The organism is Sphingopyxis sp. OAS728, assembly GCF_014873485.1.
In the GTDB taxonomy this organism is placed as follows: Bacteria; Pseudomonadota; Alphaproteobacteria; order Sphingomonadales; family Sphingomonadaceae; genus Sphingopyxis.
Map to the genome: position 1 here is coordinate 4,583,532 of NZ_JADBDT010000001.1, position 115,343 is coordinate 4,698,874.

Here is a 115,343-nt window from a genome sequence, read left to right on the forward strand (position 1 = left end):
TCGCCTGTGAACCCCGGCATCACAGCTGGTTCGATCCGCCGGCGGACGATTTGCTGGCTCGCCACGAGGTCGCGCGGGTCGCTGCCGACCCCGCGCGCGTACCGGCAGCGGCGGACCCAGGAGGGTGGCGGGGCCTGTCCTATTGGCGCCTGCACGGTTCGCCGCACATCTATCGCTCGCGTTATTCCGCGCGCGATCTCGACCTTTACGCGTCACGGATCGTGGCGGCAGACGCGGGGGCGGAGCGGGCATGGTGCATCTTCGACAACACGGCGTCGTCGGCCGCTATCGGTAACGCGCTTGTCCTGCATGAGCGCTTCGCGCGACGGTGAGCCGGAACTTCTTCCGGCGGGCGGCGCTCATCAAAGATGCAGGTTTGCCGCTTCGACAATTCATCGATCATCGACCGTGCAGCTTTCGACGAGGAGGCAGAGCTCCTGTGTGTGCGATTCCTCGACACCGGCTGTTATTTCTATTTCGGCGTTCCTCGCAACTTGTTCGAACGCCTATGTTCGGCGCCGTCGGCCGGGCAGTTTTTCAACGAACATATCAAGGGCCGATTCCAATTCGAACGAGATCCGGACCAGCGCCGCTTCGGGCCGATCGCGGACTGACGGCTGCTGCGATGGCGGAGGCCTCAGACGGCCCGCTTTGGGAGGAGGTTAGAGGCCGCTTCCGCCATTCGGCCCCCGCCGTGATCCGCTAACCGGCCTCGAGCCGAATGCCCTATTTTTGGCTGGCAACCGGTCCAACAGGCGAGCCCATCGCGACGGCGCTCGGACCACTAACGCGCCAGACGGTGTTCGACAGGTCGTCGGCGATCCAGAGCGAATTTCGGGCGGAATCCCAAGCGACCCCGACGGGACGGCCGCGCGCCTTCCCGTTTTTGATGAACCCGGTGACAAAATCCCTTGGCTTGCCTGCAGGTCTGCCGTTGGCGAACGGCACGAAGCTCACCTTGTAGCCGGCGAGGCTCTGGCGGTTCCAGCTGCCATGTTCGCCAACGAACGCGCCTTGCGCGAAGCCCGGAAAACCGGCTCCGGCCGCGAAGCTGAGGCCGAGCGGTGCGACGTGCGAGCCGAGCGCATAGTCGGGCGCGATCGCCGTCTTCACCAATTCGGGCTTCTGCGGATGAACGCGCGGGTCGATATGCTTGCCCCAATAGCTGTAGGGCCAGCCATAGAAGGATCCTTCGCGCACCGAGGTCAGATAGTCGGGCACCAGTTCCGCCCCCAGTTCGTCGCGTTCGTTGACTACCGCCCATAGCTGGTTCGAGGTCGGCTCGAAGGCGAGTGCGGTCGGGTTGCGAATGCCCGAGACGAAGACGCGGTTGGCGCCAGTCGCGGCATCTATCTCCCAGATTACCGCGCGGTCTTCCTCGACGCTCATCCCGCGCTCGCCGACATTGCTGTTCGATCCGATACCGACGTAAAGCTTGCTGCCGTCGGGACTGGCGGCGAGCGATTTGGTCCAGTGATGGTTGACGACGGCGGGCAATTTGGTGACTTCTTCACCCGGCGTGCCGATGCTCGTCTGCCCGTCGCTATAGGGGAAGCGGAGCAGTGCCCCCTGATTTGCGACGTAGAGACTGCCGTTTACAAGAGCGAGCCCGTAAGGCGCGTCGAGATCCTTGATGAAGGTCGTGCGCAGTTCGGGCCGCCCGTCGCCATTGGTGTCGCGCAGCAGCGTGATGCGGTCGCCGCCCTTGACGCTGCTTTTGCCGAGGCTCTTGATGTAGCCCGCGATGACGTCCTTGGGCCGGAGCTTTGGCGCATGGCCGCCCGAATCTTCGGCGACGAGGATATCGCCGTTGGGCAAGACGAGGATCTGACGTGGGATCTTGAGACCGGTCGCGACCGGCGTGATCGTGAACCCCTTCGGCACGGTCGGCAGCTCGCCGTTCCAGCCGGCTGGCTTGGCGATCTTCATCGGCGGCAGGAGCGTTTCGTCGAGCGCCGGCAGCTTCGGATCCGCGCCCGTCTGATCGAGGCTCTCGTCGCCGCTACTGCATGCCGAAAGCGAGGTTGCAGCAAGGGCCGCTGCGAGGAAAAAGATACGGGTCATGCTGCGTTCCTCCCGCCGTAGGCGATCCACCCCGCTATCAGCGCGGCGACGCTGGAGACGATCGAGAGCGCGACGCCGGTGGTGCCCACCGAACTCCACGCGTCCTGGCTATGCTTGAAGGCGTTGATCAGCCCAGCGATCCACATGACGAGGATGAGCAGGAAATAGACGAGAGCAGACGTTCGCAAGGTGTCGCGGCGATGCCGGAACAGGCTGAGCGCAGCCCATAGGAGCACCGGCGCGCCGACGACCAGCGCGCCTGTGATCGCCCACGCGGCGAAATTGCTCCACTGGATCTCGGCGCTTTTGAGATAGGTGATGTCGGAGAGGAGCGCGGTCGTGAACAGCGCGACGGGAAAGGCGAGGAGCAGCCCGTGGAGGGGATGCACGGATCGACTGTTCGTGGAAGGATGGGACGTCAAGCCTGTTCTCCGCCTGTTGCTGCCCCCGTCTCAGTAATGCGCCGCTTTGCAATTGGTTTCGTCCGGAGAAGCGGAACCCCGCCGTGCTCGCAACGTTCGTTTGCATGAGAAAGGGCTTTATGGATCAGAGCTGGATTCCCTATTGCGGCGCGGCGCCACTGCCCGGCGACTGGTTAGGGCGCTGGAATGGCGATCCGTTGCTGCTGCTCGCCGTCGCGGTCACAGCGGGCGCCGCCTATAGACGGGCGGGCGTTGCGGTGCCATTTTGGGCAGGGTTCGTGGTGCTTTTTCTCTTGTTCGTGTCGCCGCTCTGCGCGCTTTCGTCGGCGCTGTTTTCTGTCCGGGTGGCGCATCATGTGATGCTCACCGCGGTTGTGGCTCCGCTGCTCGTCTGGGGTTTACCGAAGTTGCAGGTGAAAGGCAGCGCGGCGCTGTGGGCGGCGCTTCATGTCCTGCTCTTCTGGTTCTGGCACGCGCCCTTGCCTTACGCGCTTGCGTTGTCGAGCGAACGCATCTTTTGGGCGATGCAGCTGAGCCTGCTCGCGAGCGCGGTCGCCGTCTGGGCAGCGTTGCGCGAAGCGTCGCCACCGACCGCCATCGCGCTGCTACTGGCAATGATGGTGCAGATGGGGCTGCTCGGCGCACTCATCACCTTTGCCGGCTCTCCGCTTTACACGCCGCACTATGTCTCGACGCAGCCGTGGGGACTGTCGCCTGTCGAGGACCAGCAACTCGCCGGGCTCATCATGTGGGCGCCCGCGGCGGGCTTCTATCTGGCGGCCGCCTTGTGGCGGGGGTGGGCGATGCTCGCGCCGCCCGCCGCGCCTGCGCGATGATCGAGGCGCTGCAGGCGTGGGCGGCGCGCTACGCCGCGGATCGCCGCTATTCACCGGTCGGGCAGATTTTCCATTGGGTGATGGCGGCGCTCGTGATTTTCCAGCTTGGTTGGGGCTGGCATATGAGCCGCATTCCGGCGGGGGGCGACAAGCTCGAAGCCTTCCGCATCCATGCCGAACTCGGCCTGCTCATGTTCGTGCTCGCGATCCTGCGCGGTATCTGGCGGCTCGTCATCCCTGGCCCCGTCAACGATGCCGACCGCCTGGGCTGGCAGACCGTCGCCGCCTATGTGACCCACATCCTCTTCTATCTCTGCTTCTTCGGGCTGCCCTTGAGCGGCTGGGCGATGTGGTCGACGGTGAAGGGGGAAGAGCTCAAAATCGCGGGCGTCATTCCATGGCCCTATATGCCGTTCGATACGCTCGCGCCGCAAATCCAGTGGTGGATCCTTGACTGGGCAGAGGGCATCCACCTGCTGCTGATTATCCTCCTGGTCGTGATGATCCCGATGCATGTCGGGGCGGCGCTAAAGCATCATTTTTGGGATCGTCACGACGTGCTGCGGGGGATGCTTCCCGATCTGGAGGGCGGCCCGCCCGAAGCCCCGAAGCGTACGCCGAAACCGCGCGCGCCTCGGCGGCCGAAAGCCTCCGGCTGATTTCGCGCATCTCGCCTAGTGGATCATTGTTGCGCTTCGCGGTCCGCCATGCGGTGAGCTGCTTTTCGAGATAGGCCGCAGGCTGCCCCGCGAGCGGCGGGTTGGCAGCGTCGCCCGCGCCGCCTGCGCCATGACAGGTTGCGCAAGGCGCGAGGCCGCGGACCGGGTCGCCTTGCCGATAGAGCCCTTCGCCTTCGGCATTGCCGGCTGTAGCCAAAACGTCGGGCACCGATAGCGCGGCATAATAGGCCGCCACCTTCGAGCGATCCTCGTCCGGTAGCCGCAGTGCGACCGTGCGCATCGCGGGGTGCTCACGCCGGCCGTTCGCATAATCGTCGAGCTGGCGGTGGAGATAGCCGGCGTCCAGCCCCGCGAGGCGCGGGGTTTCCTTGCCGTCGCCTTCGCCCTTCAAGCCGTGGCAGGTGAAGCAGGCGGCCGCGGCGCCGGCGTCGCCGCCGCTCATGGCAATTGTCTCGCCTGTCGCGCGAAACGGATCACGATACGGCGGCGCGCCGCATCCCATGAGGAAAAGCAGAAGCAGAAGAGAGGCGGCGCGCACGACAGGGGAACCATTTTCGCCGCGGGGTGGTTCCCGACATGTGCCTTGCGCGAAAATCAACCGGATCTGGAAAGGGGGCGTGGCGGGATCGATGCTGATGGTAGTATCCGCCTGTGCCCCCACTGCCATCGAACCACCCGTCGCCGACGTGCGCGCAGTCGCGCGCGGGAAAGCAGCGGCGGTCCGACTGGGCTGCGGCGCGTGCCACGACATGCCCGGCGTCGGCTGGCCCAAGGGCACGATCGGACCTTCGCTGGCGGGCATCGGTGATCGCGCGCTGATCGCTGGAAAAGTCCCGAATGGTGAGCCGCAGCTCGCCGCCTTTGTCCGCGATGCGCCTTCGCAGGTGCCGGAAAGCGGAATGCCCGCCGTCCCGATGACATCCAGCGAAGCGCGCGATATCGCGGCCTGGCTCCGGAGCTTGCGTGACTAGGGCCGCGCCTGCTTCCGGCAGCGGCGACGGCTGGCCGCCAGCGGTCTTCGATCCGGCCGGGCCTTATTCGGAGCCGGTGACGATACTGGCCTGGGCGCTGGTCGCTGGCGGGGCGGTGATCTTCGCCATCGTGCTCGCGGCGCTCTGGATCGCCCTCTACGGACCGGCAAAGTTGAAAACGCGGCTCGGCGGCGAGAAGGCGATCTGGATATTGGGTTTCGCCTTTCCCGCCGTGGTGCTCACCGGCCTTCTCATCTGGGGCCTGATGCTCACGTCGTCGCTATCGGCAACGCGCGTCACAGGCACCGAGATGCGCGTGAAGATCATCGGCGAGATGTGGTGGTGGCGCGTGCATTATCAGGATGCCAAGGGCCGCGAGACGCTGCGCGACGCGAACGAACTGCATATCCCCGTCGGCACGCCGGTGCTGCTCGAGCTCGAAGCCGCCGACGTCATTCACAGCTTCTGGGTGCCACGGCTCGGCGGCAAGATGGACATGATTCCGGGGCGCACCAACCGGCTGTTGATCCAGGCCGATGCGCCCGGCGTCTACAAGGGCCAGTGCGCCGAATATTGCGGCGGACCGCACGCGCTGATGGGCTTTGTCGTGGTGGCGCATGAGCCCGAGGAGTTCGCGCGCTGGCGCGCATCGCGGCGGCCGGCGCCAGCATCGGGCGGTGAGGGGCTGTCGCTGTTCCTGTCGAGCGGCTGCGCGGCATGCCATACGATCCGCGGAACGCCGGCAAACGGGCTCGCCGGGCCCGATCTCACCCATGTTGGGTCGCGCCGCACGCTCGGCGCAGGCATTTTGCCGAACAATCCCGGAACGATGGCGGGGTGGATCGCGGATAGCCAAGGCATAAAACCCGCAAACCGCATGCCCGCCTATCATCAATTCAGCGGCGAGCAACTGCTGGCGCTGACCGATTATATGGTCAGCCTCAAATGACGTCGGAGACGGGCTTCGATCCCGCGCTCTACGATCGATTTCCGACGAAAGGGCCCCGACCGAAGGGGGAGGAAGAAGAACTTCGCCGCATCTGGTGCAAGCCCAAAGGCTGGGAATATCTGACAGTCGTCAACAATAATTATGTTGGCATCTACTATCTCGGCACCGCCTTTCTCTTCTTCCTGATGGCAGGGGTGCTCGCGCTGCTGATGCGCGCGCAGCTTGCGGCGCCGATGCTCGAGATATTGCCGCCGGGCACCTATAATCAGGTCTTCACCATGCATGGCACGGTGATGATGTTCCTGTTCGCGGTGCCCGCGGTCGAGGCGGCCGGGGTGCTGCTCCTGCCGCAGATGCTTGCAGCGCGTGACCTGCCGTTTCCGCGTCTGTCGGCCTATGCCTTTTGGGCCTATGCGGTGGGCGGGCTCTGCTTCTTCGCCTCGATCTTCGTCGGCCTCGCGCCCGATGGCGGCTGGTTCATGTATCCGCCGCTGACCTCGAAGGCTTTTTCGCCAGGGATCAACACCGACTTCTGGCTGCTCGGCATTGGCTTTATCGAGATCAGCGCGATCGCCGGTGCGATCGAGATCATCGTCGGCGTGCTGCGCACCCGCGCGCCCGGCATGACGCTCGACAAGATGCCGATCTTCGCCTGGTCGATGCTCGTCTTCGCGGTGATGATCGTTATCGCTTTCCCGAGCATCATTCTCGGCACGCTGCTGCTCGAGATCGAGCGCGCATTCAACTGGCCTTTTTTCGACGCGACGCGCGGCGGCGATCCGCTGCTCTGGCAGCATCTCTTCTGGTTCTTCGGGCATCCCGAGGTCTACATCATTTTCCTCCCGGCGGCGGGCATGATGAGCATGATCGTCGCGACCGTCGCGGGCGAGCGGCTCGTCGGATATCGGTTGATCGTGCTTGCGATGCTCGCAACGGGCTTCATCAGCTTCGGCGTCTGGGCACATCATATGTTCACCACCGGCATGCCGCCGATGACGACCGGCTTTTTCTCGGCCGCCTCGATGGCGGTGAGCGTGCCTGCGGGCATCCAGGTCTTCTCGTGGATCGCGACGCTCGCGATCGGCAAGCGCAGCTTCAACGCGCCCGGGCTGTTCGTGCTGGGCAGCATCGTCGTCTTCGTCACCGGCGGGCTGACAGGGGTGATGGTCGCGATGGTGCCGTTCGACTGGCAGGCGCACGACAGCTATTTCATCGTCGCGCATCTCCATTATGTGCTGATCGGCGGCATGGTCTTCCCGCTCTTCGCCGCCTTCTATTACTGGATTCCGATGGTCAGCCGCCGCGCGCTGTCGGAGCGGCTCGCCAAATGGGTGTTCGGCCTGATGTTCGCAGGCATGAATATCGCCTTCCTGCCGATGCATCTCGCGGGGCTCCAAGGCATGCCGCGGCGCGTCTATACCTATCTGCCGGGGCAGGGGCTGGAACTGCCGAACCTCGTTTCGACAATCGGCGCCTTCATGCTGGGGACGGGTATCTTCCTTTTTTTGATCGACCTCGCGCGCAACTTCCGGCTGGCGCCGGGCGAGGGCAATGCCGGTAACGTCTATGGCGGCGGGACGCTCGAATGGCTGCCGAGCGAACTCTACTCGACGCGCTCGATTCCAGTCGTCACCAGCCGCGAGCCGCTATGGGACGATCCTAACCTCGCGGAAAATGTCGAGACGGGACGCTACTTCCTACCCAATTCTGCGACCGGACTTCGCGAGACGATCGTCACCAGCCCGCTCCGCGCCGAACCACAGTATTTGCAGATCATGCCGGGTCCCTCCGCATGGCCCTTCGCTGCCGCAATCTTCACCGCCGGCTTCTTCCTCGCGCTCACGGTGCAGGCCTACGGATTTGCATGGGTGAGCGGCGTGCTCGCGGTGGCCGCGACGATCCGCTGGCTCTGGGAAACCGACCGGCCGGTGGCCGAGACGGAGGTGGATATCGGTGCGGGCATAACGGTCCCGACCTATGTCACCGGTCCTTCGAGCCACGGCTGGTGGGCGATGATCATCCTGCTGGTCGTCCTAGCAATGATCTTCATCATGGCACTGTTCAGCCTCGCGTTCCTCTGGTCGAGCCAGCAAGTCTTCTGGGGTTCTCCTCCGCCGTTCGTCGAAGCGCTTCCGATCATGGCGTTGTACGCAGCGACCCTGATGTGCGTGCTCGGCGCGAGGTGGTTGCTGCGGCGCAAGGTTGCCGTGACGGCCACTCTGCTCGTCGTTGCCGCGGCGGCGGCTGGTGCGGCAGTCTGGCTCGATTACATCGCTTGGCGCCATGCGGGATTGGTGCCGCAGGCCAGCGGGCAGGGCGCGGTGATCTACGCTCTCCACGCGCTCCAGGCTTGCGCCGTCGGGATCGGCGCGATGATGGCCCTCTATTGCTGCGCGCGGGCGGCACGCGGGCTCGTTACGCAGCCAGCGAACAATAGTGTCGACCTTGCGATCCTGTTTATTGGATATACCGCACTTCAGGGCGGGGTCGGCGCGCTCTTCGGCCGCGCCATAGGGGCGGGCTGATGCGCACATGGTGGACGATGCTCGGCGGCCTCGTCATTTGGGCGGCACATTTCTTCGCGCTTTACGTGATCGGCGAATTTGTCGGCACAGGCGGCGGGGCGCGAGCTGCCGTCGTGCTTTTTACGCTCGCGGCCTTGGCAGGACTTTGCCTCCTGGTCTGGTTGGGACGGAGGACCGGGGCAGACAAGCTTCGAGGCTGGGGTCGGTCTCTCGGCGCCTCCGCCATAACACTCACGGCTCTCGCGGTTGTCTGGCAAGCCTTGCCGGCGTTTTTGAGCCAGTAGAGACAATAGGAAGGGTGTTCGTGTCGCAGCTTGAGGACCATGACAGGTTGACGCGGGTCCTGTCGGGGTCGGCACGAGTGGGTCGCGTTGGCATGCCGGAGGTCGTTATCGTCCATCGACGGTTGAGGCCGAATCCGGTGCCGAAAACGACCGGAAATTGACGCTCGATTTCGACCGCGATTTCGCCGATAGAACAGTGAATTCGAACTTTGGTTTATCGGCACTTTTAGAATATGTGGGAGGATATGTGGGAGGGTGGCAGAAAAAACCCGAAAATAATCAACAATTTCATATGTTAGAGAGCCGGTTCGACACAAGCCCTGGAAGACCGTCTATGGGAAATCCCCGCCGATCACATGAAGCGAGGCAAGGCCCACATGGTACCACTGTCTGATGCGGCTCTGGCGGTGCTGGCAAAGGCGAACACTTTCCGCCTGCCGGACACGGGCGTCGTCTTTCCCGGTTCGGCTGGCAAACCGCTGTCTGACATGACCCTGCTTAAAGTGCTGCGCGATATGGCCGAGCCGTTTCACGTTCATGGTTTTCGCTCCACCTTCACCGATTGGGCAGCCAACGAAGACTTCGCTGATGCCGTGGTGGAGGCAGCCTTGGCGCACAAGACGCCCGATGCCGTTCAGGCCGCCTATCGCCGCACAACTTATCTCGGCACCGCGGATCAGCCGGGCGCTCGCGTCAAACTTATGGATGCATGGGGCAGCTTTTGCATCGGCGGCGCTGTTGCCTAAGACAAGGTTGCGCCAATGCCTGACGAAAAAGCAGACTAGCGGCGTTCACCCTCATCGATGCGAACGAGAAAATCGCGGATAAGCGTCACGACTTCATCGAGGTTGGTTTCGAGCAGCCAATGCCCGCCGTCGAGAAGATGAAGCTCCGCTTCGGGAAGGTCCCGCAAATAAGCGCGCGCAGATGTCTCGGGCATGTAGAAGTCTTGCGGACCCCATATGATAAGCGTCCGAGGCTTGTGGGTGCCGAGATAGCGGCGGTGCTCTGGAAACCAGTCACGGTTGGTCTTGAGGCCTGCAATAAGGTCGACGACTATTTCGCGCCGATCGGGTGTCATCAGCGACCAATGCAATTTCCAGAGGTCGGGTGGGATGCGGTCTCTAAGTTCAGGCCCCAAATCGTTGAGAAACTCCTCGCGGAACGTCGCCTCGTTGATGGACTTTTCAATTTCGGCGCGCATCTCGGCATCGGGCAGCGCCCAGCTCTTCTCTATACCGGCATATTTGGGACCAAGCGCATCCGCATAGGGGATGTCGCCATTCTGGATGATCTGCGCAGCGACGCGACCCGGATTCATGATCGCCAGCCGGGCACCGATCGGCGAGCCGAAGTCATGCAGATAGAGAGTGAAGCGTTCGACGCCCATGGCCCGCACAAAGCCATCGAGAAAGGCGGCATATCCGTCGAAGCTATAGTCGAAATCCTCCGGCGTCGCGCTGTAGCCCATGCCGGGATAATCGGGCGCCAGCGTCCGCCAGCGATCGGCAAGGCGGGGCATCAGGTTTCGAAACTCGAAGGATGAACAGGGATAGCCGTGCGGTAGCAGGAGCACAGGAGCATCTGGAGCGCCTGCCTCACGGTAGAAGATATCTACGCCGTCGACATCGATGTGGCGGTGATGGACGGCAGTCATAAGAACACCTTTCAGCTGTCCCCGCCTGTCTGGAGAATGCCGTGGCAGCACGTTCCGATCCTTGGCCGGGCGGGTGGATCCGGCGAGCCGGTGTGCTTCCGCGACGATGTCGTATCGCAGTCAGCTAAACGAGGTCACCCGCCGCAACGACCGGGATCGGTGGGCGTTGACGGCTTGTAGGGGATAATGGAGCCCGCATGTCCAAGCTCAACCGGAAATGGATCGTCCAGCCGCACGGCGACCTCGTCGAGGTCGATACCGGGATCCTGACCGTGGAGGGGACTATCGTGATGCCGCTCGGCGGCGCATGACGATCGTTGCCCTCGCCGGCGACGGAACCCTTGTTTGGAGCCCGATTCCGCTGCGCGAATCTGAAATGGCGAAAGTCGAGGCGCTTGGGCCCCCGCGGTTCTTGATCGTCCCCAATGCCGGACATCGTCTCGATCTGTCAGCCTGGAAGACGCGCTATCCGAACGCCAGAGTGATCGCGCCGCCGAGCGCGCGGGAGGCGGTCAAAGAAGCCGCGCCGGTCGAGGCATCCGGCGATATCATGGACGATCCGGCGCTGCGCCTCGGGCTGGTCGCGGGAACGAAGGAAGATGAGTTTGCACTAACGGTCGAGCGCAACGGGGACGTGACGCTCCTGCTCAACGATATTCTCTCGAACGTCCGTCACCCTGAGGGACTGGGGGCCAATATCATGGCGCGATTGTTCGCTTTCGGCGTGAAGCGCCCGCGGACCTCGCGAACCGTCCGCCACATCTTTGTCGATGAACCCGCGGTTGTTGCTGCACAGTTCAGGCAATGGGCCGGCATCCGCGGGCTGAAGCGCATCATCGTCTCGCACGGCGACGTCATTGAGACCTCTCCCGAGGCCGCGCTGCTGCGCGCAGCCGAAGATTTCGGCTGAACCAGCCGGGGCTTATTTATCGCGCGGCTCCTTGAGCTGAATTCCCGCGATCACCTGCTTGCCGGCGCGCTTGGCGCGGACGGCTTCGAGCAGAGTGCGCGCGGCGTTGCGCACTTCCTCCTGGACGGCCTCATCCTTGTCGAGCGCTTCATGGCTCGTCGCATAGGGTTCGAAATAGCCGATATAGCGATCGAGTTCGGCGCGTGGTCCTGCCGGCGCGAGCGATAGCGTCGCCATCCAGTCGGCGAGGCTGCGCCGGACATTTTTCGCCCCCTCGGTATCACCATGGACGACGATGGCGAACTGGCGGCCTTCGAGCGGCCGCGGATAATCCCAGCCCTCAAGTTCGATCGCTTTTGCGAGTTTCGCATCCTTCCCCTGCGTTCGGGTCGGATCGGGATTGCCGCCGTCCATGCAGACCATGCGGTCCATCATGAGCTTGAGGGGCGATGTCGCCATATACCAATTGACCGGCGTGATCAGAAAGATGCCGTGGGCGCGGATCCACATCGGGTAGATGTCGTTCATCCAGTCCTGCGTCTGACCGAGCGAATGATTGGGATAGCAACTGCAAGGGAAGTGGCAGAGCGGCGCGGCTGTCGAAAAACAGGCTTTGCAGGGGTGTATGTTCCGGCCATATTCCGACGCCAACCGGCTGAGATCGAGCGTTTCGACCCGTGTGTCGGGCTGTCCGAGCACCTCGCCTGCGATTTCGGCAAGACGCCAGCTTTTCGACATTTCGCCGGGACATGTATGCTCCGATCGCGACGAGCCATTGATGACAAGGACGCGGCAGATGCCGTCGGCACGCTCATATTCGCTGCGCGCAGCCGCGATCGCATCATATGCCGCGAGCCAGTCGACTGACAGGTCGTAATCGGCGTCGGCGAAGCTTGGCCCCGCTTTGACGGTCTGCGGGCTCTTACGCTTCTCGCGATAGGCATCCCAGGCAACTGCGGCGATCTCGCCGATTTGGGTACGTAAGCTGTCATATCCAGGGTCGCGGAATTGTTCGATATAGCGCCGCTTGAACTCTTCTTCGCCGAGCTTTGGGCTGGGCATGCCCTTGCGAGGAGATGGCGGCGTCTTTTCCATGAAGACCAAACGGTCGGGAGCGAAGCGGGTTGCCTCCGCTGGACCGCTCGCGGGAGAGGCACTTTACTCGCCAAAGGTGACACGGCCTTCGCTATCGATCGACCACGCCGGATTCCACGCGATTTCCCATGCATGCCCGTCGGGGTCGGCGCCATAACCGCGATAGCCGCCATGTTCGGGAGCATCGGCCTCGCGCAGGACGCGCCCGCCGTTCGCGACTAGCTGCGCCATCGCAGCTCTTACTTCGTCCGGCGAAGCTACGTTGTGGGCGAGCGCGAATGCTGCGCCGCCCTCGGCCGCAGTAAGGCGCATATCGTCCTCAAGCGATCTTTTGAGCCACGTCCCGAGCATCAGTCCGTTCATCTGATAGAAGATGATCTCGTCATTCTCGAATACCGGTGACCAGCCGAAGCCCTCGGCGTAGAAGCGGCGGGATTTTGCGATATTCGCTATACCGAGCGTGACGACCGAGATTTGCTGTTGCATGGGACGCCTTCAAATTCTCAAGCACGATGGGCCTGGCTCGACCGACGGCGCAGAGGAAGTTGCGCCTGGCCATCGGCCGAGTCTTTTGAATGTCGGTCAGCGGCGGACTCGTGCCCGTGTTTCGAGATCGACGATCCGGCGTTCGAGATAGCTACGGTCGTCGCTAGAAGGCGACGTTCGGCCGTATGCCGCCTCGAGCCGCGTAATGTCGCCAAGCTCGACGCGAAGCTGCACCTGCGCGCTGGAGCTCAGTCCGCTCGATCCCAAGGCACGTTCGATATTCGCAAGCCGGGTGCGATTGTCGAGGACCGGAGCGCTGCCGCCATAGCCGGTATCGCCGACACGCGCATCGAGGGCATCGAGACGGCTGTCAAGATCGTCCTGTTCGCGCTCGCTGATCCCGTCTCGGGCATAGGTGACTTCGGTCTGGATCAGGCTTGCGTAATCGCGCTTCAGGCGCGACGCCTCGGTCCGGCTGATCTTGCGCGAGGCAGCTGCCGCGTCGACACGGCGCTCGAACTCCGCGCGGCCCTCTGCGACAGACAGGCGGTTCGAGCTTCCCTCGTCGGCGTAGCCGCCCTCGCTGAGGGCCTGGGTGAGCGCGCCATAGCGATCGCCAAGCTCGGTTCGCTCCTGTGTCGTAAAGCGATTATCCGACCCGTATCGAGCCTCAAGATCGACGAGTTTGTCATATTCCGCCTTGAGGCGCACGCCATTCGCATTGGTAAGCGCTCCTGATCGTACGTCGGTATCGATCCGGCTGTGAAACTGGGTGCGCTGCGTTGCGAGCGGCTTGCGGCCGCGCGCCCATTGTCCTTCGATCGAAGCGGATGCGCCTAGCCGGTCACCGAACAGCGCCCCGATGATGTCCCCCAGTCGATTTTCCTGCGCATCCTTGCTGGGCTCGGACGTTGTGCTTTGGGCTAGCAGTGGCGTGGCCGTTAGGAGGAGTGCGCTGGCGCTCACTGCGCCCAGGCTCTTGATCGCGAACATCGGGAATTCCTTTCTGAGGTTGAACGAATGCGCGGAAGCTTCGTGAGTGAATCACTCAGGAATTTGAGGCGAGGACCGGCTCGAGTGAGGTCCCGCGTTTGGCGACCAGTTCGACGTCGGCCGGATCGGATTCAGCGGCCATCTCGCGTGACGACAGTTCGACGCGATCCGAGGCTATGCCGCGATCCTTGAGAAAAGCGGCAAGTGTCTCGCGCCGCCGCTGCGCAAGAGCAAAGTTTGGCGCGGCGTCTCTTTTGACTTCAGCGCCCCCGAGAAGTGCCACGCGCGCGTCGGGTGTTGCGCGCAAGAGGGTTGCGAGCTTGGCGGCATCGCCCAGACCCTGACGGCTTAGTTCAGCCGAACCGGCCTTGAACATGTCGGAGCCGAGCGAGAACCTCGCCGGCGCCGCCTCTGCCGCCTTCAGCCAGTCGGTCATCGCCCGATCTCGGCTGCCTTCAGGCGCCACGATCGTGGCGCCATCGGCGAGTACCACGATATCCTTGCTGCTGCCGGCGGGGACCGCGACGGCTTGGGGCTGACTCTTGCACGATTGAAGCGCGAAGGCGGCAAGAGCGATCGTGAAAGCGGAGATAGGAAAAAGAGATAAGCGCGGCATCGAGACGTCCTGCCTTAAGCCCCCTTCACCGCACAACGCGCCACCGGCAGTCGGCGTTGCGTCTATCCATTTATTATGGTGGCTGAAATAGAAGGCGCAGGCCGCTGGAGGGCCAAGTGCCGAGAATAGCCGAGTGCCGTGCGGCTGGCAGTCAAATGGGGCGTGGGCTGGATCGACTTCGTTCCTGCCAAGGTTTCGGAGCCGAGGCGGCGCTGTCAGCCCGTCTAATCGTCCCTTTGCGCACCGACTTTCTCAGGGCGGCGTGAGCTTCACCTCGGGCAGCGCGTCCAGCCGGGCTTTGGTCAACGTCGTTTGCAAATTCGTGTCGTCGCCATCGACGACAGGTTTAAGGCCGAGGATCGGAACATTGACATAGTGTTCACCGGGCCCGTCGAGTTCGACCAGCAGCCGGTCGACCTTGTCCTCGCGGTCGCGCAGAACCTGTGTGACATCGCCGAGCTCCTTACCGTCCGTTCCCACCAGGTCTGCGTCGATCAGTTGCGCTTCGCTAAGCCCGAGCGCGGCGGGAATCGGACCTGCGACCGTCGCACTGGTCTCGGCTGCTTTCTCGATCTTCTGTTCCGCCGCGTCATTGCTGTCGGAGCAGCCGGCGAGCAGCAAGAGGGAGGCGGAGGCCAGGAGGAAATAGCGCATCGAGGTTCCTTTCGGTGATGCTCGGAAACGCCCTCCCGCCAAAACGGTTGCGAAACTGCGGCGCCGGGCAGCGAGTTTGCGCCCGAGGGCACCGGCCGCCAAGTGGAATAGTGCGCGCGCCGCGGCCGCTCTTTCACCCGGGGGTTGGGCGTGATCCTGCCACCTTAGGCGGATGCCTCTCGCCTTAGTGGGCTGGTTGAGGAGGCGGCGCTGGAGGCAGAGTCACGCCTTTCATCACCAGGCTGGTAGCTCCCAGAATAAGCGCGTCTTCGACCACGCCCGTGGGTTTTTGTCCATAGCGAGCGATGGCCTTCACCCTGAGGTGAAAGGTCACATAAGCTGCGCCGACCGCGCCTGCGACGCCAAGCAATGCGGCAAGTGCGCGTTGCTCGCGCGGTGCAATCGACATGCCGGCAATTGCACCGGTTACGATGCGAGCTGCCATTCCGGCGGCAACCGTCCGGTCGGGCGCCGATTCCATCTTGTCTCCCGCGAGTTCGCCGGCGGCGAGCGCTTTCGTGCCTGCGGCCACGAGCGGGTTGGCAATAATCGCTGGGGCAGCGCTAGCTGCGGGCAGAGTGCCCTTGTGTGCGGCATCGCTCACCGCAGCGAGCGGCGTCATCGATCGCGAGCCTGCGATTGCGCCGAGAAGAAGCGAGCGGAACAAAGTCAATCTCCGTCAATTTGGATTGGCGATTACCGCCGCTGAAGCGCGCCCGCTTTATGACCGGCACGCTTTCCCGCTCCAGTTGCAACAAGATATTCGGGATTTTCGGCGGATGCTGCGACGTGGTGGCCCTTGATCTCGAGCGGCGCGGTGACTTTCTTCACGACCTTGCCTTGCGCCGTGCCGCCATGGCTTTTCCATATGACCTCGTCACCGGCTTTGAACTTGTCTGGCATCTTCAACTCCTGTGGAGAAAGAGCCCATGAGCGCAGTGAAAGTTCCGCGGGATTGTGAACGCTGTCTGCGCATGCGTTGGTCTCGCATGGGTCCGCTCGACAAATTTCATCGCGACGCAGAAACCGAACTTGCCTTTCTTCGCACGCGCGCCGCCGACACTCACGCGGGAAACGTCGTCGTTCCGGCAGACATGGATCGTGAGTAAGCGGTCCGGTTGTTGGAGGGCCTTGCAGCCCGTTTTGCGGCTGAGATGGAGCGAGTGCGGACGGCGATATCCACGCGTCGCACAAACGGGATGCAGCGCCTACAGCGTGATTGAGCCGATACCGTCTTGCAGCGCGGAGGTTGTGACTTGGTCAGCTCAGTTCTGAAAACCGATTTCTTGCAAGTAACGTTTCGACCTACCGGGATTTTTGCACGTCTGGTCACTCGCGGGGTCTTCTAAGGGCCTCTAGCGCGGAAAAAAAAGAAAAAAATATTTAATTTCAACTGTTTGTATGCAGAGTTTGAATCCCTCCTCCGCTACCAACTTGCCAAGTCATTGAAGTCCTGAGCGTGGTTACCGCCATTTGCTTGTGAATCGCGGTTCAATCATCGGCGTTTGGGGTGTCATTGACCGCATCGCGCCTGATGTCGGACATTTAACAAGTGCCAGAATGGCCGAAAGTGGCCGCGTCGTTCGTTATCGAGGTGTCTGCAATCGGCCAAGAGTTGAAAAGACCCCGGGCCTTTAGTCCCGGCAAGCGTCGCTGAGCTAATATTGTTTACCCCCAGCAACCGCGGCGAGCTTACCTCCGCTCGCGTTACTCAAAGTCATCGCAATGCCGAGTTCGCGCCCCCGCGGCCCGAATACCGCGCCCGAAAATGTGCCCGAATAGGGACCGGTGATGTTGCCCGTCACTCTGCTGGATCCCATGTTCACTGTGCCGCTGAACGTCATCACGAGAGGCTGTGCCCCTGCCGGTGCGTTTGGAGCGGGTTGAAACGTCCAGGTGCCGCTGATTGCACCGGTCACCCAATCTACCGTGAGAAGGATGCCCTCCGCTCCCCCGAAAATATATCCCGTGAGGTCGGTCGGCAGCGACCCGCTTGGCAAATTGAACCGGTAAGTTCCAGTCGTTGGCAGATCTGAGGGTACAGTCGTTGTGCCGAAAATCGACGCGTAGTTCCGGGTGACCGAGTTGAGCGCACTATTACCATTGCCCTCGTATGAAGACCAGCTCACAGCCCCCAGATAGCGTGTGTAATCCGCGGTCGCCGGGTTTACGCGGAAGTGGCTTCGGACGAATTCAAAATCTGCGGTCCTATCGGTGGGTATCAGATCCTGAAACAAAGACGAAGTGACGGGCCCATAGCTTCGCTCGTCTGAAAACCACCTCACAATGTAGGTCTTTGTGGAAGCAGTGTAGATAAAGCCAGCGGCGCGGGTCTCTGGCGCGAGGTCCGCCGTATAGACCGACGTCCCTATCGTACCCGCCGGCGCCCCTAAAGGAGGCGCCGTATAGGTGTTGACAACCCGCACTCCCCAGCCGGGATAATCGCGATTTGCCGTAAAATCTGTCGCTTCCAAATAAGTTGGCGACGGTGTCGGGGTTGGAGTGGGGGTGGGCGTGGGAGTCGGAGTGGGCGCCACAACCACGGGCGGAGCGGTCGACCCCGAATTCCCGCTGCCCCCGCAACCACTAAGGCTCAGCACCGCAACAGCAGCAGCGGTTGGTCGCCAGATGCGCATTGTGTCTCTCCCCCTGACACGCCCAACTCATCGGTTATTTTTCAATGATTAAGCGATGGGCCGCAATAGGCAAATATTTTCCTCACCATGGTGTGCGTGGATGTCGCGGTTCGAAAATCCTGTCGACTGTGATGGGCGCCGAGTGGTGCGCGACAACCCGCGGGCTAATGCTCTAACCGCAGGGCGACGAAGTGGAGCTGTAGCCCGCGCGCCCCTCCGCGCGGGATTCTGACGAATGGCAGCTATCTTGGACTGGCGCCCGGAACCTGCCATTCCGCAACCGGCCAGTGACCGCTATCCAAGAGCATCTCGTTTACACCGAGAGGGTCGACTATCGGCTAGGAACCGAAGCACAGATTTCCTTGAGATGCGGAGCTATTCACGTCGGTCACCCAATATTACTTGTTCGATACCGGCCAGCACCACTGCCAGCCCGTCGTCGAACAATTCCTGCTCGCTGCCAACAGTCTGCGACACCATGTTCATTTCGTCCGCCACATCGGCGCTGAAATAGTCCGCCAGCATATCGCGCGCCTGCTCGGTGGAATATTTGCCCGCCGGATTGGCGTTGGCGGACTCTCCCCGGCAGACGGCCCAGTTGCTGACCACGAGATTGGCACGCATGGCGTCGGATTTCTGCCAGCCCAGTTCTTCGAGCCGGGTGAAGGTCAGCCGTAGCAATTGCAGGCCGACACGCCGGACGACGATGTTCGATTCGATGAACCAGCCCGGGTGCGAATACCCTAACTGGTAAAACCAGATGGCCACGTCGGTCAGCACGTCGCGCCAAGTCGCGGCCGCCATGATATCCGGCAGTCCCATCTCGGCAACCGCGCGCTCGGTCAGTGCGTCGAGCAGCACCTGCCGGGCCGGGAAATAATAATAGATGGTCTTCACCGAGATGCCGAGCGCATCGGCGAGCGAAGTGAGCTGTAACTCGGCGGGCTCCCACCGTTCGGCCGCGTCGAGGATCTCGTCGCGCGTCACCTTCGGCGGGCGGCCCATGCGTTTGATGATGGTCTCGGTCATATAGCCCTCTTGACACTTTTTAGAAGTCGGGAAAATAGTATTTTCAGCAGTCGAGAGAAAAGTCGAATTCGGTGCCTCATATCACAGCGGATTCGGCAAGCAGAGGAAAGATCTATGACCGAGACGATGGATGCCGCCGTGCCGGACGATTATCGCTGGCTGGAGGAGGATGCGGACGCTGCGGTGATTGCATGGCAGACGAAAGCGAACGACACGACGGTGGCCGAACTCGCCGCGTCCCCCAACGCCGCGCGCGTTGCCGCCGCGGTGAATGCGACGTTCGAGGACCTCTTCGCCGCGACCGCGCCCGAACGTTTCGGCGATAGCTGGTTCCGCAAGGTCCAGGTCGAAGGCCGCCCCAATCTGGTGCTGACGGTTTCGCCCAGCCCGACCGAAGCGGGCCGCGTGCTTGTCGACCCGAGCGATCATGGCCCGGCCGCGACGATCACCATCTGCCATCCCTCGCCGGACGGGACGCTGCTGTTCGTCGGCATCAGCGTCGATCAGGCGGTCGCCTATCGCGTCCTGAGCGTCGCGGACGGCAACGTCGTGCGCGAATTTCCGTCGATCGCCGGTTATGCGCTGGGCGCGTGGGCGCACGACAACAGCGGCTTCTTTTATTCGGTCCTCGGCATGAAGACGCTCGCCGACGGTCAGGTCGCGCCGCAATATGACGTCTGGTGGCAGCCGCTGTCGGGCGAGGCCGAATTGCAGCCTACCGAGCTCGACTTTCCCTTCGGCTGGCCGGTGATGTCGGCCGATGGCCGCTGGGTGTCGGTGCTGGCCAACCAGACCGCGCCGCGCCCGCGCTGGATCAAACGTACGGACGGCGGCAACTGGATCCGCGTGCTGGCGGAGGACGGCGGCCCGGCCGGTTCGATGTACAAGGGGCGGTTTGTTGGCGACGAATATTGGGCGATCACCGATGATGTTTCAGGCTGGTGCCGGCTGGTCGCGATCCCCGCCGACAGCTTCGACGATCGCGCCAAATGGCGCGAATTGATCGCAGCCCGCGAGGAGCTCAAGCTGGTCTCGATCACCCTGTGCGGCAAATATGTCGCGCTCACCACCATCGAGGGCGGTGTGATGCGGCTCAAGTCGCTCGACCTGCAGGGCCGCGACCTCGGCTATCTGCCGCTTCCCGATGACGGTGCCTTCGGGCTGATGGGGTTTGGCTTTATCGCCGCGATCATGTCCGATGTCGTCGGTCCCGACGGCGATTCCTGTGTGTTCCTTCACAGCAGCCTGACCTCCGGCTGCGGCGTTTACCGTGCTGACCTTCGCGAGTTGACGGTCGAAGAGTTGGAGGCGTCAGCGCATCCGCTGAGCGATCGTGAACTGGAGCGCCTGAGCGCGACCGGCCCGAACGGCCCTGTCACCTATTGGGTGCTGCGCAAGCGGTCGACCCCGCTCGACGGCAGCGCGCCGACGATCGTCACCGGCTATGGCGGCTTTAACGCGCCCTGGATCCCCAGCTATTCGGCGATGGGCGCGGCGTGGACCGAGCTGGGCGGCCTGTGGGTCCATACCCAGCTACGCGGCGGCGGCGAGCGTGACACCGAATTCTGGAATCAGGGCCGGATGCACCGCAAGCAGGGCACGTTCGACGATATGTTCGCGGTGATCGAGGATCTCCATGCGCGCGGTTTCGCGACGCCCGAACGCACCGGCGTGATCGGTTCGTCCAACGGCGGCCTGTTGACCTGCGCGGTGTTCACCCAGCGTCCCGACCTGATCGGCGCCGCGGTGGCGCAGGTGCCGGTGTGCGATCTGGTCAACCTTGCCCGCGATCCGGTGCCGCTGAATATCGTGAAGGCCGATTATGGCGACCCGGCGATTGCCGAGGATGCGGCGGCGATGCGCGCCTATTCGCCCGTCCACCGGGTCCGTACCGGGACGCATTATCCGGCCCTGCTGTGCGATGCGGGGGCCGCCGACACGACCTGCCCGCCGTGGCATGCGCGTAAGATGATCGCGGCGGCGGAAGCCGCGAACAGCTCCGATCGCCGTATCCGCCTGCGCGTGCGCGAAGGCGCTGGACACAATACGATGACACGCGAACTGTTCATCGAGCGAGATGTGGAGGAGCTCACCTTCTTTTACGATGAACTGAGCTGAGGTTCGGAAAGCAGCGGGAAGCGGGCGCCACCCGGCGCCGATGTCAGAGAAGCGGGAGTGAAATATTGAATGCAGCACCATCGGCATAGGATTCATCCAGAGCGATTGTTCCGCCGTGCGCGTCGATGATGGCCTTACTGATCGCGAGTCCAAGTCCGGTGCCGACATGGCCTGCCTGGTGAACGCCTTCCTCCTGTGCGAAGCGCGTGAACATGCGTTGACGGAATTCCGGCCCGATTCCCGGTCCTTCGTCTACGACGCGAACCACGGCGAAATCATCTCGTCGCTCAAGACGGATCCGAACGGTAGAGCCGGACGGAGAGAATTTGCAGGCGTTCGAGATCAAATTGGAAATGACCTGATTAAACCGCGCATAATCAATCGATGCCATGAGCGCTCTGGGCGGCGCGTTCAATTCAGCGCAACGCCATGGCGCTGCGCAAACGGTTCATTCTGCTCGACCGCCTCGGCCAGCAGCTGGGCAATGTCTTCGACCGCAAAGGTGAAATTCATGCGGCCCGAATGCAATTTGTCCATGTCGAGCAGATCGTTCACGAGACCGGTCAGGCGCTCGGCATTCCGTAAGGCGATGGTGGCAAGCCGTGCGGCTTTGGGAGCGACTTCGCCCGCTGCACCGGCCGTGATCAGGCCCAGTGAACCCGCGATCGCGGTGAGCGGTGTCCGCAGCTCGTGGCTCACCGTCGAAACCAGTTCGTCCTTGAGGCGGGCAATTTGCCGTTCGGTCGTGACGTCGCGAACGGTTGCGATAAATCGTCCGTCGACGAGCGTCCTGCGCCGGAATTCGATCGTCGTTCCATCGGCGCGTACGATGTCGAGGTGGCGGCTTTCCGAGCTTTGGATCGAGGCCATCATCGCGGCAACGATGTCTGAAGGGTCGCCCGGGCCAAGGTCTCCTCTTGCGGCCACGGGATATACGAGCTCTGCGGCTGTGGCCCTTTCGCGTACCGCCCCTGCGGGGTAGCCCAGCAACCTGGTGAAATCCTCGTTCCAGAGCATCAGCCTGAGATCGGCGTCGAACAGGCCGACCCCCTCGCTGACATTTTCGACGGTCAGCTTCAATAGCTCGCGCTCATTGTCGAGTTGGTGTCGATGATCCTTAGACGCAAACCGCTCGACGCGCAGCTCGACAAGATCGACGACCGTACACGCGAGATCGGCGAGCCGTTTGCGGTCCTCCAGGCTGAACTGCCGCGGCTTCGTGTCGCCGATGCACAGTGTTCCAACCGCACGGTTGTCGACCCGCAGCGGTGCGCCCGCGTAGAAACGAAGATAGGGTGGCCCTGTCACAAGCGGATTATGCGCGAACCGGGGATCTTCCATCGCGTCCGGTACGACCGTCACGTCGCTGTCGAGGATGGCAAAGGCGCAGAAGGCGATGTCGCGCGGTGTGCCCGACACATCGAGCCCGCATGCGCCGCGAAAACACTGCATTTCGGAACCGACGATCGACACGAGGGAAACCGGCACCTCGAACAGGCTTGCGGTCAGCCGGGCTATGCGGTCGAAGGCGGCCTCGCGCCCGATCCCCGATAATTTATAGCGCTCGATTGCCGCCAGCCGCAGCGCCTCGTCGCCGGGTATTTTCGCGATGATGTCGTATCGGGACATCGACCTTCTCGTCCGTGAACAATATCTTATGCTCGAAACAACAAGGCAACACGGGGCGCGGTTCCACAAAACCATGATTGACCCAAACATGTCCCGCACCGGCACTGAAATCGACGAAATTTGCCGCACGCGGACTCATTGCATTGTTCTGATCGCATCCCGCGGTTGCGGATGTTTTTTGAAGAGCGGCTTCATCTAGTCATTTCTCTTCGCGCACGATCACGGTCAATTACGAACGTCCGCATGTCTGGGTTTGCCGCTTAGGAACTGCCCGTCCACCGTCGGCCATCAGCGTTCATTTGCCCATGTCTTGTTCGAGAATGGCTGATGCGCTGACGAGACCCGATGCGGCGGGCTTAAACTGAATTCTGCGTTGGCGAAGCGAGTTGGCCTGAGACTTAGTGGCAAAATGCTGATGGGCCCAGCGCCATTGCCGGAGGTAGCGCGATGATTTTCGGTTCATTTTCCTAAAGATCTGGATATTCGTCCCGTTACCTGATCGAGCAAGAAACGGGGGGCGATGTGCGAAACGCAAGTTTATCGGGATTTGTAACCGCCAGCTGCGTGGCCTTGTTGGTTGCACAGGCATCCGTCGCGGGTCCGCCTCGGGCCAGCTTGGCGATCGGTGCGACGGTGGTGTCGCCATGTTCTGTCAATTCGACCGGGAACGCTTCGGCGAAAGGCGATCAACCTGTCTCCATAGCCTGCGCCAATTCCCGCAGGGCAGAAGTTCGGACGCCGATCCCGGGGAAAACCAGCGATCCGACGCCTGACTCGCCGGATCCGGCCGCTGTCGACAAGATGAGCGATCTGCGTGTCGTCGAGGTGTTTTTCTGAATCCAGACGCAGTCGATCTTTCGAATAGGGTTAACAGAAGCTGATTGATGTGAGGCCGACTGTGCATCGTACAGGTCGGAAAAAAAACGACATATTTGCTTTATCTAATGCTTCGTGCCAGTTTGGATCTGAGGGTAACCGGGGTGAGGGACAACCGTAAAGGAGGTCCCGATGTCGTGCCGCAACCATATTCCCATATTCGCCCTTGTTTGCGGTGGAATGCTGGCGACCCAGCCGGCAATGGCCCAGACTGCCACGACCACCTTTCCCGTTACGGCGACCGTGCTGACATCCTGTTCCGTGTCGGCCAACCCGCTTGCTTTCGGCACATATAACCCGACGTCGGCGACACCACTCGACGCGACCACGACATTATCGGTGCTCTGCACAGTGGGAACATCCTTCACTGTCGGGTTGAGCGCAGGCACCGCGGCGGGGGCGACGGTCACAACCCGGCAAATGAGCAACGCGGCCAACAGGCTGAACTATGGGCTGTTCCAGCAAGCCGGACGGACGACGGTATGGGGCAACACGCCCGGCACGAACACACCGCCGGCGACAACTGCTCCGGTCACCCCGACGACCCTGACAGTTTATGGACGCGTGCCGGCCAGCCAGAATGTGCCTGCGGGTGACTATACGGATACGATCACCGTTACCGTAAACTATTAGGCCGCTTCGGTGGCCATGCCTTTCCGTCTCGCGGCGACGATGCTTGCTGCGTTGCTGGCTCCGGGCCTGCTCGGCGCTGCGGTGTTCAAGCTCTTTCCGGTCCGCATCGAACTCACGTCCGAACAGCCGGTACAGACGATGACGATCGAAAACGACAGCGACGAGGCGTCGCGGGTCCAATTGCGTCTCTATGCCTGGCGGCAGGAGGGCGAGCGCGACATCTATGAGGAGACGCGCGAGGTTCTGGCCAACCCGGGGCTGTTCGAAATTGCGCCGAGGCGCTCGCAGATCGCGCGGTTCGGTCTGCGCACCAGCCCGGGCGCGACGGAGAAAGCGTACCGCGTATTCCTCGAAGAGGTTCCCACCGATCGGCCAAGCGTCCCGGGGGAGGTGCGCACCTTGCTGCGGATCAGTGTCCCGATCTTCGTGCCGCCCGCACAGCCGGCCGCGCGCCTGTCATGGCGCGTCGTTTCCGAAGGGGGCGCCAAGGTCGCGTTCCTCGTGCAGAATGAAGGGAATGTCCATGTCCAGCTCAACCGCCTGACCCTCAAGCGGGCGGGCGACGCGGTGCTCGGTAGCGAAGACATGTCGGTTTATCTTTTGCCGGGAACGTCGAGAAGGGTGACGCTTGAGGTCAGCAGCCAGCCGCGCGCGGGTGAAAGGCTCAAGCTGGAGGCGATGACCGATCAGGCCGATCTGTCGGTCGACCTCGTCTTGGAGGCGGCGGCGCGTGAAGCCGGGCGGCCTTAGTGCAGCGGTGGGTGTCCTGAGCATCCTTGCTGCCTGCCCGGTTCGAGCGCAACCCGTTGAGCCGCCGGCCGACGCCCATGCCGGGCTGATGTACGTTGAAATCTCGATCAACGGGTCGGTGCGCGAAGGCCAGCATATTGTTGCACGGCGAGGCGAAGATTTTTGGGTCCGGGCGGCCGATCTCGACGCCTGGCGGATCGATCACGCCGGCGTTGCGCCGCAGATGATCGAGGGAGATGCGATGGTGGCGCTGTCGGCAATTCCCGGGGTGGTCGCGGTGTTCGATACGGCGCTTCAACGCCTTGACCTGAACGTCCCGTCCGACCGTTTCATGGCGCAACGCCTTTCCTCGGCGCCGGCGCGCGTCCAGCCGACGCCGGGCGCGTTTTCGGCGTTCCTCAACTATGATTTGTCGCTGGAGGTGGACGACCGCGTGACCGGCGGGGCGTTCGTCGAAGCCGGCGTGTCGGACGATTGGGGTCTGTTCGCGAGCACGATGACCGTGGGACGAACCGGGGGAACCGGAAAGTTCACGCGCCTCGACAGCTATTACCTCCGCGATTTTCCCGAAAGCCTTACCCGCCTCGTCATTGGCGACACGGTCACCGAGGCGCGCGACTGGTCGCGGCAGGTCCGCTTCGGCGGCGTGCGGTTCGGAACCGAATTCGGATTGCAGCCCGATCTTGTAACCTTTCCGGTGCCCGAGTTCGCCGATCGGGCGGCGGTGCCGTCGCATGTCGAGCTGCTGGTCAACGATGCCCTGCGCTATCAGGGGCAGGTCGATCAGGGCCCGTTTTCGATCAACCAGATTCCGGTCGTGACCGGCGCCGGCGAGGTGACGCTGGTGGTCCGCGATGCGCTCGGCGTCGAGCGGCGCGTTCGCACGCCTTATTATGTCAGTTCGCGCCTGCTCAGCCGCGGTTTGTCGGCCTGGTCGCTCGAGGCCGGAGCCGAGCGGCGCGACTATGGCTTTCGCAGTTTTCACTATGGCAATCCTTTCGCAGCGGGAAGCTACCGCCGCGGCCTGACCGATTGGCTGACGGTCGAAAGCCGCGCCGAGGTCAGCGGGAATGTCCAGATGGCCGGTGCGGGCATCAATCTCGTCTGGCCCTCCGTCGGTGAATTCGGCGCCGCAGGCGCGTTGTCGCGCGGCGAGGACGGACAGGGAAGCCTCTACCGCATCTTCTTCAGCCGCATAACTCCAAGCTGGAATATGGCGGTCAGTTACCAGCATGCGTCGCGCGAGTTCGATCAGCTCGGAATCGATTCCGACCGCGACCGCATTACCGACCAGTTTCAGGCTACTGCCGGGGCATCGCTCGGCCGGTGGGGCAATGCGTCGATTTCGTGGACCGACCTCAAATATGCCGACGGCAACCGTACGCGGCTTGTATCGGGGAATTACAGCGCGGCGCTGGGCAGCAGCGCCTATGTGAATCTGTTCGCAATCCGGAGCCGCGCACGCGACGCCGGATGGGAGACAACGGCGGGGATCGGGCTCACCATCGCCTTCGGCCCGCGGCGCAGCGCCTATCTGCAGGCCGACAGCCGAAATATCTATGCCGAGATCCGCGAAACTGCACCCACCGAAGGCGGATGGGGCTACCGGCTCGCTGCGAGCGAAGGCGACACCGATCGACAGCAGGCTGAGCTAAACTGGCGCGGCGACGTCGGCGAAGCGCGCGTCGAGGTTGCGCGTTTCGGCGCCAAGGCCGGCTTGCGTGCATTGGCAAGCGGCGGGCTGCTCATTGCGGGAGAGCGGGCCTATGCGACGCGTCGGATCGAAGACGGATTGGGTGTCATCGAGGTTCCGGGGCAGGCGAACGTCCGCATCTATCAGGAGAACCGTCTTGTCACCCGGACCGACGCAAAGGGCAGGGCGATCATTCCGGATCTCAGAGCCTATGAGGAAAACCGAATAGCGCTATCTCCATCCGACCTCCCGCTCGATGCCCGCATGCCCAGCGATACGTTGATCGTCGTGCCGCGCTTTCGCGGCGCCGCGGCCGCCCGTTTCGACGTCGAACGCGACCGGCCGGCTACGATTCTCGTGACCGATTCCGGCGGAGCGCCGGTCGAGGCCGGCGCGAGCGCAAGGGCAAGTACGGGCGAGACCGCATTTGTCGGATATGGCGGCGAGATATTCGTTCGCGAGATACGCCCGGGGATGACGCTGGACATCGATCTCGGCAGCGCGAGTTGCCGGGTAGCACTGCCCAAAGACTTGCCCGCGGAGGCGCTGCCCAGGATCGGGCCGCTGCGCTGTACGATCCGCGAGATGCGACCATGACCGACAAACGCCTTCGCCTTGTGTTCGCTGGGGTGCTGCCCCTTGGGCTCCTCGCCCCCGTGCCGGCGCAGGCCGCCTGCAGTCCGCTGTCGCTCTGTAGCTGTACGGTCAGCGCGACGGGCGTCGCTTTCGGCTCATACAACACGCTCGCGGCATCGCCCAACGATGCGGCTGGTTCCGTGCGCGTCGTCTGCACGCTGCTGCTGGATCTGGCCGGATCTTTTACGGTCGATCTCAGCCCGGGTGCGTCGAACAACTACGCGGGCCGCACGTTGCGGAATGGCACCAACAGTCTTGTGTATAATCTCTACACCAACGCCGCGCGGACGCAGATTTGGGGAAACGGCACGGGCAGCTCGCTCCGTGTAACCCAGAGCTTCGCCGGTCTCTTGCTGGTCGACCGAACCATCCCGGTTTATGGCCGGATTCCTGCGCGGCAGAACGCTCGGGCCGGCGCGTACAGCGATACGATCATCGTGACCGTAACCTACTGAGATGTTGTCTGGACTCTAGTTACCAGCCCTTCGATACGAGCGACGATGCTGACGGGTCCATAAGTCGCGCAGGGAGCTTCGCGGTTGCTCGTTGTGCGGCTTTTCTCCGGTAACCATATGGCAAGGCAGAGCCGCCTTCGGAAGGGGCCGCTTATTCAAATTCGTACGGGAAAGCTGCCGGTACGAAATCGTCCAGCAGCGATTGGAAGCTGCTCCTTCCATCGAGATTTCGGCGGTAATGTTGAAGGCTGCGAACATCTATCCCGCCGAGGTGGAGAGCGCGCTGATGCAGCATCCCGCCGCGGAATGTGCCGTCGTCATCGGTCTGCCCGACGACGATCTGGGCGCACGGGTTCACGCGATCGTCCAGCGCGATCGCACGTTGGCTGGCAAGCTTTCAGCAGATGATTTGGCCGCGTTCGCCGCGCAGCTGGTCGTGCGCTACAAGGTGCCCCGGAGCTTCGAAATCACCGACGAGCCGCTCCGCGACGAAGCGGGCAAGGTCCGTCGCAGCGCACTGCGCGAGGCGCGGGTCGCGGCGAATGTCCCGGCCTGAGGGGCGGGCCTCAAGCCCGCCGTTCGGCGCCCGCGCGAAAATAGGCGGCAAGCTCCGCGGCGTCGCGCTCATTGTCCCAGTCGAGGTCGGGCGCGATGTTGATGCGGGTGACCAGATAGCCGAGGTGAAGGCTGAGGAACGAGCGCCCCAGAAAACGCGTGTCGGCGCCCTCGGCAATCAGCCCCCTTGCTTTCAGCCCGTCCAGGCATTCGACGAGCGGGCGCCACAGCCGATCGATCCAGACTGCACTATAGCGTGCCTTGAACACAGGATTTTGAAGTATCTCGACGAGGAACATGCGCCCCGCCTCGGAGCGCGTCCCTTGTGCAGCCACACGCTCGGTCATCATCGCGCGGTCCCACGCCTCGAACGCGTCCCAGTCCCGCGGCGGATCGGATGACAGCCGGGTGAAGAGCGACTGCTCCATCTGCGCGTTCGCTATACGATCGAGCACTTCGACGATCAGGCCGTCCTTGTTCCCGAACTGCTTGAACAGCGTTCGCTCGGTGCTGCCGGCGCGTTCCGCAATCTCGCGCGTCGTCAGCCCAGCGAGGCCTTTTTCCATGAGGATGGCCGCTGCCGCTTCGATCAATGCGGCGCGTTTCGCATCCCCTCGTTTCATCGTTTCAGCCAACCGATCCTCCAAATGTATAGTCCTTGCTTTACATTTAGCGCGAATCAATGTATAGCGTCTACTATACATTGTGAAGTCAGGAGAATTTTTGATGTCCGCCGTTGCCGAGTTGAGATCGAAGCCAGCAGACCCGATGATCGAGGCCGTCGACGCCACGATCGTCGCGCGCCACGCCGTTCGTCGGTTCCGCTCCGAGCCCGTTCCGGTCGCCATGGTGCGCGATATTCTGGATGTCGCGCGCTACGCCCCGAGCGGGACGAACATCCAGCCCTGGCGCGCTTGGGTCGTGACCGGTGAAGCGCGCGACAGGCTGTGCGCCGCGTCGGTCGCAGCCTTGCTCGCGACGGGGCCGCGGCCGCAGGACGACGAGTATAAATATTATCCCGATGAGTTTCCCGAAGCCAATCTTGCGCGCCGCATGGCATTCGGGGCGGCGTTCGGAGCCGCGCTAGGCGTTGCTCATGACGACATGAAGGGCCGTATGCAGGCGATGGCGCGGCAGTTCCAGTTCTTCGGCGCACCGGTCGGAATCATCTTCACGATGGACCGCGCGCTCGAGCATGGCAGCCTTCTCGATTATGGCTGTTTTTTGCAGAACATCATGATCGCCGCCAAGGCACGGGGGCTCGACACATGCGCGCAGCAGAGCTGGTGCCAGTTCCATTCCGTGATCCGGGCCGAACTCGGCATCCCCGAAAGCGAAATGCTGGTGTGCGGCATGTCCTTGGGATGGGCCGATGAGGCCGCGCCGGAAAACAGTCTCAATCTCGGTCGTGCCCCGATCGAGGATTTCGCGACCTTTTGCGAATAAGGGAAAGGGAATGACCGCCGAGGCACCGGAATTGCTCACCTATCGCGGCGTCGTCTATCCGTGGCACTGCGACCAGATGGGCCACATGAACGTCATGTGGTACACGGGCAAATTCGACGAAGCGACGTGGACTCTCTTCGCCGAACTGGGGCTGACGCGGTCTTACCTCGTCCAAAACGGTCGCGGGATGGCAGCGGTCGAACAGACGACGCGCTATCTGCGCGAGCTTGTCGCGGGCGACACCGTTAGCATCACAACGCGCCTCGTCGAGGTGCGCGAGAAGGTCTTGCGCTTCGAGCATGCGATGGTGCGTACGAGCGACGGCCTGATCGCTGCCACCTCGGCGATCACCGGGGTGCATCTCGACACCGCGCTGCGCAAGGCTTGCGCCTTTCCCGACGAGGTTCGCCGACGGGCCGAGGCGATGCTCGGTTCGACAGGCGAGACCGACAACAGATGTTGAAGCGCAATCTCGACTTTCTCAGGGACAATGGCCGCTGGCTGTCGTTCGGGTTCCTGCTCACCTTGTTGTCGTCCTTCGGCCAGACCTTCTTCATCGGCCTTTCGGGAAACGACATCCGCGCGACGCATGGCTTGTCGGGCGGGGAGTTCGGAAGCCTGTATATGATCGCGACGCTCGGCGCCGCGCTGACCTTGCCCTGGCTCGGCCGGACGCTCGATCTGATGCCCGGCTGGCAGGTCGTCCGGTTTACGGTGCCAGCGCTCGCCCTTGCGTGCATCATGCTCGCTCTTGCACCCAATATCGCCGTTCTGGTTGGTGCCCTCTATCTCCTCCGACTGTTCGGTCCGGGCATGATGATCGAAACCGCTTACACCGAAGTCGGGCGCTGGTTCGTCGCGACCCGCGGGAAATCGATGGCGATCGCGGGGCAGGGGCTTCAACTGGGTTCCGCTCTCTTACCGGCGGCGATCGTTCTTGTTCACGAAGCCAGTGGAAGCTGGCGGCTCGTCTGGCTGTTGTCGGCTGCTGCGCTTGTCGCCTCGTTGCCCATGTTGATCACGCTGGGCCGTATGCCCAGAATGCCGCATGCGGTTGAACCCGACGCCGTCGCGAGCCGGACGGCGCGCGATTGGACCCGGGCCGAAGTTCTGCGCGATCCCGTTTTCTATATGCTCCTTACGGGGACGCTCGCATCGCCCTTCATCGGCACGGTGATATTCTTTCACCAAGGCTATCTCGTCGACCTGCGGGGGTATGATCCGCTTGCCTTCGCGGCTGCCTATCCACTCATGGCTCTCTCGACCGTCGTGTTCGGCCTGCTCAGCGGGCATTGGATCGACCGCCACGACGCGTTGAAGCTGCTTCCCTACTCGCTGCTGCCGCTTGGTGCCGCTGCGCTCGGCGTTGCGCTTGTTACCCCGATATGGGGAATATACGTCTTCATGGTTTTGTTGGGCATCAGCTACGGGGTCGTCGGCACGGTGTTCGCCTCCCTTTGGCCAGAGGTGTACGGCAACGCGCATATCGGGAGCATCAGGGCCCTGACCGTGTCTGCGATGGTGCTTGCGACCGCAGTCGGACCGGGGCTCACCGGGTGGTTGATCGACCTTGGCGTCTCGCTCCCCCGGCAAATGCTGTGGATGGCGTTCTGGTGCCTCGCCGCATCTCTCGCGCTGACGTTCGCGTCCAGAAACGCCAGGCGGCGTGCTTCCGATTGAAGTGATCCGCAGATGTCCCTTGGCCCAACCTCGGCGTCCGCTAGTGCAATTTTCTGCTTAAAACCTGCCGGACCGCTACCGGCCATGAGAGGCATCTAACGATAGTTGATTATTGGCATTGATCAGCCGTTGGCAATCATCGAATCAGCGACTTTGGCCGAGCCGAACACCGACGCAATCGCCTTCCAAGACGGGGTAGAGTGGCTAGAATGGTTGTCTGCAGAACATGATCGACCATCTCTATACCTGCGCGGGTTTCTTCATTGGAGGCGATCGGTTGCACCATAACTCCCCTATTCCGAAGTCAGTCGGCGGTGAAGGTGATCTTCAGGGCCAAGGCCCCGCGCGCATCAGGGAGCAGAAGTTCCGGCGATGGAAATGCGGATCCTTATCGGCAACGACGTCGGCCAGCCCGGTGGCCTGGGTCGTGTCGGGCCGATGCGCCAGGCCGCAGTAGAGCGTGTCGAGGAAATTCTCGGCGAATTGCGGAGGATGAGGATAGACGGCCTCGACCGCGTTCCGCTCGTCGTTGCTGAAACTGTCGAACCCGAGTCCGACGATGTCCATCATCACCCCGTCGGCGGTCAATGCGGCGATGGGACTCAGGTGGCCCGGTATGCCCGGCGTGGTGTGGAGCGCGATCGCCAGCCACACCTTTTCGATATCGTCTTCCGGAAGGCCGTGGCTCCAGAGGAAATCGCGGGCCGCATTGGCGCCGTCCACTTCGAAGCGAAGGGTGCTTTCCCGATGCTCCTGCGTCAGCCCGAGATCGTGGAACAGCGCGGCCACATACAGAAGCTCGGCGTCGAACGTCAGGTCCCGGCGCTTGCCGGTGAGTGCACCCCAAAAATAGACGCGCAGCGAGTGGTGGAAGAGAAATTCGGTTTCGCGGTCCCGAACGAATTCGGTCGCTGTGCGCGCCAATTGGCTGTCGGGAACCGTAATCCCGGCGATCGTGTGACCGAACATCATTTGGCGGTTTCCTTTCCTTTGAAGTGCCCCGGAAGCTGCAAAAATCATGTAATACGTGGCTATCGACCCGTGGTCAGATCGCCATTCTTCCCGTCGATCCCCCGCCATCGACGAACAGCGTCTGCCCAGTGATGTAGCCAGCCTCTTCCGAGAGCAGGAAGGCGATGGCGGTCGCGATTTCTTCCGGTTTGGCGAGGCGCCGCATGGGGATCTGCGAGAGGAAGCGGCGCTCCGCCTCGCTGCCCGCGGGGGTATTCTGGCGGAACATCTCGGTTTCCACCGGGCCGGGCGCCACCGAATTGACGGTGATGCCGGACTCCGCCAGTTCGAGCGCCCAGGTGCGCGTGAAACTGTTTATCGCGGCCTTGGCGGCGGCATAGGCGGTGCGCTGCGCGATCCCGATCACGACAATGCTGGACAGGTTAACGATGCGCCCCCACCGCTTCTCGCGAAGGGTGGGCAGGACGGCTTGGACCGTCTGGATCGTCGGGTGGAGATTGCCGCGCAATATGTCGTCGAGCTCGTCGAGAGCTATGTCGCCGAGCGGCTGCATCCGAACCAGCCCCAGATTGTTCACCACGCCATCGAAGCTGTGCTGCCGTGCGAGGTCGGAAAATGCTTCCGCTGCGGCCTTGCTGTTACCGAGATCGACCGACACGAGCGTACCCGGAAAAGTGGGGTCCTTGCCGCGAGCGACGCCGACGACATGATGCCCGGCAGCGGCAAGTTGCACCGAGAGCGCGCGGCCGATGCCCTTGCTCGCGCCGGTGACGAGAAAAGTCCGTTTTGTCATGATGTTTGCCAATTCAATCAGAAGTGGAAGCGAGCGGGCAGGGCGAGGGCCGCTCCGGGTCACGCCCTGCTCGACCCGTCGATGGTCAGGCGGCGCTGCTGTTGGCCATATCGTTCGAGTGGGCCGGAAAGTCCGTGTAGCCGGCCTCGCCGTCGCGCGTGTAATAGGTCGAGCGGTCCGCCACGGCCAAAGGCCAGCCATTCTCGAGGCGCTGGGCGAGGTCCGGATTAGCGATATAGGGCCTGCCGAAGGCGATCAGGTCCACCAGCCCGGTGTCGAGCGAGGCCTGAGCCTGTTCGCGATCGGTGAAACCGCCGCACCAGATGAAGGCCCCGGGGAATGCGGCGCGGGCCTTGGCGAGCAAGGCGTGGTCGAGATGACGCGGCTTGAACTCCGCCGACTCCATGTTCCCATCGGGCAGCAGCTCGTAGAGCAGATGGACATAGGCCACGCCGCGTTGCCCCAATTGCTGGACAACGTAGAGGAACGTTTCCTCGGTGAGCGGATCGGACGGCATCGATCCATATTTGCCGAACGGAGACAGGCGAACACCGATCCGTCCCGGACCGAATTCGGCCACGACTGCATCGACGACTTCCATCAGGAAGCGCGTGCGATCCTCCATATCGCCGCCGCCGTAGCGGTCGGTGCGCGTGTTAAGGACCGAGTTCATGAACTGCTCGATCAGATAGCCGTTGGCGGCATGGATTTCGACGCCGTCGAACCCAGCCTCCCGCGCATTTGCGGCGGCCTTGGCGAAGGTCTCCACCATGGCTGCGACCTCGTCCGTTGCGAGCGCGCGTGGCGCCTCGACCGGCATGAAGCGCAGCCGGCCGTCGGCGCCGTGCGCGAACACTTCCGAACCCTCGGCGCGTTCGCCGGTCACGCCCACCGGCGTCTGTCCATTCGGCAGGATCGACGAATGGGCAAGCCGGCCGACGTGCCACAATTGCATGAAGATAGTGCCGCCCTGGCGGTGGACCTCGTCGGTGACCACGCGCCAGCCTTGTTTCTGGGTTTCGGAATGGATTCCCGGGATGCGGGCATAGCCGTGGCTGGATTGATCGACATCGTTGACTTCGGAAATGATCAGCCCGGCGCCGGCCCTCTGGCCGTAATATTTGGCCATCAGCGCATTGGGGACATCGCCATCGGTGGGAAGGGCGCCTTCGGACGTCCGCGTCCGCGTCATCGGCGGCATGACGATGCGGCTTTTGAGATGGACAGGGCCCAGATCATAAGGATCGAAAAGGGAATTCATGAGACGCTCCGTTGGCCAATTGATAGTCCGGCGGATATAATTCCGCTCCGAACTGCTATTAGATGGTTCGAAATCGACTCACTGTTGCGCATGGAGCTACAAATATATGGATGCGCGGTTCGACGGTATCTCGGAGTTTGTCGCTGTGGCGCGCCTCGGAAGTTTCACGGCAGTGGCCGCGGAGCGGGGCGCGACGAAATCGGCAATCGGAAGGGCGGTGTCGCGGCTCGAAGCGCGGCTCGGGATGAAACTGCTTCACCGGACAACGCGCCGCCTGACCTTGACGCCGGCCGGAGAAGCGTGGCTCGAGCATTGCGTTGCGGCACTCGACGAGCTCGGTCGCGGGGAAAATGCTCTCATGCTGGCGCGAGACACGCCCGCGGGCGAGGTACGGATCGATCTGCCCACGGCGTTCGGCCGCCGCCACATCATGCCCGTGTTAATCGAACTGGCGGAACGCTACCCGGGGCTGAATCTCAACGTCAGCTTCACCGATCGGCGCGTTGACCTCGTCAGCGAAAACATCGACCTGGCCGTGCGTATCGGTCATCTCGACGATGCAAGCGATCTCCTCGCACGCCGGATCGGTGTCCAGCATATGGTGATCGTCGGCGCCCCCGCATATCTCGCTAGGCGGGGCGTTCCCCGATCGTCTGCCGATCTCGCGGACCATGACTGCATCGCGGGTCGACGGCGGGGCAATCGTATCGCCTGGCTGGTGAAACAGCCCGACGGCTCGACGGCACGGCAGGTTCTTCGCGTCAAGCATGAACTTCAGGATTTCGAGGCGGTGCTTATGGCCGCGAAGGCCGGGTGCGGGCTCACCCAGCTTCCAACATGGCTGGTACAGGAGGAGCTTCGGAGCGGGGCTTTGGAGATGGTCCTAGACGGGCTTTCCGGCGGGGAACTTCCGATCAATCTCCTTTGGCCGGGCACAAGGACACTGCCGGCCAAGATGCGTGTCATTATAGACGGTGTGTCCCGGTGGGCGGGCGAGGCATCGGGCGCGATCACATAGGTGAACTTGTTCCGCTGCGAGATGCTAGGTGGCTCGCGTGCTGCAAAACTGTGTTACTTTCCACCGCGCATATTGGGCGCGGCCAGGAAGCTTGTGCGATATTGATGAGGGGTCAGGCCGAGCCGCCGGGTGAAAATCGTTCGCATGCGGTCGGCGGTGCCGAATCCGCAATCGAACGCAACGGCCTTTAATGCGCGCTCGCTCCCCTCGAGCATGGCGCGCGCGGCATCGATGCGTGCGCGTTCGACAAATTCATGCGGCGTAATCCCTGTCTCCTGCACGAAATGGCGGGACAGGCCTCGCGCGCTCATGCCGACCTCCCTTGCAAGGCTCTCCAGCGTATGCCGCGCGACGAGGTTGCGGGTCACGTGATGCTGAACACGCGCGACCGGAGATTCAGGATCCGCCGGCGCGCTGAGATAGGGGCTGAACTGCGATTGCCCGCCTTGCCGCTGCGCCACGACGACGAGCCGCTTGGCGACCGCAACCGCGACCGCCTGCCCATGGCGCTCGCCGACCAGCGCGAGCGCGAGGTCGATCCCTGCGGTAACCCCCGCAGAGGTGACGAGGCGGCCGTCGCGCAAGTGGATGCGGTCATGCTCGACCGTTGCGGCCGGGAAACGGTCGGCGAGTTTTTGCGCGATTTGCCAGTGTGTGGTCACGCGCTTGCCATCGAGCAGCCCGGCTTCGCCGAGCGCGAAAGCGCCGGTGCAGATCGATCCGTAGATGCCGGCACGCGAAGGCGCGCGTTCGAGCCAGGCGCGCATCGCGGGATCGGGGTCGGCATCGGGCAATGCCGGACCGCCAGCGACGAGCAGGATGTCGAAGCCACCGGTCGCCTCCGCAAAAGTCAGGTCGGCGACGATTTGCGTCCGGTTCGACGTACGAACGGGATCGCGCGTCGCCCCGACCAACATGGTTTCATAGCCTGTATCGTCGGGTACGAACATATTGGCTTCGGCGAATACATCGAGCGGCCCCGCGACATCGAGCGCCTGCACGCCATCATGGATTGCGATTGCGACTTTCTGCATCACCCTGATCGTCTTCTTCGTTCAATTGGCCCGATCCGGCGGCTGCTTGTCCCGATTCGGCGCCGCGCGCGCGTTGCGACCATGGGGCTTTGCGCCCAAAAACGCAGCAGGGATTGCGTCGGCGTATCCCCATCCTCCACGCCGCCGACGCGGTCCTCTCGAATCCGCGCATTCGGTCCCGCAAAAGGCGGTTCCCGTCATGGCGGAGCCCTGCCCTGAAGAAAGGAGCTATCATGACCGACGCCATCGCCGGAATCCGCGTTCCCGACAGCGCGATCGCGCGCGCCGCGACCCAACTCGTCCGCGACACCGAGGACGATTTGCTCTTCAATCACAGCCGCCGCGTCTTCTTCTGGGGGGCGCTCACCGGCGACCGCCGCGGCCTGAAATATGATGCCGAACTCCTCTATCTCGCCGCCATGTTTCACGACATGGGACTGACCCCTGCGTACTCGAGTGCCGACCTGCGTTTCGAGGTCGACGGCGCCAATGCCGCACGCGCTTTCATGGAGGGCCATGGCATTTCCGGGCGCGAGGTCGAGGATGTCTGGACAGCGATCGCACTCCACACGACCCCGGGCGTCCCCGAACATATGCGTCCGACGATTGCGCTGACGACCGCAGGAGTCGAGATGGACGTGCTCGGCATCGCGTACCATGATTTCACGCACGAGCAGCGCGACCATGTCTGCGCGCACCATCCGCGCGAAGCCAACTTCAAGGAAGGCATTATCGAGCATTTCGCGCAAGGGATCATCAAAAAGCCCGAGACGACCTTCGGCAACGTCAAGGCGGACGTGCTTGCGCTGAAGGATCCCGAACATTTCGTGCGCGGCAATTTCTGCTCGATCATCCTCGGATCGGCGTGGCCGATCTAAATCCGGGGGCAATTCTTCCAACTCGCCGGGAACGCGGCGTGTGCCGGGTTCGGCATTTCCGTTCGGAAGCACCGGCAGGCGGCCGTCGGATACTGAAGGAACAGCAATGAACAGCTCTCAAGAGATCGGCGGGGTCAGCATCCCCGACAGCAAACTCGCACGCGAGGTAACCGAGTTTATTCGGGACATCGAGACGGACCTGCTCTTCCATCATTCGGTACGCGTGTATTTCTGGGGTGCCTTTACGGGCAATCGCCACGCGCTCCGCTTTGATCCCGAGCTTTTCTATACGGCTGCGATGTTCCACGATATCGGTCTGACCGAACGGTACGGGCACAGCCATTTGCGTTTCGAGGTCGATGGCGCCAATGCGGCGCGTGATTTTCTGCGGCAACGCGGGATTCCGGAACGGGATATCGAGATCGTATGGAATGCGGTCGCCCTCCATACGACTCCCGGTATTCCGGAATTCATGCGCCCCGAGATTACGCTTGTGCAGGCGGGGGCGGGGATGGATGTGGCCGGCCGCGGCTACGATGCGTTCCCCGAAGCGCAACGCGCCGCCGTCGTTGCCGCCTGGCCGCGCGAAGCCGATTTTGAGCACGAAATCATCGACGCCTTCTATCAGGGGATGAAACACCGTCCCGATAGTACGTTTGGAACGTTCAACGATGATATTCTGGCGTTCAGGGATCCGCAGTTCAGGCGGATCGACCTGTGCAGTGCGATCCTGGGTTCTCGCTGGCGGGGCTGACATCCGTAGCCGCCGACATTAATTTGCCCGGCAATTCCTGTCAGAGGCGAAAATCCGAGACTCTCGTGGCGGTCGCTCGATCTGACCGGGTGTCGTGTCACGCGGCGGACCGGGAGTTCCGCCGCGTGACACTTCCGGGCTCTACTTGCCGCTGGCAAGTGCCTTGGAATCCTTCGCCTCGGGCGAGGGAACGACCGAGATGCGGATTGCCTTGTCGACCGAGAGATATCGACGGGCGAGCTGCTGGATCAGCTCGGGCGTCACCGCCTCATAGACTTCGATATCCTTGAGCGCGTCGTCGACCGAGCCTGGTTCGTACGCTGCGCCGAGCATCAGCCGGAACCATCCATAGTTGGTCTTCAGGCTTTGGCGACTATGTTCGATCATCGGTTCGCGCGCGCGCTTGAGCTCGTCGATACCGATCGGGTTGGTCTGCAGATCGGTGACGATCGCATCGATCGCGGCATAAAAGGCCGGCAGTTTGTCGGGCGAGGTCGCGGCGGTCGACTGCAGCGTGCCGAAGCCCGCATAGTCGGGAGAATAATATTCGCCGACGCGCGGCGAATAGGCGAGCGCTTCCTTTTCGCGGATGACGTCGTTGGCGCGCAGCTGCATGACCGATTTCAGCACGGAAAGCTGTCGCGAGAGCTTCCCATTCTTGCCGATGACGTCGCTGGTCTGCCAGGTCACGCTGCCGAGCGACTGGTCCTTGAGGCCGTTGTGCGTGAACAGCACCGGCTCCTTGTTCGGTGTGCCGAAGGAGCGGCGGTCCGAACCCGGCGCGGGTGCATTGTAGTCGGGCCGCGGCGGTAGTGCGCCAAAGGTCGACGCTACTGCCTTCACCGCATCGTCGGGGTTCATGTCGCCCGCGACGACGATATGGATGGGACCGCTGGCGATCATTCGGCGGACATCGTCGCGCAGCGGCTCGAGCTTCCAGCTGTTCGTGACTTCGGGCGGAGCGAAGGCGACGCGCTGGTCGCCGCCCGAGATCAGCGGATTGCCCTCGACCCCGAAAACGCCGTCGGGCGACGAATGGGCGAGCGTCCAGCCGATCGGTGCCGACGCGATCGCCTTGTCGAACTCGTTCGACCGGAGCGCCGGGTCGGTCATGATTGCGGCCATATATTGCATCTGCAGTTGCAGATCCTCGGGCCGCGTCCCGCCCGACAGGAGGAAACGCTGGCCAAGCGTCGACAGGCCGGCACCGACCCGCTTGCCGTTGAAGGCGCGCGTCACATCGTCGACGGTCATCCGGCCGAGGCCTCCCGAGGTGACCGCGCCGAGCGCGACGGCGCGCGGATCGATCTTGTCGGGCGAAAAATTGCGCTCGCCGATCCCGGTCAACAGGCCCACCGAAATCTGGTTCTTGTCGAAATCGACATGCTTGACGCTCAGCTTCACGCCGTTGGCGAAGGTATAGGTCGTCGCGCCGAGCACGTCGGGCCGGCTGGTGCTCACGACCTTTCCGGGCGTGCCGAAGTCGGTGTAGGCCCAGCTCTTTGGCGCCACTGTCGGTTGCGGCGCGACCGCAAGCTTGACCGATGCATCATAAGCTTCGCGGAGCGCGAGGTCGCCGCCCGCAACCGGGTCGGGCGACATCAGCGACACGATCGGCCCCTCGCCGGCGAAGATGGTCTTGGCGACCACGCTCGCCTTTTCGGCGGTGAGGCCCTTTACCGCACTCTCGAAAATTTCGAGGTCCGTCGCGGGTGAGGTCGACACCGTGCGATTGTTCACGGCAAAAACCATCTGCCCCGCCAGGTTGACCGTATTGCGTGTAGACGCCGCTTTCGCCGCTTCCTGATAGCTCGTCCGGCGCGAATTGATTTCGCGGTTAAGTTCGGCCTCCGACACGCCATATTGGGTCAGCTGGCGCGCCGCCCGGTCGATGCCCGACAGGGCCTCGCTCCACTTGCCCTTGACGAAAGTGCCCGAAATCGACGCCATGCGCATGGTCCGATAGGCCTCCTGACCGCTACCTTGCGCCGAGAGGAAGGGCGGGTTGTCGGTGCGGCTGGTTTCGCCGAGGCGCCGGTTGAGCACCGCGATGACGAGATCGCTCACGACATCGTCGCGCCGGTTGGCGAGCGTGTCGGGTTTGTTTTCGGGCGCGCGGATCCAGTTGATCGATACCGACGGGCTCAATGTCGGCTCGACGAAGGCATGCGTTTCGAGGCTGTGCGGGACGATCTGGCCCAGTTCGGGTTCGGCGCCGTCGGCGGCGCGCGGTTTCCAGTCGGCGAACTGCGCCTTGATCTTCGCTTCCATCGCGTCGACGTCAAAATCGCCGACAGCGACGACCGTTGCGCGCGAAGGGCGGTAATATTGCTGGTAATATTCGACGAAACGTTCGCGCGGCGCGGTGCGGATGACCTCCATGTCGCCGATCGGCATGCGCTTGGGGAGCAGCGTGCCGGCGCCCATCGCGTCGAACAGCTTCAGCCCGATGATGTTCGCCGGCGAATTGCGCAGCCGGTCCTCGCCCTGGACGACGCCGCGTTCCTCGTCGATCGCCTTGGGATCCATCAGCGCAGCCGACACCTGCTCGCGCAGCACGTGGAGCCCGGTATCGATCGATTCCTCGTCATTCTTCGGCATGTCGAGGCGATAGAAGGTCTGGTCGAAGGTCGTCCCGGCATTGAGGTCGGCGCCGAATTGCAGCCCCAGCCGCTGCAATTTGTGGATCAGCTCATTCTCCGGAATATTCTCGGTCCCGTTGAATGCCATATGTTCCATGAAGTGGGCGAGGCCGCGCTGATTCTCCTTCTCCATCAGCGATCCCGCGTCGATACGCAGCCACAGAGAGCTTTTCCCTTTGGGCGTCGCATTGTGCATGATCGCGTAGCGTAGCCCGTTCGGCAGCAGGCCGAAGCGGATGTCGCGGTCGACGGGTATGTCGCTCGCTTCATGTGCCCAAGGCTGCGACGGCGCCGTTGCCCCGGCGAGTTGCTGTGCCGTGACCGGAGATACCAGCGGCGCTGCCAGCGCGAGACCGGCAAGCGACACGCCGATGGACAACCGCGACTGCAATGAAAGCTTCATTCCCTACTCCCTCATGATCCGGACGATGCGTCCCGCGCCCGGCTTTGCGGGGCTGCGAAACGTTTCCGGACCAGAAGACGCAGCGTGCGTGAAAAACCCCATCCCGATCCGGAATTTAGATCGGTGGGCCGACGTCCCGGCAGGTGCGTATGAAATGACGTTACTGCAAGGCGGCTTGACGCGACCCCGATTTGCGACATCATTATGACGATCGTCGGCAATAGGGTGGGAAGCGGATCGGACCAGGTGACGCATACGCGCGAAAATACGGCTATAGACAGCCTGCACCGCGCCTATCGCGGCCCGCTGCTGCGTTTCTTTTCCAGCCGTATTTCCGACGGCGCGGTTGCCGAGGATATGGTCCAGCAAGTGTTCGAGCGACTGATCCAGCGCGGCGAACTCGACTCGATCGAAAATGCGAAGGGTTATATTTTCCGGGTCGCGCAAAGCGTCGTAACCGACCATCTCCGCAAGAGCGGAAGCCGGCAGAGCCATGCTCATGAAGAATTTGACGAATCCGTCCACGGAGGTGTGGATTTTTCGCCCGAGCACGTCTTGGCAAAAAGGGAGCGCCTTGCGCGCGCCATGCAAATCCTTCAGGCCTTGCCTGAACGTACCAGGGTCATATTCGTGCTGAGACGTCTCGAGGGAGTGAAATATCAGGAAATTGCGACGCGGTTGGGGATTTCGGTAAGCGCGGTCGAGAAGCATATGGAGCGCGCCGTGGCCCAGCTCGCGAAGGGCATGGACGACAGGATATGAAGTTGAAGCTGGTTCCGGGAGGCGCCGCGACGCCGGAGGATCGGGCCGCCGAGTGGGCGGTGCGCATGGACAGCCGCGACCTGGACGAGGCCGAGCTGGCCGAATTCGACGAATGGCTGGCCGAGGCGCCGAACGAGGCCGCCTTCGGGCGGGCGAACGACGCGATGGGGGTGTTCGATGGCCTCGATGCCGATCTGCCCGAGCTTGCGGCGCTGCGCGAGGAAGCGCAGGGGCATGCCGCCGCAGCAGGCCGGCGCTGGATGCCGTGGGCGGGTGGCGCGCTCGCTGCGTCGATCGTGGCGGCGCTCATCGTCTTTCAGGCGGGAGAGGTGGGCCAGCGCTTGCCCGGCACGCCGCCGCAGGTCGCCGACGCGGGGACAGGCGCTGCCGCGGGGCGGGCCGTTTACAAAACCGCGGTCGGCGAACAGCGGACCGTCACGCTGGCCGACGGCTCGAAGGTGACGCTCAATACCGGCACCGAGATAGCGGTCGATTATGGTGCGCGCGAACGGCTCGTGCGGCTTGTGCGCGGGCAGGCGCTGTTCGACGTCGCGCATGCCGCCGATCGTCCTTTCTCGGTGGTTGTCGCGGGGCGCAAGGTCACCGCACTCGGCACGCTGTTCGAGGTGCGGCTCGACAAGGACCGGTTACGGGTGACCTTGCTGCGCGGGCGCGTCCGTGTCGACGAGCAGACTGCTGCTGATGCGGTGGTCACGAAAATTCCCGCGCCGACTTTTCTTGCGCCGGGCGAGCAATTCTCCTCGGCCACCGGGCTCGCGCCCGTGGTGCAGAGCGTCGATGTCGAGCAGCAGCTCCTCTGGCGACAGTCGCTCGTCGAATTCGACGATGCGCCGATCGGCGATGCGATCGCCGAGCTCAACCGTTATTCGGCTAGTCCGATTGTAGTACGCGACCCGCGCGTCGCCGACATGCGGATCAGCGGCATCGTCAAAACCGGGGATGCCGATGCATTCACGGCGCTCGTCGGTGCGATGCTGCCCGTTGCGGCGCGGAAGAATGAACGCGGCGAAGTGGAATTGTATCACACGCCCTGAACTTGTGTTTCGCCCATGTTGCAATTTTTTTGCACACTGGATGGGGTTTTTCGTCGGCACTGCGTCTGGGGGTTCGAGGCGAGAAAACGCGCCTCGCAATCTTCAGGAGAGGGGATCTGTCGATGACTGGGGTGCGGACAAGAGTTCAGATTTTGCGGTGCGTTCTTGCGGCTGGCGCGGCGGCGCTTGTCGTGATGCCGGGCGGCATCGTCGCGGCGGCGGCGCAGGAAGCGGCGCCCGGCGGACAGGTGAATATCAACCTCCCGGCGGGCAAGCTTTCCAACGCGCTCATCGCCCTCGGCCGCACGGCAAATGTGCAAGTCGTCTTCCCGCCAGCAAGCGTGTCGGGCCGGAAAAACAAGGCGCTCCGCGGCCGGATGACGGTCGAGGAAGCACTGACCCGGCTGCTGAAGGACAGCGGGCTCACCTTCAAGCGCGTGAGCGCCGGCTCCTATGTCGTCTCGGGCACCAGCAAGGCGAATCTCGATAAGGCGAAGCGGATCATTTCCGACATGAGTGCCGATCAGGGCTATGTGAACGGGCAGGCGAACATCCCGGAAATCCTGGTTGTCGGCCAGCGGAGCTGGTCGCTGAACACCGACATCCCGCGCGGCAAGGATGAGGCACAGCCCTATACGGTCTTTTCGCGCGAAGACATCAAGCGGTCCGGAGCGACCGACCTCGACAGCTTTTTCCGCGACTTTCTGGGCGCGAACACCAGCATTACGACGGCCAGTCAGCGCAGCGCGCGCGATTCACGGATCGACCTGCGCGGTCTCGGCCTCGACAGCACGCTGATCCTCGTCGACGGGCGCCGTATCGCCGACCCCAACAACGGGGACGGCAGCTTCGTTCAATCCTCGATCATGGGCATCCCGATCGAACAGATCGAGCGCGTCGAGGTCCTCGCCTCGTCGGCCGCCGGCCAATATGGCAGCAATGCCGTTGGCGGCGTCATCAACGTCATTCTGCGCCGCGACTTCAAGGGTTTCGAGGTTACCGGATATGTCGGGGGCACCACCGACGGGCACGCCATCGAGCGCCGCGTCAGCGCCAACTATACTCGGCCGATCCTCCGCAATAAATTCTCGGTGACGCTCAGCGCAAACTGGCAGAAGACCGATCCGCTATTTGCTGGCGACCGTCCGTTCGTGCAGGAGGGCGTCAGATATATTCTCGACAACAATCCCGCCTATTTCGATTCGACGAATCCGAACAGCGGCCTCCTCTTTTCAAGCCTGCCCAATATCCTGAGCGACACCAATTTGACGCTCAAGCCGCAATATGCCGTGAACGGCGTCACGGCGCTCAACTCGCGGGTGAGCTTCATTCCCGCCGGCTTCCAGGGGCGTGCCATCGAGGGCAATGCGGCGCTTGGCGCGGCGCTTCTCGCCAATGCCGGGAAGGTCAGCATCGATCCGGCGCCCGGGACCTCGGGTGGGTTGATTCCGGGCGACCGGTCGCCGCTCATGGGGGGCAGCGAGGGCGTCAACGTCTCGCTTTCGACGCGCGGAGAAATTACCGATTGGCTCTCCATCTACGGGTCAGGGTCTTATCAGCGCTATACGTCGCAGGGGCTGACCGGGATTTTGCCCGACAATTTCCAGCTGAATCCGAGCTCCCCGCTCAATCCGTTCAATCAGGTTATCACCATCACTTTTCCATCCGAAGGCTATGACACCTTCAAATCGGTGATGGAAAACAAACAGGCTATCGGCGGGCTGATCGTGAAACTGCCTTACAAATGGCAGGCGAATTTCGATTTCAGCAAGAGCTGGGCAACAACGACGACGCATAGCGGAACCAAACAGATTTCGCGCCCTTTCCGGCAGCTCTTCGAAACCGGGCAGCTCGACATGTTCCGCGATACGCTGGCCTATCCGATCGAGCCCGAACTCGATCCCGAAGGCCGGTTTGCAGAGCAGGCGCCGTCAAAATCGACCGCCACCACCTATACGTTCAAGCTGGCCGGCCCGATCGGCTTTGCGCGCCTTCCGGGCGGCAAGCCGGTCGTCACGCTCGTCGCCGAAACGCGGAAACAATGGTTCGGCGACAATGTGTTTTTCAACGACGGGCCGGGCAGCCCGCCCTTCGGATCGGGCATCAGCTATTCGCCGGGGCGCAGCATTTCTACCAACAGCGCCTTCGGGGAACTGGTCCTGCCCGTCGTCGGCGCCGACAACAAGGTGCCACTGGTGCATGAATTCGAACTGCGTCTGTCCGGTCGATATGATCGCTACACCGGCGTCGGCACCAACACGACCTTCACCTGTCTTGCCAATGTCGTGGGTTATCTGACGCCCGAGCAGCGTGCCAGCGCATGCCCGCCGGCGGGGGTTACGATCCCGTACATTACGACCAAGAACCATTCCACCAATCCCGTGATCGCGGCGAAATGGTCGGTCACGCCCGACATCGCCTTTCGCGGGAGCTATTCGACCGGATATAAGCCCCCGTACCTCTCGGCGCTGGTCGCGGACCCGCCGCCGCCGTTCACCATTTCGCCCGATGTCCCGAATTTCATCTCGACGAGCGTGAGAGATCCGGAGCGGGGGGGCGAACTGATCGGCGAGACCTATTTCTTCGGGCTTTTTCGCGGTCTCAACGGCGTCACGGGCGGCAATCCCGACGTCGACCCGGAGCGATCGAAAAGCTGGTCCTTCGGCACGATCCTGACGCCGCGGTTCGTGCCCGGCCTGACGTTGCGGGCCGACTGGAGCCGGATCACGATCCGGAATGCCTATTATGATCCGCGCAGGTTGCTGTTCGCCAACACGCCCGAGGAACAGGAGGCGTTCGAATCCTTTTATGCGGCGCACCCCGAACGCTTTACCCGCGCGGCGCCCGCACCGGGCGATCCCTTCGGCGTCGGCAAGATCGTTTACATCGATGCGCGGTATACGAACCTCTCGCTCAGCCAGAGTGAATCGGTCGATTTCTCGGCCGATTACCAGACGCAAATCGGCGATGGCACGTTCAGTGTCACGGGAAGCGGAACGCTGCTTCTCGACCTGAAAAGCCAGGTCACGCCGGCCTCCGCCGTTTTCGAAGAGGACGGCATCGTCACCACCCAGAATATTACAGGCATCGGCAACAGCCTGCGGTTCCGCGGGACGCTGACCGCCAATTATTCGACGAAGCGGTGGAGCATCGGGGCGCGCGCGCGGCACACGAGCGGCTATTATCTGCGCTACAAGGATGACGCGACAGGCGAATATCCGATCGTGCTGAACCAGGGTGCGAACCGCGTGTCGGGCTCGACTTTCTTCGACCTGTTCGGCAGCATTTCTCTCCCGACCGGAACCGAATTGCGCGCCGGGATCAACAATATCTTCAATAAACGGCCGCCGATCGACGTGACCCGTACGTCAGGTTACGCGCCCTACGGCGATCCGCGGCTACGCAGTTTCTTCCTCAGCCTGACGCAGCGGATGTGATCCGGGCAGTGCCCGGCGGGCCTCCCGCCGGGTACTCGCTACTTGTTTCAACATTTTTTCGGTCAAACATGCGGACAGCGGCCGACCGGTATTTGAAAGCAGACGACTGTCCCTCGCCCTTCTCCAAATTGTTAGCATTTCCGGCCAGGTATCTGTGGTGGGTCGATTGCGGCGGGTCGATGCTCAAATGTGGGAGCGAGTCCCCGACGGCGGAGCTCGCTGGCGGTTGTGCCGAAGCGCCGCTGGACGGCAACCGAGAAGCTGGATGGGTGGCCATATCCCACGGCATAGGCGACTTCGGCGATCGTCGCGTCCTGCCGGTTCAGCATTGCCAGTGCCTGCTGCATCCGAAGGTCTCCGATATAGTCGAAGACCGATCGCCCCACGATCTGGCGGAACGCGGCGCACAGGCTGCTGCGGCTCATCCCGACCTTGTGCGCGAGGTCGTCGAGCGATGGCGGGGTCACGAAATTCTCCGCCAGCAGCCGCTGCGCCTTCAATACGCCATTTGCGGCAATCTTCGAGGCTTCGGGCGCGCCCCTGCCTTCTTCATCCTGCGCCAGCGCTTCGATGGCGTAACACAATATCTCGATAGCCTTCGCGCGGATGACGAGGCGCCGGCTCCGCCCCTCGAGCGTGCATCCTCGCAGATCCTCCAGCGCGCGCAGGATCTGCGGGCTCAGCGCCAGGCGGCGCGCGACCGTATGCCGCAGATTGCCTCCGACGAAAGCTTGCAGGACGGCAGGCAGTTCATGATCGTCGCGGGCATAGAGGCGTGCGAGCATGTCGCGGTGGACATAGACTTCGGCGGACAGGTTATGCCCAGCCGACACCGCCACCGCCGGTTGCTGCCCCGGCGGCTCGATGACGATCGACGCGCTCGGCCCCTTGAGGTCGAGCAGTTCGCCATCGGCGGTCGCATATTCGCCGTCACCGTCGCTGGCGACGCGGACGCGGATCATATTTTCTGCGACGATCGATATCGGAAGCGGCACCAGATAGGTGGCGTCGCAGATATAGGCGAAAAAGCCCTCTTCCAGTCGGCAATATTCATAATAGCCATAGGCATCGCCAGTCGAACCCTGAACGCGAAAATGGCGCGGGTCGCCGAGCGAGGTGCACATCTCGATATCGAGATCGCGACCGTCCGCCTCGACCGAATAATCGTCCATCTGATGGTCGAGTATGACCGGCTGCAGCGCCTCCGTTGCGACCGGGAAGCGGCGCGGGCGGCGGCGGCTGGCGACCGTACGGGGCTTGGCGTGGACCCGGGCGCCGGGTGCTGGGGCCAGCTTGGAGGTTCCGCAATTGTCGCGATCCATCATCTGCTCCGTCGACATTTGGCCGATCACCATACACTATTGTACGTTATCAAATGGAGCTCGTCCAGCCATCGCCTTAGATGGCTCTCTGCCCTGACGAACGGGGCCCATCGGGACGACCCGGCGACCGCTACCGGCACGTCCCCAAAGAGAGAGGTGGAACGCATGTCCGGGACGATATCCGCGACGATGGTCAATCATGTCGCCATGGATATGGCGGCGCCGGCCGACGCCGTATGGCAGGCCATCCTCGACGACTATGTCGAGGCGAAGAAATTCCTTGAACATGGCACGGTCGCGTCGCTCGACGATCCGGCGGCGGTGTTAGGCGGCTATCGCATGCGTTTCGAGCAGAATGGCGTGGTCGACGAGCGGGTTGTCCATATTACCGAGCGCGACGAGGCGGCACGGCGGTTGAGCGCCATGGCCGACTATCTGTCGGTTCCCGGCGGCATGCGAGTTTATGCGACCTATCATGCGCAAGAGATCGACGGCGGCACGCGCTATGCGATCGATTGCCACTCGCAGCTTTCGGTCGATATGCCTGCCGGCGATGCACGGGCCGGCATGGCGGCAACGCTCGCCGAGATGACGGCGGGCGCGGACACGCATCTTCTTGCCTATCTGACCGCCATCAAGGCGCGGGTCGAGGCGGACGCCTGATCCGCGCGCATCGATTCCAGCAGATCGCCGAAGCAATTTGTCCGCTCGCGAATGGCATCGCCGCGGGCGGCAACTAGAGTTTTTCGAGATTCCGGAGATACCCAGATATGCAAGCCAAACCCGTCCAGAAAACGATTGGTGGCGTTACCTTCGAAGATCGTTTCGCGCATCTGCAGGACGATACGCCCGAGGGCCTCGAGTGGCAGTGGGAGCGCGACCGGATCGCGCGCGAGGCCGCCGAGGCGTCGCCGAACTATGGCCCGGTGCGCGATCGGTTGCTGCAACTCGCTGACGCAGGCGGCTATTTCGTGCCGCGCAAGCGGGGGCCTTATTGGTTCGGTTATGCCGAGGAGGACGGCGACCAGCTCTTGCGCGCGAGCGACGAGCCCGACGGTCCGGGGCGAACGGTGCTGTCGAGGAACGCCATTTCGCAGGCGAACGGCGGCGGCAATGTGATGCTCGCCTTCATGGAGCCGTCGCCGCGCGGGCGTTTTGTTGCAGTGGCGTGGGGCGCGGACGGCGACATGATGGGCCGATGGTCGGTCTACGAAACCGAAACGGGGCGGCATATGCTCGACACCGCCGCGATCCTCTATTCGGGCGCGCGGCCCGGCTGGCTGCCCGACGAAAGCGGTTTCTGGATCGACGGCCGCACGACGGAAGGCGTGCATGAGCTTCGTTTCGTGCCCGTTGCCGAGGGCGCGACCGAGCGGTCGGCAGTGACGCTGCCCGAGCATCTCGTCGCGGCGAAGCATTCGGGGCTGACGCTGCAGGTCTCGCCCGACGGCCGCCGCGGCGTTGTGGTGACCGAGCCGCACGAGCATGTCGCGCTGGTCCATCTCGATCTCGAAACGCTCGAGGCGACGCCCTTCCTGCCCGATGGATTCGAAGGTGAATGCGACGGCGGCTGGATCGACGGCGAAACCTATGTCGCGCGCGTCAACAACGGCGTGCCGCGTGGGCGCGTGGTCGCGATCCCAGCAGCGACGTCACGCGATATGGGCAGTTGGCGGGAGCTGGTGCCGGAGGGCGAGGGCTTCATCGGCTGGGCCGGACTGGTCGGCGGGCGGCTCTATGTCGGCGACCTTGTCGATGTGTCGCTTCGGGTGCGGGTATTCGATCTCGACGGCCGGCTCGTCGAGACGCTATCGCTCGAAAACCCCGGGTCGTCGCAGTCGATGCTCACCGAACGGGCGGTGCGCCCCACCGATGTCTTCGCACTGACGCATACGACCTTCACCCGATCCTCCGCCCTGTTCATCCATGATCCCGAAACCGGCGACCTGCGCCAGATCGGTGAGGCGAAGCACCGGATGGCCGATACGATTGCGGAACAGCGTTTCGCGACCAGCCGCGACGGCACGCGCATTCCCTATTTCATCGTGCGCCGCAGCGATGTCGATCTGGCGCGTCCGCAACCGACGCTCGTCTACGCCTACGGCGGCTTCAACCTGTCGCAGCTGCCATCCTTCCCCGCGACGCACGTTCCCTTCATCGAGGCGGGCGGCGTCTTCGTGCAGGCGTCGCTGCGCGGCGGCGGCGAATATGGCAAGGCGTGGCACGATGGCGGGCGGCTGCTCGCCAAGCAGAACACGTTCGACGATCTGGAGGCGGTGGCCGAGGCGTTGATCGCCGATGGCGTTTCGGTTCCCGACAAGATGGTCTTCATGGGGGGCAGTAACGGCGGCCTCCTCGCCGGCGTGGCGATCGTGCAGCAACCGCATCTGTGGCGCGCCGTCGTGCCGACGGTTCCGATCTACGACATGATGGAACCGCTGCCCGACACGCCAACAGTCGCGGGTGTGCGCGCGATCTTTTTCGAGGATTATGGCGATCCGAACGAGCCCGAGCACGCTGCCAGCATCCGGCGCTGGTCGCCCTATCACAATGTCCGCGACGGCGTGGACTATCCTGCTGTCTATCAGATATTCGGCGAAAAGGATCTGGGCTGCATGCCCTTCCATGGCCGCAAATTCACCGCGCGGCTCGACGAGGCCAACACCGGAGATCGGCCGATCCACCTCCGCGTCTGGCGCGATACCGGTCATGGCACGATCGACCCTGCCAGCAGCGCGCGCTGGAACGGCGAATGGCTCGCCTTCGCCATGGACCAGCTTGGCGTGAAAGCCGCGGGACCGCGTGCATGACCGATGTGGCGACCCGCGCGGACCTCCGCAACGATCCGCTGTTCAAGCAGGCGGAAACGCTGACCGCGGCCTGGTTACGCCCGGGGACGGGCGAGGCGGCGCTGCTCGGCCAGCTGATGGCGAGCCGCGACGGGCGGCACGCCGTCGCCGCGGCCTCGATCTGCGACGCGCTCGAAGGATTGTCGTCGCGCGACGGCGGATCGACGACACGGCTTGTGCTGGTCGACCTCGCCTCCGGCGAAATGGAGACGCTCACCCATGGCCCGCGATCCGACAGCGCCCCGAAATACTCGCCCGACGGGCGGTCGATCGCATTTTTGTCGGACCGCGAACAGGCGCATGTCAACCGTGTGCGGATCTTCGATCTGGAAACGCGCACCGATCGCGTGGTCGCGCCGGTCGACGGCTTCGTCGAGGCGCTGCAGTGGTCGGCCGACGGGAGGAAGATCCTGCTAAGCGTCGCCGGATATGGCTCTGATCTGGCCGGCGCGCAGGGGGCGATGGCGATCGGCCTCGATGCGGCGAATTCGAACCAGCCCGACTGGGCGCCAGTGATCGAGGGTGGGCCGGAAGCGGCCGCATGGCGTAGCATCTGGCTCTATGATGTCGCGGCGGACAGTGCGCGGCGGGTCACGCCGGCGGGCGTGAATATCTGGCAGGCGGCGTGGTGCGGGACCGACCATATCGCCGCCATCTGCTCCGACCAGCCCGAGGAAAATTGGTGGTACACCGCCGACGTGCGGCTGATCGCGGTCGGCGGCGATGTCGTTCGCTCGCTGTACACGCCCGCCGACCAGCTCGGCTGGCTCGCGGTCTCGCCATCGGGTGAAACCGTCGCCGTGGTTGAGGCGGTGTGTAGTGACCGGGATATAGTGGCGGGCGACGTGCGACTGATCGACGTTGCCAGCGGCGCGCTTAGCTGTCCGGCGACGCTCGATGCCGATGTCGTGCAGCTCCATTGGCGTGATGACGACCGATTGCTTTTCGTCGGGGCGCAGGGCCCGAACACCATCGTCGGCCTGCTCGACACGCGGTTGCAGACCAGCCGCGAGCTCTGGCGAGGGCACGAACGCACGCCGTCGGGCACGATGTTTCCCGAAGTGGCGCCTTTGGGGGCCGATCCCGCAAATTTCCTGTTCCTGACCGAATCCTTCTTCGTCCCCCCGACGCTCTTCGCATTCGAGGATGGCGAGGAACGCCAGATCCGGCGTTTCGGCTCGCCCGAGACCGACGCCATCGTCGCGCCGCTCGGCACCGCGCGCGACTTCCGCTGGCAGGCGCCCGATGGGCTCGACATCCACGGCTGGCTGATCACGCCGCACGGGGAGGGGCCGCATCCGCTGATCATGCAGGTTCATGGCGGCCCGGTCTGGTACACGCGGCCGCTCTACGTCGGACGTTCGGCCTTTGCGCAAATGGCGCTGGCGGCGGGCTATGCGCTGTTTCAGCCCAATCCGCGCGGATCGAGCGGGCGCGGGCAGGCGTTCGCGCGTCATGTGTTCGGTGACATGGGCGGGGCCGATACCCATGACTATCTGTCGGGGCTCGACGCGCTGGAGGAGGCGGGCATCGCAGATCCGAAGCGCATCGGGGTCACCGGCGGCAGCTATGGCGGATATATGAGCAACTGGCTGATCACGCAGGATCAGCGTTTCGCGGCAGCCGTCCCGGTCGCGCCGATCGCCAACTGGGTCAGCCTCCACTTCACCTGCAACGTGCCGTCCTTCTGTGAAATGTTCCTCGCCGATCATGTCAGCAACCCGGCGGGCAAATATTTCGCGCATAGCCCGGTCCATCATGCCGCCCGCGTGAAGACACCGACGCTCAACATCTGCGGCGGGCTTGATCACATCACGCCGCCGGAGCAGGCGCTGGAATTCCACCGCGCAATATCGGCACTGGGCGTCGAGAGCGCGCTCGTGACCTATCCGAACGAGGGGCACGGTGTCCGTACCATGCCCGCGATCTTCGACTTCACCGCCCGCGAAATGGGCTGGTTCCTGAAGCATATGCCGCCGGGCTGAGCTCAGGCTGCGCGGGCGCGGCCCGGCGGTGCCGATCGGGCTGCCAGAAGAGCGTCCTCGCCGCACAATATATCCATATACAGACGGGCATTCTTGCGCCGCTCGGCGATATTCTGCCGGACACCGATCGCGTAGTAGCCGATCTGATGGTAGTAGAAGATACGCGCGCGGGTCGCGGCATGTTCTCCCTGATATCCGATCGCTTCGAAGAATTTCCCCAGCGTTTCGAGCCGCTCGCGATCGGCGCGCTCGACCGCCCAGGCCACGCGCTTGTCGGTGCGGGCCCATTCGCGCATCGCGAGGTCGAAATGATAATCATAGCCGTCGGCTTCGATCAGCCGATCGATGGTCGCATCCAGCCACGCGGCCGCCTGCCCCGGTTTTGCGGGCGGCAGTGCGTCGGGGAGAAAGCGGCATGTCGCCTCCCAATGGACAATCAACCGGTCGAGAAAGTCGTCCCGGTCGCCGAAATGATGGTAGAAGCCACCTCGCGACACTCCGAGGCGGCTCGCCAGCCGGTCGACTTTCAGGCCGGCGATGCCGTCGTCGACCAGCATGCGCTGTCCGGCGGCGATCCAGTCTTCCACGCTATTCTTCGGCGTGCGTCCGGCCATGAGGGTTCCGTTCTGTCTGGTTCAACATCATCCGCCGATCGAATAGCTGCCGCGCGTTTCGCTAACCTGCCACTTTGGCCCGCGCGAGTTCGTCATGGAAAAAGGTCAGTTCTTCGATGTCGCGCTGGATGAGGAGTTCGCTGGTCATCTGGTTATGACCGGCCCCGTCGCGTACGCGCAGCGCGGTGCGTCGCCCGGAAACGCTGGCATCCTCGATCGCGGCGACCATCTTGCGGCTGTGCCAGGGCGGGCAGACGGTGTCGTCGGCGCCGGCGTCGCACAGCAGGGCGGGGTAAGCGGTGCCCGGCCTCACATTATGATAGGGCGAATAGGCATACATGACCGGCGCGTCGGCGGGGTCTTCGGGATTGCCATAATCGGCCATCGCGATGCCCAGCGTGGCGGGATCCTTGCGGATCTGCATCAGGTCGAGGATCGGAACCTGCGCGACGGCAGCGCCGAACAGGTCGGGGCGCTGCGACACGGCGGCGCCGACGAGCAGCCCGCCGTTCGAGGTTCCCCAGATGCCCGTCCGCTCGGGCACTGCAAAGCCGCGCGCATGGATATCCTCGATCACGGCATACAGATCGTCGAACGTTCCCTGTTTGCGGTGCATGCGCCCGGCTTCCCAGAAGGCCGTGTCGCGGTCGCCGCCGCCGCGCAGTTGGCTATGCACCCAGATGCCGCCGAGTTCGGTCCAGGCGGCGGCCATCGTGGTATAGTGCGGGATCTCAGGGGCGTTGAACCCGCCATAGCCCATCACGATGAGGGGCGCCGAGCCGTCGAGCGGCGTCGAAGCCTTGCGCATCAGCCAATAGGATATGTCGCCGTTCGGACCCTCGGCGGACAAACGCATGACCTCGCGATCGGGCAGGCTGTGCTTCGGCGGCTCGATCTCCTCGACCGCCAGCGTGGCAAGGTCGGCGCGATAGACGCCGGGGCTGCGATCGAAGCCGCTGTGGACGAAGGTGCAGCCGTTGCCGTCGGGCGCGACGATCGGCATCGCTATTCCCATAATATAGCCAAGGCCGAACAGCCCGAACGCCCCGTCGCCCGGAAGCGCGACATTGCCGCGATCGGTGCCGTTCCGGTCGAGCGACTTCAATTGCATGATCCCGGATTCGATGATCGAGAGCGCAACGAAATCGCCGCAGGGCGACAGTGAGAACAGCTTGTGATGTTCGCGAGCGGGCAGGATTTCGCGCCATGTCGACCGATCCTGAAAACCGTCCAGCGGGATCGCGACGAGCCGGCACCATCCCGAGACATCGTCGGTGATCGCCCAATATTCGTCGCCGACGATCGCACCCTTGTACATCGCAGTCTCGGCCGAGAGGAACGGGGTCCATTCGCCGCCGTCCAATTTGCGAAGCCAGCGGGGGCAGGGCGCGACTTGGCTCGTCCGGATCGTTGCCCATCGCCCATCGGCCGAAATTTCCGGAAAGGCGGTGAGATGGTCGAGTGCGATTACCTGCTGTTCGGCTTCCCCTTCGATCGGCTGCCACCAGATCTGGGTGCGGGCGACCGCCTGGCCGTCGTCGGCGACGGTGACGGCCATCGTGGTGAGGAGGAAGCCGCTGTTGTCGGGCGCCCAAGCGCTGAAGCCGATATTGCTGAACTGGCTGAAATCATCGCGCACCGTCTTGCCGCTGGCGACGTCGACGATGCGATAGCTGTGGACACCGTCGTTGACGATCGCAACGAGGACGAGCGAGCCGTCGGGCGACGGGAATTTGAGCGTGATCGTCGCATTGGCGCCGACATCCTGCGGGTCGACGAGGACGCGTCCTTCGCCTGCCGGGCTCGACGACACGGCAAGGACGACGTGCGTGCCGCCGGGCGGCAGGACGGTGCGGAACCAGTTGTCGCCGAAACGCTCGGGCGCGGTGCACATGATGATATCTTCAAAGGTCGAACGCACCGCTTTGGCGACGGCTGCAGCATGGGGCGAGGCGGCGAGTTCTGCGACCGTCCGGGCGTTCTTTTCGCGTTGCCACTCGACGACCGCAGCATCGGCATCGTCTTCCAGCCAGCGGAAAGGGTCGCGAACGCTGACGCCGCCAATCACTTCGGTAACGGACATATATGTCTCCCGGAAAAATCGAATTCAGCTGGATGCGCGCAGCGCGCCGATCGTGGTCATGAACGGCCGGCGTGCGAGCGATATCAGGACCCCGGCGGAGATCCACGCGGGCAGGCCGATGATGACCATCACGGTCAGCAGCCCGCGGCTGCCGTCGAACCATCCCGACATCATGCCGACCAGCATCGGCGCGAGGCCCCCCGAAATCGCGCTGCAGATGCCGAGCAGCGACAGCAGCCGCGATCGCAGGTTCGGAGGCGACAATTGCTGCAGCACGCCGGGCATCAACGCGCCGGTCGCGAGCAGGCAGGCGATCTGGACGCCGATCGTCGCATAGATCTGCCAAGGTTGCGATGCGAACAGAAGGAGTAGCGTCGGAACGGCGGCGACAAAGAGGAAGGCCCGAGCCATGCGGAACGGCTTGAGGTCGGCATCGCCACCGATCAGCTTGGTCCCTATGGCCGGGACGATCAGGCCGATGATTGAGCCGATGCCGAGCGCGACGCCCATCTGCACGCCGACCGACGAGGCATCGATCGAGGGAAAGGCGCGCGGCATCGCGACCGGCAGCCAGGTCAGCGATGCGCCGAGCGGCAGGCCGTAGGCGAAGATCGCACCATAGATATAGGCGATCGCGCGCCAATGCTCGCGAAGATAGGGCAGCATCTTGTCGAGTTTTGCCAAGGGCGCCACGCCGCCGCCGATCGAGCCGATATGGCCGGTCATCCGGATCGTCGCCAGCATCAGGGCGAAGAGCGGTCCCGGCAGGGCGACGAGGACAAGCGCGACCCGCCAGCTTTCCATATTCGCGAACATGCCCGGCAGCGAGGCGTGGTTCTTTTCCAGCAGGTCGAGCGTGACGCCGCCGAGGCCGAGGCCGATCGCGACGCCGAGCAGCGCAACTGCGAAGAAGATGAAATTGGCGGTGTTGCGCTGACGCTCGGGAAATAGGTCGGGCAGCATCGAGAAGATCACGGGCGTCAGCGCCGCCTCGCCGATCGCAATGCCCGCGGTCGCGGCGAAGATGCCCGTGAAGTTCGTCTGAAACGCGCAGGCGGCGGTCGAGATCGACCAGACCATGATGCAGCATCCGAGGACGAGACGCCGGCCGTAGCGGTCGGAAAGCCATCCGATCGGATAGGCGGCGAGGCTGGCGAAGGCGGCAAGCCCCAGCCCCTGGATGATGCCGAGTTCGAGGTCGGTGATCCCCAGGTCCCGCTGGAACGATGGCGCGACCAGGTTGATGATCTGGCGGTCGACGAAAGCGAAGAGCGTCGTCGCGATCAGCACGCCGAGCGCGTACCAGGACGCAGCCGGCGCGCGTTCCCCGGCGCCGGACGGGCAGCCGTCCGCACTTTCCCTGTTCATGGCCAGCGGTTCGGACAGGACCGGACTCGTCATCACATGTTTCCTCGAACCATCGGCGGTCGGACCGCGGCGGCAACGCTTTTAGAACAAGGTGCCGCCGCGGCCAGCGATCAAAAGTGCGCGCTCGCGCTGATGCCGATCACGCGCGGACGCTGTTCGACATCCTCGAGGATCAGGCCGAACGGCCCGACGACGATCGGCGCGTCTTCGTTGAACAGATTGTTCGCAAACAGCGTGACCTCGACGGGGCCGAACGCCGCGCCAACGCGCAGGTTTACAAGGTCGCGCTTCGGCCGCGGAACGATCAGCGGCGGAGTCAGGTTGCGCAGCGTGAACTGGCCCTTGCCGGCATGCTGATAATCGATGCGGAAGATGCCGTCGACGCCGTCGGACAGGGCGGGACGCCAGTCGGCCGAGGCCGACCAGCTCTCGCGCACCGCGGCGTCGACCGGATCGCCCACAATCTTGTCGGCGGTGGCCTCGTCATATTTCAGGTTGTTCCAGCCATAGGTTGCGCTCAGCGTCAGGTCGTCCGTCGGGCGTGCGGTGGCCGACAGGTCGACGCCCCAGCCCGAGACATGGCCCGAATTGTTCACGATGGTGATGATATTGCCGGGCGCGAAATTGTTCGACTGAACATTCGACCATTCGCTGCGATAGACGCTCGCGTCGAGCACCAGTCGGTTGTTCATCAGCGCATGCTTGGTGCCGAGTTCATAGGTCCAGATGGCGTCGGGCTTGTAGGTCGGCGGAACCGGAATGACGCCGCCGCCGGCCGAGGTCTGGTTGAAGCCGCCGCTGCGGAACCCCTTGGCGACGTTCACATAGACCATCGAGTCCGGGGTGAAATCATAGCTGAGGTTGAACCGCGGGTTGAGCGTCCGAAAAGTCTTGTCGCCGCTGTCGAGCGAGGTCAGGCCGAAGTTGGTGGCGTTGATGATGCGCTGCTTGTTTTCGCTGAACCAGCGCAGGCCTGCGGTCGCGCGGAGCTCGGGCGTGATGGCGTAGCTTGCCTCGCCATAAATCGTCCACGACCGGCTGCGGCGCGCGTCGTCGCTGGCGACGAGCGCGAAGGGTAATGTGCCCGGCGCCGTATCGGTGCCGCCGAACTGATGGACCTTGAGGTCGCTACGCGCGACGCCGACCTGCCAGCCGAACGGGCCTTCGTTCTGTGAACTCAGCCGGACTTCGCCATTCCACATGTTGAAATCGGTGGTGGCCTCTGTCGGAACCTCGGTAATGAAACCCGGCGGGAAGCCAAGCGCACCGATAAGCGGCACGAACAGGGCCGACAGGTCGAACTGGGTGAAGTTGCGGCGATCGATATAGCTGCCCGAGGCGCTGAGTTCGGCAAAGCCGAGGTCGTAGCCCAGCTTGCCCTGGATCAGCGTATAGCGGTCGCGAAGCGGCGACGGGACGGCCATGACGGTTTCATTGTCGATGCCGATGTCCTGGCTCGGCTGATCCGATTTCTGATAGAGGCCCATCAGCGAGATCGACAGCGCGTCGGTCGGCTGGACGAGCAGGCTGCCGCGCACCGTATAGATGTCGGTGCGATTGATGTCCTTTTCGCCCGTTGCGACATTGTCGATGAAACCGCCGGTGCGTTCATAGGCGGCCGCGAGGCGCACGCCTGCGACATCGGTCGCCAGCGGCAGGTTGATCACGCCGATCGCTCGGTATCCCGCGCCGCCGTGGCGCGTCTCGTTATATTCGGCGCTTGCCGAGCCGCTGACGGCATCGAGCTTGGGCGCGGCGGGAATATAGCGGATCGTGCCCCCCATCGAACCATTGCCGTACAGCGTCGCTTGCGGTCCGCGCAGCACCTCGATGCGTTCGAGGTCGATCGCGCGAACCATGAAGGCATCGCCCGTCGTGTCGAGCGACAGCGGCGTCTCGTCATAATAGACGGCGACGGTGGTCGACCCGATCGAGGTCGAGATGCCGCGGATCTGGACGGCCTGTTTTCCGGTGCCGAATTCATAGATCGACAGGCCGGGGACCGAATATTGCAGGTCGGCCAGCGAAGTCGCGCCCCGTTTCTGAAGCTCTTCCGCGCCGATGGCGCTGATCGAGAGCGGGACGTCCTGCAGCCGCTGTTCGTAACGCTGCGCGGTGACGATGATGTCGCCGGGCCGGGTCTCGCCGGCTTCCTCGGCGCCGCCGGGGGCCTCCTGCGCTTGTACCGCGTTTGGCAACCATGCCGCGCTGGCCATAAGGGCCACTACCCATTTCGTCATGCAGAACTCCCCATTTCTTTATTCTCGAACGATCAGGCGGTGCGATGATCCTTCGGGTTGGTCTGGAACACAGGCTAAACTTTCCTTGGCCGCGATGCTTAGGCGAACGTGCAAAATCATTTGGCGCGCGGGTGAATCCGCATCATTTCGAGGCTTTCGTCATCGACCGGTATCGTTTTCGAGCCCGAGTTGATGGGCGAAGAAGGCCAGAATATCGGCGGACATGCGCTCTTTTTGCGCCCGCCCGACCGAGCCATGCCCGGCGTCGGCGCGGACACGGAGCAGCACGGGCCAGTCGCCGGTCGTTGCCTGCTGCACGCGCGCCGCAAATTTGCGGCCATGCCAAGGCGGGCAGCGCGGATCGTTCGCGCCGCAATCGATGAGCAGGGCGGGGTAGGCGATGCTGTCGCGGATGTTCTGATAGGGCGACCAGCTGTTGATGACCTCTGCCATCACCGGATCGGCCGGGTCGCCATAGTCGAGCGAGGACACCATCGTCACCGGGTCGCGAACGCGTCCCAGCACATCGGTGATCGGGACGACCGGAACGCTGGCGCGGTAGAGGTCGGGACGCTGAACCGCGACCGCCGACGCCATCACCCCGCCGTTCGACCCGCCCGTGACGCCGATCCGGTCGCTGGCGCTGATCCCGCGCGCGATCAGGTCTTCGGCGATCGCATGGACGTCGTTGAAGCTGTTCTGTTTCAGCTTCATTCGCCCCTGTTCGAACCAGGGCGTCCCATGCTCGCCGCCGCCGCGCAGGTGCGCGAGCGCCACGACGCCGCCGGCAGCCATCCATGCAGCCCATTGCGCGCCCATCCATCCGGGTGCAACCGACACATTGAAACCGCCATAGCCGGTAATCACGGTCGGTTGCGGCTTCGTCAGGTCGAGCCCGGCGCGTGCGACGACATGATAGAGGACGCGCGCGCCGTCCGCGCTGCTGGCTTCGAGGTCGAGCGTCTGCACGTCGAGCGTCGCGCGCGGCGCCGTCAATTGTCGCGCCCGATGCGTGTCGAGGTTCGCGCCGTACAGCGCGGCGGACTGCCCGAAGGCCGAGAAAATGAAGAGGACTTCGCCGTCGGCACCGCGTGCCATCGGATCGATCATCGTCGGCAGCACCATATTCGTGCCGAAGCTGTTCACCATGCCGTGTGCGGGGAGGGTGATTTCGCCCTCGATTTCGCCAGTCCAGCCGATCACCCGCAGGCGCGAATAGGTGTCGACCCAGTCGAGCAGCACTGCGCGGTCGCCGGTGACCATCACGAACGCCAGCACATTGTCCGACGGAGGAATGATTTCCTTCCAGGTTTCGCGCTGCGTCGGGGTCGCGAGCGGGATCGCGACGAGCCGTCCGCGCGGCGCGCCATCGTCGGTGATGGCGAGGAAATTGTCGCCCAATATGTCGCCGCGAAAGATTCCGGGCACGCCCTTCAGGAAAGGTTGCCAACCCGCATTGCTCTGCGTGTCGAGGATATAGTCGAGGCGCGGCGCGAGATGGTCGACCGCCAGCACGATATGGCGGCGGTCGGCGCACAGGATCGGCCGCGCGACCGGGTGATCGACGCGTACATCTTCGGCCCTCACCGCCGACGGATCGCCCAGATCGACGCGATAGAGCGACGGCTCCCCGGCCAGCGCGGCGTCAAGTGCAAGGTAGATGAAGCCGCTGCTGTCGGGGAGCCAGGCGAAGTTCTGGGGTTTGCGGTGCGGAACACCGTCGACCAGCGCCTCGCCCGTATCGATGTCGATCACGCGCAGGTCGGGTTCTTCGCGCCCACCCGCCGTCCAAGTGAAGATCGCCTTGCGCCCGTCGGGAGAGGGAATGAAGTTGCCGATGCTGAGCGGTTCGTCGGTCCGCATCGCGTTGAGGTCGATCAGGCGGCGCCCCGGTCCGGCGGGATTGTCGCATATGTCGACGACGGCCAGATCCCGATCCTCGGGGACATAGCGCCGGAACCAGCGCCCGCCTGCAAACATCGGAATCGTCACATCGTCGGTTTCGCCGATCTCCGCGATCCTCCGCGCGAAATCCTGCGCCGCAGGCAGGGCCGCAAGATAGTCCTGTGTCAGCGCATCCTGCGCCCGCTGCCATTCGGCCACCGCCGGATCGCGGTCTTCTTCGAGCCAGCGATAGGGGTCGTTGTAGCGCACCGCGCCGAACGCGACCGTCTCGGGGCGCTGCTCGGTTTGGGGATAGGAGAGGGGGGCGGTCATGCTATCGGCCCTCCACTTCGCCGGCCCATTGATCGAGGCTTTGTTCGAGCACCGGGATCGGCAGGCAGCCCTGATCGAGGATCGCCTCGTGGAAGTCGGCAAGGTCGAACTTTGCCCCCAGTCGCGCCTCTGCCCTGGCTCGGAGTTCGCGGAACTTGAGGCAGCCCCAGCGATAGCAGAGCGCCTGGCCCGGCAGATCGGTCGCATAGCGCAGGATGTCGCTCGTCACCTGTTCGGGCTTTTCGAGCGTGTTGGCGCTCATATAGGCGTGCGCTTCTTCGAGCGTCCAGCCGAGCGCGTTGAGCCCGGTATCGACCACCAGCCGCTGCGACACGAAACGCTGGTGCGACAGGAAACCATAATAATCATAGGGGTCGTCGAACAGCCCGGCCTCTTCGCCGAGCCCCGACGCATATTCGGCCCACCCCTCGTTGAAGGCGGTCGAGGCGTGCAGGTTTCGCCGGATTTCCGGGAGCGCGGTATTCTCCTGCTGCCGCGACAGATGGACATGATGGCCCGGCACCAGTTCGTGGAAGATCAGCGCGGCGGCATTCATCTGCATGCGGTCGGGAATGCCGTTGCCGCTGTAGAAATAGATACCTTCGGCGCCCGGTTCGGCCGGCGTCTGATAATAGCCGAAGGTCATGCCGGCCTCGAGCTCGCGCGGAAGTCGTTTCACTGCAGCCGGTGACTGCGGGGCTTTGCGGAACATCCGGTCGAAAACCGGCGCCATCCGGTCGAGATGGCGGGCATAGGTCGCCTCCAGCGCCTCGGCCGACGGCGCCTTTGCCTTGGGATCCTCCCGCAGGCGGTTATGGAACGATGCCTCGTCGCCATTATGGCCGAACTGCTCGATCCGCACGCGTTCCATCTCGGCGGCAAGGCGCCCGACTTCGTCGAGGCCGAGTTGGTGAAGCGCCGCCGGATCGAGGTTGGCGCCAAGGTGGTAGCGAAGCCAGAGCCGGTAGGCTTCGGCGCCGCCCGGCTGATGCATCATGCCGGCCGCCTCGGGCGCGGCCGCTTCATAGTCGGCGCCGATCGTGTCGAGCAGCCGGGCAAAGGCGGGCTTCAGCTTCGCCTCGACGATCTCCACGACCGCTGCGCGCGTGGCCGCGTCGGCCGGCCGGTCGTCGGCGAGAAGCACGGTCGAGACGGCGATCGACGCATTGCCTTCCAGTGTCTTGCGCGCATTGGGCAGGGCGGGCCGTGGCAGTCGCCACCCGCGTTCGGCCTGCGCCAGCACGCGCTCGCGCATGCCGTCGATGGCGCCCGCGAATTCCGATGCCAGTTTCACGTAGCGCGCGGTTTCGGCGGGATCGGTCAGGTCGATCGGTGCGAAGACCATCCGGGGAATGAGCGACAGCCAGAGGCCCGAATAGGGCGCGATGCCAAAACCGGTCCACCAGCGCTGCGGCTCGTCGATTTCGGTTTCCAGCCAGTGGCGTATGAAACCGGCGGTCAGGCGATCGGTCCGATCGAGTCCCGTCAGGTCGAGGCGGTCGAGCCGGTCGCGGCGTTGCCGGGCCGCGGCGGCTATCGCCTCGGCTTCGGTCAGGTCGCCGCGGCCGAAGCGCACGACCTTCCGACCCGATGCGCTTGCCATATAGGGATCACGTTCGAGGATCGCGGACCAGATGTCATCGACCAGCGCGTCGAGGGCAGGTTTCGCAGAATCGGTCGTCATACCGCCATCTCCCGGTGAATTTGTTGCAGCTTAATTGCGGACTCGACCGATGGCTTAGCTTAACGTACAAAACTGTTTGGAAAGCGTCTGAATCGGCGCATGTGGAGGCGGGATGATGGAATCCTTACCGGTTCACAAAGACTTGGAGAGCGAGATGGCGCTCGCAGCCGCGAGCCGGCCGGGCAATGTGCGGCGTCAAATGGCGGCTATGACGCCATCTGGGACTGCGGGAGGCGGGTTTCGCCGCTTCGCGATACAGGGCGATGTGCCGTCGCTGGCACTCAACTATGCGAAGCCGGACTGGGGCCTGCCCGAATATGAGGAACAGCCGCCCGAAATCGACATCATCGAACCGATGGGCGATCCCTGCCATTACCGGTTCCACATGGCGAAGGACTATGCGCAGGGCCATGTCGAGTTCTGCGGTCTCGCCGACGGCTTCCTTGTCCATTTTAATGACATAACGCATGATTTTCTGAACGCCATGTCGGTGCAGGCGCCCGATATCCTGCGCGTCCGCATCGCGAGCGACGGCGACGGCGAATATGTGACGGCCAAGGGCGATCGCATCGATCTGAAAGGTGCGATGTCGGCGATCATCGTCGAGCCTGCCGGTGTGTCGCCCGCGAAGGCCGTTTTCATCGGCCACAACCGTACCGTGACCGTCTATATCCACCGCGACACGCTGCGTCAGCTTTATGCCGACCGCGTCCACGAATTGCCGTCCGCATTGCAGGCCTTTGTCGGGGGGCGTCTGCGTGAGACGGTTGCGCAGCGGTTGCCGCTGAATGCGTCGCTGCTACGCTGTCTTGAGGATCTGCACGGCTGTGACCTCGATGGGCATAGCCGCCGGCTCTATATCCGGTCGAAGGCAATCGAGATTTTGTGCCAGGCGTTCAAGGCGATGGCGAAGGACGATAGCGCCGGAGCCATCGATGGCACGGCGCAGGTCACGCGCGGCGTGCTCAAGGCGCAGCAGCGCCTGTTGGAGAATTTTGTCGATCCCCCGTCACTCGAAGATCTGGCGCGTGATGTGGGGCTAAGCCGCAGCAGCCTTTGCGCGGGCTTCCGGCAGATCGTCGGGCAGACGGTGTTCGACTATATCGGCGACCTCCGCATGCGGCAGGCGCTGTCGATGCTCAACGAACGCACGGTCTCGATCACCGAAATCGCCTATGCCGTCGGCTACAGCCATCCGTCGAGCTTTTCTCTCGCGGTTCAGCGCCGCTTCGGTACGACGCCGAGCGAGCTTCGCCGGCGCGGATTGCCCGGCGCCTAGGCCGTTCCGCGGTTGAAATAGCCGGCGACGGTACCGACGATCCGGGCGCGGGCATCAGGGTGGCAATAGCCATGATGCCCGAAGCGGAAATAGTGAAACTGCGCGTCGGGGTTCTCGTCCGCGAGAACCAGCGCGAACGGCGCCTGCGCGTCATGGACACCGCAATAAAAGTCGAGCCGCACCGGGATCGAATGATAGTCGACGCCCCAGTCGTGCGCCGCCCATTTCAGCTCGGCCAGCAGCGCCGGTTTGTTCTTGCATTCCGTGACATACCACAGGATGTCGCCGATATCCTGTTCGGTGCCCGGCGGCGGGCCCATCAGGTTCAATGCATCGAACCTGCTTTTGCCCGGGCGCGGCTCGGTCTTCATCTTGCGTACCCGGCCCGACGCCGTCTCCGCGAGACTCGCGAGCAGCCAGGGCGCGTATCGCATCAGCCGATAGGCGATCGCCACCGACCCCGCCGTGACGCGCCGGGCCATCGGGTCGAACCAGGGCACCGTCGGATTGATCGGCACGGCACCGATCACGCGGTCGGACATGGCGGCGGCGATCGCCAGCGTCATCATGCCGCCGTTTGACTCTCCGAAACAGGCGAATTTGTCGATCTTCAGATGCGCCAGCAACTCGGCCAGATCGTGCGAATAGGCGCCGGCCGGGCGGCCGGGGCAAAGCGAGGAACCGCCGGCGCCGGGCCGGTTCGTCGAGATGAGCCGGATGTTGTTCGCTACCGCCTCGCGATGGAAGATCCCGGCTTCGGGGCTGAAACTGCCGCCGCCGTGGAAATAGAGCACGGGCCGTCCTTCGGGCACACCGAATTCCTGCCACGTCAGTTGCCTGCCATCGGCGAGGATGATCGATTGCACGGGGGGCTCGATCAGCGGGATTACGTCCATCGATTTCTTCCTTCTGCCGATATTGGCCTAGCGAGCCTATCGCTTGTCTCCGTGCGCCGCTTAGCTTGCAGTGCAAATTTGTTCGGCGATCGTAAAATGCAGCATTTTGTTATGCAGATATTGTCTTTGCCGGGGCAAGGCTGTCGCCGGGAAGGCAGGTCGATGGGGCCGACATTCCGGCCTAGGCGCGCACGCGATAGAATTGTCGCATGAATTCGAAGGCGGCCGGGTGCGCCAGCGTCATATGGCTCTCGTCCGGCATCAGCTTGCTGGAGAAATCGAGCCCCTTGACCGGTGTCGCGCCCGCTGTCCGGATGAATTCGATCGATCCGCCGCCGACCATATATTGATAGAGCCCAGGCACCGTCAGTTCGCGCGTGCCGACGGTGAGGTGCAGGTTACGCTCGCTGAGACCGCCGGCGGCGGCCGCGTCGGCGTGGAGTTTGAACACGGTCGACGCGCCGGGAAGGATGCCCGGACTGCTCGCGCCGAAATAGCGGAAGATCGTCCTGGGCTGGAGCGCGGCATAGGTGGTGAAAAGACCGCCATAGGAGTGGCCGAACAGCCCCAGATTGTCCGGCTGGATACGGTAGTTTTTGGCGATGAAGGGATAGAGCTCGTCGCTGAGGAAGGCGAGGAAACGGTCGCCCGCGGGATTTTCCAGATTATGGATGTAAAGCTCGATCCCGGCTTCATCGAGCAGGTCCGACGCGCCGCCGTTCCGCATTGCGTCGACCATCCCGGGCGGCAGCGGTTCCTTCGGCGGTAGCAGGTCGCGCGCGCGCACCGCGAGCGAGACGTCGGCGTCCTTGCCGGTGTAGCCGATGCAGACCTGGACCGTGGACTGATATTTGTCGATCAAATCCCATTGGCCAAGCTCGCAGAGCATCGTTGAAAAGGCAACGAAATGATTGCCGTCGGGCGCAAAGACCGCCGGAAAGCGGCGCGACGGATCCTTGTCATAAACCTCGGGGACCGAGACCCAGACGGCGTAACGCGCGCCGGCACGGGCCGAATCGATCTCATAATATTTCGTCCGCGGGAACATAGACGCATAGGGCATGGGCATCGACTGGAAGGTGCCCGGCGCGGCCTTCGGGGCCTTCGCGGTGGCCGACGTTGTAGCGGTGGCCGCAAGGCCGCCAGCCAGCAACAGCGCGGCGCGGCGATCGATCTTCTGGAGCATCTCGCTTTCCCTTCGATCAGAAATTGGCGGTGGCCGACAGGATGAAAGCGCGGGGGCGCGTGACCGTCGCATTGGTCGGAACCGGCTGCCCGGCATAAAGTGCGTTGGTCGCGAGCGACGTGTAGCCGAGTTTGTCGAACAGGTTTTCGACCCGAAGCTGGAGCGACACCGGCGACATTTCGAGCCCGGCGCGCAGATCGACGGTGGTCACCGATGGTATCTTGATATTAGGGTTCAGCGCATAGCCGGGATAGCTGCTCGGCATGTCGGACTGCATCCGGATTGTCGCGCCGATTGATCCCTTGATCTTGTCGGAGAAGGGAATTTTCTGGTCGGCGAACGCGGCGACGGTCCAGCTCGGCGTCAGCGGCAATTTGTCACCCGATTGCGCGCCCAGCGATGCCGCGGCAACCGGGTCGATCTTGCTGATGCGCGCGTTCGTGTGGCCGACATTGGCGCCGAAGACGAAATTCTGCGACGGCCGCGCCTGGAGTTCGAGCTCGAAACCGTCGACCTTGGCCGAACCGGCGTTGCCCTGCAGCGTGACGCCGCCGAACAGGGTGTTCAGCTGAATATCCTTCCAGTCTATATGATAGACGGCAAGGTTGGCGGAAAGCGCACCGTCGAGCGCGGTCGCCTTGACCCCGGCTTCGTAGTTCCAGACGGTATCCGCGCGGATTACCGTTTGCGCGGTGGGCGGCAGCAGCGTCGAATTTTGCGGGCCGCCGGGGCGATAGCCGCTCGCGGCGCGGGCATAGAGGCTGACATTGTCGGTCGGGCGATAGCGGACCGTCGCGAGATAGGTGGTCGCATCGTCGCTGAACGACGTCGAGGTCGGCTGTGTCGGCGCATAGAAGAGGATGCCGGCGGGGCCGCGCGACGACTGGTCGTTCTTCGCATAGCGGATGCCGCCGGTCACATCGAGCCGGTCGGTCAGATAGAAGGTCAGGTTCCCGAAGGCCGCATATTCCTCGTAATTCGCAAAGGAGGTGCTGCGGAACAGGATGTCGAACGGCGTGGGGAGCGGCGTGCCCGCCGCGTTGCGCGCGGTGATGACGAACGGGTAACGGCTTTTCTCGTTGGTGTAGAAACCGCCGGCGACGAATTCGAACGCCCCGATGCGGTCCGACACGAAGCGCAGTTCGGCCGAGAATTTCTTCATATTGGGACCAAGGTCGCCGATCGTCTGGGTGCCCGGCGGGACAATGCCGATGAGCGAAAGATAGCTGCCGTAGATGTCGGTATAGTCCGAACTGATCGCCGATTGCGTTTTGACGTAGTTCGCCACCGCGACGATGGCGCCGGCGTCGGTCTCGTAACTCGCGGTGCCGCCCACCGACCGATATTTGATCTGGCTGCCGCCGGTGCCATCGACCGCGCTGAACTTGTATTTTCCGAAAAGCGGCCGCGTCGTCCCGGTGACATTATCCTGTCCCGAACTGTTGTCATTGTCGATGTCCTGGTAAAAACCGGTCAGGTCGAGCGTCAGCCGTTCGGTCGGTGTGACGCGCAGCGCGATGCGCCCGCCCTTGATCGTCGAGCTGTTGACGTTGTTCTCGCCCGTCGCGACATTGTCGGTGAAACCTGCGGTTTTCCGATAGAAGCCCGAGATGCGCACCGCGAGCTTGTCGGTGATGACGGGCAGGTTCACCGCGGCGCGCGCGGCCCAGCCTTCGTCGCCGTGCGCGAGCGTTTCGCCCTCGACCTGCGCCATGCCCGAAAAGCTCGACGGGTCTGCCTTCTTCGTGATGACGCGGACGAGGCCGCCGAGGTTGCTGGCGCCGTAGAGCGTGCCTTGCGGGCCCTTCAGCACCTCGATCCGCTCGACATCGACCAGGTCGGGAGACGGCGTGACCAGCGAGCCGACCGACAGGAAGCCGTTCGACGAATAGGGTGCATCGTCGATATAGAAGGCCGACGTGTTCGTCGTCTGCTGTGGCCCGGTGTTGAGCCCGCGCAGGATGACGGTACCCGTGCCCGGCGCGCCGAAATCGCGCTGGCTGAGGCCGGGCGTGAGCGTTCCATAATCGCGGAAGTCGCGGATACCGAGCGTCTCGATCGCGTCGCTTCCGATCGCGGTAATCGCGGTCGGCACATCGCGCAGACGCTCTTCGCGCTTGCTGGCGGTGACGACGATCTCGGCGCCATGATATTCGCTGCCCGAACTGCCGTCGACCGATTGCGCGTAGGCGCCAGGTGCGGTGATCAGCGCGCCCGTGCACGCGGTTGCCAGCCATAATTTCCTGTACTGCATCGTCACTCCCCTTGGTCGCCAAGCCACCTCTTGCGTTTTGGTTCGATCTCTCCGGATCGATAGGTCAATTGATACATTAATGCATTCAATTGACAAGTCTCGCGTGATTGCGAGAAATATTGTATATAAATAGATAGTTATATCGATTTTGAAGAAAAATCGCGTATGGCCTGTCGAATGGCTGGCCGCGCGGAATAGGGCGCCTAGACCTCGAATCATGACCTTTCAGGATCGGATTTCCGGCGTATGTCGCCAACGGTTCGCCGAGAGCAGTGGAGCGTCGATATAATATTCAGTAATGCATTGTTGGTCGGACGCTTGGGCTTCAGATTCGGACCAGTTGCGATGCCGGTTCCTTTCCGACGGCGGCTTCGCCATCGCGATCCGACTTCATCGCGATGGCCGCGCGCAGGGTGTTTTCCAGCAAGCATGCAATCGTCATCGGTCCGACGCCGCCCGGAACCGGGGTGATCGCAGCTGCGCGCGCCTTCGCTTCGTCGAAGCAGACATCGCCGACGATCCGCGATCCGTTGCCGTTGTCGCCCGGCACGCGATTGATGCCGACGTCGACGACGACGGCGCCGGGCTTGATCCACGATCCCCGGATCAGCCCCGGGGCGCCGGCGGCGCTCACCAATATGTCGGCGCGTGCGACAAGTTCGGGAAGGTCGCGGGTGTGGATATGGGCAATCGACACCGTGCAGCGGGCCTGGAGGAGCAGCTGCGCCATCGGGCGGCCGACAATGTTCGAGCAGCCGACGACCACGGCGTTCAGCCCCTCGAGCGAGCCGAGCTCGTCGGCGAGCAGCATCATGCAGCCCATTGGGGTGCAGGGAATGATCCGGCCATCGACCGCTTCGCCGTCGCTCGCGAGCAGTCCGACGTTGACCGGATGAAAGCCGTCGACATCCTTGCGCGGATCGACACGGCGCAGCACGGCCGCCTTGTCGATATGCGGCGGCAGCGGCAGCTGCACCAATATGCCGTGCACGGTTCCGTCGTGGTTGAGCCGGTCGATCAGCGCCAGCAACTCGTCCTGCGAAATCGTGGCGGAAAGCCGGTGACTTTCGCTTTGCATTCCGACCGCGGCCGCCTGCTCGCCCTTGCGACGGACATATATGGCGCTGGCGGGATCGTCGCCGACCAATATTGCGGCGAGCTTGGGCACGACGCCGGATTCGTCGCGCAGCCGTTCCACGCCGATCGCGATGTCGCGGCGCAATTGGTCGGCGCGCCGCTTCCCGTCGATTATCCGCGCTGTCGCCGTCATCTTCCTCTCCACTGCGGTGTAGGCCGAGTCTCATCGGCTGGCGGCTTATATATACATATATGCATAAAATGAAAGTGCGTGGTCATGTCATATTATATGGTCGAGCGATGACCGCTGGCCGATGTCGAAGCAGCGCGCGCTTCAAAACATTCGTCTATCGATCAATTGTCGGCCAGAATCGGGAGGATTCGCGCGAGGATCTCCAGCCGGCCGTTCCGTGGAATTTCTTCGGTGACATCCCGTTTGTTTGCGTCGGCCCGGCCGGTTGCGCAAAGAAATGCATTTCTGTGCTCAATCGGTATCCGTCGGCTGGCGCAGCGGAGCATATTCATTATCATTCTGAAATACATGGACTAATGACAATTCATCGCACACTTTGTCGGGCGAGACGGCCGGACGTTCATCACCAAAAAAGCCTATTGCGCATTTGCATACATATGTGCATCTAAAGGGCGAGAGGAAGGTGAGTCTTGACGAGACGCTATTCAGCGCTGTCGCTTTTGCGCGAAGGATTGAACGGTCAACGCGGCTGGGAACCGGCGTGGCGTGACCCCACGCCCAAGGCGCATTATGACGCGATCGTCATCGGCGGCGGCGGGCATGGCCTCGCGACCGCCTACTATCTCGCGAAGAACCATGGCCTCACCAATGTCGCGCTGATCGAGCGCGGCTGGATCGGGGGCGGCAACACCGGCCGCAACACGACGATCATCCGGTCGAACTATTTCTTTCCGGAATCGGCTGCCTTTTACGAATTTTCGGTCCAGCTCTACGAGAAGCTGACCGACGAGCTGAATTACAACATCATGTTCTCGCAGCGCGGCATGTGGACGCTCGCGCACGACCGGCACGGGCTGGAGATGGCGCGGCGCTCGGCAAATGCGATGCTGCTCAACGGGATCGATGCCGAGTTCCACGACGGGCCGAGCGTGTATGCGAATATCCCGGGGCTCAATCCCAACCCGCGCTTTCCCATCCTTGGCGGCGTCAACCAGCCGCGCGGCGGATCGGCGCGGCACGACGCGGTTGCTTGGGGCTACGCCCGCGCCGCCTCGGCGCTTGGTGTCGATATCATCCAGAATTGCGAAGTGCAGGGCTTCATCATCGAGGGCGGGCAGGTGCGCGGGGTCGAGACCAGCCATGGCACGATCCGGTCGGACCGGATCGGCATGGCGGTCGCGGGGCATAGTTCGGTGCTCGCCGCAAAGGCGGGGCTGCGGCTGCCGATCAGTTCCTACGCACTGCAGGCCTTTGTTTCGGAACCGGTGAAGCCGTGCCTCGACACGGTTATCCTGTCGCCGGCGACGGGAACCTATCTCAGCCAGTCGGACAAGGGCGAACTCGTCCTCGGCGCGGGGCTCGACCTCTACCTGTCCTATGCGCAGCGCGGCAATCTGCCGTGGATGGAGCGTGCCGCCGCAGGGGTGCTCGAACTCTTCCCGCAATTCTCGCGCATGCGCTTTCTTCGCCAATGGGCCGGGATCGTCGACGTCGTCCATGACTCGACGCCGATCATCGGGCCGACGTCGGTGGGCGGGCTCTACATCAACGGCGGCTGGGGCACCGGCGGTTTCAAGGCGGTGCCGGCGGGCGGCTGGTGCCTCGCGCATGTCATGGCGACGGGCCAGTCGCACCCCCTTGCGAGCGCCTTCGGCCTCGAGCGGTTCGAGAGCGGCGCGATGATCGACGAGGCCTCGGCCTCGGGTATCGCGCACTAGGGGATATTGATAGATGTTGCTGATCGACTGTCCCTTTTGCGGCCCGCGCGCGGAGATCGAATTCCGCTGCGGCGGCGAGAGTCATATCCAGCGGCCGGGCCCGCATACCCATGTGTCCGACGCCGAATGGGCCGACTATCTCTACTATCGCGAAAATCCGAAGGGCGAGCATCGCGAGCGCTGGTTCCACTCCACGGGGTGTCGCCGCTGGTTCAACGCCGCGCGCGACACCGTGACGCATCAGTTCCGCGTCACATACAAGATGGGCGAGGCTTGTCCCGAAGCGGGCGAGAGCGCGGTCAGCGAAACGGCGCCCAGCGCGGTTGCGGGAGGCATCGTATGAGCGGTTGGCGTCTGAACACCGCGGGCCGCGTCGATCGCGGCCAGCGGATCGCATTTCAATGGGCGGGGCGGACACTGCACGGCCATCCTGGCGATACGCTGGCCTCCGCGCTGATGGCGAACGGCGTGTCGATCATCGGCCGCAGCTTCAAATATCACCGCCCGCGCGGCCTGCTCGCTGCGGGGCTCGAAGAACCGAACGCGATCATCCAGCTTGAAACGGGCGCCGTCGCGGTGCCGAACGTCAAGGCGACGCAGATCGAGCTTTATGAAGGGCTGGTCGCGAACCCGGTCAATGCGAAGCCGAGCGTCGAGTTCGACTGGCTCGCGGTGAACAGCCTGTTCAAGCGCTTCATCCCGGCCGCCTTCTATTACAAGACCTTCATGTGGCCGAACTGGCACTGGTTCGAGCCTGCGATCCGCAAGGCGGCGGGGCTTGGCGACGCGCCGCAGGGCGTCGATCCCGACAGCTATCACCATCGTTTCGCGCACACCGATATCCTGATCGTCGGATCGGGCGCGGCGGGTCTGTCCGCGGCCGTCGCGGCGGCGAAGGGCGGCGAAAAGGTGCTGCTCGTCGAGGCCGATGCCGAACTTGGCGGCGGTTTGCTGTCGGAGCCGTCCGAGGTCGAAGAGCTGACGGCGCTTGCCTGGCGCGACCGGATGCTGGCTGCGCTGGCGGGCATGCCGAATGTGACCGTGATGGACCGGACGATGGCGTTCGGCTTCTATGACCACCAACTCGTCGGCCTGTGCGAGCGCGTGACCGACCATCTGCCGCCGTCGCAGCGCAGCGGTCCGCGCCAGCGCCTGTGGAAGGTGCGAACGAAGCGCGTGATCCTCGCAACGGGCGCGTTCGAACGGCCGATCGCTTTCGCCGGCAACGACCTGCCCGGCGTAATGCTGGCATCGGCGGCGCAAACTTATGCGCTGCGTTACGGCGCGGCGCCCGGGCGACGCATCCTCGTCGCGACGAACAATGACAGCGCTTATCACGCGGCCTTCGCGCTGCACGATGCGGGGGTCGAGATTGTGGCGATCGTCGACAGCCGCGCGAAGGGCGGCGAGGCGACAGAGGGCGCTGCCACCCGCGGCATCCGCACGATCATGCAGAGTGCGCCGACGAAGGCGAAGGGGCGCCGCCGCGTGAGCGGTGCTGTCGTCGCGGGGATCGACGACGGCAAGGTCCGCCAGTCGATCGCCTGCGACACGATCCTGATGTCGAACGGCTGGAACCCCGCGGTGCATCTCCATTCGCAATCGGGCGGTTCGCTGGCGTTCAATTCCTCGCTCGAAGCCTTCCTGCCCAGCAAGTCGGTGCAGGCGGCGGTCAATGTCGGCGCAGCAGCCGGCATCTTCGACCTCGATATCGCCGTCGCCAGCGGGCGCGCGGCGGGGCAGGGCGAAGAGGTGCAGGCGCCGTTCCCGGCGGCGGTCGGCCCGACGCTGCACTTCGCCGACGGCGATGCGCGCGCGGCCAAGGCGTGGGTCGATTTCCAGAACGATGTGACCGCCGGCGACGTCCAGATCGCGGCGCGCGAGAATTTCCGTTCGGTCGAACATCTCAAGCGCTACACGACGCTCGGCATGGCGTCGGATCAGGGCAAGACCTCGAACGTCACCGGCATCCACATGCTGTCGAACTTGCTCGGCAAGCCGCCGCAGGCGATCGGCACGACCAAGTTCCGCCCGCCCTTCGACCCCGTGACCATCGGCGGGTTTGCCGGGCGCGCGGTCGGCGACAATCTGATGCCGATCGCACATGCGGCGGCGCATATGTCGGCCGTCGCAGCGGGTGCGAAGATGGAGAATTACGGCGCCTGGCTCCGCCCGGCCTATTTCCCCCGCGCCGGCGAAGACGAACATGGCGCCGTCGCGCGCGAGGTGCTTGCGGTCCGCGGTCAAGTCGGGCTGTTCGACGCCTCGCCGCTCGGCAAGATCGAGGTCAAGGGTCCCGACGCCGCCGAATTCCTGCAACGCATTTATGTAAACGGCGTCCGCAATTTGAAGGTCGGGCGATGCCGCTACGGCCTGATGCTCAGCGAGCAGGGCATCATCTACGACGATGGCGTCTTCGCGAAGATCGCCGAGGATCATTTCCTCGTCGGCACGACGAGCGGCCATGCGGCGGCAATCGCCGACATGTTGCAGGAATGGCTGCAGTGCGAATGGACCGACCTCAAGGTCCTCGTCGAGAATGTGACGACCGGCTGGGCGGTGATGAACGTCGCCGGCCCGAAGGCGCGCGCGGTGATCGAGGGGATCGGCACCGACATCGACCTGTCGCGCGACGCTTTTCCGCACATGGCCTATCGCGAGGGCATGGTCGGCGGCGTCCCGGCAAGAATCCAGCGCGTCAGCTTCTCGGGCGAACTGTCCTATGAGGTCTCGGTACCGTGGGGCTTTGGCTGCGCGCTTTGGGACGCGATGATGCAGGCCGGCGCGCCGCACGGCATCACGCCGTTCGGGGTTGAAGCGCTGATGGCGCTCCGCATCGAGAAGGGTTTCCTCCACGTCGGATCGGATACCGATGGCACGACGATGCCGCAGGACGTCGGCTTCGGCGGTGCCGTCGCGAAGAAGCCCGACGATTTCGTCGGCCGCCGCTCGACGATGACGCCCGAGGGGCTGCGTGACGATCGCAGGCAACTGGTCGGCCTCGAAACGCTCGACAGCGGCGGCGCGTTCGAATGCGGCGCGCATATCCTGTCGGCCGACACGAAGGGGATCGGCGCGACGCAGGGGTGGGTCACCTCCTCGGTCCAGTCGCCCACCCTCGGCCGCCCGCTCGCGATGGGGCTGATCGCACGCGGCACGGCACGCATCGGCGAGACGGTGCAGGTCTGGAACCTGGGCAAGGGGCGCCCGGCGCGCATCGTTGACCCGCGCTTTTACGATCCGGCGGGAGAAAAGCTCGATGGCTGATACAGGCGCAATCACGCCGGCGCGGGCCGCCGCGAACGATCTGCTGGTCGAGGGGACGGACGTGCGGTTGGCCGCCGAAACCGGGCTGGGCATGGCCAAGTTGCAGATCCTCGCGGTGGACCCCGATGCCTGGTTCGAACAGGCGCTCGGCCTTGTGCCGCCGTCGGCGCTGACCGAGATCGAACCCGGCCCGGTCGCCATCGCATGGCTGGCGCCGGGCGAGTGGCTGGTGACGGGCGGCGAGGCCGATGTCGAGCGCGTCCGCCTCCGCTGCGCGGAAGCCGCGGGCGGCCTCGGCCTGATGGTCGATATCACCCATGCCCGCGCGACGTTCGAACTGAGCGGCGCCGCCGCGCGCTCGATCCTCGCCGCGCACTGTCCGCTCGATTTCGGCAACGAAGCGATGCCTGTCGGTGCCGCGAAACGATCGATGTTTTCGGACACCGGATTTTTCATCAGCCGCCGCGCTGACCGCGATGGACAGCCCTGTTTTCGGCTGATCTTCGATCAGGCGATGGCGGGCTATGCCGGGCGGATGCTCGGCGCAACCATCGCAGGAGCTGCTTTGTGACGACCTCGGATCTCGTTCTGAAATTCCGCGCGCCCGACAAGCCGGGGATCATGGCAGCGGTTGCGCCGACATTGGCGGCGCGTGGCTGCGATATCCGCGAGGCGGAGGTTTATGGCGACGACGATACGGGGGGATTTTTCCTGCGCATGGCGCTGACCAGCCCGGTCGGCCGCGACGAGCTCGCGAAGACCGTCGAACCGGTCGCGACCGATCTGGCGCTCGAATGGGAGTTGCACGATCTTGCGCGGCGCACCCCAGTGCTGCTCGCGGTGTCGAAATTCGGCCATTGCCTGATCGACATCATCCACAAGAAGGAGATCGGCCAGCTGCCGATCGACATCGTCGGGGTGGTCTCGAACCACGAAGCGATGCGCAAAACCGCCGAATGGCATGGCCTTGCCTATCATCACCTGCCGATGAGCGAGGGGAAGGAGGCGCAGGAAGCGCGCTTCCTGTCGATCATCGAGGAAAGCGGCGCCGAACTCACCGTGCTCGCGCGCTATATGCAGATCCTCTCCGACGGCTTTTCGGAAGCGCTCGCCGGGCGCTGCATCAATATCCACCACAGCTTCCTGCCGAGCTTCAAGGGCGCGAAACCCTATCATCAGGCGCATGGGCGCGGCGTGAAGATCATCGGCGCGACCGCGCATTTCGTCACCGCCGACCTCGATGAAGGCCCGATCATCGAACAGGATGTGCGCCGCGTGAGCCACCGGACGACTGCCGACGAAATGGTCGCAATCGGGCGCGAGATCGAGGCGTCGGTGCTGTCGCGCGCCGTGCGCTGGTATGCCGAACACCGTATCTTCCAGAACGGGAACAAGACCGTCGTGCTCTGACAGGGCGCCCAACCGACAATCAAAAGGAGAGACTTATGGCCGACCTTTCAAGCTACATCGTGAACCCGGGGCCCAAGACGCCGGTCACGGGATTGAAGGCGGCCGTGACGACCGACAGCGCGATCGTCACCGAGACGATCATGAAGATATTGAATAGCGGCGGCAACGCGGCCGACGCGGTGATCGCGGGGGCGATGGTGCAGGCGGCGGTCGAACCGTTCATGACCAACCACGCCGGGCTCGTCACCATGCTCTATTATGAGGCGAAGACGGGCAAGGTCCACCAGCTCGACAGCCTCGGCGGCCATCCATCGGGCCTGCCGCCGTTCAAGCCGGTGCCACCGGGGCTCGGCAGCTATGCCGCTTCGCCGCCGTCGGCGATCATCCCTGGCTTCATGCCGGGGTTGAAACAAATCCACGCGAAATTCGCGACGAAGGACTGGGCCGATCTTTGCGCCGATGCGGTGCGCTGGGCCGAGACGGGGCATGAGGTGTCGACCTTCGAATATGGCGTGAACATCTATGGCGAGAAGTTCATCACCTATTTCCCCGAAGGCCGCGATTTCTATCAGCCGAATGGCTATTTTCCGAACGTCGGCGACATCTTCACCCCGCCGGGCATGGCGGAAACGCTGCGCGGCGTCCGCGACAACGGCCCCGACTATATGATCACCGGCCCCTGGGCCGAGAAGTTCGTCGCCAAGGGCAACGAGCTCGGCTGGAAGGTCCAGCTCGACCATATGACCGAGACGCCGCCGCGCTGGGTCGAGCCGCTGCGCTTTCCTTACAATGAATATGAAATCCTCTTCCTCGGGCCGCCGCAGGCGCAAGGCTTCTTCTCGAGCGTCGCGCTCGGCGTGCTCAAGCATCTTGGCATCCGCGACATGGCGCCGGGCTCGGCCGAGCATATCTGGGCGATGGGGCATGCGCTCCGTCAGGGCCAGCGCCACTGGGAATATGCGCGCGATGACCATGTCTATGACGTGCCGCGCGCCGAAGTGCTCGACGACGATTATCACAAGCATCTCGCGAAGCTGATCCGCGGGTCGCGGCCAAAGGTCGACATGACCGATCATATCCGCCTGTCGGGCGACGGCCCCGCCGGCGCGGGCGACATGATGGCGGCCATCGCGGGCCCGTCGGGCAAGCCGCGGCTGGTCCATCATGAAGAAAAGCAACCGAGTGGAAGCTGCGAGATCGCGGTCGTCGATGCCGAGGGCAATTGGTGCCAGTTCATGGACACGCTGCAAGGTTCCGGCATTCCGGGGCAGGTCGTCGGAGGCATCCCGATGGTCGGCAGCCACTCGACCTTCGGCGCACTACAGAGCCCGATGGATACGGTGCTGATCAAGGGCGCCAAGGCGCGCTGCATCATCGGCAATACGCTGGTGCTGAAGGACGGCAAGCCGGTGTTTTCGGCCGGATCGCCCGGCAACATCCACTGCACGCTGCCGCAGGTGCTCGCCTATCTGCTCGACTTCAAGCTCGATCCCTATGCCGCGGTCGATGCGCCGCGCATGCTGCCGATGACCGACGGCCAGCTCGTCGCGATCGAGGACCGGCTTGCGCCGGGCGTCGTCCAGGACCTGCACAAGCTCGGCGTCCGCGTCGGCGGGCTGTCGGGTTATGATTTCCACATGGGCAGCTTTTCGGTGATCGCGCGCGACGAAGCGTCCGATACGCTCACCGCCGTTGCCGATCCGCGCCGCTGCGCCGTTGCCGACGGTATCAAGGAGTGAATAGCATGACATTGCCCAGCCTTGCCCTCGACAATCTTGCCCAGCGCTATTGGGATTTCCGCTGCGAGGAGTTTCCGACCGAAGCGATCCTGTCCGGTGGCCAGCCGCGCGGCGACCTGTTGCTGCGCGACGCGCCCGACGATCATGAGCGCCGCGCCGCTTGGGCTTCGGCTGCGCTCGGCGAGCTGGCCGAGATCGACGCGGACGCACTGTCGCAAACCGAGCGGGCAACCTTGTCGCTCCTCCGCGGCGAGCTTGCGCAGCTCGTCGACATGGTCGCGCAGCAGGCGCATTTGCGCCCCAGCATCTATCCGCTCGGCCCCGAATTCGGGCTCGCGAGCTGGGCGTCGATGACCAGCATCGCGACCGTCGACGAGGCGCGCCGCTACATCGACCGTCTGGCGAAGGTTCCGGCGGCGCTCGAAGGCGTGCAGCAGTCGCTCACCGAAGGGCGCGAGCGTGGCATCCGTTATCCGAGGCTCGTGGTCGAGCGCGCGATCGGCGTGGTCCGGGGGCAGGCGTCGGTCGACGTCGAAGCCAATGGCTTCTTCGGCCCACTCAAGGTGCTGGCAACGCGCGGCGCGGCCTTTACCGATATCGTCGAAGAGGGGCGGACCGTGGTCGCGAAAACCGTGGCTCCCGCACTGATGAATTATGCGCTGTTCCTCGAAAAGATCCTGCTGCCGGTGGCACGCGATGCGCTCGACTGTGTCGGGGACGTCGGCGGCGAAGGCCATTATCGCTATTTGATCCGCCAATATACGACCATCGACTTGCCGGCGGAGGAAATTCACGCGATCGGGCTCGCCGAAGTCGAGCGGATTACGGGCGAGATGGAGGCGGTTGCGGCCGACGGCGGCTTCGAGGGCGACCTTCCCGGATTCAAGCGCCAGTTGCAGGGCGACAACAGCCAGCTCCTCGAAAGCGGCGAGGCGCTGCGCGAGGAAATCGAAATCTTGTCGAAGCGCATCGATGCGCGCATCCCCGAATTCTTCGGCCGCATCCCGCGCGCAACCTATGGCGTGAAAAGCATTCCCGAGGCGATCGCCGCGGCGATGCCGCCCGCCTATGCGCAGCCCAATCCCGCCGACAACAGCGCCGCGGGCGTCCACTGGATCACCTCGATCCCGTCGAAGCTGCCGCGCTACATGCATCTGCCGATCGCGCTGCACGAGGCATGGCCGGGGCATCTGATGCACCTCGCGCTGATCCAGGAGCTGACCGACCTGCCGGCGTTCCGCCGCCACGGTGCGCTGCATTATTCGGCGTGCCTCGAAGGGTGGGCGCTCTATAGCGAGGGGCTTGGCGAGGACATGGGCCTCTATGATACGCCGCAGAAACGCTATGGCCGGCTCGAGATGGAAATGTGGCGCGCGGTGCGCCTCGTCGTCGACACGGGGCTGCACGCCAAGCGATGGACCCGGTCGCAGGCGATCGACTATTTCCGCGAAAATATGGCGATGCCGATCGAGACGATCGAGGCCGAGGTCGACCGTTACGTCGGATTGCCGGGGCAGGCGCTCGGCTACCAGCTCGGCAACCTCAAATTCCGCGAGCTACGCGCGCGCGCCGAGGCGGCGCTGGGGCCCCGTTTCGACATTCGCGCCTTCAACGACGCGCTCGCATCGGCGGGCGCGGTGAGCCTTCCCGTCCTCGAAGCGACGATCGACGACTGGCTGGAAGAGAGAAGGGCTGGCGCCAGGATTGCGGCATGAGCGCGGTCGGCATGGGCGCGCCGGCCGATGCCGGCATGCAGGCGAAAACCGGCGGATCCAAGCTGCGCGCGGGCTATATCCTCTTCATCCTGTGCCTGATTTCGGCGCTCAACTATTATGACCGTTTCCTGATCGGCATCCTCGTCGAAGATCTGAAACGCGACCTCACGCTCAGCGACAGCCAGATCGGGCTGCTGTCGGGCTTCGCCTTCGCGCTTGTCTATTCGATCGCGTCGATCCCCGTTGCCTCATACGCCGACCGGGGTTTTCGCGTGCGCGTGCTCGGCAGCGCGGCGGCCTTCTGGTCGGTGATGACCGGGCTTTGCGGACTGGCGACCGGCTTCTGGACGATGCTCTTCGCGCGCTTCGGCGTCGGGATCGGGGAGTCGGGCGGCGCGCCGACCACGCATGCGATCGTCGCCGAAACATTCAGCGACAAATGGCGCGCGAGCGCACTCGCGGCGATCGGCGTCGCCGGCGCGGTCGGCACGTCCGCGGCCTTTGGGGGCGGCGGCTATATCGCGCAGCATTATGGATGGCGCTGGGCCTTTTTCGCCGCCGCCATCCCGGGGGTGGTCATCGCGCTCATCTTTGCGCTGACGGTACGCGAACCGAAGCGCGCTCAGGGCGTCGACAGGGCGCCTTCGCTGCCTGCGCGAACCGCGCTCGGGGTACTGCTTCGCCGGCCGGCCTATCTGTGGATCTGCGCCGGCGTGTCGATTTTCAGCATCGGCGGCTTTGGCGCGTCCGCGTGGACGCCCGCCTATCTGATGCGGTATTTCGGGCAGGACGCGGCGAAAGTCGGGCTCGACTATTCGGCCATCGTCGGTCCGGCGACAATCATCGCCGTACTCGGCGGCGGCTTCCTCGCCGACTGGCTTTCGCGCAAGGACGCCCGCGCCCCCTATTGGTTCCTGTCGGCCGCCTTCTTCGCCTCGATCCCGTTCAGCGTCGCCCAGCTCACGACCGAAAACTACGCCACGGCGATGATGCTGGCCTGGCCCTCGACGCTGATCGGCGCACTCTGGATCAGTCCGACCTATGCGATCGTCCAGGCGCTGTCGGGGTCGAAGCTGCGCGCGATCGGCGCGGCCTTCTTCATGCTGTGCGTCAATCTGGTCGGACAGAGCCTCGGCCCACTTGTCGTGGGTGCGATGAGCGATCATTTCAGCGCGGCGCACGGCGCCCTGGGACTGCGCTATGCGTTGCTGATCGGTACGGCGGCCTATGTGGCCGGCGGGGCGGCATTCCTGATCGCGGCGCGCACCGCGCGCGCCGACACCGAAGCCGCAGCGACGTTCTGAGGCGCCGCGTTACGCGGCTTTGGCCTTGCGGTTCTTCTGGGCGGCGGCGCGCGCCGCCGACAGCGCTTCCTCGCCGCAGAGAATGTCGATGTAGAGCTGCGCATTCTTGCGGCGTTCGGGAATGCTCTGGCGGACGCCGATCGCATAATAGCCGATCTGGTGATAATAGAAGACGCGCGCGCGGATCGCGGCATGTTCCTCGTCATAGCCGATCGCCTCGAAGAAGCGTTGCAGCACTTCGAGCCGTTCGCGGTCGGCGCGCTCGACCGCCCATTCGGCCCGCTTGTCGGCGCGTGCCCATTCGCGCACGGCAAGGTCGAAATGATAGTCGTAGCCGTCGGATTCGATAAGCCGCGCGATCATGCGGTCGAGCCATTCGACGGCATCGCCCGCCTTCGCCGGCGGCGCCTCTTCGGGCAGGAAGCGGCACGTCGCTTCCCAATGCGCGATGATCTGGTCGAAGAACTCGTCGCGGTCCTTGAAATTATGGTAGAAACCGCCGCGGGTCACGCCCAGCCGGTTGGCGAGGCGATCGACCTTCAGCCCCGCGATACCTTCGTCGACCAAGGTGCGCTGCGCGGCCTCGATCCAGTCCTGCACCGTATTCTTTGGCGTGCGTCCAACCATGGGCGTTTAATTCCTGCTGCCGGGCGATCTTATAATGCCGCCCTCAGCCCGCTCATGTCACATTTTTCGCCGAACTACAAAGCACGCATGCACGAATGCATGTTTAGCGCTCAGTAGGCGGCGCCGAACAATAATACGCCCGCGGTGTCGGTCGCCTGCCACGTCTTCGTCTTGGGGTCGAAGGCGACGGCGGCCGCGGTGCCGCGCATGCCCGCGGCCATCGCCTGCGGCACGTCGTGAACCGCGAGCCCCTTGGCCTTCAGCGCGTCGACGAAGGCGGCGTCATAGGCACCCGCGGGCACCGCGACATCGCGAACCGAGGGTTCGGGAATGGTCGCGCGCAGCGGAAAACTGGTCAGCAGCGCCGGCGCGGCCTGTGTGTCGGCGAGCGACTGTTTCTGGCCGACGATGCTGAGGAGCATCTTGAAGCTTTCGGGGATCAGCGACGAACCGATCGCCGCGGTGGCGAGGACGGGTTTGCCCTTCTTGACCACGACCGTCTGGACCATCGGGTTGGGCAGGCGCGCACCGGGCGTCAGCTTAGCGAGCGCCTCCTGCTGGAAACCCGCGGAATCGGGGATCGGGATGCCGCCGACGACGATCCCGGTCGAACCCCAGACGACCGAATTGATCGTGTGGGTGATCGCGGCGATATTGCCGTCCTTGTCGACGACGACGAGCGAGTTCGAATGGCGCGATTTGCCATCACCCTGCGGCATCACGCCGATCGTCGGCAACAAGGGCGCGACGCGCTTTGCAAATTCCTTCGTGCTGCGCGCTTGCAGCGAATAGTCGATCCCCTGTGCGTCAAGCGCGGCGCGGACTTCCTTGCTGAGATCGGGCGTGCCCTCGAGCGTGCCGGTGATGCGCGAAATCTCGGTGAAGGATTGCGGATCACGCCAGAAGGGCGATTTCTTGTTGAGGCCCGAAGCCTCGGCAAGATTGAGCAGCGGGATGAAGGTCGCCGATGCCAGCGCGTCGCCGCCGGGGGCATAGACCGTCGTTCCGGCATAGCTGGTCGATACCGGATCGCTCCAGATCGGGCGATAGTCGGCGAGGTCGGCCTTGACCACCTTGCCGCCCTCGCGGCCGACCACCTGGACGAACTCGTCGGCCCAGGCGCCGCTGTACATATATCGCGAACTCTGCGCCGCGACCGCGCGCAACGTCTTGGCGGCGTCGGGCTGGGCGAATTTCGTGCCTTGCTTGAATTCGGGCGTCCCCCCGGCGGCAAGGAACGCCTTGCCCTCGGGCGTGCGCTCGAGGAAGCTTTTGCGCCAGGCGAAGAAGCCCGCGGTATTCTTGTTCAGCGTCACGCCATTCTCGGCATAATAGATCGCCGGCGCGAACAGGTCGGCCCAGTCGAGCTTGCCGAACTTCCGCTGCATCGTCTCCATGCCGGCCATATAGCCGCCGACGAGCGTTTCGCGGCCAAGATCCTTTTGCGCCTCGGGGATCGCGGTCAAATTGCCGCCGCCGGCGGCACCGGTGCGCGCCGCTGCCTGGAGCATCCCCATGTCGGCGACCGGGATGGTCAGCGGATCGGTCTCGCCGCGATAGCTGTTATAGCCGCCGTCGAGCGAATAGACCTTTCCGGTCTTCGCTTCATAATAGACCATCGACATGATGCCCGCGTAGGAGACGACCGACCCGAACTGCGTCGTGATGCCGGTCATCGCGACCGCGGTCGCGGCGTCGGCGGCGTTGCCGCCATTCTGGAGGGTGACGAGCCCGGCGGCGACCGAGATGGCCGATGCGGTGCCCGAAATCGCACCATTCTTTCCGGTGTAGACCCGCGATCCCTGCGCCGCCATGCCCTCGCTCTCGGCCTTCTCGGCGGCTTCGCGGATTTCGGCGGGCCAACTGGTCGGTGACAGGTCGGCCGCGCTCGCTGGCCCCGCCATACCGATCGCCGCCGCACCCGTGATGAGCGTCCTCTTGATCGCGTTCATGCCCGTCCTCCCATTGCCTGCGTCAGAAAGCGACCGCGTCGCTGTTGTTGCGGTTGTGCGAGGCGGCATGGAGCTCGCCGGTCTTGGGGTCGCGGCTGATCGCCACCCATTTGCCTTCGCCGCCAAGGCGCGCCTCGGACAGCGGCATTTCGCGCCAGGTATAGCCGGTGCCGTCGAGGATCTTGTGGTCGAAGCGACCTTCGGGAACCACCAGCGTCGTCTCGCCCGTCTTGGGATCGGTCGAGGGCATGAAGAAATCGGGCGTGTTGATCGCCTCTTCGACGTCCATGTCGAAGCAAGTGACGTTGAGCAGCCCTTGGAACGTCCGCTGGTGGAGGCCCGCGCCCATCGAGGCGAAGGCGAGCACGGGAACGCCGTCCTTGAACAATATGCCCGTCTCGGTCGGGGCGGGGAGGCGCGCGCCGGGCTTGACCTGCGCGATTGCCGCCTGCTGGAACGACGCCGCATCGCTGATCGAAATGCCGTCGATGAAGATGCCCGTCTTGCCCCAGTTCACGCAATTGATCGAATGGGTGATGGCGGCCATATTGCCTTCGGCATCGACCGCGACGACATCGTCCGAATGCATCGGCGTCGTGCGCTTCCACTTGGTGAAGGTCTTGCCGCCCTCGATCTGTTTCCACAGCGCTGCGGCATGGTCTTTCGACACGCGCGAGGCTTCGCCAAAATCGATGCCGGGATAGATCGCCGCCTGCGCTTCTTTCGGGAACATCGAAATGCCGAAGAGCTGGGTGATTTCGAGTGCCTTTTTCAATTGCTCGGACGACTTCGTCCAATGCTCGCCGCCGCACAGCCCCGCGGCGTCGGCGAGATTCTGTGCCTCGATGATCGAGAAGCCGCCGAAATTCGGCGCCGGGTTGGTCTGGATCGAATAGCCGCGGCGGAGATCGGCGACGAGCGGATCGGCCCAGATCACCTCGTAATTCCTGAGGTCGTCGATCGTCATCTTGCCGCCGTCGGCCTGCACGGCGGCGACCAGCTTCTCGCCCCATGCACCGCCATACATATAGCCGGCGCCCTGCGCAGCGACCGCGCGGAGCGTTGCGGCGAGCTTCGGCTGTTTGAAGATGTCGCCCGTCTTGTACGCGCTGCCGTCGGGCTTCACGAGCGTCGCTTTGGTTTCAGGCAGGCGGCGGATATCGCGGTCGCGGAACTTGAAGATGCCGTCGAGCATCTCGCTTACCGGCATGCCCTCTTCGGCGATATGGATCGCTGGGTCGAACAGGCTGGCGAAGGGCAGTTTGCCGAAGCGTTTATGCGCGGCCTCGACGCCCTTCATGAAGCCACCGACGAGCGCGGTACGCCCGCTCGGCTCGCCCTTGCCCTGCAGCGCCTCGGTGCTCGAAAAATCGATCGCGCCGGGGATGGTCAGCGGCTCGGTTTCGCCCGCGACGGTGTTCCACTCGGCATTCATCGTGTGCGTCTTGCCGGTCTTGGCGTCATAATAAACGAGCGACATGATGCCGAAATAGCTGATCGGTGCGCCCATCGTCAGCGCGACCTGCGCGAGCGCGGTCGTCATCGCCGCGTCGATCGCATTGCCGCCCTGCTTGAGCGCTTCGAGCCCTGCACGCGCGGCGAGCGCGCCATAGGCGACGGTGACCGCGCCCTTCTTGCCCTTTGCCGATCCGGCAGTCGTGCGATCGACGCCCTGGGCGGTCATGAAGCGGGCATATTCGCCCGCGGGCCAGTTCTTCGGTGACAAGTCGATGCGTCCTTTCGTTGCGGCCATGGCCCGGGAAGCGATACCGCCGAGGGCAGAGGTGGTTGCCAGCGCGGTCGTGGCAGCCAGTGCGGTCATTGCGGTACGTCGATCGATGTTCATGCGTATCCCTCACCCGTTATGCGGCGTCGCATATCGCGCCGTGACTCAATATTTATACATATGTGTCTTATAAAATCTCGGCCGTTGCAACCCAAGATTTTCGCCATCGATTTTTCAAGGGAATGGCATGGCCGCTTGGCGTATTTCCGTGCGAAAACGGTTGGGAATTGGCCTTTTTCGGGCCGTTTGATCCGGGCGACGACTCCGGCTTCGCCGGCGAAATCGGCCGACTCAATACGCGAAACTTGCAAACATACGATAGTGTATTAAAATGCATTTCAGCGAGGACGCGCAAGCGTCCGCACAGGGAGAGGCAATCCGCGCATGACGCAGCATTATGAAGACGTACCGGACACTGGCCATCGGACCCGGCAGGCCTGGTGGGCCTTGGCCGTCATTACGCTCGTCTATGCGATGAATATCGCCGACCGCTTCGTCCTGTCGACGCTGATCGAGCCGATCAAGGCCGAGTTCCAGCTCAGCGACGCCTCGGTCGGCTTTCTTACCGGGGTCGCGCTCGCGATCTTCTATACAGCGGCGGGGCTGCCGCTCGGCGCGCTGGCGGACCGCGTCAACCGCCGCAACATGATCATGTGGGCGCTCGCGATCTGGTCGCTCTTCACCGCCTTTTGCGGGATGGCGCAGAATTTCTGGCAATTGCTCCTCGCGCGCATCGGCGTCGGTGTCGGGGAGGCGGGGGGCACACCGCCATCGCACTCGATCCTCGCCGACTATTTCAAGCCATCGCAGCGGATCGTCGCGATGTCGATCTTCACGCTTGGTATCGCGATCGGGTCGGCGATCGGCGGCATCGGCGGGGGCATGCTCGCCGAGAAATTCGGCTGGCGCCACGGCTTGGTCGTGTTTGCCTTTGCCAGCCTCCCGATATTGCTACTGATGCTCAGCGTACGCGAGCCGCGTCGCGGTGCCAGCGATGTCGCGGCGCTCAAGGAGGAGACGCCGAGCATTCGTGAAGCGCTCGGCTTCATCCGCTCGCAGCGCGCCCTGATCCACGTCCTCGCCGGCGCGACGATCGCGACCTTCTCGGGGATGGGACTCATCTGGTGGACCCCCGCCTTCCTTGCGCGCTCGCACGGCTTCAGCGTTGGCGACGCCGGGTTCGAGGTCGGGATGATGAGCGGCCTCGGCGGCGGTGCGGCACTTGTGGCCGCGACGCTGATCACCTTCAAGCTCGCGCGCATGGCGCCCAAATGGCAATGCCATTTCCTCGCGACCGTTACGCTGCTGATCACCATCCCCGGCGTGCTTGCGCATCTCGTCGGCGACAGCAAGACCTCGCTGCTGCTGCTCTGGCTCTTCATTCCCTTCGCGAATGTCTATGTCGGTCCGACGCTCGCGCTGCTGCAGAACCTCGTGCGGCCGGACATGCGGGGGGTCACCGTCGCGGTGCTGCTTTTCACGGCGAACATCGCCAATCTCGCGATCGCGCCGCAGCTGATCGGGCTCGCGTCCGACCTGATCGCAACGCGGATCGCCGATCCCTCGCAATCGCTCAGCATCGCGCTCGCGATTTCGGGGCTGACGGGCATCTGGGCCGCGGCCCATTTCTGGGCGGCGATCCGCTCGCTGCCCGGCGATCTGAAGCGGGCAGGAACGGCTTGAGCCAGAAAGGCCGGGCGGGGCCGTGAAGCCCGCCCGGTGGGGATGTCAGTTCAATGCGTTTTTGACGATCTCGCCGCCGCGCATGATCAGCGGCAGGGCTTTCCCATTGCGGGCGAGAAGGCCGATGTCGTGCAAGGGATCGCCATCGACAACGATCAGGTCGGCATGGGCGTCGGCGGCGACGCAGCCGAGTTTGCCTTCCATCTGCAGCACCTCGGCGGCGATCGACGTCGCCTGCCGCAGGATCTCGATCGGGGTGAACACCTCGCTGCGGATTTCGAACTCGGTGCACTGGCGCGTGTAGGTGGTGCCGAGCAGGTCGGTGCCGAAGCCGATCTTGACCCCGGCACCGCGCATCCGGTCCATCCCCGAAAGCGCCTGGTCGAAAACGAAGTCGAGCTTTTCCTGGCTCTCGGGCGGAAAGCCCATCGACGGTCCGAGCTCGCGCAGCGCGAAGATGATCGCCATCGTCGGCACGATATAGGCGCCGCGCTCGGCGACGAACGCCGCGGTCTCATCGCTGATCAGCGTGCCATGCTCGATGCAGCGCACGCCGAATTCGACGCAGCGCCGGATCGCGCTGTCGGGATGGCAATGCGCCGAGGCGTAGCTGCGGCGCTCGACGCATTCATTGACGATCGCGCGCACTTCGTCTTCGCGATACTGGTTCATCCATATGGGGTCGGTGGGCGAGGCGACGCCGCCGGAACCCATGATCTTGATCGTATGCGCGCCGCGACGAAATTCCTCGCGCACGGCGGTCAGGCAAGCGTCGACCCCGTCGGCGATCACGGTCAGGCTGTTCGCCTGTCCGCATTGGCAAAAGCCATGGTCGTGATGTCCCTCGACGCTCATCGGCCGCATATCGCCATGGCCACCGGTCATCGACACGATGCGCCCGGCATAAAGGAAGCGCGGGCCGCGGATCAGTCCTTCCTCGATCGAGCGCCACAGCGACCAGTCACCGCCGCCGATATCGCGCACGGTGGTAAAGCCGCAGTCGAGCGCATGGCCCAGCATGCGGACGGCGTGCGCGGTGCGGTGCGCCGGTCCCATCGCATCGACGCGTTGGAAATTCACATCGGAGGCATAGGCGTGGATGTGGAGATCGATGAGGCCGGGCATCAGCGTGCGTCCGCCAAGGTCGATGTGCTGCGCGTCCGAGGCCGCGATCGCCTTGTCCGACACCTCTTTGATCACGCCCTTTTCCACCGCGACCGCCATGCCGGTCGGACAATCTTCGTTGACCCCGTCGAAGAGGCGGGCGTTTTCGAGGATGGTGATCGTCATGGGTGCGTCCTGCTGCGATGGTGTGGAAGCGGCCGCCCCGTGGGACTTCGGGACGGCCGCAGGGCAATCAGAATTTGGCCGACAGACCCGCGGTAATCGTGCGCGGACGGATCACCGTCGCATCGACGCCGATGTTGGTGAAGCCAAGCTTGTCGAACAGATTGTCGACGCGCACCTGCGCGGTGAAGCGTTCGTTGAACGTCGCGCTCGCGCGCAGGTCGAGGGTGGTGATTTCGGGTATCTTGCGCTGCCCGACCGCCGTCACGGCGGGATAGTTCGACGGCATGTCCGACTGGAAGCGCAGTGTCGCACCGACATTGCCGCTCACCGAATTGCTGAACGGGATCTGGTGATCGAGGATCACTGCGGTCGTCCAGCTCGGCGTCAGCGGCAATTTGTCGCCCGCCTGCGCGCCGGTGACCGACGATGCCGTGGGGTCGATCGCCTTCAGCCGCGCGTTGGTGTGCCCGGCGGAAAGGCTGACGGTCAGCAGGTCCGACGGACGCGCCGTGAGTTGCAACTCGAAGCCGTCGACGACTGCACTCGCCGCATTGCCCTGCAGGATGATGCCGTTGACGAGCGAGTTGAGCTGGATGTCCTTCCAGTCGATGCGGAACGCCGAGAGATCAAACGAGAGGCTGCCGTCGAGCACCGATCCCTTGATGCCCGCCTCATAGTTCCAGACCGTATCGGGACGCACGAAGGTTTGCGCGCCCGGCGGCGGGGTCGGATTGGTCTGCGGCCCGCCCGGGCGGTAGCCGCTTGCCGCGCGCAGATAGGCGCTGATGTTCGGCGCCGGGCGCCAGCGCAAAGTCGCGAGATAGCTCAGTGAATTGTCGCTGAAATTGAAGGTCAGCGGCGTGCGCGGCAGATAGTAAGTGATGCCGCCGGGGCCGCCGGTTCCCGCTACCTGCTTGTTGTGCGCATAGCGAAGCCCGCCCGTGATATCGAGATTGTCGGTGAGGTAGAAGGTGAGGTTGCCGAAGCCGGCGACTTCCTTGTAGCGCGAGGTCGTCGTCGCCTTGACGAGCGCATCGCGCGGGGCGGGGCGAAGATTTCCCTGCGCATCGTGGACGAAGACCGTGGTGTAATAGATGCTGTCCTCGTCGGTGTAGAAGCCGCCGAGCATGAACTCGAACGCGCCCATGCGGTCGGACGCGAAGCGGACTTCGCCGGTCCATTTTTCCATGTTGGGCGATGCGTGGAAGCGCGCGAACGAGTCGGCGGGGAGCAGGGTGTCGATCGGCACGCCGAAGACGGGAACCGCAACGGGGCCGAGTACGGTGCGGCCGAGCGCGATATAGGGATTGGTCTGGTCGGTTTCGATCTGCGTCTTGTAGCGCGCATAGCTGCCCGATGCGGTCAGCGTGCCGAAACCGAGCTTATATTCGGCATTGGCGTTGACGATGCGATATTTGATGTCCGCGCCAAGGTCGGCGTAGCTCGCATAACCATAGCGGCCGAAGGCGGCCTGGAAGGTTCCCGGGACCAGGCGCTGGAACGCGTAGCCCTCATTCTCGATATTCTGATAGATGCCGCTGAGGTCGAAGGTGAAGTCGGGCGTCGGCTGATAGCGCAGCGCGACGCGGCCGCCATAGAGGTTCGAGCGGTTCACATCGTCCGTGCCCGTCGTGACATTGTCGGCAAAGCCGCCCGCGCGGCGGTAATAGCCGGTCGCGGTCAGCGCGAGCTGGTCCTGCACGATCGGCACATTGACCGAGCCGCGGACCAGAAAGCCCGTTTCGCCATGGCTGACCGACGAGACTTCGGCCGAGGCGGTGCCGAAGAACCGGCTGGCGTCGGGCTTTTTGGTGATGATGCGGACGAGGCCGCCAAGATTGCTGGCGCCATAGAGCGTGCCCTGCGGCCCTTTCAGAACCTCGATCCGCTCGACTTCGGCGAGTTCGGGGGAGGGGGTAAGGAGCGCGCCGACCGACAGGAAGCCGCTCGGCGAAAAGGGCGTCTCGTCGATATAGACCGCCGATGTGTTCGACGTCTGCTGCGCGCCCGAGTTCAGGCCGCGCAGGATGATCGTGCCGGTGCCGGGTGCGCCCGAGTCTCGCTGGCTGAGGCCGGGGACGAGCGAAGCATAGTCGCGGAAGTCGCGAATACCGAGCGACTCGATCTTTTCGCCCGAGACCGCGGTAATCGCGGTCGGGACGTCCTGCAATTTTTCGGCACGCTTGCTGGCGGTGACGATGATCTCGTTGCCATCGGCAATTTCGTTGACCGACGCGACATCCTGCGCGGCCGCCAGTTGGGGAGCCGAGAGCGCGAGCACTCCGCACGAGGTTAGAATGGCCCATTTCCGCTGCATCGTGAATCTCCCTGAAGCTAGACTCGTTCCCCTGCGACTTGAGTCGCTATTTAATGCAGTACTGTTCACTATTGGTTGGACGATTGCAACCACGTTTTTCGTGAGATTGTTGGGAAGGTGGCGCGAAATGGGCGCGATTCAGGGATGCACGAAACGCGCTATGGGCCGACTTCGCTTGGTCCGGTTCAGTTCGCGGCGATGCGCCGCGTCTGTTCCTCCACCTGCTGCTCGACCAACGGCAGTGGCAGCGCGCCGGGCTTCAGAACCGCATCGTGGAAATCGCGAATGTCGAACCGGTTGCCCAGCGCCGCACGCATCTTTTCGCGCGCGTCGTGAATGACCGTATCGCCGAGCTTGTAGGCCAGGGCCTGTCCGGGGATACCGCACGAATAGCGGACGGTTTCCGACCGGATCTCGGTTTCGGGCATGAACGCCTTTTCGCGCATATAATCGCGCGCCTTTTCGAGCGGCCAGCCGAACGCGTTCATTCCCGTGTCGACGACGAGCCGGCACGTCAGGAAGGCGTCCATCATCAGCCGCCCGAAGCGCTCCTCGGGCTCGGGATACATGCCCATTTCGCCCGCGAGCGTCGCGGCATATTCGGCCCAACCCTCGTTGAAGGCATTGATAAAGGCCTTGCGGCGCAGCGGGTGGAGCGTCTCATTTTCGTCCTGCGTCGCGAGGTGGAAATGATGCCCCGGGACCAGCTCGTGATAGTTGAGCGCGCCGATATGATTGAGCGGCCCCTGCGACAGGTTCGGCGAATTGAAATTATAGCGGCCGAGTTCGTCGGTGGGGGTCGGCGGACTGTAATAGCCGAAGGTCATCGATGCGGTCAGGCCCTCGGCCAGCGGTCCAACGCCGTGTCCGGCCTTCGGTTTGAAGTTGAACGTGGCGTCGATATGCGGCGCGATCCGGTCGATATAGCGCTCGAACACCGCACTGATCGCTTCGTCACCCGATGCGCGCCATTTGGGGTCACTCTTGAGCTGGTCGAGATATTCGACCGCGCTTCCCTCGAAGCCTGCCTCGTCGAGCAAGGCCTGCATCTGCGCTTCGATGTTCGCCATGCGCTCCAGCCCGATCGCGTGCACCTGTTCGGGCGACAGGTCGAGCGTCGTGTGCAGCGGGACAAGCGCCGCAAAAATCTCGGCGCCGCCCGGATATTGCGACAGGCCAACGCTTTCGGGCGCTTTTGCCGCATAGTCGTCGCGTTCCAGATAGGCGATAAAGGCGTCGAAGGCGGGCGTCACATCCGCGGCAATTGCACGCTCGATCTGTGCGAGCAGGGGCTCGGCATCGACCGCGCCCAGCCGGGACGCGTCGGGGACGAGCATCGCGGCGGCGCCCGAGCGGAAGCTGTTCAGCAGCGGCGCCGCCTGTTCGAGCTGGACGCGCGGCATATAGATGCCGCGCTCGGCCTGACCCACGGTGCGGTCGAACATCTGGCGGACGATCCGGCCATAGTCGCGGACCAGCGCGACATAGCGATCGCCGTCGGCCGGCGTGTCGAATTTATAGGCTTGAAGCGGCGCGCGGAACGAGTTCAGGAAAAAGCCTGCGCAATAGGCAGTGGGGGCGAACATCGCGAAGAAACCCGCGCCGAGCGGGTCGAACACGAGCCAGTACCAGTCGGCCTCGCGCGACCAGCGTTCGGCCGTCCGCCGCGCGATTTCGAGCGTGAGCGGCAGGTCATGCGGCAGCGCGTCGGCATCGATGAGCGCGATGCGGTCGAGCAGATCGCGTCCCGTGGCCGCGCGCTTGGTGATCGCCTCGATCCCGACGTCGGGCAGCCGGGTCAGCGCATCCTCGGTGCCGCCGAGCACGCGGTTCGCGCTCGACAGCGTCCAGACATCGTCGATGATCCGCAGCGCGGCGCCGAAATTCTCGACCGGCGTAAGCGTCATAATCTATCCTTCCCCAAGGCTTCGGTCGCGGCGCGGGTTCACGCCAGCATCTTTCGTACGTATCTGTATGTTTCATCATCTGCGCTATATGGCAAGACCCTCGGGCTCCTCCGGCCGCACGTCGGCCAAGGCTCGACCGATATTCAGCCCCTTAACATCGCGAAATTCCGCCCGGATACCGGCGAAAATAAAAAATGCATTTATGTATTGAATATGGCAATCCCAGCCGATACCGTCGGTCCCGATTGGCGCGCATCGAATGCGCGGCCGGTCGGGATTCGTCGCGGAGAGGTGATGATGAGCAATATGAGCCTTGCCCCTGCGGTGGCATCCGAAGCGCAGGACGCGGCGGCGCCGTGGCAGCTTTACCGGCCCGGCCAGCGGCGGACCTTCCTGTTCGTCCTGTTCCTGACCGGCACCTCCAACTATGCCGATCGCAACGTCATCGGCGTGCTGCTCGAGCCGATCAAGGCCGAGTTCGGCGTCTCCGATACGATGCTCGGCCTGCTCACCGGGCTCGCCTTCGCGATCTTCTATGTCACCGTCGGGCTGCCGATTGCCTGGCTTGCCGACCGCGGTAACCGGCAAAAGATCATCGTCTGGTCGATCACCGTCTGGAGCATCATGACGGTGCTCTGCGGCATCGCGCAGAATTTCTGGCAACTGGCGCTGGCGCGCGTCGGCGTCGGGGCGGGGGAGGCAGGCGCGATCCCGCCGGCGCAAAGCCTGATCGCCGACTATTATCCGCCCGAGCAGCGCGCCGGGGCGCTCGGCATCTATATGATGTCGTCGATGGCCGGCTATATCCTCGGCATGGTCGCGGGCGGCTGGGTGGCGCAGCATTATGGCTGGCGCGAGGCTTTCATCGTCATCGGCCTGCCGGGGCTGCTGCTGGCGCTTGCATCGCGTTTCTTCCTGCGCGAACCGCGCCTGATCCCGCGCTTCGCCGTCGCGCCCGAGGCCACCGAAGATGCACAGGTCAGCATCCGGCGCCTGCTCGCGAAACCCGCTTATCGCAACATCGTCTATGCGCTCGTCCTTTACTTCCTGATGGCCTATGGCGCGCTCGTCTTCACCGCCTCCTTCATGATCCGCGTCCACGGCCTGACGGTCGCCGAAGCGGGCGCGCTGTTCGGGGCGATGTCGGCGGTGGGCGCGGTGATCGGAAATCTTGGCGGCGGCAAGATCGGCGACCTCCTCGCCAAGCGCGATCTCGCGTGGCTCGCGCGTTTTCCCGGGATCGCGCTGATCCTCGCGCTGCCGCTCTATGTCGGCGCCTTCGCCGTCGGCAATCTCGTACCGATGGCCGCGATTTCGATGGTCGGCGGTGTCTTGCTGACCGGCGCCGTGCCGGCGGTCTTCGCTGCAATGCACACCGTCTGCGGCAGCAAGCGGCGCGCGATGGCCGTGGCGCTGGCTTTCTTCTTCGCGAACTTGATCGGGCTGGGCGCGGGTCCGGTCCTCGCGGGCGCCATCAGCGACCATTTTGCCGGAATTTACGGGCCGGCCGAAGGGCTGCGCTACGCGCTGATGATCATGTCGCTGACCTTCCTGCCGGCGGGGATCTTCATGCTGCGCGCGGCGAAGCATCTGAACGCCGATGCCGAAGACTGATCCGGAGAGGCTGACATGATCGAAAAAGATATGCGCGGATCGGCCGCGGCGGGCGAGGTTACGGCGCTGTATCGCACGCTGTTCCGCCCCGGCGAGGAACATCTGTGGACGGCGAGCGATCTCGATGCGGCGCCGGGCGGGCAAAGCGTCTATTTCTCGGCGCAGTCGTTCGAGGGAACGCTCGAGGACGGCCCCTCGGGTTGGATCTGCCGGTTGGACATTGCGAGCGGTGGGGTCGAGCGCATCGCCCGCGGACGCCAGTATCGGACTGCGCCCGACGGCCGCGCGGCCTATGTCGGGAATCTCGCCGGCGGGCAGGAGCAACTCGTCCTCCGGTCCAGCGCGGGGGAGACCATCGCGTCGATCGCACTCGATATGCGGGTCGAGGCGCTCGTTTGGGCGCCCCGCGGCGACAAGCTGCTGGTGCTCGGCGCCGATGCGGGCGCCGATGTGTCGGGCGCGGAAGGCGGCTTCGCCTTGCGCGGCGATACCAAGGGGCCGGGGTGGCTTCCCGAAGTGGCGTCGTCGAGCGCGCAGAATCTGTGGCGACGGCTCTATATGTGGACGGCGGGCGCGACGGCGCTGCGGGCCGTGGCGCAGCCGCCGTTCAATATCTGGGAAGCGGCGTGGCTCGGCGATGACGCCTTTGCCGTGATCGCGAGCGATCATCATAGCGAGGGAAGCTGGTACGAGGCGAGCCTGCGCATCCTCGATGCGGAGAGCGGCGCCGAGCGCGCGCGCTATACGCCCGCCGAACAGGTCGGCGTTCCCGCCGGGTCGCCCGACGGCGCCCGCTGGGCCATAATCGAAGCCTTTTGCAGCGATCGCGGGATCGTCTGCGGCCCCGTCACTCTGGGCGGCATCGACGGCGAGCGCGTGCTCGACCTTGGCGGTGTCGAGGCGACCGATCTTCGCTGGCGCGACGCGGACAATCTGCTCTTCGCGGGTGTCCGCGATGCACAGACCATCGTGGGCGAGATCAACGTCGTGACCGGAGAGCGTCGCGAGCATTGGGCGTCGGAAGACCTCACGATCAGCGGCTGGTACCCCTCGGCGGTTCCTTCGGCCGACGGATCGGTGTTCGCGGTGGTCGAAGGCTATGCCCAGCCACCGGCAATTGCGCGCCTTTCAAACGGCGAGGCCGAGGCGCTTGCCGATTTTGCGCCCGCACCGGTACCGGCGATCCCCGGCACGATGCGCTATCACCGCTGGCAGGGGCGCGACGGGCTCGAAATCGGTGGCTGGCTGGTCCTGCCCGATGAAGGGGCGCGGAACCTTCCGCTGTTTGTCGATATCCATGGCGGCCCCGTCTGGGCGCATCGCAACCGTTATGCCGCGGCGCTGCGCGCCGGCCCGGTGCTCGTCGGCAAGGGCTACGCCTTGCTCTTGCCTAACCCGCGCGGGTCGGGCGGGCGTGGTCAGGATTTCGCCCGCCGCGTCCACAAGGATATGGGCGGCGAGGATATGCACGACTATCTGGCGGGCATCGACAGCCTCGTCGCGGCGGGGATCGTCGATCCGGCGCGCGTCGGTGTGTCGGGGACCAGCTATGGCGGCTTCATGAGCTCGTGGCTCGTGACGCAGACCGATCGCTTTGCCGCGGCGGTGCCGATCTCGCCCGTTGCGAACTGGTACAGCCAGCATTATGCGTCGCAAATCCCGTGGTTCGACGCCGCGCTGCTCGAAGGCTCGCCGCGGCGACCGGGCGGACAATATTTCGACCGCAGCCCCGTCTTCTTCGCCGAGGGCGCGACGACGCCGACGCTGATCCTCGCGGGCGGGCGCGACAAGAATACCCCGACGGGGCAGGCGATCGAATTTTTCGGCGCGCTGTCGGAGGCCGGAACGGAGGCCGCGCTCGCCGTCTACCCGGACGATGGCCACAGCCTGCGCGGCTACCCCGCCTATCTCGATTCCGCGGCGCGCATCGTCGACTGGTTCGGCCGCCATATCCCGGCGGCTTCCTGACATAGCAGCAAAGGACCTCCCCATGACCCTCGGCCCCTCCGCATGGCCCGAAGCCGATCGCGAGCATTATTGGAACATCCAGCAGACCGCGCTTCCCGGCAATCCGCCCGCGCGGGGCAGGGGCGGCGCCGTCTCGACCGCGCTCAACGGGCTTGCGGCGCGCGTTGGCGAAGAGGCGCTGCGGCAGGGCGGCTCGGCGGTCGATGCGGTGATGAGCACGGCACTCGCGCAGATCGTCCTCGGCGGCGGCGCGGTCATCAGCTTCTTCGGCATCCTGTCGCTCATGCATTATGACGCGGCGAGCAACGACGTGACCTCGCTCAATGCGGGGTGGAACACCGTGCTCGCCGAGGACGATCCGATGTCGATCCCGGGCAAGCTCAACCCGGCGGCCGACGGCGTGACCAACATGATGCTCGAAGGCGAACCGTCGGGACGCACTGCGATGGTCGGCGGCTTCATGCGCGGGCTCGAGGCAGCGCACCGGCGTTTCGGCAGGCTGCCGTTCGCGCGCCTGTTCGACGCCGCGATCGAACTCGCCGAGGACGGGTTCGCGGTTTCGGCGGGGCTCGCGCGCTACATCGACGTGCGCAAGGCGGACCTCGCGCGCCTGCCCGAAACGCGCTCGATCTTCTACAAGGACGACGGCACGCCCTATGTCGAGGGCGACCATTTCCGCCAACCCGCGCTCGCCGAAACCCTCCGCCGCGTCGCGAGCGAGGGCGCCGACTATATGTACAAGGGCGCTTGGGCGGCGCGCTGCGTCGAGGCGATACAGCGCGACGGCGGCAAGATGACGCTACAGGACCTCGTCGACTATCGCCCAATCTGGTCAACCCCCGCCACGGTGGAGCGGGAGGGATATACGATCGCGGTCCTCGGCGAGCCCTGCGAAGGCTCGGTCAACCTCATCGAATCGCTCAATCTGGCCGAGGCCGCAGGGATCAAGGAACTCGGCCACTGGTCGACCTCGTCCGACAGCCTTGTACGGCTCGCCAAATGCTGCGCGGCGATCGGCGGGATGCGCTACGAAAGCCCCGAAGAGCAGCAAAAGGCCTTTCCGGGTATCGACATGAGCCGCGCGTCGCGCCTGACCCGCGAACATGCCGGCGAGCTCTGGCAGCGGCTGGTCGATCAGGAACCGGTGCGCTTCCTTCCGAAGGGGACGCATTCGGACGTCGTTGTCGCGGTCGATGCCGACGGCAACATGGCCGCGCTCTGTCACTCGATCAATTGCCTGATCTGGGGCCAGACCGCGATCGTCGTCGATGGTGTGTCGGTCGGCGACCCCGCCGCTTATATGCAGTCAATGGTCGCGGCGACGCCGCGCGGCGCGCAACTGCCCAATCCGATCGAGGTCGGGCTCGTGATCAAGGACGGTCAGCCCGAAATCGCCTGGTCGTCGATGGGGGTCGGATTGCATTATCAGACGACCCAATCACTCTTGAACGTGATCGACTTCGGAATGACGATCGAGCAGGCCGCCGATGCGCCGCGCCTGCTGCTGCCGATCTCGCCCGACGGCAGCCAGCGCGAACTGATCCTGCGCGTCGTCGATGGCGAGTTTTCGGAAGAGCTGCTCGATGCAACAGGGCTTGAAATCAGATCGATCCCGCCCGCCGAGGCACGCTTCGCACAGGGGCTATGGGTGGCGGTCCGGCGCGATCCGTCGACCGGCGACCTCACGGCCATTTCGCCGCGCTATACCAATGGGCAGGCGGCGGCGATTCTCTGACGGTTCCCGCAGCGCACGGTGATATCGAAACGGTGATGCACAACGACCGAAAAGTTCGACAGATCACCGGAGGTCCGGGCGATCGTCGCTTGCCGCCCAGTTCAGCATCGCCAGCGCCCGTTGCATTATTTTACCCCGAGCTGGCGTTTCGAATGGGAAGCAAGAGTGTCGATCACTCAGGCGGCTACTTTGGGCCGCGACGTCGGCTCGCCGCGTCCGTTGCACGGCCGGGCAACATCGCATTTGGCGTGGCGTCGGGCGATGCGGCACGGGCGGGCATATTTGTTCGACAGGAGCGTTTCATGCCCAGACTCTTCGGCCCGATCGCCGCGCTTTGCCTGGCAAGCGCGATATCGCTCGCTGCCCCCTTGGCGCAAGCCCAGGAAGCGGCGCCGGCCGCTTCGCTCGCCACCGGGGTCAAGGTCTATGACCAGAATGGCGAAGAAGTTGGCCAGATAGCGAAAGTGTCGGGTGACAGGGTTGCGGTGTCGATCGACGGCAATGGGCTGGTGGTTCCCAAAAACGCCTTTGTGAAGGGCGCCAAGGGACCGGCGTTGAAAGCGCCTAAGGCGAAGATCCTCGCGGTCCTGAGGCAGGCCGAGGCCGATGCCGCGGCGGTAGACGGCGCATTGAAACCCGGCGCCGAGGTCCGCAGCGCCGATGGTGCCGCGGTGCTTGGCAAGGTCACGGCGATGGCGCCCCAAGGCGCGGTGCTGGCGACGAGCGAAGGCAATATCACCATGCCTCGTGCTGCATTTTTCCTGTCGGACAAGGGATTGGCGATGAAGGTCGATGAAGCGCAGTTTCTCGCCGGTGTCCGGGCGGCGCGAGCGCAAAAGAAGGGCGGTTGATGGCGCGCGGCGATTTTCGAGGCGGCTTCAGAATCCCAAAAGGCTGAAACTCGCCTCGGCGCGCAGGCCGATAACCAGCGCGTCCGTGATGGCGCGGTCGGCCGACGGGCGGTGGATGTAATGGATGTTCGGCTGGACCGCGAGCCACGGTGCGACCTGCGCGCGATAGGTCGCCTCTACCGCGACCTCGGCCGACGCCGCGCTCGTCGCCGCGCGCCATGAGTCCGACGTGAAGGCGGCCGCGAATGCGATGCCGAACTCGTCCGCTTCGCGTCCAGGGACCCAGCCGCTGAATTTGAGGCCGCCGCTCGCAAAACGGTCGAACATATTATACCGCCCGCTGGCGGTGCCGAGCCGGGCGAATGCGTCGACCCTGCGGCCCGATCGTTCGATGAGCGGGACCTCGGCGCGGACATAGGTCCCGGCATTGCCGTCGCCTGCGGCATTCCCGTCGTTGCGCTCAAAGTCGGCAGTATAGCGCCAGTGGCCGAGCAGCAGCTTGCCTTCGCCCAGCGGCGCCTCAAGCTCGCCGACGAGCAACGCGCCGTCGGCATGACCGAGCTTGACCGCCGTCCGTCCCGGATGCGCCGGATCGCCGGGAACGCCGTCGAGAACCGCGGCGCGAACCGTCCAGCCTTCGGCCGGCGTGACCGCCAGCCGCGCCGCGAGCGAGGTCGAAGGAAAGATCGAGGGGCCGTTCTGCCCGCTCTGCGCGAAATCGGTGCCGATGCCATGCGGGCTGCTGACGAACAGCCCCGCTGCGTCGAGCGCGTCGAATTCCGAATTGAGATCATAGAGCCCTGCGCGCACCGACACATGTTCGCCGAGCTTCTGGTCGACCCATGCTTCGTATAGTCGCAATGCCGAGGTGCCGGTTTCGATATTGCTGACCGCTTGTGCGTCGCCGACGAGGTCGCTGATCGACTTGCCGTTGTTGTAGAGGCCGTAGACATGGAGCTGTGCGCCGTTCCAGCCGACGAGCGCTTCCATATCGGCCTCCAGCACGAGGTCGAAATTGTCGAGGTAGCGCGTCCCGCGCTTCAAGCCGCCCGACGCGTTGCCGATCACTTCGGCCGTGTAGGTGGCCTGCAAAAGTACTGGGCCGTGCGTTTCGTCGATCTCCGCAGGCGCGTGCGTGTGGGCGTGCGGCAAATGACCGTGCGGCGGTGGCAGGGTCACCTCCTCGCCGGCGGCTGCAAGCATCAGGGCGGAAAGAAGCATCAGAAACTCACCATGAAGGCTAGGCGGATACGGTCGAGCCAGTCCGACGGCTGCAGCGATCCGGCATAGCGCGGATCGAGCGGGCGATAGTGATACCAGAGCAGGTCAAGCTGCAGGCGCGACGCCGGGATGTAGGAAATGCCAAGGCCGTGCAGGCGATAATTGGTCGCGAGGTCGATATTGTCGTGGCTGAACGCTGAGAGCACCGAGTCCACCTCGACCTCCGAGAAAATTATAGGCGATACGGAAATCGCCGCGAGAGGCCAGCCGCCCTGCCACAGCGAGGCTAAGCGTCTTCATGGCGAGAAGAGTGCGGCCCGTCTTGCATATTCTATTCCTCTCCGGAGGCCGTCTTTATCGACCGTTGCTGACGCGAGGCTGACACGGGTCTTGACCGTGGTTTGCGGCGTTTGGCCCACAGCAGCACGCCCGCGACGATCATCGTGATCAGCCACAGGCCGATCACGATCGACAACAGGTGTCCGACGATCCTGCCGGCTTCGCCGGTGTGGATCGGGAACAAGGCGCTCATGAACGCGCGCGCAGGCTCCGCCTCGGCAATCGGATAGGGCCGCGGACGCTGCCGTCATTCGCGTCGACCAGGACGATGCTGCCGCCATAGGCGCGGCGGATCTCGCCGGGCGCGCGGACGCGGATGCGATAGGTCGCATCGCCGTCCTTGGGCCAGGCAACCTGCGTCAGGCGACTGCCCGGGATGGCGGCGAGCGCGGCCGACGCCGCCGTTACAAAGCCCACCGGTGGACCCGTCATCGCATTGTCGGGCAGAGAAACCGGAGCGGCGCCGATCAACTCGCCAAAGCCGTCCTCGAACTTCAGGATCGTGCCGTCGCCGGCGATGCGGACCTTGCGGCTCTCGCCGTCCTTGTCCTTGAGATAGATGGTGTAGCGGTCGGTGAGCCCCGCGGTCGTCCAGATCTTTGTGACCTTGCCGCCGCTTCCGGGCGGAACGAGCGCCTCGATCCGCCGTTCGATCGCGCCGAGTTCGGTCGGGCGATGGATCGCCGAAATCGTCCGGTCGGCGATTTCCCAATGGAAGACGATCAGGATACCCGTAATCGCCTGGAGCAACCAGAAGATTGCAGCGCCGAGGCTCAGCCATCGGTGAAGGGGCGGGATACGGCGGCGCGGCGACGGCTGCACGGATGTGGCCGGCCGCGACCGACCTCATTTCATCGGGGGCAACGCGGTCGAAAATAATCTGGTTTTCTTCCCCAGTTCGGCGATCCTCGGCGGCATCGACAAATGGCCCGCCGCCTTTTTTGCGCGCGGGCTGTGGGACTATGCCGCCTCGCTGCAGGGAACCGTCGAAAGCTATCGCCGCGTTCGGGGGCCGAAGGAGCTGGTCGTGGTGCGCGCGCCGCATCCCTATGAAGTATGGCCCGGAGAGGAACAGGGAAGAGTGCGAGAGCGGATGGTGGCGTTCGCGACGGGCGTCATCCAGGGCCGAAATAGCATTGCCGGCGGACGCCCCTGGCGCGACATGAAGGAACTGGTTGCGACTAGCTCGGACGTCTGGGAAGCCTCGACCAAGCCGACGGTCGTGCCCTGACCGTCGGCGTCGGCCCGCCGCTTTTATTTCGCGTTGCGCCTGCGACAGCGTGGTGACAGCCGGGGGCCGCACGATGCGGCCCTGATCGAAAAAATGGGGAGTGACGCCGTGAATGACATGAACCTGACGCGGCGGCGGGCCGGGCAGCTTGTTATGGGAGCCAGCGCCTTTGTAATGCTTGGTGGCTGTGTCGACCGTATCGGCCGCGTATCGGCCGCCACCCCCGGTCTCGGTCCGGTCCAGCCCGACACCTACAGGGACGGCTTGCTGCGCAGCACGCCCGAGGCGCAGGGCGTCTCGTCCGACGCGGTCCTCGCCTTTCTTGCCGACGTCGAAAGCGCGGGGCTCGAACTTCATTCCTTCATGCTCATGCGCAATCGCCACGTCGTTGCCGAAGGCTGGTGGTGGCCCTATTCGCCGGGGCGTATCCATATCACCCACTCGTTGACCAAGAGCGTAACCGCGGTCGCGGCTGGCCTGGCGATCGACGAGGGGCGCTTCGGCTTCGACGACAAGGTCGTCTCTTTCTTCCCCGAATATGTGCCGGCCGACGCCAGCGAGAATATGCGCGCGATGACGGTGCGCAATCTGCTGACGATGCAATGCGGTCACGACGAGGAGACGTCGGGGTCGAAATGGCGCCCGATCGACACGCCCTGGGCGGCCGAATTCTTCAAGATTCCGGTGGTGCATCAGCCGGGTAGGCATTTCCAATACACCAGCGCGGCCAGCTTCATGCTCTCGGCGATCGTCAGCAAGACGACCGGACAGCCGATGGCCGACTATCTGAAGCCGCGCTTTTTCGAGCCGATGGGCATCGACCGTTGGCATTGGGACACGAGCCCCGGCGGTGTCAGTCCCGGCGGCAACGGGTTGACGTGGAATACCGCGGCGTCGGTCAAGCTGGGCGCGGTGCATGCCAGCGGCGGGACATGGAACGGCCACCGCATCCTGTCCGAAAAATGGGTGCGCGAGGCGACGACCGAGCAGACGCCGGGCGACAAAGACGGCGCCTATGGTTATCAATGGTGGATGGGGCCGGGCAAAGCCTATCTCGCGCTCGGTCTGTTCAGCCAGATGTCGATCGTCTTTCCCGAACATAATGCCGTTCTCGCGCTGTTTTCGGCGATCAAGGGCAGCAAGAAGATCAAGCCGCTGATCTGGAAGCATTTCCCGGCCGCCTTCGTCGCGGACAAACTGCCGGCAGATCCCGATGCGGTGGTCCTGCAGCGCAAGACCGCGGGGCTTCGTTTGCTGCCAGCGCTTGCAGCGAGCAATTTGCCGGTTCCGCCCGGCGTCAGCGGTAAGCGCCTGACGATCGAGGCGAACGATCAGGGCGCCGAATGGATGTCGTTCGATTTTGCCGGGGACCGCTGCACCTACCGGATGCGCGATGCACACGGCGAACATACGGTCACCGCGGGCTTCGCCGACTATCTCGAACAGGATACGAGCATGACGGGCAACCGTTTGCACCATGAATATCGGCCGCCGAGCCAGCGGGTTGTCGCGGGCGCGCGCTGGACCGCGGCCAATAAGCTCGAGATGATCTGGCAGTTCGTCGAAACGGCATTCCGCGACACGCTTGTCTGCACCTTCACCGCCGACGGCGTTACCGTCGACCGCAGCGTCAATGTGAACTCGGCCGAGGAGCGGCTGCCGACCCTGACGGGCCGGATCGCCTGATCGAACCAGCTGTGAGGGTGCTGACCTGACACCAACACCCGATTTCCTTCCCCCGGCGCGGCGAGCGCTGGGGGATTTTTCTTGCGCTAGAATTTTGAAATGATTTGCGAAAAAGTCTCTGCGCGCCGTGACAGCAGCATGACAGGCATCGCCTTTTAGCCAGAGCATGAAACAAGGTGCACGACGAAGCAGGCGCCTGTAATCGAGACGGGGATGATGCTGACACTTCTGGCATTTTTGATGGTCGCCACCTTCATGACCTTGATCATGACCAAGCGGCTGTCGGCGCTGATCGCGCTTATCGTCGTGCCGACGATCTTCGCGCTGATCGCCGGCTTCGGCGCCGGGCTGGGCGACATGATGCTGGAGGGTGTGCGCGACCTGGCACCGACCGGCGTAATGCTGCTGTTTGCGATCCTATATTTCGGGCTGATGATCGACGTCGGCCTGTTCGACCCGCTGGTGAAGACGATCGTCCGCATTGTCCATGGCGACCCGATGCGCATCTGCATCGGCACCGCCGTGATGACGCTGATCGTCGCCTTGGACGGCGACGGCACCACTACTTACATGATCACCGTCTCGGCGCTGCTGCCGCTCTATCGCCATATGAAGATGGACGTGCGCATCATGGCGTGCCTGATCATGATGTCGGTCGCGGTGATGAATGTCGTCCCATGGGGCGGGCCCACGACGCGCGCCGCGCTGGCGCTCGGCGTCGATCCGCGCGAACTGTTTGTCTCGCTGATCCCGGCGATGATCACCACATCGATCTGGGTGCTGTTTGTCGCGTGGATTTTCGGCCGCCGCGAACGCAAGCGGCTCGCGTTGCTGCCCGCCGATGCGGTCGACGAGGACGCGACCGGCGAGGAAGTGATTCGCGAACAGATGGACGGCGAAGATCATCGCCGTCCGGGCCTCTTCTGGTTCAACCTTGCGCTCACCCTCGGCCTGCTCGGCCTCCTGATCGGCGGGTCGATCCCGCTCGTCATTCTGTTCATGGGCGCTTTCGCGATTGCTGCCGCGGTCAACTATCCCAATTTGCAGCAGCAGAAAGACCGCATCGCGGCGCACGCGGGCAATGCGATGGCGACCGTCAGCCTGGTGTTTGCGGCGGGTATCTTCACCGGTATCTTGTCGGGAACGAAGATGGTCGATGCGATGGCCAGCTCGGTGATCGCGGTCATTCCCGACGCGCTCGGCCCCTATATGGCGCCGATCACCGCCTTGCTCAGCATGCCCTTCACCTTCCTGATCTCGAACGACGCCTTTTATTTCGGCATGCTGCCGATCCTCGCCGGGACGGGCGCCGAATATGGGGTGACGCCGATGGAAATGGCGCGCGCGTCACTGGTGGGGCAGCAGATCCACCTGCTCAGCCCGCTCGTCGCCTCGACCTATTTGCTCGTCGGCATGTCGGGTCTCGAACTTGCCGATCATCAGAAATATATCTTCCGCTGGGCGCTGGGCGCATGTTTCGTCTTCATGGCGACCTGCCTGCTACTCGGCGTCTTTCCGCTCTACGCTGGATGAGGGGCGGCGCGCTATTTCTTGGGGGTACCGATGGCCGCCTGCCATTGGGTCATGATGCGGCGCCGTTTCATCTGATCAAGGTTGGCGATCAGCGCCGGGCCGATGCGCAGCGTGCGGGCGGCGCTGGCGGGCGCGCGGGCGCCCGCACGGGCACGGACGTCGGCGCGGACCGGCGTCATATAGCGATAGGAAAGCTGGGCCTGGCCCGCACGCGACAGCATGAAATCGAGGAACAGCTTTGCCGCATTGGGGTGGCGCGCCTGGTCGGGGATGATCGCGATCCGCGACATGATCAGCGTATAGTCGCTGGGCATCACGACGCCGATGTTGGCATCGTGCGATTGGCGTTCGAGCGCGTAGGATCCGATCATATTATAGACGAACGCCAACCGCCCGTCGCCAAGCCGCGCGAGCATTTCCGAGCTCGTCGGGTAGGTCGTGACCTTCGTTTGCCCCAGCGCCGCCATCAACGGCACGGTGTCGCGGCTGACTTGCAGGTCCTGGCTCAGGAACAGATAGCCGGCGCTCGACCGGGCGGGATCGAAGGTCGCGATGCGGCCGCGATAATAGCGCGCCTTGGCCCGCAGCAGGCGGGTGAGGTCGGCGTGGGTGCGCGGCACATCGGCGGCCGGCACCAGCTTGCGGTTATAGGCGAAGACGACGGGTTCGGCGGTCGTGCCCCAGGCCTCGTTCTTCCACACCGCCCAAGCCGGCAGATACGGCTTTTCGGGCGAGGCGTAGGCCTGCGCATAGCCGTCGTTGACCAGCTTGGTCTGCAGATCCATCGCAGCGCTCCACAGGAGATCGGCGCCCGGGCGTTTTGCGCGCGCTTCGGCAATGACGCGATTGTGCAGCGCGGCCGTCGTGATTTCGCGATAGTCGACGCGCACGAACGGATAGCGCTTCTCGAACGCCGCGATCAGGCCCGCGGCTTCGCGCCGGTCGGTGGTCGAATAGATGACGATCGTGCGCTCGGTGCGCGCGGCGTCCATGATCGTGCGATAGGAGCGCGGATAACCCTTGGGCGGATCGCTGAGCGGCTTGGCGGCGGAGGTGAGCAGCGCCGGGGCCAGTATCGCCAGCAGGGCCGTTGCTGCAAACTTCCTTCGCCCCGCAAAATGCGTCACGTGTTCTTCTCCCCAATTTCACTTATGTTTATGGCCAAGGGAAACATGGTCAACCTGTCAACCGGCTGTCACGGATCGAGGCAATGGCGCGCATATTACTGATCGAAGACGATGCCGCGTTGTCGCGCGGACTGGTCGCGGCGCTGACCGCAGAGGGCTATTCGGTCGACCCGGCGCCCGACGGCGCGTCCGCGCTGATGATGGCGTCGGACGAACCTTATGCGATCATCACGCTCGACGTCGGCTTGCCCGACATGTCGGGGTTCGACGTGCTGAAATCGCTCCGCGCCAAGGGATGCCATGCGCCGGTGCTGATCCTGACCGCGCGCGACGAGATCGATGACCGGGTGAGGGGGCTTGACCTTGGGGCGGACGATTATCTGCTCAAACCCTTTGAGCCGCGCGAGCTCGCCGCGCGCATCCGCGCGCTGCTGCGCCGCCCGCAGGTCGATCCCGCGCCGGTGATCCGCGTCGGCAAGCTCGAATTCGACCGTTCGCACCATATCGCGCGGATCGACGGCCGCGACCTGGATCTGCGCCGCCGTGAATGGGTCGTGCTCGAACGGCTGCTCTCGCGCGTCGGGCAGGTGGTGTCGAAGGACCGGCTCGCGTCGGAGGTGTTCGGTTATGACGAGCCCGTCGCGCCCAATGCGATCGAGGTCTATATCGCGCGGCTGCGCAAGAAGCTTGAGCCCGACGGCCCGACGATCCGTACGCTGCGCGGGCTTGGCTATCTGATGGAAGAAGACTGAGTGACGGCGCGGCGCGTCAGTTCGATCACACGCCGGATGATGGTGGGGATGGGGTTCCCCTTGGCCGCGCTCGCGTTGTTGCTCGGCGTCGGCGGTGCGGTGACGATCAATGAGGTCGTCGAGGGCGTGAACGACCGGCTGCTCGGCGCGTCGGCGCGCGCGATCGCCGAAACGCTCGCGCTCGAAAATGACGAGGTGACGCTCGACCTGCCGGCGTCGGCGCTGGGCATGCTGGAAAATGACGCGCGCGATAATGTCTATTACAGCGTGTGGGCGAACGGCGAGCTGCTGACCGGTTATCCCGATCTTCCGCGCGTGAGCAAGCTGCCCGACGACGATGGGGAGATGGTTTTTCAATACGCCCATTATCGCGATTATCGCATCCGTATTGCCGCGGTCGCACGCAAGGTGCCGCGGATCAACCAGCCGGTCATCGTCGAGGTCGCCGAAACGCTCGAGGCGCGACATGCGCTGCGCAACAGGATGCTCGTCGCGCTCGCGATCCTGGAGGTGCTATTGATTGCGGTATCGCTCGGACTGCTGCCGCTCGCGGTGCGCTGGGGCTTGGCGCCGCTCAAGCGCGTGCTCAGCGCGATGGGGACGCGGCGCGAAGCCGATTTTACCCCGCTGCCGCTCGACTATGTCCCGGTCGAACTGCGCGGGCTCGTCGGCGCATTCAACGGCCTGCTGGGCCGTCTCGATGCCGCGATGCAGGGCATAAGGCGGTTCACCGCCGACGCGTCGCACCAGATGCGCACGCCGCTCTCGATCCTGCGCGCGCATGTCGCGGCCCTGCGCTCGGCAAAGCTGCCTGCGGGGCCGGCGCAGCAATCGGTCACGGATATCGAAGTCGCGACAGGACGACTCCAACGGCTGCTCACCCAGCTTTTGGCGCTCGCTCGCGCCGAGGGTGCGCGCGAGGGGGGACCCGATATGCGTGCGCCGGTCGACTTGGTGGAAATCGCCCGCGCGGCGAGCGTCGAGCAAGCGCCGCAGGCGGTGAAAACCGGGATCGACCTGCATTTCGAGGCGTCTGGAAACGCGGTTACCGTCCTCTCCCAGCCCGACCTCGCGGGGGAGCTTGTGGGCAATCTGATCGACAATGCGATCCGCTACAATCGCAACCGGGGCGTGGTGACGGTCACGGTGTTGGATGAGGGCGTCGTGATCATCGAAGATGAAGGCCCCGGCATCCCGCCCGATGCCCGCGCGACCGCGTTCGAACGCTTCGGACGGCTGGCGCCCGATCGCGGGCGGGAGGGCAGCGGCCTGGGATTGGCGATCGTTCGCGCGCTAGCCGACAGCCTTGGCGCAGAGATAGAACTTGCCGATCGCGGCGCTTCGCCGGGACTGCGCGTGACGGTTCGTTTTCCGGTCCCGCCAGCGGAAAAGCGCAGCTACGACCCCGTTTCGTAACCCGGCTGCAACGTGACAGCGCAGTGACAGGAAGCCGGCATAGGCTCCTCCCATAAACATCGCCCAAAAAGGGCGAGCGCGGGGCGCAGCCCGCACATCAGTCTTGTCGGACCTTCTGGGAGGGAGCTTATCGTGCGTCCATTCGGCGTCATTCGGTATTCATTGTCACATGCGGCGCTCGCCGCTTGTCTGCTGCTGCCCGTGGCGGCACACGCGCAGGCCGATGCCGGCCGCGACCGGTTCCGCGAGACCTATAAGGAGCTGATCGAGACCGACACCTCGCTGTCGAATGGCGATTGCACGCTGGCTTCGAACCGGATGAAGGCGCGCCTCGTCGCGGCCGGCTATCCCGAGAATCAGTTCCGCGTCGTGGTCCCCGAAAAGTTCCCGAAATTCGGCAATCTCGTTGGCGAAATTCCCGGCAGCGATCCCGGGGCGCCGGCGATCCTGCTCGTCGCGCATATCGATGTCGTCGAGGCCAAGCGCGAAGATTGGGAACGCGACCCCTTCAAGTTGGTCGAGGAAAATGGCTATTTCTTCGCGCGCGGCGCGATCGACGACAAGGCGATGGCATCGATCTTCGTCGACTCGCTGGTCCGCTACCGCGAAGATAAGTTCAAGCCGCGCCGTACGATCAAGATCGCGCTGACCTGCGGCGAAGAGACCGATGTCGTGTTCGACGGGGTCGAATATCTGCTGGCGACCGAGCCCGACACGCTGAAGGCCGGCTTTGCGATCAACGAGGGCGGCAAGGGCTGGCTCGACGACAAGGGCGCACCGCGCACCTTCGGCATCCAGGTGGGCGAGAAGGTCTATCAGGACTTCACGCTCGCGACGACGGGGCCGGGCGGACACAGCGCGCGACCGCACCCCGACAATCCGATCACCCGGATGTCCGAGGCGCTCGCGCGCGTCGGAAATTATCACTTCCCGGCGATGCCGGGCGAGGCCGTGCGCAATTTCTTTGCCCGCTCGGCGCCGCTCTATCCGGGCGAGAAGGGCGATGCGATGCGCATAGTCGGTACCGGCAAGGACGATGCCGCCGCGCTCGACCTTTTGAGCAAGGCCGACCCGGTCTGGAATGCGATGATCCGCACCACCTGCACCAACACGCAGGTCACGGGCGGCCATGCGCATAATGCGGTGCCGCAGCGCGCGGAGGCGAACGTCAACTGCCGTATCCTGCCGGGCACCAGCGTCGACACGATCCACAAGGCAATCGTCGAGGTGGTCGCCGATCCGCGGATTTCGGTCACCGCCGCCGACGAACCAAGCCCGGTGCCCGCACCGCCGCCGCTGACTCCCGAGATCATGAAGCCCGTTGAGAAACTGGTTGCCGAAATGTGGCCCGGCGTGCCGGTGATCCCCAACATCAGCACCGGCGCGACCGACGGGCGTTTCCTGAATAGCGCGGGCATCCCGACCTATGGAATTTCGGCAATCTTCGTCGATCCCGATGGCAATGGCGTCCACGGGCTCAACGAACGCGTGCGCGTGAAGTCGCTCTATGACGCGCGCCAGTTCCTCTATCGCCTCGTCAAGACCTACGCGAGCGCGCGATGAAGGCACTGAAGCCCCAATTGCTGAAGCTTCACCGCTGGGTCGGGCTGACCCTCGCGGTGCTGCTGACGATTCAGGGGCTGAGCGGAATGTCGCTCGTCTTTCGCGACGAGATCGACCGGGTGATCCATCCGGCGCTGGTGGTCGAGCCGGCGGCGACGCGCGTGCCGGTGCAGGCGTTGATGGACGCCGTCGAGGCCCGGCACCCGGGCGTACCGGTCAGCCGCGCCGAATTTCCGCTGTGGGACGATGGGGCGGTGCTGTTCAAGTTGACTGCAAAGGACGGGACGCGCTGGCTGACCGCGGTCGATCCTTATCGCGGCGTCATCGTCCGCGACGGCTCGCTGGCGGCATGGCCCGGTGAATGGATTTTCCTGATCCACGACAGCCTGCTCGCGGGCCCGTTCGGTGAAACGATCGTGGGGATCGAGGGCTTTGGCCTCCTCTTCCTCGCGCTGACCGGTCCGATCGTCTGGTGGCCCGGACGCAAGCGGTTGAAACAGGGGTTCAAGGTGATCACCGGCCGCGGCGCCGATCTCAAATGGCGGACGCTGCACCGTGCGGTTGGCGCGTCGATCGCCATCGTGCTTGTCATGTCGGCGACGACCGGCGTGCTGATGGTCTGGAAACCCGAGTTTCGCAATGTGCTGCGCATCGTCACGCCGGTGACCGACAAGCCGGCACCGAAAGTGCCCGAGCAGCCCAGCGCGACGATGGTGCCTGTCGATCGGCTGGTGGCGAAGGCGCGCGCCGAATATGGTCCGACCGAACTGCGCCAGATCCGCTTTTCCGACAGTGGTCGCGTCGCGGCGATCTTCCTCGAAAGCGACCTCACCATTCGCGCCGAGGGGGCCAAGCAAATCTATTATAACCGCTACGACGGCAGCGACGTCGGCCATTATGTCTCGGGCGCGCTGCCCGTGGGCACCGAGATCGTCGACTGGCTGATCACGCTCCACACGGGCATGTTCGGCGGCACGGCTACCCGCCTGCTCATGGTTGTCGCTGGGCTTTCGCTCGCCGGGCTTTCGGCGAGCGGGCTGTGGCTCTGGTATTCGCGCACGACGCGCGGGCGGAAACGGGCGCCGGTAACGCGCGCGCGCGCGATGGCGGAGAGCGCCTGATGCGTGTCGTTCGCCCGATCGAAACGCGCGACCTTACCGGACTCGTCGACCTTGCCGAAAGCCTCGGTCCGGGGATGACGACGCTGCCCGCCGACAGGACCGCGCTCGCCGAAAAGGTCGAGCGGTCGGTCGCGAGCTTTGCCGGAAACATCGACCGCGCCGACGCGCATTATATGCTGGTGCTCGAAGACGCCGAGGGACGGCTGCTCGGGACGTCGGCGCTCTATCCCTCGGTCGGCGCGCCCTTCGGCTTCTTTTCCTACAAGCGCATCCGGCTGATCCAGCGGAGCCAGGCGGTCGGCGCGAGCTGCGACGTGGAGATGCTGACGCTTGCCAACGACTATACCGGCACGACCGAAGTCGGGACGCTCGCGGTGCGGCCGAGCGAGAAGGGGAGCGGCGCCGGACGCCTGCTCGCCCGCGCGCGCTATATGCTCGTGGCGACGCGGCCCGACCTGTTTGCCCCACTTTTGATGGCGGAAATGCGCGGGTGGCAGGATGCCGACGGGCGCAATCCCTTCTGGGATGCGGTTGGTGCACGCTTCTTCAACATGGATTTCGCGACCGCCGACCGGTTGAGCGCGGTGCGCGGCGCCGACTTTATCGCCGAACTTCTGCCCAAGCATCCCATCTATATCGACTTGCTCCCCGATGCTGCGCGTGCCGTCATCGGGCGCCCGCACGACGCGAGCGCGCCGGCGCGGGCGATGCTGATGCAGGAAGGCTTCCGTTACGAAGGCTATGTCGACGTGTTCGACGTCGGGCCGCAGGTGCATTGCGACCGTGACCAGATCGCGACCGTGCGGCAGTCGCGCTGCGGTCTGCCGGTTCCGCTGTCGCCGAACTTTGCGCCCGGCGCGCCCGACTATCTGATCTGCACCGGCGACCTCGCCCGCTTTCGGGTCACGCTCGCGTCGGCGCGGCCGGGGCCGGGCGAGATCGCGCTCGGCGACGATGTCGTGCGGGCGCTTGGTGTCGATCGAGGCGAACAGCTTCGCTCGTCGCCCGCGCAATTGGGACTGGCGGCATGACCGCGCGGGCGTCAGCGTTGCTGGGCCGCCTCGGCAAGGATCCATGTCCGCAGCCGCGCGAAACGCGGATTGTTCAGCCGCTCGGCCGGATAGGCGAGATAATAGGCGGCCTCACCGACCACCGCCTGATCGAACGGACAGACGAGCGCCCCCGATTCCAGCTCGGGCTCGATCATGAAGCTGGGCAGCAGCGCGACGCCGGCCCCGCTGGCTGCGGCCTGTGCCAACATCAGGAAATGGTCGAAGGTCGGGCCAGCGATCATGCGGTCGACGGGCACGCCCATATGGTGCAGCCACAAACGCCAGGCATCGCGGCGCTCGGCCTGTACGAGCAGCGGGAATTGCAGCAGGTCGCGCGGCGCGGCCACAGGATGTTCGTCCAGCAGGCGCGGCGCGATCACCGGGATGGCGCGCTCGCGAAACAGCAGGTCATGCTCGGCGCCGGGCCAGGTCGGCAGGCCATAATGGATCGCGGCGTCGAACCCGTCTTCGGCGAAATCGAACTCGTGCGTGCGCGCGGCGAACTCGATCTCGAGGTCGGGCATGTCGCGCGTCAACTGGCCCAGCTTCGGTCCCAGCCAGCGCATGCCAAAGGTTGGCAGCGTCGCGATGCGCAGCACCGTTTCGGCGGGTTCGGCGAGCGCCCGCGCGGTCGCGACGCGGATCGCCGCGAGCGCCGGTCCGATCGCATCGGCATAGGCGCGGCCATCGGCGCTCAGCTGAACGCGGCGGCCATTGCGGTCGAACAGCGAGGTTTGCAGCCACTCTTCGAGCGTCGCGACCTGCCGGCTCACCGCACTCTGCGTCAGGCCGATTTCGTTGGCGGCTTTGGAGAAGCTGCCGTGGCGCGCGGCGGCCATGAAGCTGTGCAGCGCGGCCATCGGCGGCAGCAGTCGGCGGGCATGTTCGTTCATGAGCAAACGTCATACTCAAACATGAAAAGATCGCAAGACGCGAACCGGAATTTGTGAAATTCAAAAAGATTTTGTGGGGAAGGAGCAAGAGATGCCCCCCTCAATTATTGGGCCAGGGAATTTGGAGGGAAGTTATTATGATTAAAATGCATAAGTCGCTGCTTTTTGCCGGGGCTGCGCTCGGCGCGGTTTTGGCGCCGTCGGCAGCCTTCGCGCAGGAGGCCGATGCGGCCCCCGAACCCGAGGCTTCGGGCCTCGAGGAAATCGTCGTTACCGCCGACCGCACGGGCACCGAAGCGGTGCAGGTCGGCAGTTTCCGCGGCGCGCGCCAGCTCGATGTGCCGCTGACGATTTCGGTTATCCCGAAGACGCTGCTTGAAAGCCAGCAGGCGGTCACGCTCAGCGACGCACTTCGCAACTCGGCGGGCGTCACCAGCTCGCAGATCACGTCGACTTTCTATAGCAGCCTCGCGATCCGCGGCATCGACGTCGACAACCGCGGAAATTATCGCCTCAACGGCTCGCTGCCGATCGTCAACCTCGTCGGCTTGCCGCTCGAGAACAAGGAGCGCGTCGAGGCGCTGAAGGGCGCGTCGGCGCTTTATTACGGCTTCACCACCCCGTCGGGCATCATCAATATGGTGATGGAGCGGCCGACCGAGACGCCGACCTTCTCGGTCTCGATCTTCGGTAACGCGCACGGCCAGATCGGCGGCAGCGCCGATTATGGCAACACCTTCGGCGATGGCCTGTTCGGCGCGCGTATCAACGCCGTCTATGCGCATCTCGATTCAGGGATCGATAATACCGCAGGCCGGCGCTCGCTGGTCAGCGGAGCGTTCGACCTCAAGCCGACCGACAACCTCACCATCTCGTTCGACGCCGAATATATCTCGAACCGCGCTGGCGAGCCCGCGACCTATCGCTATACGACCAAAACGCCGCAGACGGTCGGGACGCCCGATCCGCAGGGCGTGTTGCCGGTGTTCCGTAGCAACAAGCTGAACTTCGGTGCCGGCGACTGGATGCGGACGCGCGCGACCGAAACCAATTTGTTGCTCGCGGCGCGCTGGAAGTTCGCAGACAATTGGGAGCTCAGCGGCAGCGTCGGCCAGTCCGACTCCTTCCGCTATCGCAAGTCGGGCTTCATCGATTTCGGCGCCCCGCTCGGCGGCGATCGCTATACGCTGACCGTCGGCAATGCGCCGCGCGAACGCAACCTCAACAAGAATATCCGCGCCGAACTGGCGGGCGTGATCGACCTCGGGTTTGTGAAGAACAACATCCTGATCGGCGCGTCGCAGAATGTCCGCAACCGCGACAATCCGAACACGGTCAACGCGACCTTCGTCCAGAATATCGCCGATCCGCTCGACTTCACCGAGGTGCCGTTCGCGAATCCCAATTATGGCGCGAACGACAGCCGCAAGGTGCAGGTCAACGACATCGGCTTCTACGTCTTCAACCGCGTGAGCATCGGCTCGTTCCTCGATCTGCTCGGCGGCGTGCGCTTCTCCGACTACACCGAAAAGCAGCGCGTGACGGGTGTCGAAACCTTCTCGGGCAAGCCGACTTCCTTCTCCTATGGCGCAGTGGTCAAACCGTTCCGCTCGCTCAGCATCTACGGCACCTATATCGAAGGTCTCGAAGCGACGCCGCTCGCGCCGACGACGGCGAACAATTCGGGCGCAATCCTGCCACCGTCGGAAAGTCGCCAGTATGAAGCGGGGATCAAATATGAGCCCAAGCGCGGCGTGCTGCTTACCGCGAGCTATTTCGACATCAACCGCGGTGCGGCGTTCGTGAACGGCAACAACGATTATGTGAAGGACGGGCGCCAAGTCTATCGCGGCTTCGAATTCAGCGCGACCGGGCAGATCACGCCCGAACTGACGGTCTATGCGACCGGCCTGTTGCTGAACGCGAAATATAAGGAAGGGCAGGACACGGTTCTGTTGTCGTCGGGCGGTCTGCCGACCTATCTCAACACGACCACCAACCGCTGCACGACCACCGTTCCGACCGCGAACGCCGCCGCCCTCCGGTGTCAGGCGACGAGCAACGTCGGCAACCGCGTCGACGGCGCACCAAGGACGACTTTCTCGCTTGCGGCGGATTACAAGTTCACGTCGTTCGTGCCGGGGCTGATCGTCAATGCCGCAGCCTATCATGTCGGCAAGCGCCCGTTGAACCCGCAAAACTACATCATGGTGCCGAGCTACACGACCTATAACCTGGGTCTCGGCTATAACACCGAGGTTGCGGGGACCGACACGACCTTCCGCCTGACGTGGGAAAATGTCGGCGACAAACGTTATTGGGGGACCACCGGCCTCGACTTCCTGGCGCAGGGCGCGCCGTCGACGGTGAAGTTCTCGATCACGACGAACTTCTAGCGTTCAAGGGCGGTATCGAGGCTCGGCCGCAGTGTCGTGCCGCGGACGGGATGGGGCGTCCGCGGCACCGCAAGATCAAAGAGCCTTTCCGAAGTCAGTTTCGCGCACCGGCCTGCCGGTCGCGGTCCTTTCGCTATGCGCGAAAGGCTGCCGAAACGCGTGAGGATCAAAACAAGTGGAAGGGGTTGGACTATGACGCATATGCCTAAATCGCTGTTTCTCGCTGGCGCTGCTTTTGGTGCGCTTGTTGCGCCGTGTGTTGCCTCTGCGCAGGATAGCGGCGCGACGAACGAACGCGACGGACCGGCGCTCGATGAGATTGTCGTCACCGCGGACAAGACCGGTACCGAACTGGTCCAGGTCGGCAGCTTCCGCGGTGCGAAGCAGCTCGACACCCCGCTGACCATCGCCGTGATCCCGCGCGACGTGCTTGACACGCAGCAGTCGACCAGCCTGATCGATGCGCTGCGGAACACGGCTGGTGTCACCACCGCCGAAACCGCGCCGACGGTTTATAACAATCTCGCGATCCGCGGCATCCTTGTCGAAAACCGCGGCAACTATCGCCTCAACGGCACGCTGCCGATCATCAACCT

The 115,343-nt window shown here is 64.1% G+C and carries 94 protein-coding genes and 1 pseudogene (2 of these 95 cut by a window edge); 51 read left to right on the forward strand and 44 right to left on the reverse strand.

Going from position 1 to position 115,343, the window contains the following annotated elements; all coding sequences use genetic code 11:
• Together GGC65_RS21755 and GGC65_RS21760 are read left to right on the forward strand one after the other, a co-directional pair.
• Window positions 1–332, forward strand: partial view of a DUF72 domain-containing protein gene (locus GGC65_RS21755; RefSeq protein WP_318780213.1) — the end only. The gene continues 391 nt to the left of window position 1, outside the view; the window shows 332 of its 723 coding nt (coding positions 392–723); its start codon lies off the left edge, out of view; the stop codon is at window positions 330–332.
• Window positions 333–368: 36 nt separating this feature from the next.
• Entirely contained in the window at window positions 369–614 is a 246-nt protein-coding gene (locus GGC65_RS21760) for a KTSC domain-containing protein (protein ID WP_225940953.1), read from the forward strand.
• Between the two features lie 112 nt (window positions 615–726).
• On the opposite strand, the gene GGC65_RS21765 is transcribed toward GGC65_RS21760, so the two are convergent.
• The gene (locus GGC65_RS21765; RefSeq protein ID WP_192649062.1) at window positions 727–2,064 is read right to left on the reverse strand and encodes a PQQ-dependent sugar dehydrogenase; all 1,338 of its coding nucleotides are present in this window, start codon (window positions 2,062–2,064) and stop codon (window positions 727–729) included.
• Entirely contained in the window at window positions 2,061–2,486 is a 426-nt protein-coding gene (locus GGC65_RS21770; RefSeq protein ID WP_192649063.1) for a DUF2231 domain-containing protein, read from the reverse strand. The genes GGC65_RS21765 and GGC65_RS21770 overlap by 4 nt, the downstream gene beginning before the upstream one ends.
• Window positions 2,487–2,605: 119 nt before the next feature.
• On the opposite strand from GGC65_RS21770, the gene GGC65_RS21775 reads away from it, so the two are divergent.
• On the forward strand, window positions 2,606–3,322 hold the full coding sequence (locus tag GGC65_RS21775) for a cytochrome c oxidase assembly protein (RefSeq protein WP_192649064.1): 717 nt from the start codon (window positions 2,606–2,608) through the stop codon (window positions 3,320–3,322).
• Window positions 3,319–3,981, forward strand: a complete 663-nt coding sequence (locus tag GGC65_RS21780) for a cytochrome b (RefSeq protein WP_225940954.1) — start codon at window positions 3,319–3,321, stop codon at window positions 3,979–3,981. The genes GGC65_RS21775 and GGC65_RS21780 overlap by 4 nt, the downstream gene beginning before the upstream one ends.
• Window positions 3,982–3,994: 13 nt before the next feature.
• Here the strand turns inward: GGC65_RS21780 and GGC65_RS23795 are convergent.
• Window positions 3,995–4,669: pseudogene (locus GGC65_RS23795) on the reverse strand (c-type cytochrome); the annotation flags it as partial.
• Between GGC65_RS23795 and GGC65_RS21790 the strand changes: the two are divergent.
• The 4 genes from GGC65_RS21790 (at window position 4,620) to GGC65_RS21805 (ending at window position 9,477) form a co-directional block, all read left to right on the forward strand.
• Window positions 4,620–4,973 carry a c-type cytochrome gene (locus GGC65_RS21790; protein ID WP_318780215.1) on the forward strand — a complete coding sequence of 118 codons (354 nt, stop codon included), beginning with the start codon at window positions 4,620–4,622 and terminating at the stop codon, window positions 4,971–4,973. The pseudogene GGC65_RS23795 and the gene GGC65_RS21790 sit on opposite strands and share 50 nt — an antisense overlap.
• Window positions 4,966–5,922: a cytochrome c oxidase subunit II gene (coxB, locus tag GGC65_RS21795; RefSeq protein ID WP_192649067.1), complete on the forward strand. Its 957-nt coding sequence runs from the start codon at window positions 4,966–4,968 to the stop codon at window positions 5,920–5,922. Before GGC65_RS21790 ends, coxB begins: the two co-directional genes overlap by 8 nt.
• A complete protein-coding gene (locus GGC65_RS21800) occupies window positions 5,919–8,447 on the forward strand; it encodes a cbb3-type cytochrome c oxidase subunit I (RefSeq protein WP_192649068.1) in 2,529 nt (842 codons plus the stop codon). Before coxB ends, GGC65_RS21800 begins: the two co-directional genes overlap by 4 nt.
• Before the next feature lie 604 nt (window positions 8,448–9,051).
• Complete coding sequence (locus GGC65_RS21805) at window positions 9,052–9,477, forward strand: tyrosine-type recombinase/integrase (RefSeq protein WP_225941285.1); 426 nt, start codon at window positions 9,052–9,054, stop codon at window positions 9,475–9,477.
• 35 nt (window positions 9,478–9,512) lie between these two features.
• Here the strand turns inward: GGC65_RS21805 and GGC65_RS21810 are convergent, their stop codons facing one another.
• A complete protein-coding gene (locus GGC65_RS21810; RefSeq protein ID WP_192649069.1) occupies window positions 9,513–10,388 on the reverse strand; it encodes an alpha/beta fold hydrolase in 876 nt (291 codons plus the stop codon).
• A 412-nt stretch (window positions 10,389–10,800) separates the two neighbouring features.
• Between GGC65_RS21810 and GGC65_RS21815 the strand changes: the two genes are divergently transcribed.
• Window positions 10,801–11,298, forward strand: coding sequence for a hypothetical protein (locus GGC65_RS21815; protein ID WP_192649070.1), 498 nt, complete (start codon window positions 10,801–10,803; stop codon window positions 11,296–11,298).
• Between the two features lie 12 nt (window positions 11,299–11,310).
• Here GGC65_RS21815 and GGC65_RS21820 read toward each other — a convergent pair whose 3' ends face one another.
• The 9 genes from GGC65_RS21820 to GGC65_RS21855 form a co-directional block, all read right to left on the reverse strand.
• Complete coding sequence (locus GGC65_RS21820; RefSeq protein ID WP_192649071.1) at window positions 11,311–12,360, reverse strand: flavodoxin family protein; 1,050 nt, start codon at window positions 12,358–12,360, stop codon at window positions 11,311–11,313.
• A gap of 96 nt (window positions 12,361–12,456) precedes the next feature.
• On the reverse strand, window positions 12,457–12,879 hold the full coding sequence (locus GGC65_RS21825; protein WP_192649072.1) for a VOC family protein: 423 nt from the start codon (window positions 12,877–12,879) through the stop codon (window positions 12,457–12,459).
• Between the two features lie 96 nt (window positions 12,880–12,975).
• A complete protein-coding gene (locus GGC65_RS21830) occupies window positions 12,976–13,872 on the reverse strand; it encodes a hypothetical protein (RefSeq protein ID WP_192649073.1) in 897 nt (298 codons plus the stop codon).
• A gap of 55 nt (window positions 13,873–13,927) precedes the next feature.
• Window positions 13,928–14,488, reverse strand: coding sequence for a hypothetical protein (locus GGC65_RS21835; protein WP_192649074.1), 561 nt, complete (start codon window positions 14,486–14,488; stop codon window positions 13,928–13,930).
• Between the two features lie 252 nt (window positions 14,489–14,740).
• Window positions 14,741–15,142 carry a PRC-barrel domain-containing protein gene (locus GGC65_RS21840; RefSeq protein WP_192649075.1) on the reverse strand — a complete coding sequence of 134 codons (402 nt, stop codon included), beginning with the start codon at window positions 15,140–15,142 and terminating at the stop codon, window positions 14,741–14,743.
• Between the two features lie 184 nt (window positions 15,143–15,326).
• Window positions 15,327–15,764 carry a DUF4126 domain-containing protein gene (locus tag GGC65_RS21845; RefSeq protein ID WP_413052746.1) on the reverse strand — a complete coding sequence of 146 codons (438 nt, stop codon included), beginning with the start codon at window positions 15,762–15,764 and terminating at the stop codon, window positions 15,327–15,329.
• Window positions 15,765–15,838: 74 nt separating this feature from the next.
• Window positions 15,839–16,045: a DUF2945 domain-containing protein gene (locus GGC65_RS21850; RefSeq protein WP_192649077.1), complete on the reverse strand. Its 207-nt coding sequence runs from the start codon at window positions 16,043–16,045 to the stop codon at window positions 15,839–15,841.
• Window positions 16,046–16,800: 755 nt separating this feature from the next.
• Complete coding sequence (locus GGC65_RS23530; protein ID WP_225940957.1) at window positions 16,801–17,616, reverse strand: hypothetical protein; 816 nt, start codon at window positions 17,614–17,616, stop codon at window positions 16,801–16,803.
• A gap of 537 nt (window positions 17,617–18,153) precedes the next feature.
• Window positions 18,154–18,807, reverse strand: coding sequence for a TetR/AcrR family transcriptional regulator (locus GGC65_RS21855; protein WP_192649078.1), 654 nt, complete (start codon window positions 18,805–18,807; stop codon window positions 18,154–18,156).
• Window positions 18,808–18,921: 114 nt separating this feature from the next.
• Here GGC65_RS21855 and GGC65_RS21860 point away from each other — a divergent pair, with 114 nt between their 5' ends.
• Window positions 18,922–20,925 carry a prolyl oligopeptidase family serine peptidase gene (locus GGC65_RS21860; protein ID WP_192649079.1) on the forward strand — a complete coding sequence of 668 codons (2,004 nt, stop codon included), beginning with the start codon at window positions 18,922–18,924 and terminating at the stop codon, window positions 20,923–20,925.
• A gap of 43 nt (window positions 20,926–20,968) precedes the next feature.
• Here the strand turns inward: GGC65_RS21860 and GGC65_RS21865 are convergent, their stop codons facing one another.
• Window positions 20,969–21,316, reverse strand: a complete 348-nt coding sequence (locus tag GGC65_RS21865) for a sensor histidine kinase (protein ID WP_192649080.1) — start codon at window positions 21,314–21,316, stop codon at window positions 20,969–20,971.
• A 20-nt stretch (window positions 21,317–21,336) separates the two neighbouring features.
• Window positions 21,337–22,554, reverse strand: coding sequence for a PAS-domain containing protein (locus GGC65_RS21870; protein WP_192649081.1), 1,218 nt, complete (start codon window positions 22,552–22,554; stop codon window positions 21,337–21,339).
• Between the two features lie 1,008 nt (window positions 22,555–23,562).
• On the opposite strand from GGC65_RS21870, the gene GGC65_RS21875 reads away from it, so the two are divergent.
• The 5 genes from GGC65_RS21875 (at window position 23,563) to GGC65_RS21895 (ending at window position 28,153) form a co-directional block, all read left to right on the forward strand.
• On the forward strand, window positions 23,563–24,063 hold the full coding sequence (locus GGC65_RS21875; protein WP_192649082.1) for a spore coat U domain-containing protein: 501 nt from the start codon (window positions 23,563–23,565) through the stop codon (window positions 24,061–24,063).
• 15 nt (window positions 24,064–24,078) lie between these two features.
• Window positions 24,079–24,813: a molecular chaperone gene (locus GGC65_RS21880; protein ID WP_225941286.1), complete on the forward strand. Its 735-nt coding sequence runs from the start codon at window positions 24,079–24,081 to the stop codon at window positions 24,811–24,813.
• 88 nt (window positions 24,814–24,901) lie between these two features.
• Window positions 24,902–27,103 (forward strand): fimbria/pilus outer membrane usher protein, encoded by a 2,202-nt coding sequence (locus GGC65_RS21885; protein ID WP_192649083.1) that lies wholly within the window; start codon window positions 24,902–24,904, stop codon window positions 27,101–27,103.
• Window positions 27,100–27,597: a spore coat U domain-containing protein gene (locus GGC65_RS21890; RefSeq protein WP_192649084.1), complete on the forward strand. Its 498-nt coding sequence runs from the start codon at window positions 27,100–27,102 to the stop codon at window positions 27,595–27,597. Before GGC65_RS21885 ends, GGC65_RS21890 begins: the two co-directional genes overlap by 4 nt.
• Window positions 27,598–27,835: 238 nt before the next feature.
• Window positions 27,836–28,153 carry an AMP-binding enzyme gene (locus tag GGC65_RS21895; protein ID WP_192649085.1) on the forward strand — a complete coding sequence of 106 codons (318 nt, stop codon included), beginning with the start codon at window positions 27,836–27,838 and terminating at the stop codon, window positions 28,151–28,153.
• Window positions 28,154–28,163: 10 nt separating this feature from the next.
• Here GGC65_RS21895 and GGC65_RS21900 read toward each other — a convergent pair whose 3' ends face one another.
• Window positions 28,164–28,856, reverse strand: a complete 693-nt coding sequence (locus GGC65_RS21900; RefSeq protein ID WP_318780240.1) for a helix-turn-helix domain-containing protein — start codon at window positions 28,854–28,856, stop codon at window positions 28,164–28,166.
• A 22-nt stretch (window positions 28,857–28,878) separates the two neighbouring features.
• Here GGC65_RS21900 and GGC65_RS21905 point away from each other — a divergent pair, with 22 nt between their 5' ends.
• The 3 genes from GGC65_RS21905 to GGC65_RS21915 are packed head-to-tail and all read left to right on the forward strand — an operon-like array spanning window position 28,879 to window position 31,278.
• Complete coding sequence (locus tag GGC65_RS21905; RefSeq protein WP_225940958.1) at window positions 28,879–29,598, forward strand: nitroreductase; 720 nt, start codon at window positions 28,879–28,881, stop codon at window positions 29,596–29,598.
• A 10-nt stretch (window positions 29,599–29,608) separates the two neighbouring features.
• Window positions 29,609–30,061: an acyl-CoA thioesterase gene (locus tag GGC65_RS21910; RefSeq protein WP_192649087.1), complete on the forward strand. Its 453-nt coding sequence runs from the start codon at window positions 29,609–29,611 to the stop codon at window positions 30,059–30,061.
• Window positions 30,055–31,278: an MFS transporter gene (locus GGC65_RS21915; protein WP_192649088.1), complete on the forward strand. Its 1,224-nt coding sequence runs from the start codon at window positions 30,055–30,057 to the stop codon at window positions 31,276–31,278. The genes GGC65_RS21910 and GGC65_RS21915 overlap by 7 nt, the downstream gene beginning before the upstream one ends.
• Window positions 31,279–31,605: 327 nt before the next feature.
• Here GGC65_RS21915 and GGC65_RS21920 read toward each other — a convergent pair whose 3' ends face one another.
• The 3 genes from GGC65_RS21920 to GGC65_RS21930 all read right to left on the reverse strand — a co-directional run bounded on the left by GGC65_RS21920 (window position 31,606) and on the right by GGC65_RS21930 (window position 34,304).
• Window positions 31,606–32,250 (reverse strand): HD domain-containing protein, encoded by a 645-nt coding sequence (locus tag GGC65_RS21920; RefSeq protein ID WP_225940959.1) that lies wholly within the window; start codon window positions 32,248–32,250, stop codon window positions 31,606–31,608.
• A 73-nt stretch (window positions 32,251–32,323) separates the two neighbouring features.
• Complete coding sequence (locus GGC65_RS21925; RefSeq protein WP_192649089.1) at window positions 32,324–33,043, reverse strand: SDR family oxidoreductase; 720 nt, start codon at window positions 33,041–33,043, stop codon at window positions 32,324–32,326.
• 85 nt (window positions 33,044–33,128) lie between these two features.
• On the reverse strand, window positions 33,129–34,304 hold the full coding sequence (locus GGC65_RS21930) for an alkene reductase (RefSeq protein ID WP_192649090.1): 1,176 nt from the start codon (window positions 34,302–34,304) through the stop codon (window positions 33,129–33,131).
• A 106-nt stretch (window positions 34,305–34,410) separates the two neighbouring features.
• Between GGC65_RS21930 and GGC65_RS21935 the strand changes: the two genes are divergently transcribed.
• Window positions 34,411–35,322, forward strand: coding sequence for a LysR family transcriptional regulator (locus tag GGC65_RS21935; protein ID WP_192649091.1), 912 nt, complete (start codon window positions 34,411–34,413; stop codon window positions 35,320–35,322).
• Window positions 35,323–35,375: 53 nt separating this feature from the next.
• Here the strand turns inward: GGC65_RS21935 and GGC65_RS21940 are convergent, their stop codons facing one another.
• Window positions 35,376–36,356 carry a GlxA family transcriptional regulator gene (locus tag GGC65_RS21940; RefSeq protein ID WP_192649092.1) on the reverse strand — a complete coding sequence of 327 codons (981 nt, stop codon included), beginning with the start codon at window positions 36,354–36,356 and terminating at the stop codon, window positions 35,376–35,378.
• A 233-nt stretch (window positions 36,357–36,589) separates the two neighbouring features.
• Here GGC65_RS21940 and GGC65_RS21945 point away from each other — a divergent pair, with 233 nt between their 5' ends.
• Both GGC65_RS21945 and GGC65_RS21950 read left to right on the forward strand, forming a co-directional pair.
• Window positions 36,590–37,234 carry an HD domain-containing protein gene (locus tag GGC65_RS21945; protein WP_192649093.1) on the forward strand — a complete coding sequence of 215 codons (645 nt, stop codon included), beginning with the start codon at window positions 36,590–36,592 and terminating at the stop codon, window positions 37,232–37,234.
• A gap of 106 nt (window positions 37,235–37,340) precedes the next feature.
• Window positions 37,341–37,988, forward strand: coding sequence for an HD domain-containing protein (locus GGC65_RS21950; protein ID WP_192649094.1), 648 nt, complete (start codon window positions 37,341–37,343; stop codon window positions 37,986–37,988).
• A 141-nt stretch (window positions 37,989–38,129) separates the two neighbouring features.
• Here the strand turns inward: GGC65_RS21950 and GGC65_RS21955 are convergent, their stop codons facing one another.
• Window positions 38,130–41,033, reverse strand: coding sequence for a M16 family metallopeptidase (locus GGC65_RS21955; protein WP_192649095.1), 2,904 nt, complete (start codon window positions 41,031–41,033; stop codon window positions 38,130–38,132).
• A 204-nt stretch (window positions 41,034–41,237) separates the two neighbouring features.
• Here GGC65_RS21955 and GGC65_RS21960 point away from each other — a divergent pair, with 204 nt between their 5' ends.
• From GGC65_RS21960 to GGC65_RS21970, 3 genes are all read left to right on the forward strand, one after another.
• The gene (locus GGC65_RS21960) at window positions 41,238–41,795 is read left to right on the forward strand and encodes an RNA polymerase sigma factor (RefSeq protein ID WP_192649096.1); all 558 of its coding nucleotides are present in this window, start codon (window positions 41,238–41,240) and stop codon (window positions 41,793–41,795) included.
• Window positions 41,792–42,850: a FecR family protein gene (locus tag GGC65_RS21965; RefSeq protein WP_192649097.1), complete on the forward strand. Its 1,059-nt coding sequence runs from the start codon at window positions 41,792–41,794 to the stop codon at window positions 42,848–42,850. Before GGC65_RS21960 ends, GGC65_RS21965 begins: the two co-directional genes overlap by 4 nt.
• 152 nt (window positions 42,851–43,002) lie before the next feature.
• A complete protein-coding gene (locus tag GGC65_RS21970; RefSeq protein ID WP_192649098.1) occupies window positions 43,003–46,287 on the forward strand; it encodes a TonB-dependent receptor in 3,285 nt (1,094 codons plus the stop codon).
• Between the two features lie 131 nt (window positions 46,288–46,418).
• Here GGC65_RS21970 and GGC65_RS21975 read toward each other — a convergent pair whose 3' ends face one another.
• Window positions 46,419–47,609, reverse strand: a complete 1,191-nt coding sequence (locus GGC65_RS21975; RefSeq protein ID WP_192649099.1) for a helix-turn-helix transcriptional regulator — start codon at window positions 47,607–47,609, stop codon at window positions 46,419–46,421.
• A 165-nt stretch (window positions 47,610–47,774) separates the two neighbouring features.
• Here GGC65_RS21975 and GGC65_RS21980 point away from each other — a divergent pair, with 165 nt between their 5' ends.
• From GGC65_RS21980 to GGC65_RS21990, 3 genes are all read left to right on the forward strand, one after another.
• Window positions 47,775–48,272 carry a hypothetical protein gene (locus GGC65_RS21980; RefSeq protein ID WP_192649100.1) on the forward strand — a complete coding sequence of 166 codons (498 nt, stop codon included), beginning with the start codon at window positions 47,775–47,777 and terminating at the stop codon, window positions 48,270–48,272.
• Window positions 48,273–48,379: 107 nt separating this feature from the next.
• Window positions 48,380–50,419, forward strand: a complete 2,040-nt coding sequence (locus GGC65_RS21985) for a prolyl oligopeptidase family serine peptidase (RefSeq protein WP_192649101.1) — start codon at window positions 48,380–48,382, stop codon at window positions 50,417–50,419.
• On the forward strand, window positions 50,416–52,443 hold the full coding sequence (locus GGC65_RS21990) for an alpha/beta hydrolase family protein (RefSeq protein ID WP_192649102.1): 2,028 nt from the start codon (window positions 50,416–50,418) through the stop codon (window positions 52,441–52,443). Before GGC65_RS21985 ends, GGC65_RS21990 begins: the two co-directional genes overlap by 4 nt.
• 2 nt (window positions 52,444–52,445) lie before the next feature.
• Here GGC65_RS21990 and GGC65_RS21995 read toward each other — a convergent pair whose 3' ends face one another.
• The 6 genes from GGC65_RS21995 to GGC65_RS22020 all read right to left on the reverse strand — a co-directional run bounded on the left by GGC65_RS21995 (window position 52,446) and on the right by GGC65_RS22020 (window position 62,649).
• On the reverse strand, window positions 52,446–53,057 hold the full coding sequence (locus GGC65_RS21995) for a TetR/AcrR family transcriptional regulator (RefSeq protein WP_192649103.1): 612 nt from the start codon (window positions 53,055–53,057) through the stop codon (window positions 52,446–52,448).
• Window positions 53,058–53,118: 61 nt separating this feature from the next.
• On the reverse strand, window positions 53,119–55,140 hold the full coding sequence (locus GGC65_RS22000) for a prolyl oligopeptidase family serine peptidase (protein ID WP_192649104.1): 2,022 nt from the start codon (window positions 55,138–55,140) through the stop codon (window positions 53,119–53,121).
• Window positions 55,141–55,164: 24 nt separating this feature from the next.
• Window positions 55,165–56,541 carry an MFS transporter gene (locus tag GGC65_RS22005; protein ID WP_192649105.1) on the reverse strand — a complete coding sequence of 459 codons (1,377 nt, stop codon included), beginning with the start codon at window positions 56,539–56,541 and terminating at the stop codon, window positions 55,165–55,167.
• Window positions 56,542–56,618: 77 nt separating this feature from the next.
• Window positions 56,619–58,748, reverse strand: a complete 2,130-nt coding sequence (locus GGC65_RS22010) for a TonB-dependent receptor (protein WP_192649106.1) — start codon at window positions 58,746–58,748, stop codon at window positions 56,619–56,621.
• A gap of 159 nt (window positions 58,749–58,907) precedes the next feature.
• The gene (locus tag GGC65_RS22015) at window positions 58,908–60,965 is read right to left on the reverse strand and encodes a prolyl oligopeptidase family serine peptidase (RefSeq protein WP_192649107.1); all 2,058 of its coding nucleotides are present in this window, start codon (window positions 60,963–60,965) and stop codon (window positions 58,908–58,910) included.
• A gap of 1 nt (window position 60,966) precedes the next feature.
• Window positions 60,967–62,649, reverse strand: coding sequence for a DUF885 domain-containing protein (locus GGC65_RS22020; RefSeq protein ID WP_192649108.1), 1,683 nt, complete (start codon window positions 62,647–62,649; stop codon window positions 60,967–60,969).
• Window positions 62,650–62,803: 154 nt separating this feature from the next.
• Here GGC65_RS22020 and GGC65_RS22025 point away from each other — a divergent pair, with 154 nt between their 5' ends.
• Window positions 62,804–63,928 carry a helix-turn-helix transcriptional regulator gene (locus tag GGC65_RS22025; RefSeq protein WP_192649109.1) on the forward strand — a complete coding sequence of 375 codons (1,125 nt, stop codon included), beginning with the start codon at window positions 62,804–62,806 and terminating at the stop codon, window positions 63,926–63,928.
• Here the strand turns inward: GGC65_RS22025 and GGC65_RS22030 are convergent.
• The 4 genes from GGC65_RS22030 to folD all read right to left on the reverse strand — a co-directional run bounded on the left by GGC65_RS22030 (window position 63,925) and on the right by folD (window position 69,534).
• Complete coding sequence (locus GGC65_RS22030; protein WP_192649110.1) at window positions 63,925–64,824, reverse strand: alpha/beta fold hydrolase; 900 nt, start codon at window positions 64,822–64,824, stop codon at window positions 63,925–63,927. The two genes, GGC65_RS22025 and GGC65_RS22030, sit on opposite strands and share 4 nt — an antisense overlap.
• Before the next feature lie 181 nt (window positions 64,825–65,005).
• Window positions 65,006–66,010, reverse strand: a complete 1,005-nt coding sequence (locus tag GGC65_RS22035; protein WP_192649111.1) for an alpha/beta hydrolase — start codon at window positions 66,008–66,010, stop codon at window positions 65,006–65,008.
• Window positions 66,011–66,026: 16 nt separating this feature from the next.
• Window positions 66,027–68,264 (reverse strand): TonB-dependent receptor, encoded by a 2,238-nt coding sequence (locus tag GGC65_RS22040; RefSeq protein ID WP_192649112.1) that lies wholly within the window; start codon window positions 68,262–68,264, stop codon window positions 66,027–66,029.
• 325 nt (window positions 68,265–68,589) lie between these two features.
• The gene (gene folD, locus GGC65_RS22045) at window positions 68,590–69,534 is read right to left on the reverse strand and encodes a bifunctional methylenetetrahydrofolate dehydrogenase/methenyltetrahydrofolate cyclohydrolase FolD (RefSeq protein ID WP_192649113.1); all 945 of its coding nucleotides are present in this window, start codon (window positions 69,532–69,534) and stop codon (window positions 68,590–68,592) included.
• Window positions 69,535–70,004: 470 nt separating this feature from the next.
• On the opposite strand from folD, the gene GGC65_RS22050 reads away from it, so the two are divergent.
• From GGC65_RS22050 to GGC65_RS22085, 8 genes are read left to right on the forward strand one after another with little or no spacing between them, the layout of a single operon-like run.
• Complete coding sequence (locus GGC65_RS22050; protein WP_192649114.1) at window positions 70,005–71,252, forward strand: sarcosine oxidase subunit beta family protein; 1,248 nt, start codon at window positions 70,005–70,007, stop codon at window positions 71,250–71,252.
• Between the two features lie 13 nt (window positions 71,253–71,265).
• Entirely contained in the window at window positions 71,266–71,595 is a 330-nt protein-coding gene (locus GGC65_RS22055; protein WP_192649115.1) for a sarcosine oxidase subunit delta, read from the forward strand.
• Window positions 71,592–74,519, forward strand: a complete 2,928-nt coding sequence (locus tag GGC65_RS22060) for a sarcosine oxidase subunit alpha family protein (RefSeq protein WP_192649116.1) — start codon at window positions 71,592–71,594, stop codon at window positions 74,517–74,519. Before GGC65_RS22055 ends, GGC65_RS22060 begins: the two co-directional genes overlap by 4 nt.
• Entirely contained in the window at window positions 74,512–75,090 is a 579-nt protein-coding gene (locus GGC65_RS22065; RefSeq protein WP_192649117.1) for a sarcosine oxidase subunit gamma, read from the forward strand. The genes GGC65_RS22060 and GGC65_RS22065 overlap by 8 nt, the downstream gene beginning before the upstream one ends.
• The gene (gene purU, locus GGC65_RS22070) at window positions 75,087–75,929 is read left to right on the forward strand and encodes a formyltetrahydrofolate deformylase (RefSeq protein ID WP_318780216.1); all 843 of its coding nucleotides are present in this window, start codon (window positions 75,087–75,089) and stop codon (window positions 75,927–75,929) included. Before GGC65_RS22065 ends, purU begins: the two co-directional genes overlap by 4 nt.
• Window positions 75,930–75,964: 35 nt before the next feature.
• Complete coding sequence (locus tag GGC65_RS22075; protein ID WP_192649118.1) at window positions 75,965–77,668, forward strand: gamma-glutamyltransferase; 1,704 nt, start codon at window positions 75,965–75,967, stop codon at window positions 77,666–77,668.
• A gap of 5 nt (window positions 77,669–77,673) precedes the next feature.
• The gene (locus GGC65_RS22080) at window positions 77,674–79,383 is read left to right on the forward strand and encodes a DUF885 domain-containing protein (protein WP_192649119.1); all 1,710 of its coding nucleotides are present in this window, start codon (window positions 77,674–77,676) and stop codon (window positions 79,381–79,383) included.
• Window positions 79,380–80,687 carry a spinster family MFS transporter gene (locus GGC65_RS22085; protein WP_192649120.1) on the forward strand — a complete coding sequence of 436 codons (1,308 nt, stop codon included), beginning with the start codon at window positions 79,380–79,382 and terminating at the stop codon, window positions 80,685–80,687. Before GGC65_RS22080 ends, GGC65_RS22085 begins: the two co-directional genes overlap by 4 nt.
• Before the next feature lie 9 nt (window positions 80,688–80,696).
• Here the strand turns inward: GGC65_RS22085 and GGC65_RS22090 are convergent, their stop codons facing one another.
• From GGC65_RS22090 to GGC65_RS22100, 3 genes are all read right to left on the reverse strand, one after another.
• Window positions 80,697–81,314, reverse strand: a complete 618-nt coding sequence (locus GGC65_RS22090) for a TetR/AcrR family transcriptional regulator (protein ID WP_192649121.1) — start codon at window positions 81,312–81,314, stop codon at window positions 80,697–80,699.
• A gap of 110 nt (window positions 81,315–81,424) precedes the next feature.
• Window positions 81,425–83,266: a gamma-glutamyltransferase gene (locus tag GGC65_RS22095; protein ID WP_192649122.1), complete on the reverse strand. Its 1,842-nt coding sequence runs from the start codon at window positions 83,264–83,266 to the stop codon at window positions 81,425–81,427.
• A gap of 22 nt (window positions 83,267–83,288) precedes the next feature.
• Window positions 83,289–85,112 (reverse strand): gamma-glutamyltransferase, encoded by a 1,824-nt coding sequence (locus GGC65_RS22100; RefSeq protein WP_192649123.1) that lies wholly within the window; start codon window positions 85,110–85,112, stop codon window positions 83,289–83,291.
• Between the two features lie 324 nt (window positions 85,113–85,436).
• Here GGC65_RS22100 and GGC65_RS22105 point away from each other — a divergent pair, with 324 nt between their 5' ends.
• Window positions 85,437–86,735: a spinster family MFS transporter gene (locus GGC65_RS22105; RefSeq protein ID WP_192649124.1), complete on the forward strand. Its 1,299-nt coding sequence runs from the start codon at window positions 85,437–85,439 to the stop codon at window positions 86,733–86,735.
• A 45-nt stretch (window positions 86,736–86,780) separates the two neighbouring features.
• Here GGC65_RS22105 and GGC65_RS22110 read toward each other — a convergent pair whose 3' ends face one another.
• The 3 genes from GGC65_RS22110 to GGC65_RS22120 all read right to left on the reverse strand — a co-directional run bounded on the left by GGC65_RS22110 (window position 86,781) and on the right by GGC65_RS22120 (window position 92,249).
• Window positions 86,781–88,025 (reverse strand): metal-dependent hydrolase family protein, encoded by a 1,245-nt coding sequence (locus GGC65_RS22110; RefSeq protein ID WP_192649125.1) that lies wholly within the window; start codon window positions 88,023–88,025, stop codon window positions 86,781–86,783.
• Between the two features lie 67 nt (window positions 88,026–88,092).
• On the reverse strand, window positions 88,093–90,342 hold the full coding sequence (locus GGC65_RS22115) for a TonB-dependent receptor (RefSeq protein ID WP_192649126.1): 2,250 nt from the start codon (window positions 90,340–90,342) through the stop codon (window positions 88,093–88,095).
• A 185-nt stretch (window positions 90,343–90,527) separates the two neighbouring features.
• Window positions 90,528–92,249: a DUF885 domain-containing protein gene (locus tag GGC65_RS22120; protein WP_192649127.1), complete on the reverse strand. Its 1,722-nt coding sequence runs from the start codon at window positions 92,247–92,249 to the stop codon at window positions 90,528–90,530.
• 294 nt (window positions 92,250–92,543) lie between these two features.
• Here GGC65_RS22120 and GGC65_RS22125 point away from each other — a divergent pair, with 294 nt between their 5' ends.
• The 4 genes from GGC65_RS22125 to GGC65_RS22140 are packed head-to-tail and all read left to right on the forward strand — an operon-like array spanning window position 92,544 to window position 98,417.
• Entirely contained in the window at window positions 92,544–93,863 is a 1,320-nt protein-coding gene (locus GGC65_RS22125) for a spinster family MFS transporter (RefSeq protein ID WP_192649128.1), read from the forward strand.
• 15 nt (window positions 93,864–93,878) lie between these two features.
• Complete coding sequence (locus GGC65_RS22130; RefSeq protein ID WP_192649129.1) at window positions 93,879–95,831, forward strand: alpha/beta hydrolase family protein; 1,953 nt, start codon at window positions 93,879–93,881, stop codon at window positions 95,829–95,831.
• Window positions 95,832–95,853: 22 nt separating this feature from the next.
• Window positions 95,854–97,566, forward strand: coding sequence for a gamma-glutamyltransferase (locus tag GGC65_RS22135; RefSeq protein WP_192649130.1), 1,713 nt, complete (start codon window positions 95,854–95,856; stop codon window positions 97,564–97,566).
• 32 nt (window positions 97,567–97,598) lie between these two features.
• Window positions 97,599–98,417 (forward strand): hypothetical protein, encoded by an 819-nt coding sequence (locus GGC65_RS22140; RefSeq protein WP_192649131.1) that lies wholly within the window; start codon window positions 97,599–97,601, stop codon window positions 98,415–98,417.
• A 27-nt stretch (window positions 98,418–98,444) separates the two neighbouring features.
• Here the strand turns inward: GGC65_RS22140 and GGC65_RS22145 are convergent, their stop codons facing one another.
• From GGC65_RS22145 to GGC65_RS22160, 4 genes are all read right to left on the reverse strand, one after another.
• Complete coding sequence (locus tag GGC65_RS22145; RefSeq protein ID WP_225940960.1) at window positions 98,445–99,638, reverse strand: carbohydrate porin; 1,194 nt, start codon at window positions 99,636–99,638, stop codon at window positions 98,445–98,447.
• The gene (locus GGC65_RS22150) at window positions 99,638–99,853 is read right to left on the reverse strand and encodes a hypothetical protein (protein ID WP_192649132.1); all 216 of its coding nucleotides are present in this window, start codon (window positions 99,851–99,853) and stop codon (window positions 99,638–99,640) included. Before GGC65_RS22150 ends, GGC65_RS22145 begins: the two co-directional genes overlap by 1 nt.
• Before the next feature lie 116 nt (window positions 99,854–99,969).
• A complete protein-coding gene (locus tag GGC65_RS22155) occupies window positions 99,970–100,170 on the reverse strand; it encodes a PepSY domain-containing protein (protein ID WP_192649133.1) in 201 nt (66 codons plus the stop codon).
• The gene (locus tag GGC65_RS22160) at window positions 100,167–100,799 is read right to left on the reverse strand and encodes a PepSY domain-containing protein (protein ID WP_192649134.1); all 633 of its coding nucleotides are present in this window, start codon (window positions 100,797–100,799) and stop codon (window positions 100,167–100,169) included. The genes GGC65_RS22155 and GGC65_RS22160 overlap by 4 nt, the downstream gene beginning before the upstream one ends.
• A 4-nt stretch (window positions 100,800–100,803) precedes the next feature.
• On the opposite strand from GGC65_RS22160, the gene GGC65_RS22165 reads away from it, so the two are divergent.
• The 3 genes from GGC65_RS22165 to GGC65_RS22175 all read left to right on the forward strand — a co-directional run bounded on the left by GGC65_RS22165 (window position 100,804) and on the right by GGC65_RS22175 (window position 104,427).
• Complete coding sequence (locus GGC65_RS22165; protein WP_192649135.1) at window positions 100,804–101,208, forward strand: hypothetical protein; 405 nt, start codon at window positions 100,804–100,806, stop codon at window positions 101,206–101,208.
• A gap of 117 nt (window positions 101,209–101,325) precedes the next feature.
• Window positions 101,326–102,894 carry a serine hydrolase domain-containing protein gene (locus tag GGC65_RS22170; RefSeq protein ID WP_225941288.1) on the forward strand — a complete coding sequence of 523 codons (1,569 nt, stop codon included), beginning with the start codon at window positions 101,326–101,328 and terminating at the stop codon, window positions 102,892–102,894.
• Between the two features lie 213 nt (window positions 102,895–103,107).
• Window positions 103,108–104,427: a CitMHS family transporter gene (locus tag GGC65_RS22175; RefSeq protein WP_318780217.1), complete on the forward strand. Its 1,320-nt coding sequence runs from the start codon at window positions 103,108–103,110 to the stop codon at window positions 104,425–104,427.
• Window positions 104,428–104,438: 11 nt separating this feature from the next.
• On the opposite strand, the gene GGC65_RS22180 is transcribed toward GGC65_RS22175, so the two are convergent.
• Window positions 104,439–105,554: an ABC transporter substrate-binding protein gene (locus GGC65_RS22180; protein WP_318780218.1), complete on the reverse strand. Its 1,116-nt coding sequence runs from the start codon at window positions 105,552–105,554 to the stop codon at window positions 104,439–104,441.
• Window positions 105,555–105,637: 83 nt separating this feature from the next.
• On the opposite strand from GGC65_RS22180, the gene GGC65_RS22185 reads away from it, so the two are divergent.
• From GGC65_RS22185 to GGC65_RS22205, 5 genes are all read left to right on the forward strand, one after another.
• Window positions 105,638–106,306: a response regulator transcription factor gene (locus GGC65_RS22185; protein ID WP_192649138.1), complete on the forward strand. Its 669-nt coding sequence runs from the start codon at window positions 105,638–105,640 to the stop codon at window positions 106,304–106,306.
• Window positions 106,307–107,722 carry a sensor histidine kinase gene (locus tag GGC65_RS22190; protein ID WP_192649139.1) on the forward strand — a complete coding sequence of 472 codons (1,416 nt, stop codon included), beginning with the start codon at window positions 106,307–106,309 and terminating at the stop codon, window positions 107,720–107,722. It abuts the gene before it with no gap.
• 132 nt (window positions 107,723–107,854) lie between these two features.
• On the forward strand, window positions 107,855–109,285 hold the full coding sequence (locus tag GGC65_RS22195) for a M20/M25/M40 family metallo-hydrolase (protein WP_318780219.1): 1,431 nt from the start codon (window positions 107,855–107,857) through the stop codon (window positions 109,283–109,285).
• Window positions 109,282–110,406 (forward strand): PepSY-associated TM helix domain-containing protein, encoded by a 1,125-nt coding sequence (locus GGC65_RS22200; RefSeq protein ID WP_192649140.1) that lies wholly within the window; start codon window positions 109,282–109,284, stop codon window positions 110,404–110,406. The genes GGC65_RS22195 and GGC65_RS22200 overlap by 4 nt, the downstream gene beginning before the upstream one ends.
• The gene (locus GGC65_RS22205) at window positions 110,406–111,437 is read left to right on the forward strand and encodes an arginine N-succinyltransferase (protein ID WP_192649141.1); all 1,032 of its coding nucleotides are present in this window, start codon (window positions 110,406–110,408) and stop codon (window positions 111,435–111,437) included. Before GGC65_RS22200 ends, GGC65_RS22205 begins: the two co-directional genes overlap by 1 nt.
• A gap of 11 nt (window positions 111,438–111,448) precedes the next feature.
• On the opposite strand, the gene gcvA is transcribed toward GGC65_RS22205, so the two are convergent.
• Window positions 111,449–112,351 carry a transcriptional regulator GcvA gene (gcvA, locus tag GGC65_RS22210; protein ID WP_192649142.1) on the reverse strand — a complete coding sequence of 301 codons (903 nt, stop codon included), beginning with the start codon at window positions 112,349–112,351 and terminating at the stop codon, window positions 111,449–111,451.
• 137 nt (window positions 112,352–112,488) lie between these two features.
• Here gcvA and GGC65_RS22215 point away from each other — a divergent pair, with 137 nt between their 5' ends.
• Together GGC65_RS22215 and GGC65_RS22220 are read left to right on the forward strand one after the other, a co-directional pair.
• On the forward strand, window positions 112,489–114,747 hold the full coding sequence (locus GGC65_RS22215) for a TonB-dependent siderophore receptor (RefSeq protein ID WP_192649143.1): 2,259 nt from the start codon (window positions 112,489–112,491) through the stop codon (window positions 114,745–114,747).
• A 192-nt stretch (window positions 114,748–114,939) separates the two neighbouring features.
• Window positions 114,940–115,343, forward strand: the 5' end (the start) of a protein-coding gene (locus GGC65_RS22220; protein ID WP_192649144.1) for a TonB-dependent siderophore receptor. The gene runs 1,852 nt beyond the window's last position; only the first 404 of its 2,256 coding nucleotides appear in the window; the start codon lies at window positions 114,940–114,942; its stop codon lies beyond the right edge, outside the window.

Coding starts and splice junctions, on each gene's coding strand:
- GGC65_RS21835 (WP_192649074.1), bottom strand. CDS start 14,488: ATGCCGCGCTTATCTCTTTTTCCTATCTCCGCTTTCACGATCGCTCTT.
- GGC65_RS22075 (WP_192649118.1), top strand. CDS start 75,965: ATGGCCGACCTTTCAAGCTACATCGTGAACCCGGGGCCCAAGACGCCG.
- GGC65_RS22095 (WP_192649122.1), bottom strand. CDS start 83,266: ATGAACGCGATCAAGAGGACGCTCATCACGGGTGCGGCGGCGATCGGT.
- GGC65_RS22080 (WP_192649119.1), top strand. CDS start 77,674: ATGACATTGCCCAGCCTTGCCCTCGACAATCTTGCCCAGCGCTATTGG.
- GGC65_RS22130 (WP_192649129.1), top strand. CDS start 93,879: ATGATCGAAAAAGATATGCGCGGATCGGCCGCGGCGGGCGAGGTTACG.
- GGC65_RS21875 (WP_192649082.1), top strand. CDS start 23,563: ATGTCGTGCCGCAACCATATTCCCATATTCGCCCTTGTTTGCGGTGGA.
- GGC65_RS22205 (WP_192649141.1), top strand. CDS start 110,406: ATGCGTGTCGTTCGCCCGATCGAAACGCGCGACCTTACCGGACTCGTC.
- GGC65_RS21945 (WP_192649093.1), top strand. CDS start 36,590: ATGACCGACGCCATCGCCGGAATCCGCGTTCCCGACAGCGCGATCGCG.
- GGC65_RS22120 (WP_192649127.1), bottom strand. CDS start 92,249: ATGACGCTTACGCCGGTCGAGAATTTCGGCGCCGCGCTGCGGATCATC.
- GGC65_RS22030 (WP_192649110.1), bottom strand. CDS start 64,824: ATGGACGTAATCCCGCTGATCGAGCCCCCCGTGCAATCGATCATCCTC.
- GGC65_RS22115 (WP_192649126.1), bottom strand. CDS start 90,342: ATGCAGCGGAAATGGGCCATTCTAACCTCGTGCGGAGTGCTCGCGCTC.
- GGC65_RS22065 (WP_192649117.1), top strand. CDS start 74,512: ATGGCTGATACAGGCGCAATCACGCCGGCGCGGGCCGCCGCGAACGAT.
- GGC65_RS22155 (WP_192649133.1), bottom strand. CDS start 100,170: ATGAGCGCCTTGTTCCCGATCCACACCGGCGAAGCCGGCAGGATCGTC.
- gcvA (WP_192649142.1), bottom strand. CDS start 112,351: ATGAACGAACATGCCCGCCGACTGCTGCCGCCGATGGCCGCGCTGCAC.
- GGC65_RS21765 (WP_192649062.1), bottom strand. CDS start 2,064: ATGACCCGTATCTTTTTCCTCGCAGCGGCCCTTGCTGCAACCTCGCTT.
- GGC65_RS21925 (WP_192649089.1), bottom strand. CDS start 33,043: ATGACAAAACGGACTTTTCTCGTCACCGGCGCGAGCAAGGGCATCGGC.
- GGC65_RS22110 (WP_192649125.1), bottom strand. CDS start 88,025: ATGACGATCACCATCCTCGAAAACGCCCGCCTCTTCGACGGGGTCAAC.
- GGC65_RS21830 (WP_192649073.1), bottom strand. CDS start 13,872: ATGTTCGCGATCAAGAGCCTGGGCGCAGTGAGCGCCAGCGCACTCCTC.
- GGC65_RS22020 (WP_192649108.1), bottom strand. CDS start 62,649: ATGACGACCGATTCTGCGAAACCTGCCCTCGACGCGCTGGTCGATGAC.
- GGC65_RS21900 (WP_318780240.1), bottom strand. CDS start 28,856: ATGTATAGTAGACGCTATACATTGATTCGCGCTAAATGTAAAGCAAGG.
- GGC65_RS21895 (WP_192649085.1), top strand. CDS start 27,836: ATGTTGAAGGCTGCGAACATCTATCCCGCCGAGGTGGAGAGCGCGCTG.
- GGC65_RS21915 (WP_192649088.1), top strand. CDS start 30,055: ATGTTGAAGCGCAATCTCGACTTTCTCAGGGACAATGGCCGCTGGCTG.
- GGC65_RS21920 (WP_225940959.1), bottom strand. CDS start 32,250: ATGATGTTCGGTCACACGATCGCCGGGATTACGGTTCCCGACAGCCAA.
- GGC65_RS22175 (WP_318780217.1), top strand. CDS start 103,108: ATGATGCTGACACTTCTGGCATTTTTGATGGTCGCCACCTTCATGACC.
- GGC65_RS22135 (WP_192649130.1), top strand. CDS start 95,854: ATGACCCTCGGCCCCTCCGCATGGCCCGAAGCCGATCGCGAGCATTAT.
- GGC65_RS21950 (WP_192649094.1), top strand. CDS start 37,341: ATGAACAGCTCTCAAGAGATCGGCGGGGTCAGCATCCCCGACAGCAAA.
- GGC65_RS21870 (WP_192649081.1), bottom strand. CDS start 22,554: ATGTCCCGATACGACATCATCGCGAAAATACCCGGCGACGAGGCGCTG.
- GGC65_RS21965 (WP_192649097.1), top strand. CDS start 41,792: ATGAAGTTGAAGCTGGTTCCGGGAGGCGCCGCGACGCCGGAGGATCGG.
- folD (WP_192649113.1), bottom strand. CDS start 69,534: ATGACGGCGACAGCGCGGATAATCGACGGGAAGCGGCGCGCCGACCAA.
- GGC65_RS22085 (WP_192649120.1), top strand. CDS start 79,380: ATGAGCGCGGTCGGCATGGGCGCGCCGGCCGATGCCGGCATGCAGGCG.
- GGC65_RS22105 (WP_192649124.1), top strand. CDS start 85,437: ATGACGCAGCATTATGAAGACGTACCGGACACTGGCCATCGGACCCGG.
- GGC65_RS21780 (WP_225940954.1), top strand. CDS start 3,319: ATGATCGAGGCGCTGCAGGCGTGGGCGGCGCGCTACGCCGCGGATCGC.
- GGC65_RS22090 (WP_192649121.1), bottom strand. CDS start 81,314: ATGGTTGGACGCACGCCAAAGAATACGGTGCAGGACTGGATCGAGGCC.
- GGC65_RS21760 (WP_225940953.1), top strand. CDS start 369: ATGCAGGTTTGCCGCTTCGACAATTCATCGATCATCGACCGTGCAGCT.
- GGC65_RS22185 (WP_192649138.1), top strand. CDS start 105,638: ATGGCGCGCATATTACTGATCGAAGACGATGCCGCGTTGTCGCGCGGA.
- GGC65_RS22170 (WP_225941288.1), top strand. CDS start 101,326: ATGAACCTGACGCGGCGGCGGGCCGGGCAGCTTGTTATGGGAGCCAGC.
- GGC65_RS21845 (WP_413052746.1), bottom strand. CDS start 15,764: ATGACGCCGCTCGCTGCGGTGAGCGATGCCGCACACAAGGGCACTCTG.
- GGC65_RS21910 (WP_192649087.1), top strand. CDS start 29,609: ATGACCGCCGAGGCACCGGAATTGCTCACCTATCGCGGCGTCGTCTAT.
- GGC65_RS22025 (WP_192649109.1), top strand. CDS start 62,804: ATGGCGCTCGCAGCCGCGAGCCGGCCGGGCAATGTGCGGCGTCAAATG.
- GGC65_RS22125 (WP_192649128.1), top strand. CDS start 92,544: ATGATGAGCAATATGAGCCTTGCCCCTGCGGTGGCATCCGAAGCGCAG.
- GGC65_RS22000 (WP_192649104.1), bottom strand. CDS start 55,140: ATGTCCGTTACCGAAGTGATTGGCGGCGTCAGCGTTCGCGACCCTTTC.
- GGC65_RS21890 (WP_192649084.1), top strand. CDS start 27,100: ATGACCGACAAACGCCTTCGCCTTGTGTTCGCTGGGGTGCTGCCCCTT.
- GGC65_RS21850 (WP_192649077.1), bottom strand. CDS start 16,045: ATGCCAGACAAGTTCAAAGCCGGTGACGAGGTCATATGGAAAAGCCAT.
- GGC65_RS21995 (WP_192649103.1), bottom strand. CDS start 53,057: ATGGCCGGACGCACGCCGAAGAATAGCGTGGAAGACTGGATCGCCGCC.
- GGC65_RS21980 (WP_192649100.1), top strand. CDS start 47,775: ATGTCCGGGACGATATCCGCGACGATGGTCAATCATGTCGCCATGGAT.
- GGC65_RS21955 (WP_192649095.1), bottom strand. CDS start 41,033: ATGAAGCTTTCATTGCAGTCGCGGTTGTCCATCGGCGTGTCGCTTGCC.
- GGC65_RS21810 (WP_192649069.1), bottom strand. CDS start 10,388: ATGACTGCCGTCCATCACCGCCACATCGATGTCGACGGCGTAGATATC.
- GGC65_RS22145 (WP_225940960.1), bottom strand. CDS start 99,638: ATGCTTCTTTCCGCCCTGATGCTTGCAGCCGCCGGCGAGGAGGTGACC.
- GGC65_RS21800 (WP_192649068.1), top strand. CDS start 5,919: ATGACGTCGGAGACGGGCTTCGATCCCGCGCTCTACGATCGATTTCCG.
- GGC65_RS21975 (WP_192649099.1), bottom strand. CDS start 47,609: ATGGATCGCGACAATTGCGGAACCTCCAAGCTGGCCCCAGCACCCGGC.
- GGC65_RS22015 (WP_192649107.1), bottom strand. CDS start 60,965: ATGACCGCCCCCCTCTCCTATCCCCAAACCGAGCAGCGCCCCGAGACG.
- GGC65_RS21935 (WP_192649091.1), top strand. CDS start 34,411: ATGGATGCGCGGTTCGACGGTATCTCGGAGTTTGTCGCTGTGGCGCGC.
- GGC65_RS22005 (WP_192649105.1), bottom strand. CDS start 56,541: ATGACGAGTCCGGTCCTGTCCGAACCGCTGGCCATGAACAGGGAAAGT.
- GGC65_RS21930 (WP_192649090.1), bottom strand. CDS start 34,304: ATGAATTCCCTTTTCGATCCTTATGATCTGGGCCCTGTCCATCTCAAA.
- GGC65_RS22035 (WP_192649111.1), bottom strand. CDS start 66,010: ATGCTCCAGAAGATCGATCGCCGCGCCGCGCTGTTGCTGGCTGGCGGC.
- GGC65_RS21840 (WP_192649075.1), bottom strand. CDS start 15,142: ATGCGCTATTTCCTCCTGGCCTCCGCCTCCCTCTTGCTGCTCGCCGGC.
- GGC65_RS22055 (WP_192649115.1), top strand. CDS start 71,266: ATGTTGCTGATCGACTGTCCCTTTTGCGGCCCGCGCGCGGAGATCGAA.
- GGC65_RS21860 (WP_192649079.1), top strand. CDS start 18,922: ATGACCGAGACGATGGATGCCGCCGTGCCGGACGATTATCGCTGGCTG.
- GGC65_RS21865 (WP_192649080.1), bottom strand. CDS start 21,316: ATGGCATCGATTGATTATGCGCGGTTTAATCAGGTCATTTCCAATTTG.
- GGC65_RS22100 (WP_192649123.1), bottom strand. CDS start 85,112: ATGAACATCGATCGACGTACCGCAATGACCGCACTGGCTGCCACGACC.
- GGC65_RS21880 (WP_225941286.1), top strand. CDS start 24,079: ATGCCTTTCCGTCTCGCGGCGACGATGCTTGCTGCGTTGCTGGCTCCG.
- GGC65_RS21940 (WP_192649092.1), bottom strand. CDS start 36,356: ATGCAGAAAGTCGCAATCGCAATCCATGATGGCGTGCAGGCGCTCGAT.
- GGC65_RS21905 (WP_225940958.1), top strand. CDS start 28,879: ATGTCCGCCGTTGCCGAGTTGAGATCGAAGCCAGCAGACCCGATGATC.
- GGC65_RS21820 (WP_192649071.1), bottom strand. CDS start 12,360: ATGCCCAGCCCAAAGCTCGGCGAAGAAGAGTTCAAGCGGCGCTATATC.
- GGC65_RS21775 (WP_192649064.1), top strand. CDS start 2,606: ATGGATCAGAGCTGGATTCCCTATTGCGGCGCGGCGCCACTGCCCGGC.
- GGC65_RS22040 (WP_192649112.1), bottom strand. CDS start 68,264: ATGCAGTACAGGAAATTATGGCTGGCAACCGCGTGCACGGGCGCGCTG.
- GGC65_RS22010 (WP_192649106.1), bottom strand. CDS start 58,748: ATGACGAAATGGGTAGTGGCCCTTATGGCCAGCGCGGCATGGTTGCCA.
- GGC65_RS22200 (WP_192649140.1), top strand. CDS start 109,282: ATGAAGGCACTGAAGCCCCAATTGCTGAAGCTTCACCGCTGGGTCGGG.
- GGC65_RS21985 (WP_192649101.1), top strand. CDS start 48,380: ATGCAAGCCAAACCCGTCCAGAAAACGATTGGTGGCGTTACCTTCGAA.
- GGC65_RS22215 (WP_192649143.1), top strand. CDS start 112,489: ATGATTAAAATGCATAAGTCGCTGCTTTTTGCCGGGGCTGCGCTCGGC.
- GGC65_RS21825 (WP_192649072.1), bottom strand. CDS start 12,879: ATGCAACAGCAAATCTCGGTCGTCACGCTCGGTATAGCGAATATCGCA.
- GGC65_RS22060 (WP_192649116.1), top strand. CDS start 71,592: ATGAGCGGTTGGCGTCTGAACACCGCGGGCCGCGTCGATCGCGGCCAG.
- GGC65_RS21885 (WP_192649083.1), top strand. CDS start 24,902: ATGTACGTTGAAATCTCGATCAACGGGTCGGTGCGCGAAGGCCAGCAT.
- GGC65_RS21990 (WP_192649102.1), top strand. CDS start 50,416: ATGACCGATGTGGCGACCCGCGCGGACCTCCGCAACGATCCGCTGTTC.
- GGC65_RS21960 (WP_192649096.1), top strand. CDS start 41,238: ATGACGATCGTCGGCAATAGGGTGGGAAGCGGATCGGACCAGGTGACG.
- GGC65_RS21855 (WP_192649078.1), bottom strand. CDS start 18,807: ATGACCGAGACCATCATCAAACGCATGGGCCGCCCGCCGAAGGTGACG.